The 111108-nt window shown below is 65.2% G+C and carries 113 protein-coding genes (2 of these 113 only partly in view); 61 read left to right on the top strand and 52 right to left on the bottom strand.

The window, feature by feature from the left end:
- Positions 1 to 1643: the 5' portion of a glycoside hydrolase family 3 protein gene (locus AC07NV_RS06620; protein ID WP_495165550.1), read on the bottom strand. Its footprint begins 820 nt before the window's first position; 1643 of the gene's 2463 nt are visible here — the first part of the coding sequence; it begins with the start codon at positions 1641 to 1643; its stop codon lies off the left edge, out of view.
- Between the two features lie 121 nt (positions 1644 to 1764).
- Between AC07NV_RS06620 and AC07NV_RS06615 the strand changes: the two genes are divergently transcribed.
- The 6 genes from AC07NV_RS06615 (at position 1765) to AC07NV_RS06590 (ending at position 5422) form a co-directional block, all read left to right on the top strand.
- Positions 1765 to 2658, top strand: a complete 894-nt coding sequence (locus tag AC07NV_RS06615) for a DUF4861 family protein (protein WP_495165549.1) — start codon at positions 1765 to 1767, stop codon at positions 2656 to 2658.
- A gap of 33 nt (positions 2659 to 2691) precedes the next feature.
- Positions 2692 to 3399, top strand: a complete 708-nt coding sequence (locus AC07NV_RS06610; protein ID WP_495165548.1) for a FadR/GntR family transcriptional regulator — start codon at positions 2692 to 2694, stop codon at positions 3397 to 3399.
- 112 nt (positions 3400 to 3511) lie between these two features.
- Positions 3512 to 4009: a response regulator transcription factor gene (locus AC07NV_RS06605; RefSeq protein ID WP_495165547.1), complete on the top strand. Its 498-nt coding sequence runs from the start codon at positions 3512 to 3514 to the stop codon at positions 4007 to 4009.
- Positions 4010 to 4068: 59 nt separating this feature from the next.
- A complete protein-coding gene (locus AC07NV_RS06600; RefSeq protein WP_495165546.1) occupies positions 4069 to 4449 on the top strand; it encodes a hypothetical protein in 381 nt (126 codons plus the stop codon).
- Positions 4450 to 4474: 25 nt separating this feature from the next.
- The gene (locus tag AC07NV_RS06595) at positions 4475 to 4888 is read left to right on the top strand and encodes a hypothetical protein (protein WP_495165545.1); all 414 of its coding nucleotides are present in this window, start codon (positions 4475 to 4477) and stop codon (positions 4886 to 4888) included.
- 30 nt (positions 4889 to 4918) lie between these two features.
- A complete protein-coding gene (locus tag AC07NV_RS06590) occupies positions 4919 to 5422 on the top strand; it encodes a MarR family winged helix-turn-helix transcriptional regulator (RefSeq protein ID WP_495165544.1) in 504 nt (167 codons plus the stop codon).
- A 53-nt stretch (positions 5423 to 5475) separates the two neighbouring features.
- Here the strand turns inward: AC07NV_RS06590 and AC07NV_RS06585 are convergent, their stop codons facing one another.
- The 6 genes from AC07NV_RS06585 to AC07NV_RS06560 all read right to left on the bottom strand — a co-directional run bounded on the left by AC07NV_RS06585 (position 5476) and on the right by AC07NV_RS06560 (position 10531).
- A complete protein-coding gene (locus tag AC07NV_RS06585; protein ID WP_495165543.1) occupies positions 5476 to 6222 on the bottom strand; it encodes a sigma-70 family RNA polymerase sigma factor in 747 nt (248 codons plus the stop codon).
- Positions 6212 to 8335, bottom strand: a complete 2124-nt coding sequence (gene flhA / locus AC07NV_RS06580) for a flagellar biosynthesis protein FlhA (protein ID WP_495165542.1) — start codon at positions 8333 to 8335, stop codon at positions 6212 to 6214. The genes AC07NV_RS06585 and flhA overlap by 11 nt, the downstream gene beginning before the upstream one ends.
- Positions 8332 to 9162, bottom strand: a complete 831-nt coding sequence (locus AC07NV_RS06575; RefSeq protein WP_495165541.1) for a transglycosylase SLT domain-containing protein — start codon at positions 9160 to 9162, stop codon at positions 8332 to 8334. Before AC07NV_RS06575 ends, flhA begins: the two co-directional genes overlap by 4 nt.
- 79 nt (positions 9163 to 9241) lie before the next feature.
- Positions 9242 to 9550: a hypothetical protein gene (locus tag AC07NV_RS06570; protein WP_495165540.1), complete on the bottom strand. Its 309-nt coding sequence runs from the start codon at positions 9548 to 9550 to the stop codon at positions 9242 to 9244.
- On the bottom strand, positions 9547 to 9843 hold the full coding sequence (flgM, locus tag AC07NV_RS06565; RefSeq protein ID WP_495165539.1) for a flagellar biosynthesis anti-sigma factor FlgM: 297 nt from the start codon (positions 9841 to 9843) through the stop codon (positions 9547 to 9549). Before flgM ends, AC07NV_RS06570 begins: the two co-directional genes overlap by 4 nt.
- Before the next feature lie 169 nt (positions 9844 to 10012).
- The gene (locus tag AC07NV_RS06560; protein ID WP_495165538.1) at positions 10013 to 10531 is read right to left on the bottom strand and encodes a flagella basal body P-ring formation protein FlgA; all 519 of its coding nucleotides are present in this window, start codon (positions 10529 to 10531) and stop codon (positions 10013 to 10015) included.
- A gap of 262 nt (positions 10532 to 10793) precedes the next feature.
- Here AC07NV_RS06560 and AC07NV_RS06555 point away from each other — a divergent pair, with 262 nt between their 5' ends.
- The 14 genes from AC07NV_RS06555 to AC07NV_RS06490 all read left to right on the top strand — a co-directional run bounded on the left by AC07NV_RS06555 (position 10794) and on the right by AC07NV_RS06490 (position 21648).
- Positions 10794 to 11135 carry a flagellar basal body rod protein FlgB gene (locus AC07NV_RS06555; RefSeq protein WP_495165537.1) on the top strand — a complete coding sequence of 114 codons (342 nt, stop codon included), beginning with the start codon at positions 10794 to 10796 and terminating at the stop codon, positions 11133 to 11135.
- Positions 11132 to 11542 carry a flagellar basal body rod protein FlgC gene (gene flgC, locus AC07NV_RS06550; protein ID WP_495165536.1) on the top strand — a complete coding sequence of 137 codons (411 nt, stop codon included), beginning with the start codon at positions 11132 to 11134 and terminating at the stop codon, positions 11540 to 11542. The genes AC07NV_RS06555 and flgC overlap by 4 nt, the downstream gene beginning before the upstream one ends.
- Before the next feature lies 1 nt (position 11543).
- Positions 11544 to 11840 (top strand): flagellar hook assembly protein FlgD, encoded by a 297-nt coding sequence (locus AC07NV_RS06545; RefSeq protein ID WP_495165535.1) that lies wholly within the window; start codon positions 11544 to 11546, stop codon positions 11838 to 11840.
- A gap of 13 nt (positions 11841 to 11853) precedes the next feature.
- The gene (locus AC07NV_RS06540; protein ID WP_495165534.1) at positions 11854 to 12681 is read left to right on the top strand and encodes a flagellar hook-basal body complex protein; all 828 of its coding nucleotides are present in this window, start codon (positions 11854 to 11856) and stop codon (positions 12679 to 12681) included.
- A 35-nt stretch (positions 12682 to 12716) separates the two neighbouring features.
- The gene (locus AC07NV_RS06535; RefSeq protein WP_495165533.1) at positions 12717 to 13460 is read left to right on the top strand and encodes a flagellar basal body rod protein FlgF; all 744 of its coding nucleotides are present in this window, start codon (positions 12717 to 12719) and stop codon (positions 13458 to 13460) included.
- 12 nt (positions 13461 to 13472) lie between these two features.
- Positions 13473 to 14258 carry a flagellar basal-body rod protein FlgG gene (flgG, locus tag AC07NV_RS06530; RefSeq protein ID WP_495165532.1) on the top strand — a complete coding sequence of 262 codons (786 nt, stop codon included), beginning with the start codon at positions 13473 to 13475 and terminating at the stop codon, positions 14256 to 14258.
- Positions 14239 to 14898, top strand: a complete 660-nt coding sequence (locus tag AC07NV_RS06525) for a flagellar basal body L-ring protein FlgH (protein WP_495165531.1) — start codon at positions 14239 to 14241, stop codon at positions 14896 to 14898. Before flgG ends, AC07NV_RS06525 begins: the two co-directional genes overlap by 20 nt.
- A gap of 13 nt (positions 14899 to 14911) precedes the next feature.
- Positions 14912 to 16021 (top strand): flagellar basal body P-ring protein FlgI, encoded by a 1110-nt coding sequence (locus tag AC07NV_RS06520; protein WP_495165530.1) that lies wholly within the window; start codon positions 14912 to 14914, stop codon positions 16019 to 16021.
- Entirely contained in the window at positions 16018 to 16347 is a 330-nt protein-coding gene (locus AC07NV_RS06515; protein WP_495165529.1) for a rod-binding protein, read from the top strand. Before AC07NV_RS06520 ends, AC07NV_RS06515 begins: the two co-directional genes overlap by 4 nt.
- Positions 16344 to 17669: a flagellar hook-associated protein FlgK gene (flgK, locus tag AC07NV_RS06510; RefSeq protein WP_495165528.1), complete on the top strand. Its 1326-nt coding sequence runs from the start codon at positions 16344 to 16346 to the stop codon at positions 17667 to 17669. The genes AC07NV_RS06515 and flgK overlap by 4 nt, the downstream gene beginning before the upstream one ends.
- 75 nt (positions 17670 to 17744) lie before the next feature.
- Positions 17745 to 18575 (top strand): flagellin N-terminal helical domain-containing protein, encoded by an 831-nt coding sequence (locus AC07NV_RS06505; RefSeq protein ID WP_495165527.1) that lies wholly within the window; start codon positions 17745 to 17747, stop codon positions 18573 to 18575.
- A gap of 100 nt (positions 18576 to 18675) precedes the next feature.
- Positions 18676 to 19539: a flagellar motor stator protein MotA gene (motA, locus tag AC07NV_RS06500; protein ID WP_495165526.1), complete on the top strand. Its 864-nt coding sequence runs from the start codon at positions 18676 to 18678 to the stop codon at positions 19537 to 19539.
- Complete coding sequence (locus tag AC07NV_RS06495) at positions 19539 to 20402, top strand: flagellar motor protein MotB (RefSeq protein ID WP_495165525.1); 864 nt, start codon at positions 19539 to 19541, stop codon at positions 20400 to 20402. The genes motA and AC07NV_RS06495 overlap by 1 nt, the downstream gene beginning before the upstream one ends.
- Before the next feature lie 181 nt (positions 20403 to 20583).
- Positions 20584 to 21648 (top strand): sigma-54 interaction domain-containing protein, encoded by a 1065-nt coding sequence (locus AC07NV_RS06490; RefSeq protein ID WP_495165524.1) that lies wholly within the window; start codon positions 20584 to 20586, stop codon positions 21646 to 21648.
- Between the two features lie 172 nt (positions 21649 to 21820).
- Here AC07NV_RS06490 and AC07NV_RS06485 read toward each other — a convergent pair whose 3' ends face one another.
- Genes AC07NV_RS06485 through fliE form a run of 17 tightly spaced genes read right to left on the bottom strand, consistent with a single transcriptional unit; the run spans position 21821 to position 35341 of the window.
- A complete protein-coding gene (locus AC07NV_RS06485; RefSeq protein ID WP_495165523.1) occupies positions 21821 to 22210 on the bottom strand; it encodes a flagellar export chaperone FliS in 390 nt (129 codons plus the stop codon).
- Between the two features lie 11 nt (positions 22211 to 22221).
- Positions 22222 to 23598 carry a flagellar filament capping protein FliD gene (gene fliD, locus AC07NV_RS06480; protein ID WP_495165522.1) on the bottom strand — a complete coding sequence of 459 codons (1377 nt, stop codon included), beginning with the start codon at positions 23596 to 23598 and terminating at the stop codon, positions 22222 to 22224.
- A 45-nt stretch (positions 23599 to 23643) separates the two neighbouring features.
- Positions 23644 to 24783 carry a flagellar type III secretion system protein FlhB gene (gene flhB / locus AC07NV_RS06475; RefSeq protein WP_495165521.1) on the bottom strand — a complete coding sequence of 380 codons (1140 nt, stop codon included), beginning with the start codon at positions 24781 to 24783 and terminating at the stop codon, positions 23644 to 23646.
- A gap of 3 nt (positions 24784 to 24786) precedes the next feature.
- Positions 24787 to 25566, bottom strand: a complete 780-nt coding sequence (gene fliR, locus AC07NV_RS06470; RefSeq protein ID WP_495165520.1) for a flagellar biosynthetic protein FliR — start codon at positions 25564 to 25566, stop codon at positions 24787 to 24789.
- 7 nt (positions 25567 to 25573) lie between these two features.
- Positions 25574 to 25843, bottom strand: a complete 270-nt coding sequence (locus AC07NV_RS06465) for a flagellar biosynthetic protein FliQ (protein ID WP_438322681.1) — start codon at positions 25841 to 25843, stop codon at positions 25574 to 25576.
- Positions 25844 to 25847: 4 nt separating this feature from the next.
- Entirely contained in the window at positions 25848 to 26618 is a 771-nt protein-coding gene (gene fliP / locus AC07NV_RS06460; protein WP_495165519.1) for a flagellar type III secretion system pore protein FliP, read from the bottom strand.
- Entirely contained in the window at positions 26608 to 26886 is a 279-nt protein-coding gene (locus tag AC07NV_RS06455; protein ID WP_495165518.1) for a flagellar biosynthetic protein FliO, read from the bottom strand. The genes fliP and AC07NV_RS06455 overlap by 11 nt, the downstream gene beginning before the upstream one ends.
- A complete protein-coding gene (gene fliN / locus AC07NV_RS06450) occupies positions 26886 to 27221 on the bottom strand; it encodes a flagellar motor switch protein FliN (RefSeq protein WP_495165517.1) in 336 nt (111 codons plus the stop codon). Before fliN ends, AC07NV_RS06455 begins: the two co-directional genes overlap by 1 nt.
- Positions 27214 to 28122, bottom strand: a complete 909-nt coding sequence (locus AC07NV_RS06445) for a FliM/FliN family flagellar motor switch protein (protein WP_495165516.1) — start codon at positions 28120 to 28122, stop codon at positions 27214 to 27216. The genes fliN and AC07NV_RS06445 overlap by 8 nt, the downstream gene beginning before the upstream one ends.
- Before the next feature lie 26 nt (positions 28123 to 28148).
- Positions 28149 to 28754 (bottom strand): flagellar basal body-associated FliL family protein, encoded by a 606-nt coding sequence (locus AC07NV_RS06440; protein WP_495165515.1) that lies wholly within the window; start codon positions 28752 to 28754, stop codon positions 28149 to 28151.
- A gap of 17 nt (positions 28755 to 28771) precedes the next feature.
- Entirely contained in the window at positions 28772 to 29941 is a 1170-nt protein-coding gene (locus tag AC07NV_RS06435; protein ID WP_495165514.1) for a flagellar hook-length control protein FliK, read from the bottom strand.
- The gene (locus tag AC07NV_RS06430; protein ID WP_495165513.1) at positions 29938 to 30384 is read right to left on the bottom strand and encodes a hypothetical protein; all 447 of its coding nucleotides are present in this window, start codon (positions 30382 to 30384) and stop codon (positions 29938 to 29940) included. Before AC07NV_RS06430 ends, AC07NV_RS06435 begins: the two co-directional genes overlap by 4 nt.
- The gene (locus tag AC07NV_RS06425) at positions 30381 to 31712 is read right to left on the bottom strand and encodes a FliI/YscN family ATPase (RefSeq protein WP_495165512.1); all 1332 of its coding nucleotides are present in this window, start codon (positions 31710 to 31712) and stop codon (positions 30381 to 30383) included. Before AC07NV_RS06425 ends, AC07NV_RS06430 begins: the two co-directional genes overlap by 4 nt.
- Positions 31709 to 32308 carry a FliH/SctL family protein gene (locus tag AC07NV_RS06420; RefSeq protein WP_495165511.1) on the bottom strand — a complete coding sequence of 200 codons (600 nt, stop codon included), beginning with the start codon at positions 32306 to 32308 and terminating at the stop codon, positions 31709 to 31711. Before AC07NV_RS06420 ends, AC07NV_RS06425 begins: the two co-directional genes overlap by 4 nt.
- A complete protein-coding gene (gene fliG / locus AC07NV_RS06415) occupies positions 32301 to 33332 on the bottom strand; it encodes a flagellar motor switch protein FliG (protein WP_495165510.1) in 1032 nt (343 codons plus the stop codon). The genes AC07NV_RS06420 and fliG overlap by 8 nt, the downstream gene beginning before the upstream one ends.
- Positions 33325 to 34983: a flagellar basal-body MS-ring/collar protein FliF gene (gene fliF, locus AC07NV_RS06410; RefSeq protein ID WP_495165509.1), complete on the bottom strand. Its 1659-nt coding sequence runs from the start codon at positions 34981 to 34983 to the stop codon at positions 33325 to 33327. Before fliF ends, fliG begins: the two co-directional genes overlap by 8 nt.
- 4 nt (positions 34984 to 34987) lie before the next feature.
- Positions 34988 to 35341: a flagellar hook-basal body complex protein FliE gene (fliE, locus tag AC07NV_RS06405; RefSeq protein ID WP_495165508.1), complete on the bottom strand. Its 354-nt coding sequence runs from the start codon at positions 35339 to 35341 to the stop codon at positions 34988 to 34990.
- 246 nt (positions 35342 to 35587) lie between these two features.
- On the opposite strand from fliE, the gene AC07NV_RS06400 reads away from it, so the two are divergent.
- The gene (locus tag AC07NV_RS06400) at positions 35588 to 36415 is read left to right on the top strand and encodes a flagellin N-terminal helical domain-containing protein (protein WP_495165507.1); all 828 of its coding nucleotides are present in this window, start codon (positions 35588 to 35590) and stop codon (positions 36413 to 36415) included.
- Between the two features lie 126 nt (positions 36416 to 36541).
- Here AC07NV_RS06400 and AC07NV_RS06395 read toward each other — a convergent pair whose 3' ends face one another.
- From AC07NV_RS06395 to AC07NV_RS06370, 6 genes are all read right to left on the bottom strand, one after another.
- On the bottom strand, positions 36542 to 39820 hold the full coding sequence (locus AC07NV_RS06395) for an error-prone DNA polymerase (RefSeq protein WP_495165506.1): 3279 nt from the start codon (positions 39818 to 39820) through the stop codon (positions 36542 to 36544).
- Complete coding sequence (locus AC07NV_RS06390) at positions 39817 to 41379, bottom strand: Y-family DNA polymerase (RefSeq protein WP_495165505.1); 1563 nt, start codon at positions 41377 to 41379, stop codon at positions 39817 to 39819. Before AC07NV_RS06390 ends, AC07NV_RS06395 begins: the two co-directional genes overlap by 4 nt.
- A complete protein-coding gene (locus AC07NV_RS06385) occupies positions 41270 to 42070 on the bottom strand; it encodes an ImuA family protein (RefSeq protein ID WP_495165504.1) in 801 nt (266 codons plus the stop codon). Before AC07NV_RS06385 ends, AC07NV_RS06390 begins: the two co-directional genes overlap by 110 nt.
- 200 nt (positions 42071 to 42270) lie before the next feature.
- Positions 42271 to 43677, bottom strand: a complete 1407-nt coding sequence (locus AC07NV_RS06380; RefSeq protein WP_495165503.1) for an efflux transporter outer membrane subunit — start codon at positions 43675 to 43677, stop codon at positions 42271 to 42273.
- Positions 43674 to 46874: an efflux RND transporter permease subunit gene (locus AC07NV_RS06375; RefSeq protein WP_495165502.1), complete on the bottom strand. Its 3201-nt coding sequence runs from the start codon at positions 46872 to 46874 to the stop codon at positions 43674 to 43676. The genes AC07NV_RS06380 and AC07NV_RS06375 overlap by 4 nt, the downstream gene beginning before the upstream one ends.
- Before the next feature lie 6 nt (positions 46875 to 46880).
- Complete coding sequence (locus AC07NV_RS06370; protein WP_495165501.1) at positions 46881 to 48014, bottom strand: efflux RND transporter periplasmic adaptor subunit; 1134 nt, start codon at positions 48012 to 48014, stop codon at positions 46881 to 46883.
- Positions 48015 to 48335: 321 nt separating this feature from the next.
- Between AC07NV_RS06370 and kduI the strand changes: the two genes are divergently transcribed.
- From kduI to AC07NV_RS06345, 5 genes are all read left to right on the top strand, one after another.
- A complete protein-coding gene (gene kduI, locus AC07NV_RS06365; RefSeq protein WP_495165500.1) occupies positions 48336 to 49172 on the top strand; it encodes a 5-dehydro-4-deoxy-D-glucuronate isomerase in 837 nt (278 codons plus the stop codon).
- Between the two features lie 121 nt (positions 49173 to 49293).
- Complete coding sequence (gene kduD / locus AC07NV_RS06360; protein ID WP_495165996.1) at positions 49294 to 50040, top strand: 2-dehydro-3-deoxy-D-gluconate 5-dehydrogenase KduD; 747 nt, start codon at positions 49294 to 49296, stop codon at positions 50038 to 50040.
- 9 nt (positions 50041 to 50049) lie between these two features.
- Complete coding sequence (locus AC07NV_RS06355; protein WP_495165499.1) at positions 50050 to 51060, top strand: sugar kinase; 1011 nt, start codon at positions 50050 to 50052, stop codon at positions 51058 to 51060.
- A gap of 284 nt (positions 51061 to 51344) precedes the next feature.
- Positions 51345 to 53957 carry a TonB-dependent receptor gene (locus tag AC07NV_RS06350; RefSeq protein WP_495165498.1) on the top strand — a complete coding sequence of 871 codons (2613 nt, stop codon included), beginning with the start codon at positions 51345 to 51347 and terminating at the stop codon, positions 53955 to 53957.
- A gap of 65 nt (positions 53958 to 54022) precedes the next feature.
- Positions 54023 to 55702: a hypothetical protein gene (locus tag AC07NV_RS06345; protein ID WP_495165497.1), complete on the top strand. Its 1680-nt coding sequence runs from the start codon at positions 54023 to 54025 to the stop codon at positions 55700 to 55702.
- A 3-nt stretch (positions 55703 to 55705) separates the two neighbouring features.
- On the opposite strand, the gene AC07NV_RS06340 is transcribed toward AC07NV_RS06345, so the two are convergent.
- A complete protein-coding gene (locus AC07NV_RS06340; protein WP_495165496.1) occupies positions 55706 to 56758 on the bottom strand; it encodes a LacI family DNA-binding transcriptional regulator in 1053 nt (350 codons plus the stop codon).
- A 179-nt stretch (positions 56759 to 56937) separates the two neighbouring features.
- Here AC07NV_RS06340 and AC07NV_RS06335 point away from each other — a divergent pair, with 179 nt between their 5' ends.
- Entirely contained in the window at positions 56938 to 57723 is a 786-nt protein-coding gene (locus tag AC07NV_RS06335) for a 2-keto-4-pentenoate hydratase (RefSeq protein WP_495165495.1), read from the top strand.
- Between the two features lie 22 nt (positions 57724 to 57745).
- On the top strand, positions 57746 to 59062 hold the full coding sequence (locus tag AC07NV_RS06330; RefSeq protein WP_495165494.1) for an MFS transporter: 1317 nt from the start codon (positions 57746 to 57748) through the stop codon (positions 59060 to 59062).
- Between the two features lie 19 nt (positions 59063 to 59081).
- Here AC07NV_RS06330 and AC07NV_RS06325 read toward each other — a convergent pair whose 3' ends face one another.
- On the bottom strand, positions 59082 to 59969 hold the full coding sequence (locus tag AC07NV_RS06325) for a LysR family transcriptional regulator (RefSeq protein ID WP_495165493.1): 888 nt from the start codon (positions 59967 to 59969) through the stop codon (positions 59082 to 59084).
- A 98-nt stretch (positions 59970 to 60067) separates the two neighbouring features.
- Here AC07NV_RS06325 and AC07NV_RS06320 point away from each other — a divergent pair, with 98 nt between their 5' ends.
- The 10 genes from AC07NV_RS06320 to AC07NV_RS06275 all read left to right on the top strand — a co-directional run bounded on the left by AC07NV_RS06320 (position 60068) and on the right by AC07NV_RS06275 (position 69057).
- The gene (locus AC07NV_RS06320) at positions 60068 to 61561 is read left to right on the top strand and encodes a CoA-acylating methylmalonate-semialdehyde dehydrogenase (protein ID WP_495165492.1); all 1494 of its coding nucleotides are present in this window, start codon (positions 60068 to 60070) and stop codon (positions 61559 to 61561) included.
- A 34-nt stretch (positions 61562 to 61595) separates the two neighbouring features.
- Positions 61596 to 62495 (top strand): polysaccharide deacetylase family protein, encoded by a 900-nt coding sequence (locus tag AC07NV_RS06315; protein WP_495165491.1) that lies wholly within the window; start codon positions 61596 to 61598, stop codon positions 62493 to 62495.
- A 62-nt stretch (positions 62496 to 62557) separates the two neighbouring features.
- Positions 62558 to 63097: a hypothetical protein gene (locus AC07NV_RS06310; RefSeq protein ID WP_495165490.1), complete on the top strand. Its 540-nt coding sequence runs from the start codon at positions 62558 to 62560 to the stop codon at positions 63095 to 63097.
- Between the two features lie 23 nt (positions 63098 to 63120).
- Positions 63121 to 63423, top strand: coding sequence for an I78 family peptidase inhibitor (locus AC07NV_RS06305; RefSeq protein WP_495165489.1), 303 nt, complete (start codon positions 63121 to 63123; stop codon positions 63421 to 63423).
- Positions 63416 to 63817, top strand: coding sequence for a RidA family protein (locus tag AC07NV_RS06300; RefSeq protein ID WP_495165488.1), 402 nt, complete (start codon positions 63416 to 63418; stop codon positions 63815 to 63817). The genes AC07NV_RS06305 and AC07NV_RS06300 overlap by 8 nt, the downstream gene beginning before the upstream one ends.
- Complete coding sequence (locus AC07NV_RS06295) at positions 63814 to 64959, top strand: acyl-CoA dehydrogenase family protein (RefSeq protein WP_495165487.1); 1146 nt, start codon at positions 63814 to 63816, stop codon at positions 64957 to 64959. Before AC07NV_RS06300 ends, AC07NV_RS06295 begins: the two co-directional genes overlap by 4 nt.
- Entirely contained in the window at positions 64956 to 66014 is a 1059-nt protein-coding gene (locus AC07NV_RS06290) for an enoyl-CoA hydratase/isomerase family protein (protein WP_495165486.1), read from the top strand. The genes AC07NV_RS06295 and AC07NV_RS06290 overlap by 4 nt, the downstream gene beginning before the upstream one ends.
- A 95-nt stretch (positions 66015 to 66109) precedes the next feature.
- Positions 66110 to 66892, top strand: a complete 783-nt coding sequence (locus tag AC07NV_RS06285; RefSeq protein WP_495165485.1) for an enoyl-CoA hydratase-related protein — start codon at positions 66110 to 66112, stop codon at positions 66890 to 66892.
- Between the two features lie 118 nt (positions 66893 to 67010).
- Complete coding sequence (mmsB, locus tag AC07NV_RS06280; RefSeq protein WP_495165484.1) at positions 67011 to 67886, top strand: 3-hydroxyisobutyrate dehydrogenase; 876 nt, start codon at positions 67011 to 67013, stop codon at positions 67884 to 67886.
- A gap of 346 nt (positions 67887 to 68232) precedes the next feature.
- A complete protein-coding gene (locus tag AC07NV_RS06275) occupies positions 68233 to 69057 on the top strand; it encodes an alpha/beta hydrolase (protein ID WP_495165483.1) in 825 nt (274 codons plus the stop codon).
- 6 nt (positions 69058 to 69063) lie between these two features.
- On the opposite strand, the gene AC07NV_RS06270 is transcribed toward AC07NV_RS06275, so the two are convergent.
- The 10 genes from AC07NV_RS06270 to AC07NV_RS06225 form a co-directional block, all read right to left on the bottom strand.
- The gene (locus AC07NV_RS06270) at positions 69064 to 69300 is read right to left on the bottom strand and encodes a hypothetical protein (RefSeq protein WP_495165482.1); all 237 of its coding nucleotides are present in this window, start codon (positions 69298 to 69300) and stop codon (positions 69064 to 69066) included.
- 145 nt (positions 69301 to 69445) lie between these two features.
- Positions 69446 to 71479 (bottom strand): 3-hydroxyacyl-CoA dehydrogenase NAD-binding domain-containing protein, encoded by a 2034-nt coding sequence (locus AC07NV_RS06265; protein WP_495165481.1) that lies wholly within the window; start codon positions 71477 to 71479, stop codon positions 69446 to 69448.
- Between the two features lie 17 nt (positions 71480 to 71496).
- Entirely contained in the window at positions 71497 to 72699 is a 1203-nt protein-coding gene (locus tag AC07NV_RS06260) for a serine hydrolase domain-containing protein (protein ID WP_495165480.1), read from the bottom strand.
- Positions 72700 to 72712: 13 nt separating this feature from the next.
- On the bottom strand, positions 72713 to 73516 hold the full coding sequence (locus AC07NV_RS06255; RefSeq protein WP_495165995.1) for an SDR family NAD(P)-dependent oxidoreductase: 804 nt from the start codon (positions 73514 to 73516) through the stop codon (positions 72713 to 72715).
- Positions 73516 to 74292 carry an SDR family NAD(P)-dependent oxidoreductase gene (locus AC07NV_RS06250; protein WP_495165479.1) on the bottom strand — a complete coding sequence of 259 codons (777 nt, stop codon included), beginning with the start codon at positions 74290 to 74292 and terminating at the stop codon, positions 73516 to 73518. The genes AC07NV_RS06255 and AC07NV_RS06250 overlap by 1 nt, the downstream gene beginning before the upstream one ends.
- On the bottom strand, positions 74289 to 75356 hold the full coding sequence (locus AC07NV_RS06245; RefSeq protein ID WP_495165478.1) for a phosphotransferase family protein: 1068 nt from the start codon (positions 75354 to 75356) through the stop codon (positions 74289 to 74291). Before AC07NV_RS06245 ends, AC07NV_RS06250 begins: the two co-directional genes overlap by 4 nt.
- Entirely contained in the window at positions 75353 to 76444 is a 1092-nt protein-coding gene (locus AC07NV_RS06240; protein ID WP_495165477.1) for a Zn-dependent alcohol dehydrogenase, read from the bottom strand. The genes AC07NV_RS06245 and AC07NV_RS06240 overlap by 4 nt, the downstream gene beginning before the upstream one ends.
- A 113-nt stretch (positions 76445 to 76557) precedes the next feature.
- Positions 76558 to 77847, bottom strand: coding sequence for an acyl-CoA dehydrogenase family protein (locus AC07NV_RS06235; RefSeq protein WP_495165476.1), 1290 nt, complete (start codon positions 77845 to 77847; stop codon positions 76558 to 76560).
- A 109-nt stretch (positions 77848 to 77956) separates the two neighbouring features.
- The gene (locus AC07NV_RS06230; protein ID WP_495165475.1) at positions 77957 to 79417 is read right to left on the bottom strand and encodes an MFS transporter; all 1461 of its coding nucleotides are present in this window, start codon (positions 79415 to 79417) and stop codon (positions 77957 to 77959) included.
- Positions 79414 to 80271: an SDR family NAD(P)-dependent oxidoreductase gene (locus AC07NV_RS06225; RefSeq protein WP_495165994.1), complete on the bottom strand. Its 858-nt coding sequence runs from the start codon at positions 80269 to 80271 to the stop codon at positions 79414 to 79416. The genes AC07NV_RS06230 and AC07NV_RS06225 overlap by 4 nt, the downstream gene beginning before the upstream one ends.
- Positions 80272 to 80442: 171 nt before the next feature.
- Between AC07NV_RS06225 and AC07NV_RS06220 the strand changes: the two genes are divergently transcribed.
- From AC07NV_RS06220 to AC07NV_RS06205, 4 genes are all read left to right on the top strand, one after another.
- The gene (locus AC07NV_RS06220) at positions 80443 to 81624 is read left to right on the top strand and encodes an acyl-CoA dehydrogenase family protein (protein ID WP_495165474.1); all 1182 of its coding nucleotides are present in this window, start codon (positions 80443 to 80445) and stop codon (positions 81622 to 81624) included.
- Between the two features lie 140 nt (positions 81625 to 81764).
- Positions 81765 to 82883 carry an acyl-CoA dehydrogenase family protein gene (locus AC07NV_RS06215; protein WP_495165473.1) on the top strand — a complete coding sequence of 373 codons (1119 nt, stop codon included), beginning with the start codon at positions 81765 to 81767 and terminating at the stop codon, positions 82881 to 82883.
- Positions 82884 to 83026: 143 nt separating this feature from the next.
- The gene (locus AC07NV_RS06210) at positions 83027 to 83830 is read left to right on the top strand and encodes an SDR family oxidoreductase (protein ID WP_495165472.1); all 804 of its coding nucleotides are present in this window, start codon (positions 83027 to 83029) and stop codon (positions 83828 to 83830) included.
- Positions 83831 to 83991: 161 nt separating this feature from the next.
- On the top strand, positions 83992 to 84510 hold the full coding sequence (locus AC07NV_RS06205) for a hypothetical protein (RefSeq protein WP_495165471.1): 519 nt from the start codon (positions 83992 to 83994) through the stop codon (positions 84508 to 84510).
- Positions 84511 to 84597: 87 nt separating this feature from the next.
- Here the strand turns inward: AC07NV_RS06205 and ppc are convergent, their stop codons facing one another.
- From ppc to AC07NV_RS06190, 3 genes are all read right to left on the bottom strand, one after another.
- The gene (gene ppc, locus AC07NV_RS06200) at positions 84598 to 87276 is read right to left on the bottom strand and encodes a phosphoenolpyruvate carboxylase (RefSeq protein ID WP_495165470.1); all 2679 of its coding nucleotides are present in this window, start codon (positions 87274 to 87276) and stop codon (positions 84598 to 84600) included.
- Between the two features lie 83 nt (positions 87277 to 87359).
- Entirely contained in the window at positions 87360 to 87785 is a 426-nt protein-coding gene (locus AC07NV_RS06195; RefSeq protein WP_495165469.1) for a YbaY family lipoprotein, read from the bottom strand.
- Positions 87786 to 87866: 81 nt separating this feature from the next.
- Positions 87867 to 88433: an HNH endonuclease gene (locus tag AC07NV_RS06190; protein ID WP_495165468.1), complete on the bottom strand. Its 567-nt coding sequence runs from the start codon at positions 88431 to 88433 to the stop codon at positions 87867 to 87869.
- Positions 88434 to 88603: 170 nt separating this feature from the next.
- Here AC07NV_RS06190 and gluQRS point away from each other — a divergent pair, with 170 nt between their 5' ends.
- From gluQRS to AC07NV_RS06150, 8 genes are all read left to right on the top strand, one after another.
- Positions 88604 to 89455 (top strand): tRNA glutamyl-Q(34) synthetase GluQRS, encoded by an 852-nt coding sequence (gene gluQRS, locus AC07NV_RS06185; protein ID WP_495165467.1) that lies wholly within the window; start codon positions 88604 to 88606, stop codon positions 89453 to 89455.
- 9 nt (positions 89456 to 89464) lie between these two features.
- Positions 89465 to 89689 (top strand): HIG1 domain-containing protein, encoded by a 225-nt coding sequence (locus AC07NV_RS06180; protein ID WP_495165466.1) that lies wholly within the window; start codon positions 89465 to 89467, stop codon positions 89687 to 89689.
- Positions 89690 to 89701: 12 nt separating this feature from the next.
- Positions 89702 to 90283, top strand: coding sequence for a cob(I)yrinic acid a,c-diamide adenosyltransferase (locus AC07NV_RS06175; RefSeq protein ID WP_495165465.1), 582 nt, complete (start codon positions 89702 to 89704; stop codon positions 90281 to 90283).
- 184 nt (positions 90284 to 90467) lie between these two features.
- Positions 90468 to 91775, top strand: coding sequence for an ergothioneine biosynthesis protein EgtB (gene egtB / locus AC07NV_RS06170; RefSeq protein ID WP_495165464.1), 1308 nt, complete (start codon positions 90468 to 90470; stop codon positions 91773 to 91775).
- Positions 91776 to 91777: 2 nt separating this feature from the next.
- On the top strand, positions 91778 to 92764 hold the full coding sequence (gene egtD / locus AC07NV_RS06165; RefSeq protein ID WP_495165463.1) for an L-histidine N(alpha)-methyltransferase: 987 nt from the start codon (positions 91778 to 91780) through the stop codon (positions 92762 to 92764).
- Between the two features lie 71 nt (positions 92765 to 92835).
- Positions 92836 to 93702, top strand: a complete 867-nt coding sequence (locus AC07NV_RS06160; protein WP_495165462.1) for a 3-hydroxyacyl-CoA dehydrogenase NAD-binding domain-containing protein — start codon at positions 92836 to 92838, stop codon at positions 93700 to 93702.
- Between the two features lie 88 nt (positions 93703 to 93790).
- A complete protein-coding gene (locus AC07NV_RS06155) occupies positions 93791 to 94279 on the top strand; it encodes a hypothetical protein (RefSeq protein ID WP_495165461.1) in 489 nt (162 codons plus the stop codon).
- A 31-nt stretch (positions 94280 to 94310) separates the two neighbouring features.
- Positions 94311 to 95453, top strand: a complete 1143-nt coding sequence (locus AC07NV_RS06150) for an epoxide hydrolase family protein (RefSeq protein ID WP_495165460.1) — start codon at positions 94311 to 94313, stop codon at positions 95451 to 95453.
- A gap of 34 nt (positions 95454 to 95487) precedes the next feature.
- Here the strand turns inward: AC07NV_RS06150 and AC07NV_RS06145 are convergent, their stop codons facing one another.
- The 3 genes from AC07NV_RS06145 to AC07NV_RS06135 all read right to left on the bottom strand — a co-directional run bounded on the left by AC07NV_RS06145 (position 95488) and on the right by AC07NV_RS06135 (position 97906).
- A complete protein-coding gene (locus AC07NV_RS06145; protein ID WP_495165459.1) occupies positions 95488 to 95805 on the bottom strand; it encodes an MliC family protein in 318 nt (105 codons plus the stop codon).
- A gap of 14 nt (positions 95806 to 95819) precedes the next feature.
- The gene (locus tag AC07NV_RS06140) at positions 95820 to 96446 is read right to left on the bottom strand and encodes a beta/gamma crystallin-related protein (RefSeq protein WP_495165458.1); all 627 of its coding nucleotides are present in this window, start codon (positions 96444 to 96446) and stop codon (positions 95820 to 95822) included.
- Between the two features lie 110 nt (positions 96447 to 96556).
- Entirely contained in the window at positions 96557 to 97906 is a 1350-nt protein-coding gene (locus tag AC07NV_RS06135; protein WP_495165457.1) for a NupC/NupG family nucleoside CNT transporter, read from the bottom strand.
- Positions 97907 to 98022: 116 nt separating this feature from the next.
- Here AC07NV_RS06135 and AC07NV_RS06130 point away from each other — a divergent pair, with 116 nt between their 5' ends.
- From AC07NV_RS06130 to AC07NV_RS06105, 6 genes are read left to right on the top strand one after another with little or no spacing between them, the layout of a single operon-like run.
- Positions 98023 to 98670 carry a queuosine precursor transporter gene (locus AC07NV_RS06130; RefSeq protein WP_495165456.1) on the top strand — a complete coding sequence of 216 codons (648 nt, stop codon included), beginning with the start codon at positions 98023 to 98025 and terminating at the stop codon, positions 98668 to 98670.
- Complete coding sequence (argB, locus tag AC07NV_RS06125) at positions 98667 to 99575, top strand: acetylglutamate kinase (RefSeq protein WP_495165455.1); 909 nt, start codon at positions 98667 to 98669, stop codon at positions 99573 to 99575. Before AC07NV_RS06130 ends, argB begins: the two co-directional genes overlap by 4 nt.
- Positions 99576 to 99619: 44 nt before the next feature.
- On the top strand, positions 99620 to 99919 hold the full coding sequence (locus AC07NV_RS06120; RefSeq protein ID WP_495165993.1) for a YggT family protein: 300 nt from the start codon (positions 99620 to 99622) through the stop codon (positions 99917 to 99919).
- On the top strand, positions 99919 to 100815 hold the full coding sequence (gene folD, locus AC07NV_RS06115; protein WP_495165454.1) for a bifunctional methylenetetrahydrofolate dehydrogenase/methenyltetrahydrofolate cyclohydrolase FolD: 897 nt from the start codon (positions 99919 to 99921) through the stop codon (positions 100813 to 100815). Before AC07NV_RS06120 ends, folD begins: the two co-directional genes overlap by 1 nt.
- The gene (locus AC07NV_RS06110; RefSeq protein WP_495165453.1) at positions 100815 to 101486 is read left to right on the top strand and encodes a hypothetical protein; all 672 of its coding nucleotides are present in this window, start codon (positions 100815 to 100817) and stop codon (positions 101484 to 101486) included. Before folD ends, AC07NV_RS06110 begins: the two co-directional genes overlap by 1 nt.
- Entirely contained in the window at positions 101483 to 102112 is a 630-nt protein-coding gene (locus tag AC07NV_RS06105) for a MarC family protein (protein WP_495165452.1), read from the top strand. Before AC07NV_RS06110 ends, AC07NV_RS06105 begins: the two co-directional genes overlap by 4 nt.
- 54 nt (positions 102113 to 102166) lie before the next feature.
- Here the strand turns inward: AC07NV_RS06105 and AC07NV_RS06100 are convergent, their stop codons facing one another.
- Positions 102167 to 102856: a YiaD family glycine zipper/OmpA-like lipoprotein gene (locus AC07NV_RS06100; protein WP_495165451.1), complete on the bottom strand. Its 690-nt coding sequence runs from the start codon at positions 102854 to 102856 to the stop codon at positions 102167 to 102169.
- Positions 102857 to 103078: 222 nt separating this feature from the next.
- Between AC07NV_RS06100 and AC07NV_RS06095 the strand changes: the two genes are divergently transcribed.
- Complete coding sequence (locus AC07NV_RS06095; protein ID WP_495165450.1) at positions 103079 to 104401, top strand: hemolysin family protein; 1323 nt, start codon at positions 103079 to 103081, stop codon at positions 104399 to 104401.
- 342 nt (positions 104402 to 104743) lie between these two features.
- Here the strand turns inward: AC07NV_RS06095 and AC07NV_RS06090 are convergent, their stop codons facing one another.
- The 3 genes from AC07NV_RS06090 to purD all read right to left on the bottom strand — a co-directional run bounded on the left by AC07NV_RS06090 (position 104744) and on the right by purD (position 107593).
- The gene (locus tag AC07NV_RS06090; protein ID WP_495165449.1) at positions 104744 to 105124 is read right to left on the bottom strand and encodes a hypothetical protein; all 381 of its coding nucleotides are present in this window, start codon (positions 105122 to 105124) and stop codon (positions 104744 to 104746) included.
- Positions 105125 to 105371: 247 nt separating this feature from the next.
- Positions 105372 to 106148, bottom strand: a complete 777-nt coding sequence (locus AC07NV_RS06085; protein WP_495165448.1) for a helix-hairpin-helix domain-containing protein — start codon at positions 106146 to 106148, stop codon at positions 105372 to 105374.
- A 167-nt stretch (positions 106149 to 106315) separates the two neighbouring features.
- A complete protein-coding gene (purD, locus tag AC07NV_RS06080) occupies positions 106316 to 107593 on the bottom strand; it encodes a phosphoribosylamine--glycine ligase (RefSeq protein WP_495165447.1) in 1278 nt (425 codons plus the stop codon).
- Between purD and xseA the strand changes: the two genes are divergently transcribed.
- The 4 genes from xseA to AC07NV_RS06060 all read left to right on the top strand — a co-directional run.
- On the top strand, positions 107592 to 109019 hold the full coding sequence (gene xseA, locus AC07NV_RS06075; RefSeq protein ID WP_495165446.1) for an exodeoxyribonuclease VII large subunit: 1428 nt from the start codon (positions 107592 to 107594) through the stop codon (positions 109017 to 109019). The two genes, purD and xseA, sit on opposite strands and share 2 nt — an antisense overlap.
- Before the next feature lie 75 nt (positions 109020 to 109094).
- Positions 109095 to 109307 carry a DUF2093 domain-containing protein gene (locus AC07NV_RS06070; RefSeq protein WP_495165445.1) on the top strand — a complete coding sequence of 71 codons (213 nt, stop codon included), beginning with the start codon at positions 109095 to 109097 and terminating at the stop codon, positions 109305 to 109307.
- Positions 109304 to 110224 (top strand): M23 family metallopeptidase, encoded by a 921-nt coding sequence (locus AC07NV_RS06065; protein WP_495165444.1) that lies wholly within the window; start codon positions 109304 to 109306, stop codon positions 110222 to 110224. The genes AC07NV_RS06070 and AC07NV_RS06065 overlap by 4 nt, the downstream gene beginning before the upstream one ends.
- A 265-nt stretch (positions 110225 to 110489) precedes the next feature.
- Positions 110490 to 111108: the 5' portion of a TonB-dependent receptor domain-containing protein gene (locus AC07NV_RS06060; protein ID WP_495165443.1), read on the top strand. The gene runs 2354 nt beyond the window's last position; only the first 619 of its 2973 coding nucleotides appear in the window; the start codon lies at positions 110490 to 110492; its stop codon lies off the right edge, out of view.

The following is a 111108-nucleotide window of genomic DNA, read 5'->3' as shown; positions in this document are numbered from 1 at the left end:
ACCACCGGAATGCCGGCGGCCTTCAGCCGTTTCATCGTATCAAGGGTTCCACGCGTGTCGTCGAAATACAGATCGGCGCGGTCGCCCTGGAATTCGGCATAAGGATCCTCGCCGAACACGATGATCGCAGCGTCGGGTTTCGTCGTGAAGCGGCCCTCCACCGACAGTTCGGCGCTACCGCCGCCTGCCGTCACAGTGTCGCGCACCCCGGCGAAGATCGATGTCGCGCCGGGGAAATGCTCGGGCTTGGTGCCCGTACCCTGCCATGTCAGGGTCCAGCCGCCCGACTGCTTGGCGACATTGTCGGCGCCGTCGCCTGCGACGAGGATGCGCGCATCGGGCTTGAGCGGAAGAATGCCGGCGTTTTTCAGCAGCACGAGCGATTCCCGTACCGCCTGCCGCGCCACCGCGCGATGATCGGACGCGCCGAGCAGGTCGGTGCGGCCCGCATATTCGCGCGTCGACGGCTTGCCTGCTTCGAACAATCCGGCGCGCAGCTTCACGCGCAATATACGGCGCACGGCGTCGTCGAGCCGTGCCATCGGCAGTTCGCCCGACCGTGCGGCGACGAGCGTCGAGGCGTAAAGCCCTTTCCAGCTCGCCGGTCCCATATACATATCGAGCCCGGCGACGATCGACGCGGGGCAGTCGGTGGGGGCGCAGCCGGGTACCTTGGCATGGCCGTCCCAATCCCCGACAACGAGCCCGTCGAACCGCCAGCGCTGCTTCAGTACGCCGGTCAGCAGGCTGGCGTTGCCGTGCATCTTGACGCCATTCCATCCCGAAAAGCTCGCCATCACGCTCTGCACGTCGGCCTTGAGTGCCGCGACATAGGCGGGGGTGTGGAGGCGGATCAGTTCGGCTTCGGCTACCTGGGTGTCGCCACGGTCGCGGCCGCCGTCGGTGCCACCGTCGCCAAGGAAATGTTTGGCGGTGGCGATGATATGCGGCCCCTTGAGCCAATTGGCATCGCCGCGCCGTCCTTGCAGTCCGTGGACGAGCGCTGCAGCATAGCTTGTCGCTATCGCGGGGTCTTCGCCAAAGCTTTCATAGGTGCGCCCCCAGCGATCGTCGCGTGCGACCGCAATCGTCGGCGCAAAGGTCCAGTCGAGACCGGTAACGCGCATCTCGATCGCAGTGATCTGACCGATCTTTTCCATCAACGCTGGGTTCCGCGCCGCGCCGAGCCCGATATTGTGCGGGAAGAGCGTCGCGCCGACGATATTGTTATGGCCGTGGACAGCGTCCGATCCCCAGATCACCGGGATGCGCGGCAAGTCGCCGTTCGGGCGCATCGACGCGTCGTAATAGGCATCGGCCGCTGCAACCCACGTCGAGGCGGGGCCGAACTCGTCCCCGCCGGGTGACGAACTGCCGCCGTTGAGGATTGAACCGAGATGATGAGTGGCGACGTCGTCGGGCGTGGTGCTGCCGATATCGCCCTGGATGATCTGGCCGACCTTCTGTTCGAGCGACATGGCGGCGAGTAGCGCATCGATGCGGGCTTCGATTGCCGTATCGGGCGCGTGTGCAGCGATCTCCGGCCAGCGATCGGGATGTGCAATGCCCTCCTGCGCAGCAGCTCCTCCCGCCGCCGCCAGAGCCATCGCGCTCACCAGCGTGAGCCAACCGCTTCGCGTCACATTCCGCTCCCATATCCCTCGGCATCTGTTGATACCGTTCACATATGTCTTTCCCTTTTGGCGCGACCCTGTCAATAGGTTGTCAGACAACTTTGGCGCTGAATGGGAAGGATGGATGGTAATGCGCGCTTCGCTGCTCTTTCCGATACTGCTTGCCGCGCCTGTCGTCGCGCAGGAGCATCTGCCGCTGCGCCCGGCGACGGCGGACGAGCAAAAGGCGCGCGCGGCGGCAGTGGTCGCCGGCTATCGTTATGGCGATCTGCTCTGGGAAAACGACCGCATCGCATTTCGCATCTATAGTCGTGCGCTCGAACAGGCCGAACCGCCGTCGTCGTCGGGGATCGACGCGTGGGGAAAGCGTGTGCGCTGGCCGTGGATGGATCGGCAGCTCCGAACCGGCGATCAGCACAGCGACCATGGCGAGGGGCTCGATTTCTATAATGTCGGGACCGGACGCGGAATCGGCGGGCTGGGTGTCTGGTACGACAACAAACTGTGGACCTCGCGCAACTATGTCCGTCCCCGCATTCTTTCCGCCGGGCCGGATGTCGCCGATTTCATCGTCGACTACGAACCGTGGCCGGTCGATACCCTTCGCACGGTGCGCGAAACGCGGCGCTTCACCTTGCCCGCCGGGACCAATTTCACACGGTTGACCTCGACCATCGCATCGAGCAGCGATGCCGGGATGATCGTCGGCATCGGCATTTCGAAACGGCCGATCAATGGCGGAAAATCGGGCGAGGTAAAGAAGGACGAAGCGGCTGCGCGTTTGACCTGGTGGGGTCCTGCCGACGGCGACAAGGGCCGTATGGCGGCGGCCGTCATTGTCGACCCGTCTGCCTTCGCGGGCTTTGCCGAAGATGCCGACAATTATCTGATCCTCGTCCGGGTCCGGCCGGGGAAGCCCTTCGTCTATTATAGCGGCGCGGCGTGGGATGGCGGCGGCGATTTCGCGACGAGACATATGTGGCAGGCCTATGTCGATGCCCAGCGACCCGGCTTCGAGCCCTAGCCAGGATGGCAGCGCGATGATAGGCACCGGTGCATGGCGGTAACCAAGGCGGCGTCACTGGCGGACGATCTGGTCCAGCGCTTCGAGGAGCGTATCGAAACGGGCGATATGCCGCCCGGGTCGCGATTCCCGACCGAGAAAGCGATCACCGAGGATTTCGGCGTCAGCCGGACGGTGGTGCGCGAGGCCTATTCGCGGCTTGCCGCGCGCGGCCTGCTCGAATCGCGCCGCGGATCGGGCGCTTATGTTCCCGATGGCGCGCAATATCGCGCATTTCAGGTCACCGCCGAGGAAATCGGCGAGATCGACGATGTGCTGAAGCTGCTCGAAATGCGAGTGGGGTTCGAGGCCGAGATGGCCGACCTCGCGGCGCGCCGCCGCACGGAGCAGGATCTTGCCGAACTGCGGCGCACGCTGGCTGCCATGGAGGAAAGCAGCGATGTCGATGCGTCGGTCGCCGCCGATGCGGCCTTTCACGCAGCGATCGCCAGCGCGACGGGAAACCCCTATTTCCTGCGGTTCACCCAGTTTCTCGGGGTGCGGCTCGTGCCGTCGCGGCGGCTCTATCTGCAGGGCGACGATCCGGTCCGGCATCAGCGCTATGCCCACACGATCAATTGCGATCACGAGGCGATCGTCACTGCGATCGAGGCGAGCGATCCGGTCGCCGCGCGCCGTGCCGCGCGCCGCCATATCGAAAAATCGATCCTGCGCTATCGCACGCTCAAGGACGGGCGATAGCGCAGGGGCGATCGGGCGGAGGATTCCCGGCAGCGGAAGGTGTGCCGAATCGGTAACCGGGAATGGACCAGGTGGGAAATTAGGTTTCTACCGACCTTGATTTCGACTCGTGATGCTCTATTCCAACCGCGTGCAAGGCGACCCTGACAATTACATAAGCCTGCTGTCTGCGGCGCAGATTGAAACGTTGCGGCACGTTTATGAGCATAAAAATTCCAAGCAGATCGCGCGCTTGATGCATGTTTCACCGCACACCGTCGACGAGCGTGTGCGGCGCGTATTAAAGAAGCTTAATGTTTCTAACAGGATAGAGGCAGCACGGGTTCTGGCGGTTAACGGTGTCTTCGATCATGTTACCCCTTATCAGCCTTTGACATATCAACTGATGGACCTAGGCGATGTTACTCCCGCCGCCGATGCCAAGCCGGGGCGCAGTTCGTTTCGGCGGCTATTCGACATCGGTTCGCCATTTCCTACCGCGTCCCAGCCGGCCAACCGGCATGGGTTGATGGAAAGGATAATCTGGCCGATTCTGATCGCTTTTGCGACGATTTTGGCTTTTTCTGCCCTCTATTCGATCCTTGTCGGACTTGGTCGTGTGATGACCTGATGTTCGAAGCGAATGCTGCGGGGGGGAACCGGTAGCATTCTTTTTCAAGGAAAAAGAAAATGCTGAATCAACGAGTTTCAGCGGCGAAAAAGATCGCATCCGATCTTCACCTCGCCGAAGACGCCATCGACGAAGCGATGATCCGTATCGCCCAACTCGCGGCAACGCTGCCCACGGCGCGGCGCGAAACCAAAATGTCGGCAATCGTCGGCCAGGAAGCCATGTCCAAGGTCGCGCACGCGCTGGCCGCTGCGGGCGAGGTCCGTCAGCTGTTGACCGACGCGCATCTGGCGCTGACCGTGACGCAGAAGGAAGTCGGGCTGGGCACGCGGATGTTCGGTGCGGGCGTCAAGCCGGCCGAAGCGAAGCTGGTCGACGAAGGCAGCAACGATCTGTCGGGCGCGGACGTCGCCGCCCGCCGGCTCGCCAAGGCATCGTGATCGACGGGAAAGGTTGACAGCCACGATGTGGTCCGTCGCAATCTACTACATTGTTCTGCTCATCACGGTGGCCGTCGCGCTTCGACGCGGCGGCCCCCTTGAGCGGTGGGCGGCCTATACCGCCTTGATTGCTTCGGTCCTCACCAGTGCCGTGACTCCTTTCCCGACCTGGAACGATATTGAACTGAATATCTTCATCATCGACGTGCTGGTACTGCTCAGCTTCTGGTTCATATCCTTGAAGACGCAGAGTTTCTGGCCCTATTGGATCACCGGATGGCAACTGATTGCCATTTTCGGTCATATCCAGAAGTTCATGTTCTCGGAGATACTGGCGCGGCCCTATTCGCTCCTTTCGGTTTATATATCCTACCCGATCCTGCTGCTGATCATTTATGCATCGGGTTCGTCCAGTCGGCGAAGTGAAGCCTTGGCCTAGTGTGCGTGGCTCCCCAGGGGGCATCATCACATGCAGCAATTTTCGAACCAAGAAATTGCCGAGTTAAAATCGCGGGTCGACCAGATCCAGGAACTGCTCGCAAGCCGCGGCGAGGAACTATCGTCGCCGGTCGCGCGACCGGCGGACGGCGCCTATGGCGAAGGCTTGCCGAAGGCTGCGCTGCTCGACCAGCTGTCGCTGAGCATCCAGATCCGGCGGATACGTCGCAGCCATTTCGGCAGCGCCGAGATGTCGGGTCCGACCTGGGACATGATGCTCGACCTGATGCTGGCGGGCACGCATGGCCGCGTGCTCAGCGCGAGCGATCTTGCGACCGGCGCTGGGGTTCCTTTGTCGTCGGGGCTGCGGATGATCGCCGGGCTCGAACGGCGAGGGCTGGTGGATCGCTCGATCGACGAGCGTGACCGGCGCCGCACGATTGTCCGGCTCACCGACAGCGGGACCGAACGGATGGCGACCTATTTCGAAAAAGTCAGTGTCGCATCGCAGGCCGGGCAGGCACTCGCTGCCTGATCTGCCCAAGACCGGGTGCGCGCGGCGTGCGCGTCATACCCGGTGCGCTCGACCTATTCGGTCATCTCGCGCATCATGCGGTCGACCTTGGTCATCGCTTCGCGCTTGATCTGGCAAATGCGCGCGGCGCTGACGTCCAGCGTCAGGCCGATTTCGTGCAGGTTGAGTTCTTCGAAGAAATAGAGCTGCAGGACCATCTGTTCGCGCTCCGACAGGCGGCTGACGCACTGGCGCAGCGCCCCCATCAAATCCTCCTGTTCGCATGTTTCGCCTGCGCCGACGCCGTCGTCGGGCGCGAGGAAGGCGCCGATGTCGGTCAGCTCGTCGAGCGATGTCGAGCGACCGTGCGTCGCGTTGCGCTCGAGCGCGAAATAGTCCTCGGCCGACATGTCGAATGCGACCGCCATTTCGGCCGCCGTGGGCGCGCGCATCAATTGCTGTTCGAGCATGCCGCGCATCGCCTGCAGCCTTTTGGCCGCGACCATGGCCGAGCGGCCGACGTCGGCCTCGCGGCGTAGCTGGTCGATCATCGCGCCGCGGATGCGGGTCGAGGCATAGGTGGCAAAGGCGAAACCGCGTTCTTCATAATGGCGGCTCGCCTCGATCAGCGCGATCAGGCCGGTCTGGATCAGATCGTCGAGCTCGCTCGTTCGCGACACGCGCGAAAAGACCTGCCAGGCGATCTTGCGGACCAGCGGCGAATATTCCGCCACCAGCACCTCGACGCTTTCGCCATAGCCACGCGGGCGCGGCGCGCGGCCGATGGTGCCGGCAAACTGCTCGGCGGACTCAATTCTCATGCACTTGGTCCTCCATGTGGGCGTCGGGCCCAGACGCGAGGCGGGGCACTTCGGCGCCGATCGTCGCGACAATTTCGGTCTGCTTGTTCGCCGGGATTTCGAGGTACGAAATGACGGCAACGTCGGGGAAAGTGGCGCGCACGAGGCGCGACAGCGCGGAGCGGCAGATCGGTGACGCGACGAGCGCGAAGCTGCGCGTCTGCAACAGCAGCGGCTCGACGGCCTGACCGACCTGTTCGATGATCGTCATCGCCATGCCATGCTCGAACGGCCATTCGGCGGCGGGGTTGGCACGCACGGCCTGATTAAGGAGTATCTCGACCTCGGGGCTGAAGGTGACGACGGGCAGCGGCATCCGGCTCGGCACGATCGTCTGGACGATCAGCGCGCCGATGCGCTGGCGCACCGCTTCGACCAGGTCGATTTCGTTCAGCTGCTGGGCAGCGAGCGATACCATCGCCTCGGCGATCTTGCGGAAATCGCGCAGCGGCACGCGCTCGACGAGCAAGGATTTGCAGAGGCTTGCGACGCGCGGCAACGAATAGCCCTGCGGCGACAGATTCTGCGCGAGCTGCGGATAATGGACCTTGAGATTCTCGATCAGCGCCTGTGCATCGTCGATGCCGAACAGTTCGGCGGCCGAACCGACGATGCTGTTGTTGAGGTGCGTTGCGACCACCGTCGCAGGATCGACGACGGTATAACCCGCGGCGATCGCGTCATTCTGCATTGCCTTCGGGATCCACAGTGCGTCGAGACCAAAGGTCGGATCCTTGCACGGGCGGCCGACGACCTTGGTGACCAGATCGCCCGAATCGAGCGCGAGCATTTCATTGGGGAAGACTTCGTCTTCGCCGACGATCACCCCGGCGACCGAGATGCGATAGACGTTGCCCGGCAGCGACAGATCGTCGCTGACCTTCACCGGCGGGACGACAAAGCCGAGTTCCTTCGACAATTGACGGCGGATGCCGGTGATGCGCGTCATTAGCGGAGAGCCCTTGCGTTCGTCGACGAGGGTGACAAGCGCATAGCCGATCTCGAGCTGGCAGGCGCTCGCGTCGCTGACGTCGGCCCACTCGATATGTGACGGGTCGGGGGCGGGCGCCGCAGGCGCGGGGGCATCTGCGATGGCCGCCGCAGACCGGCGGAGCTGCCAGCCGATACCGAAGGACAAGGCCGCGGCAGGCAGGATCAGCATCTGCGGCATCGACGGGACGATGCCGAGGATGAACAGGATGGCGCCGACCGCCATCCAGACGGTGGGCGACGCGAACTGGCTGCTGATCTGACCGCTGAGGTCGAACGGCGACGCGACGCGGGTGACGATCGCCGCGGCGGCAATCGAGAGCAGCAGCGCCGGTATCTGCGCAACCAGCGCGTCGCCGATCGCGAGCGTGACATAATTGCTGCCGGCTTCCGAAAAGCTGAGGCCGTGGCTGAAAATGCCGAGAATCAGCCCGCCAACGATGTTGACGAACAGGATCAGCAGGCCCGCGATTGCGTCGCCCTTCACGAATTTCGAGGCACCGTCCATCGAGCCGTAGAAATCGGCTTCGGTCGCGACTTCGACGCGGCGTGCCTTGGCCTCTTCGGGGGTAAGCAGGCCGGCGTTGAGATCGGCGTCGATCGCCATCTGCTTGCCCGGCAATGCGTCGAGCGTGAAGCGCGCCGACACTTCGGACACGCGCCCCGCGCCCTTGGTGATCACGACCATGTTGATGATCATCAGCACGAAAAAGACAAACAGGCCGACGACATAATCGCCGCCGATCAGCACCTGCCCGAACGCTTCGATCACATGGCCCGCCGCTGCGGTGCCCTCGTGTCCGTGGACAAGCACGACGCGCGTCGAGGCGACGTTGAGCGCGAGGCGGAACAAGGTCGCGAGAAGCAGGACGGTCGGGAACGACGAAAAGTCGAGCGGCTTTGCCGCCGACAGGGCGACCATCAGGATCGCGAGGCTGATCATGATATTGGCGACGAAGCTGATGTCGAGGATCAACGGCGAAACCGGGATTACCATCAAACCGACGAGGATCAGCATCCCCGCCGGCAACGCCGAGGCCCCGGCGATCCGGCCGATATTGCGGAGGTTGAAGCCGGCGGTCATGCCGTGCCTCCCGACAGCGACGCGAGCCGCCGATAAGCGTCGGCGGCAAAGCCCATCGAGAGTTTTTGTGGCATTGGCTGGATATCCATCATCTGCAGCGGCGGACGTCCGCCACCGCCCGTGCCCGCCAGGCCGCTTGAACTGCTCGCTTGCGCGTGCCAGCCGGCGGGGGCGAAGGGCTTCATATTTTCGATCTTGCCGCCGTTTTCGAGCTTCACGCGAAAACGTTCGCGGATCTCGGCGAGGCTGCGCATGCTGCCGTCGGGGCCATAAAAGACCGACCGGTTGGCGGCCGCGGCCTCGGGCATCATCGATGCGCCGGGCTGGTCGGGGTTTGCGTCGAGCGCGGAAAGGAATTTGGCGGCGCCGCCGCTGCCAAGGAAATGCGCAAGATACAGGTCGACCGGTTCGGCGCTGCGGCCGATCCGGCTTTCGATATATTCGCGATTGTCGCTGGTAAGCGCGGCGGCCATGTTCGACGACGCGGTCGGGTCGTCGCGCAGATCGAGAATCTGTTGGCGGAGCGTGGGGTCGGCGACCGATAAGCGCCCCGACGCATCGCGGCCGATCGCGTCGGCCGCCCAGGCGAGGCCGTGGTTCGCGCCATGCCGGTCGAGCGTCGCGAGCCAGGTCTGCTTGGTAAACTGATAGAGCCCGCGCGCCGACGAGGTCGAGGCTTTCGCGGTCGGATTATACCCGCTTTCGACGCGCGCAACGTCGACCAGATAGTCGAAATCGATACCCGTTCGCGCCGACGCATTCTGCACCGCATCCATCACGGGTGCGGCGATGCGGGTCGAGCCCTGGGGATTGTTGATTGCGTTCATGCTTTGGGTTCCGCTGGTTCAGCAGACCAAAAGCAATCATCGTGCCATTTCGCAGAAGTGGCAGGAAGCTACATGGTTATCAGTAGCTTAATGCCGCTCCACGCGGCTGGGTGCCACGGATCTCGTGGCTCCTGTCAATCCTCTGACGCGTCCAGTTCTTCAGGATATTGACGCGCATCGCGGCCGCTTCGAGCTGGCCGAGGGTTTTGCCGATCAGCGCGCGGGCGCGCAATTCGCTGCCCGCCGGGATGTTCGCACCGCGAAACAGGATCACGGCGGTCGCAAGCTCTTCGGTCGCCGCGATGATGGCGCTGGCGTCGTGCCCGTCGAGGGCGCCGACTAGCGCGCTCAACCGCGTTTCGATTTCATCCATCTCGGCCAGCATCATTCGGCTCCGCTGTGGAAATCGAGCATCGCGCTCGCGATGATCGCCGAATGCACGCCATAACTGCCTCCCGCGATCGCGGTGCGCAGCGATGCCACGCGTGCGACGTCGACCGGCGGTGCCTGATCGGCGAGGCTGCTCGCCAGACGCGTCAGGCGTGCGGTCGGCAGGCCGTCCTGCGCCGGCTGGAGCTGCGCAGGGGCGCGCATCGGGGCGGCCGCCTCGCTGGCGACTCTACGCAGCGGGCCGGTGCGGCCGATGCCGCCGACTGGTCCTATCTTGCTGTCACCCGACATGCTTGCCTCCATCCGGTGCCGTCAGAAAAGTGACGGCGCGGTTCACGAAGGCTTTAACGGATGCTGGCGGCAGCGATTAAGGCGGTCTGCCGCAAAAAGATAAAGAAAGGCCCGGCCGCGTCGGAAAGCCGACAGCGACCGGGCCGTTGGGCGGTAAGTGAAGCGAAGCTCAGTTGTCGAGGTGCGCGCGGCCGGGTCCGGTGACGGTGGCGCTGAGCATCGACTTGCTGTCGTTGCCACGGAGTGCGATCGTCTCGCCGACGCGGCCGTCCTGCGTCGCGATGGCGGCATAGCTGATCGAATAGCTTTCGGTTTCGATCGTAACACGGACATTGTCGCCGCGGCGGATAACAGGGGCGCCGGCCGCAGGACGGGTAAAGCTTGCCGCGGCGGGTACGGCATCGGCAGGGGCCGTCATCGGCACGCGCAAACGCCAGCCGAGCGAGGCGCAGCGGACGGCGAGCGTCTGCGCGTCGATCGCGGTGACCGACGCCTGTTCGGGGCAGCGCGCCAGCTTGATACGGCGATCGACCGGGGTTGCCGTGCGGCCCATCGCATTGGCGACCATGTTGGTCAGCGTGTCGACGGTCTGCCAGTCCTCATTGCCCTGTTGCGCGTGCGCGGCGAGCGGGGCGGCGAAAGCGCATGCGGCCAGGCCGACGAGGCGCGCGAGAGTTTTGCGGGACATAGTCCATCTCCTTCGGGTTCAATCGATTGCCCGATATTTTGCAGGAAGCGTGCCAGTCGCGCTTTGGTGCGCCTTTTCTCGCGGCGGAACGCCGGATCGTCAGATTTTTGACGAGCGCCCGCGCGTGGCGAGCGATCATCTATTTAAGTGGATGAAAAATATATGAAAAATATGTTTGGCACGGCCATTGCAGTAAGCCTTGTTGTTTCCGCGCGTCTGCGCCGGCTGCGAGCCGGGACGGACAACGGTGAGAAGGAATGTGATGATGGCATCCGAGAAACTCTTTGGCCTGCACGCGACGGCGCTCCAGCTGCGCAGCCAGCGCATGATGATGCTCGCGTCGAACATCGCCAATGCGGCGACGCCCAATTACAAGGCGCGCGACCTCGACTTTTCCAAGGCGCTCGACCTTGCCCAGCAGGGTGGCTCGACCGACGGCGCGATTTCGTATCGCGTCCCGGTTCAGGAGTCGCTCGACGGCAATACGGTCGAAATGGCGACCGAGCAGACGGCCTTTACCGAAAACGCGCTCGCCTACCGGTCGAGCCTCGCGTTCCTCAGCGGCCGCGTCAACACGCTGACCCGCGCGATCAAGGGCGAATGACGATGAACGGCAATTTCTCCGTCTTCGACATCAGCGGTCGCGCGATGTCGGCGCAGCTCGTCCGGCTCAACACCACTGCGTCGAACCTCGCCAACGCGGGAACGACCGCAGGCAGCGAGGCGGGCGCGTACCGGTCGCTGAAGCCCGTCTTTCGTACCGTGATGGACGGCCAAGGCCGCGCGACGGTCCAGATCGACCAGGTCACGACGTCGAAAATGGCGCCGTCGAAACGGCACGATCCGTCGAACCCGCTCGCCGACAAGGACGGCAACGTCTGGGAAGCAGCGGTCGATAGCGCCGCCGAGCTGGTCGAGATGGTCGAGACCGCCCGCCAATATCAGAACAATGTCCAGGTCCTCGAAACCGCAAAGGGCCTGATCAACGAAACTCTCAGGATGGGACAGTAAGATGAGCGTCAACAGCATCACCAACAACAGCAACGTCGTGCTTCAACCCAAGGGCGGCAAGCAGATGGGGCAGAGCGATTTCCTGCGCCTGATGACCGCGCAGCTATCGCATCAAGATCCGTTCAACCCGGTCGATAACCAGCAGATGGTTGCGCAGATGGCGCAATTCTCGAGCCTTGCCGGGATCAGCGATACCAACACCGCACTCGCCAAGATTTCGGAGCAGCTCACGGCGCAGACCCAGCTGCTCAAGGACATCAAGGCTGCCACCCCGGCGCCGACTCCCCCCACCACCTAAGAAGGATCGTTCCATGTCATTCTATACTTCGCTTTCGGGCCTCAAGGGCGCCCAGACCGATATGTCGGTCATCTCGAACAACATCGCGAACGCCGGTGCGATCGGCTTCAAACGCAGCAAGGCGCAGTTCGGCGATATCTTCGCCTCGTCACCGACGCAGTCGACCAAGATGATCGCGGGGCAGGGCACGCGCCTCAACGGCATCACCCAGCAGTTCACGCAAGGGTCGTACGAAGCGAGCGAAAAGACGCTCGACCTCGCGATCGTTGGCGAAGGCATGTTCATCGTGAAGGGCGAGCCGCCGCGCGAAGCCATCTCCTATACGCGCAACGGCGCGTTCGAACCGACCCCCGACCGTTATGTCATCGATTCGACGGGCGCGAAGCTGCAGCTGCTGCCGATCGATGCGAACGGCAATGTCACCAATAACACGCTCGCCGGCGCCTTCGACCTCCGCCTGCCCACGGGTGCGCCAAGCGATCCGGCTTCGGGTCTCGTCAACGTCACGATCGGCCTCGACGGCCTCGTCACCGCGACCTTTGCGAACGGTGAAGACCAGAAGCTCGGTAAAGTCGCGATGGCGACCTTCCCGACGATGTCGGGCCTGCGTCCGACGGGTGATGCGCACTGGCAGTCGACGGGCGAAAGCGGTCCGCCGACGATCGACGCCGCGACCAACGGCCCGATGGGCGCAGTCCGCTCGGGCGCGCTCGAACGCTCGAACGTCGATATCACCGAGGAACTGGTGATGCTGATGGCCGCGCAGCGCAATTTTCAGGCGAATGCCAAAGCGATCGAGGGGGCTTCGCAGCTCACCCAGACGATCATCGGCATGCGCTGACGTAACGCTGACCGTCGTTTGCCGGGAGAAACCAGATGGACCGCCTCATCTATACCAGCCTCACCGCGATGCGGGGCAGCATGGCCCGGCAGACGGCGATCGCCAACAATCTGGCCAATGCGCAGACGCCGGGCTTTCGCGCCGACATGGCCGAAGCGCAGTCGCTGTGGCTCAATGGCAGCGGCGCAGGCGCGCGCGCCATGTCGTCGGAAGAAGTGCTCGGCGCCGACATGCGTGCCGGCACCATCACCGCGACTGGCCGCGACCTCGACATTGCGATGCAGGGCGATGCGCTGCTCGTGGTGCAGGCGAAGGACGGCGAAGAAGCCTATACGCGGCGCGGCGATTTGCAGATCTCGCCGAGCGGGCTTTTGACCACCGGCGACGGCAGCCCCGTTCAGGGGGGGCAGGGGCCGGTAACGATCCCGCCCGCGGATTCGATCAGCATCGATATCGAAGGCCGTGTGTGGATCGTGCCGCAGGGCGGCGATCCCGAAAACCCGCAGGAGGTCGACCGGCTCCGGCTTGCGACCCCGACGGGTTCGGACATCGCCAAGGGTCTCGACGGCCTGTTCCGCGTCAAGGGCGGCGGCATCTTGCCCGACGATCCCGAAGCCCGGCTTCTCACCCGTTCGATCGAAGGATCGAACGTCGCAGCGACCACCGCACTCGTCGACATGATCGAGGCGAGCCGGAGCTGGGACACGCAACTCAAGCTCGTCAACGACGCGCGCGACATGGACAGCGCGACCGCCAACCTGATGCAGCTCCCCCGTTAAGGAGACTAAGACATGACTTTCGGTGCCTTGCACGTCGCGCGAACCGGTCTGGATGCCCAGGGCTTCCGGATGCAGGTCATCGCCAACAACCTCGCCAATGTGAACACCACGGGCTTCAAGCGCGACCGCGCGAGCTTTGAAACATTGAGCTATCAGATGATGACCGCGCCGGGTGCGCCGTCGTCGGCTGAAAATCGCTATGCGACCGGGCTCAACCTCGGCACCGGGGTGTCGCTCGGCGGCACCGCGCGTATCGACACGCAGGGCACCTTCGCGACCACCGGGAACGGGCTCGACGTCGCGATCGACGGCGCCGGATATTTTCAGGTCGAAATGCCCGACGGGCGGACTGGCTATACCCGTGCGGGCAATTTCGGCCGCGCTCCCGACGGCACGATCGTGACCTCGGACGGCAAGCCGATCACCCCGGCGATCCAGATTCCCGAAGATGCGACGAATGTGTCGATCGGCGCCGATGGCACCGTATCGGCGACCACCGCCGATGGCACACAGACCGAACTCGGCCGGATCGAGCTCGCACGTTTTTCCAACCCGGCCGGGTTGCAGGCGATCGGCGGCAACATGCTCGTCGAAACGCAGGCCTCGGGCGCACCGCAGGTCGGCGCCGCCGGCCTGGAAGGCCGCGGTACGCTGCGCGGCGGGATGCTCGAAGGATCGAACGTCAATGTTGTCGAAGAGCTTGTCGACATGATCGAGACGCAGCGGGCTTATGAGGTGAATTCGAAGATGATCTCCGCCACCGACGAGATGATGAAAAATGCTGCGCAGACGCTCTAGGCTGATTTTGCTGGCTTTTGCGCTCGCGCCGGCACCGGCGTTCGCGAAGGACAGGCTGCCCCCCGAGGCCTTCGCCGCCACGGTTCCGGTCGCTCCGGCGCCGTTGCCGGGCAATGGCTCGATCTTTCAGGGCAGCTATGTGCCGCTGACCTCGGGCGGCCGCGCGGGACAGGTCGGCGACATCGTCACGATCCAGCTCGTCGAGCGCACCGCCGCGACCAAAAGCAATGCCGCGGGCACGCAGCGCGACGGCAGTATCGGCCTGACGCCGCCGGCGACCGGTCCGCTGTCGCTGTTCAACCCCAGCGACATCGCGATGGGTGGCGGCCAGCAGTTCAAGGGCAAGGGCGACGCCTCGCAGTCGAACGCGCTGTCGGGCGAAGTCAGCGTGACGATCGCCGCCGTCTATCCCAACGGGACGATGCTGGTGCGCGGCGAAAAGCTGCTCACCCTCAATCGCGGCGACGAACGCGTCCAGATTTCGGGCATCATCCGTGCCATCGACATCAGCCCCGACAACCGCGTCCTGTCGACCCGCGTCGCCGACGCGAACATCCGTTACGTCGGCAAGGGCGAGATCGCCCGCGCCAGCAAGCAAGGCTGGCTGCAACGTTTCTTCTCGATCATCAGCCCGTTCTGAAGAGGAATATAAAGTGACCCAGCGTCCGACCCTGTTCACCCTTGTCGCGCTCCTGCTCGCCAGCTTTGCCTTTGCGGCGCCGGCGCAGGCCGAGCGCATCAAGGACATGGGCCAGTTCCAGGGCCTGCGCGCCAACCAGCTCACCGGTTACGGCATCGTCGTCGGGCTTGCGGGCACCGGCGACGACAGCCTCGACTATTCGACGCTGGGCATGAAGGGCGCGGTCTCGCGCTTCGGCCTGACGCTGCCGCCGGGGGTGAACCCGGCGCTGAAGAACGCCGCGGCGGTGATGATCACCGCCGAACTGCCGCCTTTCGCCAAGCCCGGTCAACGCCTTGACGTCACCGTTTCGGCGATCGGAAAGTCGAAAAGCCTGCGCGGCGGCACGCTCGTGCTCGCGCCGCTCTATGGCGCCGACGGCCAGATCTATGCGATGGTGCAGGGCAATCTGGTCATTGGCGGCCTCGGGGTCGACGCCGCCGACGGATCGAAGCTGACGGTCAATGTGCCGTCGAGCGGACGCATCGCGGGCGGCGCAACGGTCGAGCGCGCGGTCGATACCGGCTTCGCCACGACCAGCCAGCTGACCTTTAACCTGCATCAGTTCGATGCCACGAACGCAAAGCGCGTCACCGACGCGATCAATGCGGCGCTTCCCGGCAGCGCGTCGATGATCGACGGCGCCAGCATCGCCATCCGCACCGGCGGCAACGGCGACGAACGGATGCGGTTGATGTCACAGATCGAGAATCTGGGTGTCCAGCGCGCCGAGCCACCGGCGAAGGTGATCGTCAATGCGCGCACCGGTACGGTCGTGATCAACGGCGCGGTCCGCGTCGGCACCGCCGCGGTCAGCCACGGCAAGCTCTCGGTATCGATCAAGGAATCGCCGACCGTCGTTCAGCCGGCACCCTTCAGCCGCGGCCAGACCGCGATCGAACCGTCGAGCGAGATCGAGGTCACCGAAGATTATCGCCCGGCCTTTCTGATGAAACCCAATGCCTCGCTCTCCGCGCTGGTCGATTCGATCAACCGGCTGGGCGTTCCCCCCGGCGACCTTGTCGCCATCCTCGAGGCGCTGAGCCAGGCCGGCGCGCTCACTGCGGAACTGGTGATCATATGACGACGCCCATCTCTTCTGTCGGCGCGACGCCGATATCGACGCCGACGCCGAGCACGGCCGGCGGCGGCGACGGCGGCCTGCGCAAGGCGGCCGAAGCCTTCGAAGCCGTGATCCTGCGCCAGCTGATGTCGTCGATGCGGCAGGCCAAGCTTGGCGACGATATTTTCGGATCGAGCGCGACCGACAATTTCCGCGAAATGGCCGACGCGCGCACCGCCGATTCGATCGCCGCGATGCGCCAGTTCGGCATCGCCGACATGGTCGAACGGCAGTTCCGCAGCCAGCTCGGCGGGCACGCCGGTCGCCCTGCGGGAGGCGTGCAATGAGCGACCTGCTCGGCATCGGCTATAGCGGCCTCAAAGCCTATTCGCGCGCGCTGTCGACGATCGGCGACAATATCGCCAACGCGCAGACCCCCGGCTATGCCCGCCGCCGTCTCGAAATGATGGAAGCGGTGGGGGGCGGCAATTCGATCTTCTATCGCGGCAATACGAACCCCGGCGGCGTCGACATTCGCGGGCTGAACCGCTCGGTCGACGGGTGGCTGATCGAGGATTCGCGCCTCACCTCCGGCGACGCCGAACGCTCGGCGACGAAACTGGGCTGGCTCGGCAAGACCGAAGACGCGCTCAGCAACGAGACGAACGGCATCAAGACCGGCCTTACCAAGCTCTACACCACCGCCGACCAGCTCACCTCGGACCCGGCGAACCGGACGTTGCGCAGCCAGTTTCTGCAATCGGTCGACGATATCGCGTCAGGCTTTCGCACCGCGGCCGGTCAGCTCGACAAGATGGGCGAGGGGATCGAGGGCGCCGCGGCGAGCGGGGTCGACCAGTTCAACGCCGATCTGAAGGCGCTCGAACAGATCAACGTCGGTCTGCGCAAGGCGCGCCCGGGGTCGACCAACGAAGCCAGCCTGCTCGACGAGCGCGACCGGCTGCTCGACAAATTATCCTCGCAAGCCGGCGTCAGCCCGACATTCGACAACAATGGCGCGGTGACGCTGCGCGCGGCCGGATCGGGCGACCTGCTCGTCGGCGGCGGCGTGGTGAATCCGATCTCGGTCACCGCAGCCGCCGATGGCCGGCTGTCGTACAGCGTCGGCGGTTCGCCGCTTGCGATCTCGACCGGCTCGCTCGCCGGGCTTGCCGAAGGCGCGAACCATGTCGCCGACCAGCGCGCCGCGCTCGACACGATGGCGACCCAGTTCGCCAGCCAGCTCAACGCCGCGCATCAGGCGGGCACCGATGCCAATGGCAATCCGGGCCAGCCGCTGTTCACCGGCACCAGCGCCGCCACGCTGACTGCGGCCCCGCTGACCCCCGATCAGGTGGCGGCGGCGAATGCATCGGGCAGCAACGGCAATATGCTGGCGCTCGGTGCGATGCGCGGGGCGAACGATCCCGAATCGCGCTGGTCGGGACATCTGGCTTCGCAGGCGCAGACGGTGGCGTCGGCGCGCGCGCAGGACGCCGCCGCTGCAACGCGCGCCGATGCCTCCGCCGCGGCGCGCGATTCGGTCAGCGAAGTCGACCTCGACAAGGAAGCGGCCGAATTGCTGCGTTTCCAGCAGGCCTATGGCGCTGCGGCACGCACCATCCAGGTCGCGCGCGAAACCATGCAAACGCTGCTCAGTTCACTTTAGACCATTGTTTTACTGCGCTTTCTTAGTCGCCGGATGTCCCATCCGCCTTGAAAACGCTCTGGAAAGGCCGGAACCATGATCAACGCCGTGGGCAATCGCATGACGCGCGAAATCGCGCGCCAACAGAAGCTCGCCGACCAGCTCGAGCGGACGCAGATCCAGATTTCGGGCGGCAAAAAACTGCTGCGCATGTCCGACGATCCCGTCGCGGCGCGGCGGATCGCGACGATCGGCACGAGCCAGGCGAGCATGATCGCCTGGTCGGCCAATATCAATGCGGCGGAAGCGCTTGTTTCGCAGGCCGACGGCGTGATGAAATCGGTGAGCAATCTGATGACGCGCGCGCGCGAACTGACGCTGTCCGCTGCGAGCGATACCGTGAACCCCGCCGACCGCGCGACGATCGCCGCCGAACTCGGCACGATCGCCGACGAACTCGACGCGCTGGCCGCGACGCGCGATTCGAATGGCGAGCCGGTTTTTGCGTCCGGCCCCGCCCGCGTCATGCGCTTCGATTCCGACATCAGCTTCTCACCCGTGCCGTCGGCTAGCGACGTCTTTGTCTTTGACGGAAACAGCCTGTCGACGGGCATTCGCGATGCGGCGACGGCGGTGGCTGCGGGGGACAAGGCTGGGATGCGTGCGTCGGTCGACGCGCTGGCCACCGTTGTTGGCCATGTCGCCGACAAGCATGCCGAGCTGGGCCTGTCGGGCGGGCGGCTCGAACGCATCGGCGACGGACTCGCGCTGCGCGGCATCACGTTGAAGGATGAACGGTCGACGGTCGAAGATACCGACCTCGACATCGCAATCGCCGAACTCAAGGCGCAGGATCTGACGCTGCAGGCCGCGCAGGCCGCCTTTGCCAAGATCAACCGGCAGACCTTGTTCGATATTTTGAACTGACGGCGCTCAATTTTCCGGCGCCGCTGCCGTTAATCATAGAGACGCCCCCGAATTTGCGGGTTTCCGGTTTTGAACCCGGTCCCGAATGGAGTTGCCCTGCATGTTTCCCGTTGTCGGCATCGTCGTACTGATCGTGTTGGTCTTCGGTGGCTTTGCGCTGACCGGGGGCAATCTGGGCCCCGTCATGCACGCGCTGCCCCACGAAATGCTGATCATCGGCGGCGCCGCGCTCGGCTCGCTGATCATCGGCAATTCGGGCGCCGACCTGAAAGCGCTCGGCGGCGGCCTCGCCAAGGTGTTCAAGGGCCCCAAGTACAAGAAGCAGGACTATCTCGATTGCATCCTGCTCGTCTCGACGCTGATGAAGATGATGCGCACCGAAGGCCCGGTTGCGGTCGAGCCGCATATCGAGGATCCGAACAATTCGACGATCTTCCAGCAATATCCCAAGCTTTTGAAGGACGACACGCTTGTCCACCTGATCTGCGACACGTTGCGCCTTGTCGTCGTGTCGTCGGGCACGCTCGATCCGCACGCGGTCGAAGAGGTGATGGACAATGCGCTGAAGAGCCACAATCACCATGCGCTGAAGCCCGCCGAAGGCTTGCAGGGCCTCGCCGATGCGCTTCCTGCGCTCGGCATCGTCGCCGCGGTGCTCGGCGTCGTGAAGACGATGGGGTCGATCGACAAGCCGCCGGCGATCCTTGGCGGCATGATCGGTTCGGCGCTTGTCGGGACCTTCCTCGGCGTGTTGCTCGCTTATGGCCTCGTCGGTCCGTTCGCGGCGCGCGCCAAGAGCGTGATCGAAAGCGACGGCGCGATTTATCACACGGTGAAGCAGCTGATCATTGCGTCGCTCCACGGCCATCCGCAGCCGCTGGTGATCGAGGCGGCGCGGTCGGGTGTCGACCACGCCAACCAGCCAAGTTTCGCCGAAGTCTTTGACGGGATGCGGGGTCGCTGATGGCCGCGCGTCCCAACATGCCCCGGCCGATCATCGTCAAGAAGATCATCCAGCAGGCGCACGGCGGCCATCACGGCGGCGCGTGGAAGGTGGCTTATGCCGACTTCGTCACCGCGATGATGGCCTTCTTTCTGTTGATGTGGCTGCTCGGCGCGACGGACGAGAAGCAGCGCAAGGCGCTTGCCGACTATTTTGCGCCGACGATCGTCCAGACCAAGACCGACAGCGCCGGATCGACGGGCCTGTTCGGTGGCGACTCGCTCGTCTCGGTCGACAAATATCCGCATGGTCCGGGGCAGACGGGCACGCGCGCGATGACCATTCCGCGTGACGCGGTTGGCGGGCCGCGGGAGGCGTCGGGGCGTGAGCGCGAAGCCGAGTCGAAAAAATTCAACCTGATCGCCCAGTCGGTGCAGGACCGGATCCAGAGCAAGGGCGAGCTCAAGCGGCTCGCGCGCAACCTGCGTTTCACCGAAACGATCGACGGCATGCGCATCGACGTCGTCGACGACGCCGATTTCTCGATGTTCGTGACCGGCACGAGCCAGCTCACGCCCGCGGGTGCCAGGCTGTTCGCCGAAATCGCGGTGCCGATCGCCGAGGCCACGAACCAGGTGATGGTGCGCGGTCATACCGATGCGGCGCCCTGGTCGGCGAAGTCGGGCACCAACAACTGGCGCCTGTCGGTCGACCGCGCGGAGGTCGCACGCCACTATCTGGAGTTTCGCGGTGTCGCTTCGGACCGCTTTTCGCGCATCGAAGGCGTGGCCGATCGCGAGCCCTATGTCCCTTCCGACCGATTCGATCCGCGCAACCGCCGCATCTCGATCACCCTCGGCTGGCGAACCGCGTCTGGCAATTAGTGCCAATCTGGCAGCATTTCGAAGCCGGTTGACGCAATTGCGTTTCCAATACTTCCACTTTGGCAATAACTCTTTGTTTTGAATGGGTTATGCCCGGTTGGGTAATCTTTCGTTTACCATTTTCGTCAATCTCTGGGTCCATCGAAAAGGCGCCGATTTGGGGGGCGCGGTGGAGACGACAATGACCGTGGGGCAGAACAACAACTCAGCGCTCGAAGCGCTGATCATCGGAACGAGCGAGGCGACCTGCCGTCTGCGCGAGATGATCCGCCGCGTGGCACGTTCGAACGCTTCGGTGATGCTCTGCGGCCCGTCGGGCTCGGGCAAGGAGCTCGTCGCCCGCGCAATCCACGACGAAGGCGCCCGCGCCGGCAAGGCTTTCTCCGCGATCAACTGCGGCGCGATCCCCGGCGAACTGATCGAATCCGAACTTTTCGGGCATGAAAAGGGCAGCTTCACCGGCGCCCATGCCCGCCGCATCGGCCATTTCGAAGCGACCGAGGGCGGCACGCTCTTCCTCGACGAAATCGGCGACATGCGTTTCGACATGCAGGTCAAACTGCTCCGCGTGCTCGAAGACCGGACGATCGTCCGCGTCGGCAGCAGCGACGTGCGTGGGGTTGACGTCCGCGTCATCTCCGCGACGCACCAGGATCTCGGCGCTGCGATCGCCGATGGCAAATTCCGCGAAGATTTGTTCTTCCGGCTCGGCGTGGTTGTTTTACAGGTCCCCAGCCTTCACAACCGCGTCGAGGATATTCCGGCGCTGATCCGTCATTTTCAGCGCAAGATGCCCGCCGACGTGAAGTGCCGCTATGACGATGCGGCGCTGGCGCTGCTGATGCAGCACGACTGGCCGGGCAACGTCCGCGAACTGCGCAACTTTGTGGAACGCGCCAGCGTTCTCCACAGCGGCGAGACGCTCGGCATCGACGATGTCGCCATGCTTTTGAACCCCACCGCAGCGCTTGCGCCGCGACGGACTGCCCCCACCGGCAGCCCCGTCGCGGTGCCAGCCAGCGCGGAAGAGCTGATCGCCGCCGCGGCGCCGCATGCCAAGACGCTGGCACCGGGCCGCCCGATCGACCTCAAGCGCGAGATCGAAACGATCGAGCTCGAACAGATTTACGTCGCCCTCGACCTTGCCGACGGCATCATTTCCGAGGCGGCGCGCCTGCTGACGCTCAAGCGCACCACGCTCATCGAAAAGATGCGCAAATACGGGGTTCATCAGCAGGCCGCATGACCGGCTGCGATACAGGTTTCAGCATGTGCTGAAAAAAGGGGGCTCTGGTCCGCCCCCGCTCGACCCGGCCGTCCGTCCCCACCATGGGCGGCCGGGTTCCCAGCTTACCCTGCATAGACGGCACCGGCCCGCTCTCCGTTCAGGAAAGCGGGCCCGTGCCCGTTTTACGGTGTCAGCGCAGTTGCCGCCAGGCGCCGCTGATCGTCAAAATTCCTTCGAGAAGTGCGGTCAGCCCCTCGGCGTCGTTCTGCAGGACCGCTTCGTCGAGCTTGCGGCGCATGCTGCGATAGACGCGCGACAGCGCCGTCGCGACATCGCCGCCGGCATCGCGGTCGAGCCCGACGTCGAGGCCGATCAGGATCGCGCGCGCGCGGTGGGCGGGTTCGGTGGCCGAGATACGCTGCCCCTGCCGCACCATCGCCGCAAGGACGCCGACCGCGGTTTCGAGTTCGTCATAGAGCATCGTCACCAGCTCGACCGGATCGGCGGCGGCGGCGCGGCTTTCATTCTGCAATCGGCGGTAATGCCCGGTCGCCCGGACGGTGGAAGCTGTAGCGGTCACGGCGGAAGTCCCTAGTCGTTACCCTGGTTCGACCAGAGCTTGATCTGTTGTTCGAGGTAGGTCTGCGTCGCCTTGAAGGCGGCGAGCTTGGCTTCGAGCGAGCCATATTGCTTCTCGAGCCGCGCCTTGTAAGCGCTCTCACGCTCCTCGATCTTTTCGAGCTGGTCGGTGAGATTTTCCTTTTTCGCGTCGAGCGATTTCGACGCGCGGTCGATCGCGCCATTGGCGCCAACCGCTTTGTCGCGGATCGAATCGAGCACGAAGGCGATTCCGGGATCGGTCGCCTCGGTGTGGGTCGCGTCGCGTCGCGGGTTGAACAGCGCCTCGACCGCACCGGCGTCGGAGGCGAGGACCTTGTCGAGCTTGGCGTTGTCGACCGCGAGCAGGCCTTCCTTTGTCGTCGAAATTCCGATGTCGGACAGCTTGTTGATGCTGCCGTGGCTCGACAGCACCTTGTTGACGAGGTTGGACAGTTCGCGTTCGATTTCGCGCAGGGATATTGTCGCGCCCGGCAGGCTGGAGGCCGAAACAAGGCTTTTCTTGAGCTGGTTATACACCGAGACGAAATCGCCGACGGTTTGTTTGATCATGCCGAGCGGGCGGCTGGCGCCGATGTCCACGGCCTGTCCGGGTGCGGCCTTTTTCAGTGTGAGCGACATGCCCGGAATGACATCGTCGACGATGTTGTTCGCACGGCTGAACGCCACGCCGTCGATCGTGAATTCGGCGTTGGCGGCGCTCTGGCCGAGCGTCATGCCGCCCCCGGCGCCGTTGGCGAAGGCATTCAGTGCCGGGTCGGCGCCGGCGTTGGCGGCGAGGGTGAAGGCATTCGTCTCGCCCGACGGGCCTTTGAGGATCAGGCGGTGGCCGCCTTCGTCGGCGATGATCGAGGCGGTCACGCCGGCGCCGCTCGCATTGATCGCGCTGGCAAGGCCGTCGAGGCTGTTGTTCGTGGCATCGATGGTGATCGTCTTGGCGACGCCGCCGATGGTGAGAGTCATCGCGCCCGTGCCGATTGCGGCAGTGCGGTCGGCAACGACGCCCGAATAGCTCGTCTGCGCGCGCGCGAGCTGGTTCACGACGACGGTTGCGGCGAAACTGTCGGCGGACAGGCCGGCGCGGCTGGTGGCGCTGAGCACGCTTTCGTCGGAAACGGTCGGGGTGCTGCGCAAGGTGCCGTCGGTGACCATCTGACCCAGCGAATCGGCAAAGCCGTCGAGATTCGATCGCGCCTGCGCGAGGGCGCTGATTCGCGTCTGGTTGGCCTGGGTCAGCGTTGCCATGCGCTTGATCTTGGGATCGCGCGACGCGTTCGACAGGTCGGTGACGAGCTGCTTGACGTCGAGACCGGACCCGAAGCCCAAGCTGTTGGCGATTGAACTGACCATGGCAAAATATCCTTCGAACCCCTTAACGGCTGCTCGCAGACAAGTTTAAGCCTGACGGCGGCCTTCGGGATCGAAACGGTGCGTGACCGGTACATCGACCGGCGGCGGTGCCGTGCCTTCGGCGGCGGCGCGCTCGAGCTGGAAGACGAAGGCGAGCACGGTGGCGACCGCGACGAACAGCTCTTCGGGGATGACGCGGCCGGCGCGCGCGGTGAAATAGATGGCGCGGGTGAGCTGCGGATATTCGAGCAACGGGACATTGGCGCCGCGCGCCAGTTCGCGGATCGACAGCGCGACATCGCCGCGGCCGCGCGCGACGACAACGGGCGCGGCATCGACGCCGGGACGATAGCGCAGCGCGACCGAGAAATGGGTCGGGTTGGTGAGGACGACGGTCGCGTCGGACACCGCCTTGCGCGCCGATCCGCTCAAAATTTCGTGCGCGCGCTGGCGCTGCGCCTGCTTGAGCTCGGGCGCGCCGTCGGACTGCCGCACCTCCTCCTTCACCTCCTGCTTGCTCATCATCAGGCGTTGGTTGCGCTGGAACCATTGCACCGGCACGTCGATCAGCGCGATGACGACGAGGCCGCCGGCGAGCGTCAGCATCGCATGGCCGATGGATTTTCCGGCGAGGCCGACGGCGGCGATCAGGTCGGTCGATGCCATCGTCATGATCGCTGGCAGGCTGTTCTTGACCAGAAAATAGCCGATGGTGCCGAGCAAAAGCACTTTGGCCAGCGCCTTGCCGAGCTCGGTCAGGCCCTGCATCCCGAACATGCGCTTGAGGCCGCTCATCGGGTTCATCCGATTGCCCTTGAAGTGGAGCGCCTTGCCGCGCCAGCCGGCCGAGCCGAGCATCGCGGGGCCCGCGACCGCGGCGCCCAGCGCGAGCGCGAACAGGCTGGCGAGCGGCAGCAGGATTTCGACCCCGTTGCGCATCAGCGCCTCGGCGGGCGCAAAGTCGGTGACGTCGGCGGCGGTCAGCGTCAGCCCGCGACGGACCAGCTCGCCCGCCGACTGGACGAACCAGCCGCCCGCGGCGATGATCCACCCCGCAGCGGCGAGCATCATCAGCGCCGTCGCGAGTTCGCGCGACATCAGAACATCGCCTTCGCCCTTCGAATCCGACAGCTTCTTCGCCGTCGGCTGTTCGGTTTTCTGGTCCTTCTCGGTCGTGCCCGACATCGGTCAGATTCCGGCGACCATGCGCGCGGCGTCGAGCGCGTCGGACAGGATGCGCGCGATCGCTTCGGCCATGGCCGGGGTCGCGACGCCGAGCAGGACAATCCCCGCGAGCAATGTCGCGGGAATGCCGACCGCGAACAGATTGAGCGCGGGCGCCGAGCGCCCGATCACGCCCATGATCATCTGGACAAGGATCAGCACGAAGCCGACGGGCATCGCGATCGTCAGCCCGGCCGCGAACATCAGGCTGCCGAAACGGATCAGCCCGCCGATCGCCTCGAACGACGGAAAGGCGTTGCCCGGGGGCAAGGCGGTATAGCTGTCGACGATGATGCTGATCAGCACGAGATGGCCGTCGGCCGCCAGAAACAGTGCAGTCGCGAGCATCGAGAGGAACTGGCCGATCGCCGAGCTCGATGCCCCGCTCAGCGGATCGACCATCGACGCGAAGCCGAGGCCCATCGCGTTGCTGATCGCCTCGCCCGCGAGCAGCGCGGCGGCGAGGCCCATCTGGAGGACGAAGCCCATCGCAAGCCCGATGACGACTTCGCCGATGACGAGCAGGAAGCCGGGGACCGAGACAATGCCTTCGGGCGGCAAGGTCATCCCCGATGCCGCCACCGCGGGCACCCCGACCGCGAGCGCGATCACCAGCCGCAACTGCACCGGAACGCTCGACGCGCCGAACACCGGCGCGGCGACGAACGCGGCGCCCGGGCGGATCATCCCCAGCATCCACAGCTGGAGCATCGCCTCGATATTCGGGATGTCGGCGGGATTCATCCCCGCTTTACTTCACCAGAGCGGGGATTTGGGCGAAGATTTCGCGGGTGAAATCGGTGAGCAGCACAAGGATGCTGCCGCCGAAGATCGCGAGGCAGATCGCGGCGACGATCAGCTTGGGCACAAAGGTCAGCGTCTGTTCGTTGATCGAGGTCGCGGCCTGGACCATGCCGAGCAGCACCCCGATGACGAGCACCGGCAACAGCAAGGGCGCCGAGGCGAGCGCGAGGATCCACAGCGACTGCTGCGCCACGCCGATGAAATAGTCGGCTTCCACCGCGCTAACTCACAAACGAAGAGGCGAGCGAGCCCATCGTCAGCGCCCAGCCGTCGACGAGGACGAAGAGCAGCAGCTTGAAGGGCATCGATATGATCGTCGGCGACAGCATCATCATGCCGAGCGACATCAGGGCCGAAGCGACGATCAGGTCGATGACGAGGAAGGGCAGGAAGATCAGGAAGCCGATCTGGAATGCGGTCTTGAGTTCGCTGGTGACGAAGGCGGGGAGCAGGATCGAGAAGGGGACATCCTTCGGGCTTGCATAGGTCGGCGCCTTGGCGATCTTGGCGAACATCATCAGGTCGGTCTTGCGCGTCTGCTTCATCATGAAGCCGTGGAGCGCGACCCCCGAGCGCGACACCGCTTCGCCGACATCGATCTGTTCCTGACCATAGGGGGTGATCGCGACGCGGTTCACTTCGCTGATCACCGGCTGCATCACGAACAGCGACAGGAACAGGCTGAGGCCGACGAGCACCTGGTTCGGCGGCGTCTGCTGCAGGCCCAGCGCGTGGCGCAGGATCGACAGGACGATGATGATGCGGGTGAAGCTGGTCATCATCAGGAGCAGCGACGGCAGGACCGTCAGCAGGCTCATCAGGACGAGGATCTGCAGCGACAGGCTCAGCGGGCGGCCATCGCCGCCGATCTCCGCGACCGCGCGGTTCAGCCCGTCGGTCGCCTGTGCAAAGGCGGCGGGCGCCGCGCAGAGCAGCGCGGCGCCCCCGGCGAGCGCCGCGGCGCGCAGCCAGAAACGGCGATCAGTCCGCATGGAAGTCGCCCTGGCTGTCGTCGGCGATGCGGGTGATGCCGTTGCGCGAGACCGCAACAAGGATTCGCTGTCCGGCAAATTCGACGACCGCGAGCTTCGACCCGGGGCCGAGCGGCAGCACGTCGATCATTTCGATCGCGCGCGCGCGGGGCGTTCCGCCGACCAGCGGAACGCCCATCTGGACGCGCTTCCACAGCCAGAGGCTGCCCCACGCCATCCCGCCGACGAGCGGCAGCAGGATGAGCAGACGGAGGATATATTCGAACATCAGCCTCTCCGCTCGAAGCCTTCGAGCCCGCGCGCGGGGGCAACGACGTCGGCGACCTGGATGCCGTAACGGCCGTCGATGCTGACGATCTCGCCCTTCGCGATCAATGTGCCATTGGCATAGATATCGAGCAGGTCGGTGGCGGCGCGGTCGAGTTCGATCACGCTGCCTTCATCGATCGCGAGCAGTTCGGCGAGGGTCATCGAGGTCGACCCGACCTCGACCGAGACGCGCAGCGAGACGCCGGCGAGCAGGTCGAAATTGGGTGCCGCAGCGATGCTCTTGTCGCGCCGGTCGGCCCGGGCGGGCTTGGGGGCGTCGCTGATGTCAGTCATGGTCAGGTCCTTTTTCGATATGTTCGATCATGATGGCGGCATTGCCGTTGGCTTCGCCGATGCTGCCGACCGCGAAGCTGCGGCCCGCGACGGTCACCGGTACATGGCGCGGCATCGTCAGCGGGATGATGTCGCCGACTTCGAGCGAGAGAAGTTTGACGAGGCTGATTTCGGGACGCGCGAGCACCGAACGGACAGGCAGGCGCACGTCGCGCAGCGCCTTGTTCAGCGCGCCGGTCCACGCCGGGTTGGCGTCGACGGCACCCTGTGTTTCGAGAACTACCTCGGCCCCCGCGACACCGCGCAGCGCCGCAACCGGATAGGCGCAGACGATCGTCCGGCCCTCGAACGGCGCGCCGCGCAGCGTGAAGCGCTGCACGAACAGCTCGTCTTCGGCACGCACCGCCGCGAGCTTGGCCGGATCGCAGGTGACGCAATCGAGTTCGGGGTCGATCGCCAGCTTGTCGCCCCACGCAGCGGCGAGCTGCCGCCCGATGTCGCGGCCAAGGCGCGCGGCGAAACGATCTTCGGCGTCGGTCAGCTCTTCGCGTTCGGCCGCGAGCTGGCCCTTTCCGCCATAAAATATGTCGACGAGCTGAAGGATCAGCGGCCGTGCCGCGGCGAGCAGCACCGGCCCCTTCAGCGGCGGCGCATGGTAACGCCAGAAGACCGCCGGGGCAGCCGCGGCGCTCCAGTCGGCAAAGCTCATCTGTTCGGCGGCGGCGCGTTCGACCTGGATCGCGGGCGCGCCGAGCGCACGGATCAGGTCGCGCAGCGATCGCGCGAACTGGTTCGCCACACTGTCGAGCGCGGGGAAAGCGTAGCTGTCCGCAGCCTTGCGCAGCAGCAACGACGCCTTGGCGTCGGCTGGCTCGGCCGCCGCGACGGCCGGCGCCTTCACGGCTTTGACGGATTTGGTACTGGTGGTCACTGAATCACCAGGCTCGTGAAATAAACATTGTCGACACCCCCGAAACCTTCCTTGTCGCGCAGCACATCGTTGATGGCACCGGTCAGCTGACGCTGAAGCCGCTGTTTGCCTTGGGATGTGGAGAGCAACGCCGGATCCTGTTCGGCGAGCACCATAAGCACGACCGAGCGAATAGGCACAGCCTGCCGTTTGATATTATTGATAACCTTGCCATCATAAAAGGTCGAAAGGCTGATGCCGACCTGCAGAAAGCCCGATCCGTCGGCGAGGTTCGTCGTGAAGCTGTCGGTGATCGGATAATAGGTGATCTCATATTTGCGCGGGTCGACCTTGAACTTGTCGTTCGGGACCGACACCGTGCCGACCTTCGGCGCGGCCTCCTTGTCCTCGCCTTCGGCGGCCGGAGCGACCTCCTCGTTGCTGCGCACGACGAGCTTGGGGTAATGATCCTCGGGCTTCGCCTCATGCGCCGACAGCGCACCGAAATAGATGCCCGCGCCCGCGCCCGCGCCGATCAGCGCGATGGCGGCAACGCCGATCAGCAGCAGCTTCTTGAGCTTGCCCTTCTTCTTGGGGGCGGCTTCCTCTTTGTCCTTGGTCATGGTGGGACCTTTCCTGATCAGGCGAAGCGGCCGCGGCGGTCGGCGGCGCGGTCTTCGTCGCGCGGTTCGGCGCGTTCGGTGGCGGTTTCGATAAGATGGGCGGGGTCGGGTGCCGCGGCGCGGCCCTGACCTTGATAATTCTGACCCTGCGACTGGCGGCCCGCTTCGCCCGGCGTGCATGTCACTTCGGCGCCGGCAACGCGGACGCCCTGCTGGCGCAGGTCTTCGACGAGGCGGCCCTGCGCGGCGGTGACGATGACTGCGGTCGCTTCATGATGCGTATCCATCTTCAGCGACATGCCTTCGTCGCCCATCTGCATCGCGACGTCGAGGCGGCCGAGGTGGCGCGGCATCAGGCGAAAGCTGATGTCGCCGCTGTCCGATTTGGTCGCGGCAATGTCGCGGGCAAGTTGATCGATCCACGCGCCGTCGCTGTCCATGTCGAGCACGCGTTCGGCGACCAGCGCGGGCGCTGCGGCATGAGCGAGCGTCGCTGTGCCCGGCATCGCCGGCTGGGCGAATTGGATCGTCATCGACGGGGCGGTTTCGGCGGGTTTGGTGGTCTGCGGTTCGGTGCCGACGAGGACCGCGATGGCGGCGTCGCGCGGACGCGCAGCGACGGGTGCCGCCGCGGCGCTGGTGTCGGCGGCGACCGGCGCGTTTGCGATCGGCTTCGCAGGTTTGGCGGCGACCGGAGCGGCGGCAGGAACGGCGGCCGCCACGATGGCGGCCCAATTCGTTGTCGGGGCGGCCGCTACAGCTTCGCCGGGTTCCGGAATATCGGTTGCGGTTTCCGCTTCGGGCTCGGCGGGCACCGGCTTGCCCGGTGCGGTGGGTGCACCGGGGACGGCGCCGTTGAGCGCGATCAGCAGATTCGCGGCCAGCGTCGCGGCGTCGGGTTGGCCGGGCTCAGCCTTGGCGACCGGGGCTTCGATGGTGACGCCGGTTTCGGTCGGGGTTTCGATTTGCGGGAGGGCCGCGTCGACCGGCAGCGCGGTCTCGATCCTGATCGCCGCCGCGGCGCCCGCGATCGGGGCGGCAGCCGTCGGCGCCGCGGCGAGCAACTGGTCGAAACCGCCGCTCTCGCTGCCGCCGTCGGGCGAAACCTGGCCGATGTTCGCGAGGAACGCAGCGAAGCCGGCGGGCATCGCCGGCTGTGCTGCGGGAAGCGAGGTGGCGCCCATCATGCTGCGCCGCCTTCGATCAGGCGCAGGCGCATTCCGGTGCGCGGGCGATGCGGGCGGTTGGCGTCGGTGCGGCGTTCCTGTTCGGCTTCGGCCGACTTGCGGCTGCGTTCGTACAGGCGGACCGCCGATTCTTCCTTGACCATCGCGCTCTGCGCCAGCGCGCCCATCTGGTCGCGGCGCTGGCTGGCGTTGCTGAGCGGCGCGGTCAGGCTTTCCTGCGCGATGTCGAGCCGCATCGCGAGTTCGCCGATCGTGTTAAGCGCACGGCCGGCGACGGCGCCCTTGGCCATCGCCAGATCGACGCGCAGCGTTTCGAGCCGTTTCGCCAATTCGACGAGGTTCGCGAGTTCGCCGTTGGCGCGCGCCAGATTGGCCTCCGCCATCTGATGTTCTACGGAACGCACGCGGATGATACGTTTGCGGCGTGCGGTACGGGCGTTCATGCGGAATATCCTTCAATCAGGGCTTGGCGGGAAATATCGAAATCGACCTGCGCCTTGGCAGGCTGGCAGACATAGGCGAGCTGGTCGGCGTGGCGGGCGATGGCGGTGTCGAGCACGGGATCGGCGCCGGCGACATAGGCGCCCATCAGCATCAGATCGCGATTCTCTTCATAGACCGACCACAGCTGGCGGAAGCGCGCGGCGGCGGCGGCATGCTCGGGATCGACCGAATCGACCATCGTGCGCGACAGTGAACGCGCGACGTCGATCGCCGGATAGACCCCCTGTTCGGCGAGCTGGCGCGACAGGATGATATGGCCGTCGACGATCGCGCGCGCGCTGTCGACGACGGGGTCGTCGATGTCGCCGCCATCGGCGAGGACGGTGTAGAGCGCGGTGACCGATCCGCCCGTTTCGCGGTCGATGCCGGCGCGCTCGCAGAGCGAGGGGATCAGCGCGAAGACCGAGGGCGGATAGCCCTTCATCGTCGGGGGTTCGCCGAGCGTCAGCCCGATCTCGCGCTGCGCATGCGCGACGCGGGTCAGGCTGTCGATCAGCAGCAGCACCTTCTTGCCCTCGGCGCGAAAGGCTTCGGCGATCGCGGTCGCGCGCATCGCGGCGCGGAGGCGGAGAAGGGGCGGATGATCGGCGGGAACCGCGACGACGACCGATTTCTTGCGGACTTCGGGGGGCAGCTTGGTTTCGACGAAGTCGCTGACCTCGCGGCTGCGCTCGCCGATCAGCCCGACGACGATGACGTCGCATTCGGTGCCCGCGATCATCTGGCCCATTAGGACAGACTTGCCGACGCCCGAGCCCGCGATGATCGCGACGCGCTGGCCTTCGCCGACGGTGAGCAGCCCGTTGATCGCGCGAACGCCCATGTTGAGCGGCCTGGTAACGCGGCCGCGGCGCAGCGGATTGACCTTGCGGCCGGCGAGCGGCCACTGGAATTGCGACTTGATCGGCGGCCGGCCGTCGAGCGGATTGCCCTGCGCATCCATGATACGGCCGAGCAACGTCTTGCCGACCGCGACCATCGAACTGGCGCCGTGCGGCTCGACCGGCGCGCCGGTGACGAGCGGCATATTGGTGTCGAACGGCAGGACGAGGCTGCGGTGGCCGCGAAAGCCGACGACTTCGCCATAAACATAGTCGTTGTTCGCCGACCGGATGCGGACATTGCTGCCGAGCGGCTGCGGGAAACCCGACACTTCGAGCATGATGCCCTCGTGCGAGACCAGGGTGCCGATGCGGCGTGGGCTGGCGTTCGTCAGATCGACGGGATCGAGCAGTTGCTGCGCCGAGAGGGTGAGGCGACGCGTCATGCCGCGTCTCCGGTGCCCAGCGCGGTGCGCAGTTCGTCGAGATAGACCGCGCGGCCATGTTCGATCCAGCCGGTCGAGGTTTCGAGGCGGATGGTGCCGCGCATCATCGCCGGATCGCTTTCGAGCGCCAGCGTCAGCGGGCAGTCGGCGAGCAGCGCGGCGTCGTCGGGGTGGACCCACAGGGTGCGCGCCTTGTCGGCATCGGCTACCATATCGGCAGCGGTCTGGGCCTGCGCCTGCAGCCATTCCGCGTCGATCGGCGCGGTGGCGACGATCTGGCGCACGAGCCGTTCGACGGTCTCGGCGATCAGCTGCGCGAGTTCTTCGCTCGGTTCGTCCTGCAGCGCTTCGGCGCCGGCGAGGAGAGCGAGCAGCTGGTGCCGTTCGGCAATGAAGGCGGCTTCGGCGAGGCGCTGGCCTTCGGCCAAGCCGCGCGCAAAGGGATCGTCGAGATCGAGTTCGTCCGGAACGTCCTGCTCCGCCGGGACGGCATAGGCCGAGGGCGCGAAGGACATCGGGCGAAAGCCGCTGCTGCGCGCCATGGCGTCGGCCAGCGCGACGGGGGTGAATTCCGGTTCGGCGGCGCGATCAGACATAATCGTCGCCTCCGCCCGCAATCATGATTTCACCCGACGCCGCCATCTGGCGAACGACCTGCATCACGCTCTTTTGCGCATCGTCGACATCGGCACGTTTGACCATCGTCATTTCGGCCATCTCGTCGCGGATCGTTTCGGCCGCACGCTGCGACATCGTGGCAAGGCACATGTCGACCATCTCTTCGTCGGCGCCCTTGAGCGCGATGGCGAGCTGGGCGGCATCGACCGAGCGCAGCACGCTGCTGAGGCTCTTCTTGTCGAGGTCGCGCAGATTTTCGAAGATGAACATCTCTTCCTCGATCGCCTGGGCGAGAACGCGGTCGTGTTTCTTGAGCGAGCGGAGCGTCCGTTCGGAGAGCAGCTTCGGCATCTTCTTCATGATCTTGGCGACGTCGCTCGGGCCGCCGATCGCCTGCTTGGCGACGCGCTGGCCGTCGACATTGGCGCTGGCGAGGACCGATTCGAGATCCTCGATCGCCGCGGCGGGAACCGAGGTCAGCATCGCGGCGCGCAGCACCAGATCGGCCTGCAGCACTTCGTCGAGCGTCTCGATGGCGCGCGCGGCGACGTCGGGGACGAGCACCGAGAGGATCAGGGCGCCGACCTGCGGATGCTCGCTGGCGAGCAGCCCGCTGATCGCGTCGACGTCCATCCAGCGCAGGATCTCGAGCGACGCGGCGCTCCGCTGCGGCGCGACGGCGGCCAGGATATTGTCGGCGCGGACGTTGCCGACCGCTTCATGGATCACGGTGCGAATGCGGGTGTCGGCGCCGATCGCGAGCGCGCTGACATCGCGGCTGCGCGTCACGAACCGGTCGAGCGCCTGACCGATCTGATGTTCGCTGGCATTGGCGGTGTCGAACATCGCTTTTGCCAGCTGGCGCACTTCATCGGGACCCAGTTGCTTGAGGATTGTCGCGGCTTCGCTTTCGTCGAGCAGCATCAGCAGGATCGCGGCGGCGGCCGATCCTTCGATCGCCGGCATCACGGGGGAGGCATTCATTTCGGCGGCATCAGGCACGGGCGCCCTCCTGCATCAGGTGGCGGACGACCAGCGCGGCGCGCGCCGAATCCTGGCGGACAAAGGCGCGGACGAGGTTGGCGCGGGCTTCATAGCTCGGCGCCTGTTCGATCATTTCGAGGGTGATTTCGCGGCCGCCCTGGCCGCCGGGGAGCGCGGGACGCCCCTCGGTTGCGGCAATCAGCGATTGTTCGAGCGCCTGATTCTGTTCGGCGCGTTTGGCGGCGCGTTCGCGCGCAGCGCGGATCATCGGACGGCCGATGAACAGAAAGGCGAGCAGCGCGGCGAGGATCGCCCCGACCTGCTGGACCAAAGGCATGAACCAGCCCTGGTCGTAAAAGGCGGGCGACGTGTCTTCTACAGCCACGAACGGACGCTGGTTGATCGCGATCAGATCGCCGCGCGTCGCGTCATAGCCGATCGCGCCCTTCACCAGATTGTCGATCTTCGTCAGGTCGGCCTGCGTCAGTGCCTTCTTGCCCTGATTGAGCGCGACGGCGACCGAGACGCGGCGCAGCTTGCCTTGCGGCGAATGCGTCACCGAAATCTCGCGCCCGACTTCATAGGCGCGCGCGGCGTTTTCGTTGCTTTCGGTTCCGGGTGCCGCAGCGGGCGCCGCGGTGGGCTGCGGTCCGTTTGCGGTGACCGTGGTTGCCTGCGGCGGCTGGTTCGACAGCGCGCCGGGGATGCCGACCGCGGGGGCCGGGGCCGAGCCGCTGGTCGAGCGGGTGATCTGTTCGCTGGTGAGCGCGCGGTCGTTCTCGGGGAAGCTTTCGCGCGTCGCCTGGCTTTCCGACATGTCGACGTCGGCGTGGACCTCGACGGTATAATTGCCGGTACCCAGCATCGGGCCGAGCAGCGTGTCGAGCGCGCGGCGGAAGCGATCCTCGACCTGCAGCTGGAGCTGGAAGGCTTTCATGTCGCTGCCGCTGGCGGTGTCCGACAGCAGCGCGCCGCGCTGGTCGATCACCGACACCTGATCGGCGTTCATGCCGGGGATCGACGACGCGACGAGGAAACGGATCGCCTGCACCTGACCATCGGAAAGCGAGCGGCCATTTTGCAGCGTCAACATCACCGATGCGGTGGCGGGTTTGTCTTCGCGAACGAACAGGCTGGGTTCGGCGGCGGCAACATGGACACGCGCGCTCTTGACTGCGTCGATCGTTTCGATCGTGCGCGACAGATCGGCTTCGCGTGCCGAGCGCAGCGCCTCGCCCTCGATCGCGCGGCTCGAACCCATGGGCAGCGCGGCGATCAGGCTGTCGCCGCTGGGCGCCGCCTTGGGCAGGCCTTGCCCTGCGAGCGCGATGCGCGCCTGATGAAGCTTGTCGGCATCGACGGTCAGCGCGCCGGTGGTGGGGTCGATGCTGTGGGCGATGCCCTGTGTCTGCAGCGCGTCGGCGACCGCCGATTTGTCGGTGTCGTCGAGCCCGGCGAACAGCTGCGCCTGCGGCGCCGACTGCATGGTGAAATAAGCGAGCGCCGCGATGCCGATCGCCGAGGTCATGGCAATCGCGGGCAGCGCGCGCTGCACCGCGGGCTGGCGGATGAAGCCGGTGAGCGGCGCGAGCCGGCCGCCGAGGACGGGGGCGGGGAGGCGGTTCGCGGAACCGTCGTCGACTGGGGTGAGGATCTGAGTCTCGGCCATGGGGTCAGACCGGCATGTTCATGATGTCGCGATAGGCGGACAGCAGCTTGTTGCGCACCTGCAACGTGGTTTCGAAACCGAGCGACGCTTTCTGGCGTTCGATCATCACGCTGACGATGTCGTGCGTGTCGCCGCGTTCATAGGCTTCGCTGATATTGCTCGCCTTGGTCTGCTGGGCGTTGACCTGCTGCAGGGCGTTGTTGATCGCGGCGCCGAAATCGGGGGCGCCTCCTGCACCTTCGGTGCCGCCTTCGAGGCCGCCGACGCCGCCGCGGCCCGCGGCGCGCTGCAGCGCCTGGTTCTGATTGAGAATCGAACTGCGCATCTGCAGCAGCCGGCTCGGGTCAATCGTGCTCATTGCTTTCCATCCGTCCTGTTGCGCGGCGGTGCGCCACACGCAAAGAACAATGCAAAGCCCGTGCCAAAAATATTAATGGCGCGTTTTCAGGTGATTGAGTGGATTCTCCTGAGTTCATTCAAGCCTTTCGGCGTTTTTTTGACGCGGCGCGCTTAATCGCCGTCGCCGCCCGCCGTTACTGCTCTCGTGACCGCTCCTCGAGCCCTCACATCATGGGAATGGCCATCGAGGCCGGAAAGGAACAATATGACCGTCATCAACACCAATGTGAGCGCGCTTCGCGCCCAGAATAACTCGCGTGTTGCCAGCCAGGCGCAGTCGCAGGCTATGGAACGCCTGTCGAGCGGCAAGCGCATCAACAGCGCCAAGGACGACGCGGCTGGTCTCGCCATCTCGACCCGCATGAGCTCCAACGCACGCGGCATGACGCAGGCGATCCGTAACGCCAACGACGGCATTTCGCTGGCACAGACCGCCGACAGCGCCGCCGGCAGCATCTCGGACATCCTCGTCCGTATGCGTGATCTGGCGCTTCAGGCTTCGACGGGCACGAACGGCACGACCGATCGCGGCGCGATCCAGACCGAAGTTGCTGCGCTGATTTCGCAGATCGGCGACGTTGCATCGCGTACGACCTTCAACGGCAACACGCTGATCAACGGCGGCACGTCGACCACCGCTGGTTTCGACATCCAGACCGGCCTCAACGCCACCGAAGTCGTGAACATCAAGATCGCGAACCTCAACGCCACGGGTCTGGGCGTGAACGCTCTGGACTTCTCGACCGCTGCCGGCGCCACGGGCGCGCTTGCGACGCTCGACACGGCGCTCCAGACGGTCGCCAGCGAACGTGCGAACCTCGGTGCCCAGCAGAACCGTCTCACCTCGGCTGTCGACAATTTGACGGCGGGTGTCACGAATCTGGCGGAATCGAAGTCGCGCATCGAAGATGCCGATTTCTCGGTGGAATCGACGAACCTCGCGGCTGCCGGCATCCTGGCGCAGGCATCGACCGCGATGCTCGCCCAGGCGAACCAGAGCTCGCAGGGCGTGATGAACCTGCTCCGCGGCTAAACTTCGCGACAAAATTTCAGGCTATATTCGGTTGGTCCCTTAAATAGCCTGATAAGATGCCCCGGCCCCCACAGCCGGGGCATCATCTTTTTTGCGAAGACGCGGCACCGGCCCGCAAACAAAACCTCAATGAAAATCCCGCGACTTGGGCAGGATGCGCACGTCGCGCGGATGACCCTGTTTCGCCGCATAGCCGCGCGGCAGCTGCGGGTGCGCGACCTCGTCGGAATGGCACAGGTCGGGATGCACCGCGCGCCCGTCACCCAGGGTGTCGAGCATCGCAGTGCGATCGACGATCCGCGTCGCCATCAGGTGGATCACGCCTTCCTTGCTCCGCTGCACCTCGCCCTCGGCGAGCATCAGCCGCGACGCCATGACCGCGCGGCGATAGCGTTCGAAATGGCGCGCCCACAGCAGGATATTGACGATCCCGCCCTCATCCTCGAGCGTGATGAAGATCGCATTGCCCTTGCCGGGGCGCTGGCGGATCAGCACGACACCTGCGGTGCGGACGATCGACCCGTTCTTCGCGGCCGCGACCCGGGTCGCGCTCAGCACGCCTTCGCGCTCGAAATCGCGGCGCAGAAACGCCATCGGATGGCCCTTCAGCGACAGCCGCGTCGTCTGATAATCGGTGAGCACATGCTCGACGAGCGGGGTGGGGGGCAGGTTTGCATCGTCTTCGGCACCGAGCTCGTCGGTTCCGGCCGCGCCGAACAGCGGCAGCACGCCTTGTCGGACGCGGCGGGCATCCCACAGCGCGGGGCGGCGTTCGAGTCCCATCGAACGGCAGGCATCGGCCTCGGCAAGCAGACGCAGCGCGCGCGATGGCAGGGTCGCGCGGCGCGCGAGTTCTTCGACACTGCCAAAAGGCGCAGTCCGTGCATCGGCAATCTGTTTCGCCCATTCCTCGCGAAAGCCGTCGACCTGCCGGAACCCGAGCCGGAGTGCGAGGCTGCCGTCATCGCGCCGTTCGAGGCCATTGTCCCAATGGCTGGCATTCACATCGACCTCGCGCACCTCGACCCCATGCTCGCGCGCATCGCGCACCAGCTGGGCCGGGGCATAGAAACCCATCGGTTGCGAATTGAGGATACCGCAGGCGAAAACCGCGGGGTGATGGCATTTCAGCCACGATGATACATAGACGAGCTTGGCGAACGACTGGGCATGGCTTTCGGGAAAGCCATAGCTGCCGAAACCCTCGATCTGTTTGAAGCAGCGGGCTGCAAAATCGGCCTCGTAGCCGCGGCGTATCATGCCGCCGATCATCTTCTCCTTATATTGGTGGATCGTTCCGGCATTTCTGAAGGTCGCCATCGCACGGCGCAGACCATTGGCCTCATCAGGGGTAAATTCAGCGGCGACAATGGCGAGTTTCATCGCCTGCTCCTGAAACAGGGGGACACCGCACGTCCTACGAAGCAGATTGTAAAGTTCTTTGGGATCGTGCGGCGGCGCAGGCGAAGGATAGTCCACAGCTTCTTCGCCACTACGGCGCTTCAAATAGGGATGAACCATATCCCCCTCGATCGGCCCCGGCCGAACGATCGCGACCTGAATGACAAGGTCATAGAATTCTTGCGGACGTAGCCGCGGCAGCATGTTGATCTGCGCGCGGCTCTCGACCTGAAAGACCCCGATGCTGTCGCCCTTGCAGAGCATGTCATAGACAGCCTTGTCTTCCTCCGGGAGCGATTTGAGATTGTGATCGCCCAGATCGTACAGTCGCATCAGGTCGAAACATTTGCGGATGCAGGTCAACATTCCGAGCGCGAGCACATCGACCTTCATCAAGGCGAGTTCGTCTATGTCGTCCTTGTCCCATTCGATGAAGGTGCGGTTCTCCATCGCGGCATTGTGAATGGGCACCGTCTCGTCGAGCCGATCCTCGGTCAGCACATAGCCGCCGACATGCTGCGACAGGTGGCGCGGGAAAGTGAGGAGTTGTGCGACAATCCATTGCAGGCGCGCAATATTGCCCTGCCCGGGGTCGAGTCCCGCTTCGACGAAGCGCTCGATGGGCATCTCGCTGCCCCAGCTGCCCCAGGTCGTGTCGGCGAGCCGCTGCGTGATGTCCTCGCTGAGCCCCAATGCCTTGCCGACCTCGCGCACCGCGCTGCGCGGCCGGTAGTGGATCACCGTCGCGGCGATACCCGCGCGTCGCCGCGTGTAGCGGCGATAGACATATTGCATCACCTCCTCGCGCCGTTCGTGTTCGAAATCGACGTCGATGTCGGGTGGCTCGCGGCGCTCTTCGGACAGGAAGCGCGTGAACAACAGATTGTTCGCGACGGGGTCGATCGAAGTGATCCCAAGCAGATAGCAGACGAGCGAATTCGCCGCCGACCCGCGCCCTTGGCAAAGGATGGGCGGGTCGCGTGTACGCGCATGTTGCACGATGTCGTGGACGGTCAGGAAGTAGCAGGCGAAGTTGCATTTGCGGATGAGGGAGAGTTCCTCAGCGAGCACCTCCTGCCAACGGTCGGGCAATCCGCCCGGATGGAGCTTGTTCGCAGCGTCCCTCACCATATGCTCGAGCCAGCTTTGGGGCTCCCAGCCTTCGGGGACCGGCTCGTGCGGATATTCATACTCCAGGTCTCGCAGCGAAAAACCGATGCGATCGAGTATCTTCGTGCTTTCGTCGACCGCTTCGGGGCATGTCCGGAACAAGCGCCGCATTTCCCGGGACGGCTTCAAGTGGCGTTCGCCATTGGCGCGAAGCAGGCGGCCGGCGTCGTTTAGATTGGTGCCTTCACGGATGCAGGTGATGACGTCATGGAGCGGTCGCTGGTCGCGTGTGGCGTAAAGTGCATCGTTGGTCGCGAGCAGGGGAATACCGACCCGGTCGGCGAGGGCGCTCAATCGGTTGAGCTGGCGGCGGTCACTGCCACCATGGGGCATCGTCGCGCCGAGCCAAAGCGAGCCCGGAGCTGCCTCACCGAGACGGCGCAACACGGCCTCATCCTTTTTGGTCGCCATCGCGATCAGGATCATATCCTCGCAATGGATCAGCAGATTCTTGAGTCTCATCACGCAATCGCCCTTTGTGGTGCGTCGATTGCCGATGGTCAGCATTCGGGTCAGTCGACCCCAGCCATGGCGCGTGGTCGGATAGACGATGATGTCGGGTGTGCCGTCGTCGAAGACCAGCCGGGCACCGACGACGAGCTTTATGTCGGGGAGTTCGATCCCGTCTTCTGCAGCATCCTCGCGTAGCTTGCGTAGCCCGGTCAGTGCCCGCACCACCCCCGCGATGCTGTTGCGGTCGGCAATGCCGATACCCGGCATGCCAAGGGCGATTGCCTCCGCCACCATCTCGGCGGGGTGCGAGGCGCCGCGCAGGAAGCTGTAGTTGGTCGCGGCGACCAGTTCGGCGAAGCCAGCGTCGGCCTCCCCGCTCATGCGAAGACCCCGTGGATATACCAGCGCGGGTCGGGTTTTTCGTCGTAGAGGCCGTGGCGGAAGAGCCAGAAGCGGCGGCCCTGCGCATCCTCGACGCGGTAATAGTCGCGCGTCAGGCCGCCATTGTCGCGGCGGCGCCACCACTCTGCGGCGATGCGTTCGGGGCCTTCGTAGCGGTGGATCGCGTGTGTCGCGCGGCGCCAGCGGAAATGATGCGGCGGACCGTCGGGAACCTCGGCGATCACTTCGATCGGCTGTGGCGGGTCGAACAGGTGGAAGGGGCGCGTGGGCGGTTCGCCTTCTTCGGGCGCGGGCCAGGGCAGCGGCGCGGGCGCCTCGATCGCGGGGAGCTCAAGCTGTGCCTGTTCGGGGATATGGGTGTCGGCGGGACGCAGCCGCCGGACGCGCCCGCGCCCGAGCCGCGTCGTCAGCCGGTCGGTGAGTTCGTCGATCGCCCCTTCCCGACCCGCCGCGCGCACCGCGCCGCCCTCAAGCTTCAATTGCGTCGCGGTCAGCCGTTCGAGCCGCGGCACCGCGAGGCGGATCATGTCGAAGCCGAAACCGGGGTCGAGCGGATCGGCGAGGCTGTCCATACGCTCGGCGAAGAGGCGCATGACCGCGCTCACGTCGCGCGTCGGATGCCCTGTCTCGATCGCGATTGTTCGCGCAAGGCCGTCGCTGCGAAAGAAGGTCGCGCAGAAATGGCGTCCGCCCTTGCCGCGTTCGGCAAGGTCTTCGCCCGCTTCGCCGACGAGTTCGGCGAGGATCTTCGCGGCATGCGCTGTGCTTGCGATGGGCTCGGCAAAGCGGCGTTCGGCGACGACCGGCGGCGGGGCAATGCGCGGGTCGAGCGGGCTGGGCGCATCGCCGAGCAGGCGGCGCAGCGCGGTCGCGGCGTCGGCGCCGAAGCGCGCGGCGATACTCGCCATCGGGCGGCTCGCGAGGTCGCCGATCGTCTTGAGCCCCGCGCGGACGAGCGCGGTCGCCGCCTCGCTTTCGAGTTCGAGCGCCGCGACGGGCAGGCGGCGGATCGCCGACGCTTCGTCGGGGGCGGGGCGCGTCTGGTAGCGCGCCAGCGCCCGCGCGGCGTCGGCGGTAGGGCCGAGCGCGTGGCGTAGCGTCATGCCGAGCCGCGCAAGGCGCCTCTCGACATCGCAGACCAGCTCGGCTTCGCCATCATGGAGATGCTCGGCCCCGGCGATATCGAGGATCAGCCCGTCGGGCGCGTCGAGCGCGACGAGTGGGGTATAGCGCGCGCAGCCCTGCGCGAGCCGGTCGAGCCATCCATGGTCGAGCACCGGATCGTGCGGAACAACCGTGAGTTCACCGACCTGCGCGCGCGCATCGGCGAGCGGCATGCCAATGCGTAGCCCGACGGCCAGCGCAGCGGCATCGACGCTCGCGAGGCGCATCGCGCCGCGCTGCTTCTCGGCAAAGACGAGCGGGGCGTCAGGCGGCCGCGGCGCCGTGCGAAGCCATCGCTCGGCGGGCAGAAAGGGGAAGAAGAGCGCCAGATAGCGTCGTTTCGCCAGGGTTTGGCCCGAAGCATTTTTCGTCATGGTTCCAGTCCAGTCGCCAGCGGGTGCCGGCGGGCCCGCCGCGCCAGCGCAGCAGTTCGAGGTCGAAGGCGGGGGCCCCGGGGGCGTTGGCTTCGAGTTTGCGCGAGGGGGCGGCGGCGACGTTCCAGCGCGTTTCGGCGACGCTCGGCGCCGGAACGGCATTGAGGCGGAGCATCAGCAAGGTCGTCGCTGCATCGCGCGCACCAAGGGCAAGGCGTCGTCCTGCAGTGAGGTCGAACAACGGGAATTTGCCCCAGCTTTCGACAATGACCGCTGCCGATCCCGCGCAGCGTATGGCGTCGTTCGCGCAGGCGAGCAGCATTTTCGGGTCGGCGGTTTCGACGAGGAGCAGCCGGTCGGGGTCGCCGCCGAGTTCGGCGATACCCGGCGCATAGATATGGCCGTTGCGGCGCCCCGCGTCGGCGGTGCGCAGCCAGAGGAGGGGGGCCTTGCCCGGCGTGCGCAGCGCGACCAGTGCCGCGAAGGCCGCGGCGCTGGTCGCATCGAGCGCATCGGCGGTGAAAAATTCATGAATTCGGCCGGTCGCGAGCCCGCCGCCCACCGCCGTGTCGAACATGGCATGGCCGGTCGCCAGCCAGCCGTCGACCGGGCGGCTTTCGAGACCGCCACTGGCGGCCAGCCGGGCGATGCGTTTGCGCAGCCCGGCGAGTATGGGAGACGACTCGCGCATGATATGTTCCTGATTTGTTCTATTAGCGCGCGAGCGGAGGGAATTGTCAAGGAGAGTCGGCTTCTGTGGTCACCCCGGAATTGATCGGGGCATGTCCCTTTCGAACAAGACACCGTCCCCCGGCGAAAGCCGGGGCCCAGACAGGGCCGGGCTACCCCGCATGGGCCCCGGCTTTCGCCGGGGAACACGGCACGAGGAAGTCAGGGTGTCGGCGTCGCCGAACCCGCGGCGCTGTCGCCGCCCAATGCCCGGAACAAGGCGATTCGCGTCTGGACGAGCAGAAGCTGCGTCCCGATCTCGCTCCGCCGCGCCGAATAGAGGCTGCGCTGTGCGTCGAGGCTGGAGAGGAAACTGTCGACCCCGCCCTTGTAACGCGCGTCGGTGAGCGTTGCGGTGTCGGCAGCCGCCTCGGTGTTCGCGGCGGCGGCGCGAACGCGCTCGGCTATCGTCCCCTGCACCGCGAGCGCGTCGGCGACCTCGCGGAACGCCGTCTGGATCGCGCCTTCATAGCCCGCGAGCGCGGCATCGCGCTGCGCCTCGCTGACCGCCACGCCCGCACGGCGGCCGCCGGCGTCGAAAATCGGGGCGGTGGCAGCGCCGCTGGCCGACCAGTTGAAGGCACCGCTGTCGAACAGCCCGGACAGCGCATTGCTGGCGAAACCGAGCAGCCCGGTCAGCGAGATTGACGGGAAGAGCCGCGCGCGCGCGACGCCGATATTGGCGTTGGCGGCGCGCAGGCCATATTCGGCCTCGATCACGTCGGGGCGGCGCAGCAGGATGTCGGAACTGACCCCGGCGGGCAGCGCGACGATCGCGGGCGTGACTTCGGTCAGGCCCGCGGGGAGCAGGGTTCGCTCGATATCGCCGCCAACGAGCAGCCGGATCAGATTCTCATCCTGCGCGAGCGCGGTCTTTTGCTGCGCGATCGAATCCTCGGCGGTTGCGAGAATCTGCTCGGCCTGGCGGAGGTCGGTGCGCGGCGCGACGCCGCCGTCGAGCCGGGCTTTGGTCAGCCGCACGCTTTCGCGCGCATTGGCGGCCGTGTCCGCGGCGATTTTCAACAGGTCGCGGTCGGCGCCATAGGTTGCCCACGCATCGGCGAGATTGGCGATCAGCGCGAGGCGCACGGTGCGCGACGCGGCCTCGGTGCCAAGCGCGCGATTGCGGTCGGCCTCGGTCGCATTGGCAAGCTTGCCGAACAGATCGAGTTCGAACGCCGTGATACCGCCGCGCAGCGAAAAATCGCCCGTGCCGTTGCCGCTCCCGCTATTGTCCGAATAGCCCGCCCCGGCGTTGATCCCGAGTTCGGGAAATTGCCCCGACCGCGTGACGCGAACCTGCGCGCGCGCCGCGGCGACATTGGCATAGGCGACGCGCAGGTCGCGGTTGTTGGCAAGCGCCTGATCGGCCAACGACTGGAGTCGCGGATCGGTGAAGACGCTTTTGTACGACAGGATCGGTAACGCGGCCTCGCTCTGCAAGAGATAGGCGTCGCCGACGGGCCAGCTTTGCGGCACCGGCGCCGCAGGCAGGACCGTCTTCGGGGCCAGCGAGCAGCCGGCGAGCATCAAGGTGCCCGCGAGCAGGAGGGCGCGGGTGCCGATCATGCCGGAACCTCCGCCGGGCCGTCACCCTTGTTCTTGCCCAACCGGGCGCGCACCGCGGCAAGGCCGTCGCGGACGCCGCGGCGGACGAGGACGAAGAAGAGCGGGATGAAGAAGATCGCAAGGAACGCCGCGGTGAGCATCCCGCCGATCACCGAGGTCCCGATCGCGACGCGGCTGTTCGCGCCGGCGCCGGTTGCGATCGCGAGCGGCAGCACGCCGAAGATGAAGGCAAAGCTGGTCATCAGGATCGGACGCAGACGGATGCGCGCCGCGGCGACCGCAGCCTCGATCACGCGCTTGCCCTTGCGTTCCTCCTGCTCGGCGAATTCGATCATCAGGATCGCGTTTTTCGCGGCGAGCCCCATCGTCGTGAGCAAGCCGATCTGGAGATAGACGTCGTTTTCGAGACCGCGCAGGTTCACCGCGAACACCGCGCCGATCAGCCCCAGCGGAATGACGAGCAGCACCGCGAGCGGGATCGACCAGCTTTCATACAGCGCCGCGAGGCACAGGAAGACGACGAGCAAGGACAGGCCATAGAGCAAGGGCGCCTGCCCCGAAGAGAGGCGTTCCTGATAGGAAGAACCCGACCAGGCGACGCTGGTGCCGGGGATTTCATTCGCCATGCGCTCCATCTCGTCCATCGCTTCGCCCGAACTGGTGCCGGGCGACGGCTGGCCGGAGATTTCGAAGGCGGGCACGCCCTGAAAGCGCGAACTGCTGCTCGGCGTCGTCGACCAGCCGGTCTTGGCAAAGGCCGAGAAGGGCGACATGCCGCCGTCGGCCGAACGCACATACCATTGACCAAGGTCTTCGGGCTTCGCGCGATAGGGGGCGTCGCCCTGGACATAGACGCGCTTGACGCGGCCCTTGTCGATGAAGTCGTTGACGTAACGGCCGCCCCACGCGGTCGCGAGGGTCGAGTTCACATCGGCATTGTCGATGCCATAGGCGGTCAGCCGCTGGGTATCGACGTCGATCTTCAGCGTCGCAACATCGGGCAGATCGGACAGGCGCACCGAGGTGAGCTTCGGATTCGCGTTCGCGGCGGCGAGCAATTTTTCGCGGGCTGCGACAAACTCTTCGCGGCTCATGCCGCTGCGGTTCTGGAACTGCATCGTGAAGCCCGCTGAATCACCGAGGCCGCGGACCGCGCCGGGGACAAGCGCGAAGATCTGGGCATCGCGCAGGCCGCTGAGCGCCTTGCGGGCGCGCTCGGCGATCGCATCGGCGGTGTTTTCCTTGCCCGGGCGGTTGTCCCAATGGGTGAGGTTGACGAAACCCTGACCGGTATTCTGTCCCGCCGCCGCGCCGCCGCCGCCGCCGGCGATCAGGAACAGGGCCTGCGTGTTCGCCTTTTCATGAGTGAGCATATATTTTTCGATTTCGTCGCGCACTTCGAGCGTCCGCCCCTGCGTCGCGCCCGCGGGCAGGCGGAACTGGACCTGGACGCGCCCCTGATCCTCGTTGGGCAGGAAGCCGCTCGGCAGGCGCAGGAAGAGGAGGGCGAGCAGGGCGAGCAGGACTGCATAGATGCCGAGGAAGAGCCATTTGCGGTCGACCACCTTGGTGACGCTGCCGACATAACGGTCGACCGTGCGGTCGAACCGGGTGTTGAAACCGGTCTTGGCGCGCTCGAGAAAAGCGTGCGCGCGCGGGAAGCGTCCGCCTGTCGCCGCGGCGTCGTCATGGCTTTTGGGCTTGAGCAAGGTCGAGGTCAGCGCGGGGCTCAGGATCAGCGCGACGAGGACCGACAGCCCCATCGCCGAGACGATGGTGACCGAGAATTGCCGATAGATGACGCCGGTCGATCCGCCGAAGAATGCCATCGGCATGAACACTGCCGACAGCACGAGCGCGATCGCGATCAGCGCGACCTGCAGTTCCTTCATCGACTGGATCGTCGCCTCGCGCGCCGACATGCCGGGATTTTCTTCCATCAATCGCTCGACATTCTCGACCACGACGATCGCGTCGTCGACGAGCAGGCCGATCGCGAGCGTCAGCCCGAACAGCGTGAGCGTGTTGATGCTGAACCCCAGCATATAGAAGATCGCAAAGGTGCCGAGCAGCACGACCGGCACCGCGATCGCGGGGATCAGCACCGCCCGCCAGCTTTGCAGGAAGACGAACATGACGATGATGACGAGCAGGATCGCCTCGAGCAGCGATTTCTGCACTTCGCTGACCGACAGCTTGATGAAAGCGGTCGCATCATTGGCGTAGCTGTAGGTCAGGCCGTCGGGGAAATCGGCGGCGAGTTCCTCCATTCGCGCTTTCACCCGGTCGGCGGTTTCGAGCGCGTCGGACCCCGGCGAGAGCGAGATCGACATGCCCGCGCCGGGGTGCCCGTTGATGCGGCTGACGACGGCATAGCTTTCGGCGCCGATCTCGACGCGCGCGACATCCTTGATCCGCACCGTCGATCCGTCGGCCAGCGTCTTCAGGACGATATTTTCGAACTGTTCGACCGTCTGCAGTCGCGACTGGGCGGTGACCGTCGCGTTGAGCATTTGCCCCTGCGGCGACGGCAGCCCGCCGACCTCGCCCGCCGCGACTTCGCTGTTCTGCGCGGTGATCGCCGAAATCACTTCGCTCGGCATCAGCGACACCGCGGCGAGCCGCTGCGGATTGAGCCAGATGCGCAGCGCGTGCGGGGCGCCGAAGATATTGACCTCGCCGACCCCCTCGATGCGCGACAGCGGGTCCTGGATGTTCGACGCCATATAGTCGGACACATCCTGATTCACGCGTGTGTTGGTCGAATCATAGACGCCGACGAGCAACAGCGTGTCCGAATTGGCCTTGGTGACGCGGATGCCCTGACTCTGCACCTGTTGCGGCAGGCGCGACAAGGCCGACTGGATTTTGTTCTGGACCTGCACCTGCGCGATGTCGGGGTCGGTGCCCTTGGCGAAGATGGCGGTGATATTCGCCTGCCCGCGCGAGCTCGATTGCGAGCTGAAATAGAGCAGGCCATCGATCCCCGTCAGCTGCTGTTCGAGCACCTGCGTGACGCTGTTCTCGATCGTTTCGGCCGATGCGCCCGGATAGGTCGCGCGGATATTGACCTGCGCCGGGGCGATGTCGGGATATTGCTCGATCGGCAGCAGATACAAGGCGCCCGCGCCCCCCAGCATGACGATGATCGCCAGCACCCAGGCGAAGATCGGCCGGTCGATGAAAAGGCGCGACATGGAGCTTTACTTGCCTTTTTCTTGGGCGTTGCCGCCCTTGGCCGCCCCGACCCGTTGCACGCTGTTTGCCGGAACCGGCTTGATCGGCGCGCCTTGCCGCAGATTGCCGATGCCTTGTGTGATCACGCGCTCGCCGGGCTTCAGCCCGTCGGTGACGACCCAGTTCGCGCCGACGGTGCGGTCGGCGACGATCTTGCGCCGTGCCGCCTTATTGTCCTTGCCGACAAGATAGACGAAGGCCGATCCGTCGAAATCGCGCTGCACCGCCGCTTGCGGCAACAGGATCGCCGACGGGTTCACCGCCTGATCGAACAGCGCGGTCACGAACATGCCGGGCAGCAATATCCCCCTGGGATTGGGGAAGCGCGCGCGCAGCGTGACGGTGCCGGTCGCCTCGTTGACCGTGATGTCCGAAAACTGGACCGTGCCGGCAAAGCCATAGGCGCTGCCATCCTCGAGCCGCAGGCGCACGGTCGTGTTCCCGGCCGCGACGCCGCCGCTTTCGATCGCCTGACGCAGCGTGGTGAGTTCGGCGCTCGACTGCTGCATGTCGACATACATCGGGTCGGTCTGCTGGATCACCGCGAGCGGGGTCGCCTGACTGGCGCTGACGAGCGCGCCGGGGGTGGCGAGGCTGCGGCCGATGCGGCCGCTGATCGGCGCGGTGATCGTCGCAAAGCGCAGGTTGATGCGCGCGGTTTCGAGCGCCGCGCCATTCTGTGCGACCGCGGCGCGCGCCATGCGCGCCTGTGCCAGCGCGTCGGTATAATCCTGCTCTGCCACCGCCTGCATCTTTGCCAGCGGCTCAAGCCGCCGCGCGCGTTCCTCGGCCGCCTGCGCGCTCGCGCGGGCACTCGCCAGATTGGCGGCCGCCTGTTCGACCCCCGCCTGATAGAGGCTTGCGTCGATCTGATAGAGCGGCTGGCCGGCGCGCACGAAGCCGCCTTCGGTGAACAGGCGGCGGCGGATCAGGCCGTTCACCTGCGGCCGCACTTCGCTCGTTTCAAAGGCGACCGTGCGCCCGCCAAGCGACGTGGTGACCGGAACCGCCTGCATCGCGACGGCGACATAGCCGACCTCGGGCGCGCCGCGGCCACCCTTTTCCTCTTGCGCCGAGCACGCGGCCAGCAAGAGGGTCATGGCGCACAAGGCTCCGGCGAGGAGCGGCAGCCTGTTTTCGGTCATAGTCGATGGTATCCGTCTCGGTTCGCCGGGGGACGGCGGAATTCGGCCCTATTCAACCCATTGGAATGCCGCTGGCAAGCGCAATAGGGCCGTTGCGACAAATTTAGACAATTTTGCTGTCGCTTGCGACAAAGCGGTACAATCCGGCCGTTCCGCCTCCCTGGAGTTTCAAGCGTGCGGCGCCCGGTCCCGGCGACGCGCGGGCCGCTCATTGACACCGGTTACCTTTGGCGGTAGCAAAGCGCATCAAAATCACTCCCGGGCGAGGACAATCCGATGTTTGCGAAGACCTATCATGCCACCCATCCCGATATGATGGAGTGCGTCGACAATGACGCTTTGCGCGACCGTTATCTGGTTTCGGGCATGTTCGAGGATGGCCGGATCAACCTCAACTATTCGCACAACGAACGCTTCGTGATCGGCGGCGCGGTGCCGAAGGGCGCGGCGCTCAAGCTGCCCGACCAGAGTGTTCCGGCATCGGCGGCGGGGCGCCCCTTCCTCGAGCGCCGCGAAATGGCCGCGGTCAATATCGGCACCGATGGCGCGATCAGCGTCGACGGCCAGCGTTTCGAAATGAAGAACAAGGAATGCCTCTACATCCCGATGGGATCGGCCGACGTGACTTTCGAAGGCGAAGGCGCGCGTTTCTATCTGGCCTCGCTTCCCGCGCATAAAGTCTGCCCGATCAAGCATATCACGCTCGATCAGGCCAACCCGCTGGCGCGCGGCGACCTCGCCAATTCGAACCAGCGGACGATCTACCAGCTCGTCATCCCGGGCGTGTGCGAAAGCGCGCAATTGCTGCTCGGGCTGACGGTGCTCGAGGAAGGCAGCGTCTGGAACACGATGCCGCCGCACCTCCACGACCGGCGCAGCGAAATCTATCTCTATTTCGAGCTGCCCGAAGCGAACGACCGCATCTTCCACTATATGGGCGAGCCCGATTCGATGCGCCACATCGTGATCGCGAACGAAGAAGCGGTGATCAGCCCGCCCTGGTCGATCCACATGGGGTCGGGGACCAAGAAATACGCCTTCATCTGGGCGATGGGCGGCGAGAATCTCGACTATACCGACATGAATGTCCTCGACATCTGCCAGCTGAGGTAAAACCGTCCTGGCCCCCTTCGTCATCCCGGACCTGATCCGGGATCCATTTTCGAAAGGCGTGGCGCGGGATCATGGACCCCGGATCAAGTCCGGAGTGACGAGGGGAGAGACAAAGATAATGATGTTCGACCTGACAGGAAAAGTGGCGCTCGTGACCGGCGCGAACACCGGCATCGGGCAGGGGATTGCGCTCGCGCTTGCCGGGGCGGGGGCGGATATCGCCGCCGCAGGACGTTCTGCCGCCGACGAGACGGTCGGCAAGGTGCGCAAGCTTGGCCGCCGCGGCGAAAATTTCGCCGCCGACCTGTCGAGCGTCGGTGCGGTGCAACCGCTCGTCGACGCGGTGCTTGCCGAATTCGGCCGCATCGACATCCTCGTCAACAACGCCGGGATCATCCGCCGCGCCGATGCGGTCGACTTCACCGAGGCCGATTGGGATGCGGTGATGGACACCAATTTGAAGACGCTCTTCTTCCTGTGTCAGGCGGCCGGACGCCACATGATCGCGCGCGGTTCGGGCAAGATCATCAACATCGTCTCGATGCTGACCTTTCAGGGCGGCATCCGCGTCCCGAGCTATACCGCGTCGAAATCGGGGGTCGGCGGGCTTACCAAACTGCTCGCCAATGAATGGGCGGCGAAGGGGGTGCAGGTCAACGCGATCGCCCCCGGCTATATCGCGACGAACAACACCGCCGCGCTGCAAGGCGACGAGACGCGCAACCGTCAGATCATGGATCGCATTCCCGCGGGCCGCTGGGGCGACCCTGCCGACATCGGCGGCGCCGCGGTCTTCCTCGCGTCATCGGCGTCGGACTATGTGCAGGGCCATATCCTCGCCGTCGACGGCGGCTGGCTCGCGCGCTAGCATCGGCTGATGACCGGCCGTCTTGTCTTTTTCGGGGAACTGCTGATCCGCCTGACCGCGCCGGGCAACGAGCTGCTGATGCAGTCACCATCGCTTGGTGTCCATGTCGGTGGGGCCGAAGCGAATGTTGCGATCGGCCTTGCAAGTCTTGGCCATGATTGCGCGATGGTCAGCAAAATCCCCTCGAATGCGCTGGGCCGCGGCGCGGTGGCGGCGGTGCGCGGCGCCGGCGTCGATTGTGCGGCCGTCACCCATCATCCGGGGCGCATGGGGCTCTATTTCCTCAGCGTCGGTGCCGGGCTGCGCTCGTCCGAAATCGTCTATGACCGCGCGGGATCGAGTTTCGCGGCGAGCGGCGCCGGCGATTATGACTGGGATGCGCTGCTCGACGGGGCGGGCCTGCTCCACCTGTCGGGCATCACCCCCGCGCTCGGGGCGCGCTCGGCGGAAGCGGTGATGACTGCGGCGCAGGCGGCGAAGCGGCTTGGCGTGCCGGTGAGCTTCGACGGCAATTATCGCGCGATGCTGTGGGAGGCGTGGGACAGCGATCCGCGCCAGATTCTCTCCGACCTCATCGCCTCGGCCAATATCCTTTTCGGCAACCACCGCGATCTGTCGCTCGTCCTTGGCCGCGATTTTTCGGGCGAAGGCGAGGATCGACGGCGCGAGGCGGCCGATGCAGGCTTTGCCGCTTTCCCCGACCTCAAATTGATTGCCTCGACCGCGCGCCAGCCCGTTACCGCCGACCATCACCGGATCGCGGCGCGGGTCGACCTGCGCGACTGCGCGCACCAGACCGCGGAAATCGATGTGACGGGTATCGTCGACCGTATCGGCGCGGGCGATGCCTTTGCCGCCGGGGTGCTGCACGCGCATCTGTCGCGCGGCGATGCGCGGGCGATGGCCGAAACCGGCCTCGCGCTCACGGCGCTGAAACATTCGCTGCCCGGCGACGCCAGCCGCTTCGGCACCGCCGACATCGCAGCCTTCCAGTCGGGCGGGCTCGACGTTCGGCGTTGATTGGCGAGGCGTTTTCCCGTGCCGGGAAAGCGTCCCAAGTTGTCGGACAATCGGCGCTTGACATCGGCGGGGCAATGTTGAATGAATATGACACCGGTTACCTAAACCGGACAATGAAAAGATAATCTGAGGGAGAGGGCGCCCCGGCCGGCCGTGAAGCGGCGGCCACCTCGCGAACTCCCGGAAAAATTGCGGCATGGGGCGATTCGATCCCATTGCCTCTGGAAGTAACCGGTGTCATTTCTCGGTAGGGCGAGAAGGCAGCGACAAGAGGGAGGATCAGCATGGCACTTCAAGCAGCGCGGGGCGCATTCGCATTGGCAAGGCTCGCGGGCGGGGCATCGCTCGCGGCACTGGCGATGGCGCCGGCCTATGCGCAGGATGCCGCCGCCGCATCGCCCGGCGACGACGCGATCGTCGTGACCGGCATTCGCGCGTCGCTCGAACGCGCCGCCGACATCAAGCGCGAAGCGTCGCAGGTGATGGACGTCATCACGGCCGAGGATGTCGGCAAGCTTCCCGACGCCAATGTCGCCGAAGCGCTGCAGCGCGTCACCGGGGTCCAGATCACCCGCGTGTTCGGCGAAGGCCAGTCGGTTTCGGTGCGCGGCCTGCAACAGGTTCGTGTCGAAGTCGACGGCCGCACCCTGCTTGGCTGGTCGGCGCGTCTGTCACCGCCTGAAAACGACCAGCTCGGCCGCTCGTCGGGCCTCGACTCGGTCCCCTCCAGCCTGTTCGGCCGCCTCGAAGTGCGCAAGTCGCCGCTCGCCAGCCAGGCCGAAGGCGGCCTCGGCGGCACGGTCAACCTTGTCACGCCCAAGCCGCTGAGCTTCAAGGAGCCGACGATCTCGGTTCGCGCACAAGGCGTCTATTCGGAAAATTCGGACAAGTTCGAACCCGCGATCACCGGCTTTGCGACGACCAAATTTGCCGACGGGCGCATCGGCGTCATGATCGCGGGCGAATATCAGAAGCGCACGTCGATGACGCAGACGTTCGAGCGCAACAATTTCCTCAACCGCACCTATACCGGCACCGGCGGCGGTGTGGTTCCGACCCCGGTGCTGCTGCAATATGAACAGTTCACGGTCGACCGTTCGCGCCTCGGCCTCAACGGCGCGATCCAGTTCGAGGTGACCCCCGAATTCACCCTGACTGCCGACGCGCTTTATTCGAAACTCAAGACCGGGCGCCGTCAGGACTTCTTCGCGTTCCGCCTGCCGACGGGGAGCAACCCGGTCACCAACCGCGTCGTCGAGGACGGCATGGTCGTCGCGGGCAACGCCAATGGCACCGTCACCACCGCGGGGCAGATCCGCAACGAGCCGACCGAAAGCTTCCTCTATGGGCTCAACGGCAAATATCAGAGCGGCGGGCTGACGATCGAGGCCGACGGCTATTACAGCAAGGGCACGATCGATCAGACGATCCAGATCATCACCTTGCAGGGCACCGCGCTGGTCCCGGGTGCGTTCGATTTCCGCGACACCACCATTCCGTCGCTGACGCTGAGCGGGCCGTTCAATCCGACCAGCTACGCCTCGTACAACCCCGCAACGAACGGGGTGCGCAGCAACCGGCTGATCGGTCTGCTCGACGAATATACGGGGAAGCTCGACGTCAGCTATGAGACCGGCGGGGGCGTCACCATCGCGGCGGGGGTGCGCTACACCGACCTGCACGCGCGGTCGAACGCGTTCCGCAGCCAGGTCACGCCGACGCGCGCCGAGCTCGAACCCTATCTCAAGCTGGTGAACACAGGGGATTTCCTCTCCGATATTCCGGGCACCTTCCCGCGCAGCTTCCTCAGCACCGCGCCGACGTTCGACTATGTCTTCACGCGCGCGCAGGCCGCCGAACCCAACCCGAATGCGAACGGCCGCTCGACCTTGCTGCCCAATCTGCAGCGCGACTATGACTTCAGCGAAAAGACCCTCGCCGGCTATCTGATGGTTTCGGGCGAGGGCGAGATCGCCGGCATTCCGTACAAGGCCAACGCCGGGGTCCGCATCGCGTCGACACGGCTGTCGGTCGATAGCTATGTCAACGTCGGCACCGTCAGCCGGCTGGTCACCGACAAGAACCGCTACACCAATGTGCTGCCCAGCGCGAACATCGCCTTCAACGTCACCGACGATTTCCTGATCCGCGTTTCGGGGTCGCAGACGATGCAGCGCGCGTCGATCGCCGACCTTGCGCCGTCGACCTTTTTCAACGCGACGAACCTGTCGGTCACCGGCGGCAATGTGAATCTGAAGCCGCCGGTCTCGACGCAGGCCGACATCAGCTTCGAATATTATATGGGCAAGACGTCGCTGATCTCGGGCGCCGTCTTCTACAAGGATGTGAAGGATTTCATCGCCAGCTTCGTGACCACGGGGGTCGACACCAATCTCGACCCGCAAGGCCGCGAACTGACCTTCTCACGCCCCGAAAATCTGGCGAGCGCGAAGATCAAGGGCTTCGAAATCGGGATCCAGCAGTTCGCCGATTTCCTGCCTTCGCCGTTCGACGGCTTCGGTGTGATCGCCAACTACACCTATTCGGATTCAGAGGATAATGCCGGCTTCCCGTTGGTCGCGGTGTCGAAGAACAGCTACAACCTCGTCGGCCTCTATGAAAAAGGCCCCTTCTCGGCGCGGCTTGCCTATAATTATCGCGACGAGGCGGTGTTCGAATTTTCCGAAGGGCGTCCGAGCTTCGTCGGCGCGCGCTCGCAGCTCGATGCGCAGATCGGGGTCGACATCACCAAGAATATCGCATTGTCGCTGCAGGCGCAGAATCTGATGCCCAAGAAATCGGCGACGAGCGAGTATAGCAATTTCAACACGACCGCGCTCAACAGCTATGCCTTGTCCGAACGGCGTTTCTCGGTCGGCGCGCGCGCGAAATTCTGATCCACTGGCATGGCGGCGTCGCTCGCGGCGCCGCCATGATCCGGGGTCGCAGGAAGTGGAATGGGATGACGATGACGAGCCGGTGCATGGGCCTTGTTTCCGGATGGGCGCTGGGCGCGGCGCTGGTTTGCCCGGCGCTCGCGCAGCCGGCAAAACTGCCCGCGATTCTCGCCGACCGCGCAGTGGCGAGCGCCAACCCGCTGCCCGATTTCAGCTATGCGGGCTATGGTTTCGGCCTTGCGCCGCTTCCGGCCGATGCGGGGACGGTCATCGATGTGACCGACCATGGCGCGATCCCCGACGACGGGCTCGACGATAGCAAGGCGGTGCTGCGCGCGCTCGCCGCCGCCAATGCGGTGAAGGGCCGGGTCACGCTGCGCTTCCCCAAGGGGCGCACGCAAATCACCGAAGTGCTGCGGATCACGCGCAGCGACATCATTCTCGACGGTGCGGGCAACGGTCCCGGCGGCAGCGAGCTGTGGTTCCCGCGTCCGCTGAAGCTCATCGACAACAGCCACGACTATGACGAGCTGCGCGAATATCTGGTGCGCGAGAAGAAGCAGCAGGTCGAGCCCGAGCATAATATCGATTATCTGTTCACTGAATATAGTTGGGCCGGCGGGATGATCCTCGTCGGACCCGAAAAGAACCGGCCCGTCTCCTATGACGGCCGCAAGGATGTGCGCGACCCGGTGCTGGCGAGCGGGGTGTCGGGCAAGCAGTTCGAGCGCACGCTGACCGTCGACAATGCGGCGAAGCTGCACGTCGGCGACGTGGTGCAGGTGCAATGGTTTTCGGTCGACGGGCCGAAGAGCCAGATATTGAAGTCGCTCTATGGCGACACCGACCTGCCGATCGGCTCGCACCACTGGACTTCGCCGAACCGCCCGGTCGTCGTGCAGGCGACGCGCGTCGCGGCGATCCGCGGCAAGAGCGTGACGCTTGGCGATCCGCTGCTTCACGATGTCCGCGCCGACCAGCCCGCGGTGCTCGCCGACTGGAAGCATCTGTCGAACGTGGGCATCCAGAATCTGCGGCTGCAGTTTCCCGAAGCGCCGGCGTTCGGCCATCATCTCGAACAGGGTTACAACGGCATCTATATGACCGGCGTGTTCGACGGCTGGGTCAGGAAACTCACGATCGACCGTTCGGACAGCGGCATCCTCACCGACAATGCCGCGAGCCTGACGATCGCCGACGTCACCACGACCGGCGACCGCCGCGCGCATTATTCGGTGCATGTCGGCGCGGTGCATAATGTGCTGGTCAAGGACCTGAAAGTCGAAAACCCCGTCGTCCATCCGGTGAGCATCAACACGCGCTCGACACGGTCGGTCTTCCTGCGTTCGGTGGTCGACAAGGATGCGATCATCGATCAGCACAGCGGCTCGAATCACCAGAATCTGTTCGACCAGATCGTGATGCATATCGACCCCAAACAGGTGAAGGGCGCGTGGCAATATCAGCTGTGGGTGGGCGGCGGCGCGCCTTACTGGAAGCCGGGGCACGGGCTCTACAACACGTTGTGGAATGCCAGGCTGGTGATGCCCGACAGCGTGCCGGCGGACGCGACGGTTACGATCACAAGCGGGCTCGAAGGTCCGGGCGAGCGGATCGTCGGGCTCCACGCCAACCGCAAGATCGCGGTCCGCTACAACCCCGCGCCCTATATCGAGGGGACGGGTGAGGCGGTGACCGCGGCGCCCTCGCTCTACGAATATCAGCTCGCGCGCCGGCGCCGCTGATCGCTATTGCGGCGGCGCGGCGACCGACTGGCGTTCGATAAAGGTCGACGCAAGGCTGGCGCTGTCGGGATCGGCGGCCTTGATCGTTCCGGTCAGGAAGTCGGGAACCAGCGTGTGCGCCGCGCGCACCCCCATCTCGCGGATCGGCCAGCGCACCGTACTGAGCGCCGGCCAGATATGCGTCGCGGTCGGCGAATCGTCGAAACCGATGATCGAAAGCCGGTCCGGAACCGCGATGCCCTTGGCATGGGCGACGCTGATCACCCCGGCGGCCATTTCGTCGTTCGAACAGAAGATGGCGGTGGGCGGTTCGGTCCGCGACAGCAGCCGCTCGCCCGCCTCGATCCCGGCGGTGAAGCGATAATTGCCGGGTTCGTTGAGTTCGCTCGCAAGCGTCAGCCCGGCGCCCTCCAGCGCCTCGAGAAATCCCTTCTCGCGTTCGGCGGCCGAGCGGAAGCCGACAGGGCCGCGGATGAAAGCGATCCTGCGATGACCCAGCGCGATCAGCTTGCCGACGGCCTCGGCCACGACCTCGCGGTCGTTCGACGACACGCAATGTTGCGGATCGTCGAGCGGCGCCGACCCGACGCGGACATAGCGTACCCCAAGGCTGTCGCAGAGCGAGGCCAGATCGTCATTTTCGGAAATCGGCGGCAACAGCATCGCGCCGATCGGGCGCTGTTTTTCAAGGAAGGTGCGGACATCGTCGAGCATCTTGTCCGACGTGCGGTCTACGGGGCGGACAAGCAAAGCGAGGTCGCTGTCCTTGATCGCGTCGAGCACGCCCTGCTGAAAGTTCAGCACCGTCTGGGCATTGGGATTGTCGTGGAGCAGCGCGATCAGGAAATTGCGGCGAAAGGCGAGCGCGCGCGCCTGCGGATTGGGCACGAAACCCAGCTTTTCGATCGCTTCCCGCACCGCCGTCCGCGTTTTTTCGCTGATGAATTCCGAGCGGTTGATGACCCGGCTGACCGTTTTTTTCGAAACCCCGGCGAGTGCTGCCACATCGTTGATCGTCGGTTGCCTGGACCCCGGTCCGGTCGTTTGAGCCGCCATAAACTTCTGCTTTCCCCTGCAAGCCATGCCGATCGGGCGCGTTGTCCCTTGTCGTATCTGCCCTGCCACAGTCCTGATGGGCGTTCGAGCCAGCAAAATCAACCGCATCGACGGCAATTTGCTTGCTTTTGACACCGGTGTCTTTTAGAGACATTCGCGGAAGAGGGAAACCACAAAATATGGCATCGACCAGCGACCCGGTTATCGTGGCCCAGGCCTTTCTTGCGGCACGGGCAAAAAAGACACCGCTTACCGTCTATCCGGGTGCGATTCCGCAGACGATGGCCGAGGGCTACGCGATTCAGGACGCCGCAATCGCGCTCGACGGACGCCGCGTCGGCGGATGGAAGGTCGGACGAATCGCCCCCGATCTGGTTTCCCGCTATGGCGGCAACCGCCTGACCGGCCCGATCTTTAGCGACGAGATCGTCGACGGCAGTGCCGGACAGGTGCCCGCGATGCCCGTCTATGCCGCCGGCTTTGCCGCGGCCGAGGCCGAGGTGCTGCTGTGCTTTGGCGAGGTCGGCCCGCGCGATTATGACCTCGCATCGGTTCGCGACTGTATCGCCGACGTGCGCACCGGGATCGAAATCGCGAGCTCGCCCTTTACCGAAATCAACCGGCACGGCCCCGCGGTCACGGCGTCGGACTATGGCAATAACAAGGGGCTGATCCTCGGTCCGTCGATCCCCGATTGGCGCGATGCCGACCTGATCGCGATGCCCGTCGAGATGACGATCGATGGCGAGGCCGTCGGCGCTGCCACGATGGAGACGATGCTCGACGGTCCTTTTGGATCGGCGCTGTTTCTGATCCGCACGCTGCGGGCGCGCGGCATCGCGATCGCACCGGGCACTTGGGTGTCGGCCGGCGCGATCACCGGAATTCATGAAATACGACCCGGCCAACGCGCCGAAGCGGTGTTCGACGGAAAATTCCGCGTGCGCTGCTCGATCACAGGCTAACAAGCCACAACGGGAGAGAGATATGGCACAGGCAATTGCGGACGGAGGCCCGGCGCCGCCGGTGCCGCGCGCGGGTCGCTACCGCTGGCTGATTGTTGCCGTGCTGTTTGCGGCGACCACCGTCAATTACATCGACCGCACGATGCTTGGCCTGCTCGCACCAACGCTCGGCAACGAGCTGGGCTGGAGCGAGAATGACTATGGCAACATCGTCACCGCATTTCAGGCGGCCTATGCCCTGGGCTTCCTGCTCATGGGCTGGCTGATCGACCGTTTCGGCCCCAAGGTCGGTTATGCGATCGCCATCTCGATCTGGACGATCGGGCATGTTGCGCACGGTTTTGCGTCCTCGGTCGTCTCTTTCATGCTGGCGCGTGTCATTCTGGGCGTCGGCGAAGCGGGACATTTTCCGTCGGTTGTCCGCGCCTCGAGCGAATGGTTTCCGCAAAAGGAACGCGCCTATGCGATCGGCTGGGTCAACAGCGCGACGACGATCGGCGTCATCCTGACCGCGCCGACATTGTGGCTGTTCATGACGCTGCTCGGCTTCGATTGGCGGACAACCTTCATTACCACCGGCATCTTCGGCGTCGTCCTGCTGCTGCTCTGGCTCCGGCTCTATAGCAACCCGCGCGAAAGCGGGAGGGTCAGCGAGGCCGAGCTCGCGTGGATCGAGCATGATCCCCCCGAAAAGGTCGAACGCATCGGCTGGAGCAAGATCGTCACCAAACGCGAGGCATGGGCCTTTGCAATTGCCAAATTTCTCACCGATCCGGTGTGGTTCCTGATGCTGTTCTGGCTGCCGAAATATTTCAGCAGCACCTATGACGTCGACCTCAAGGTCGTGCTGCTGCCGATGATCATCATGTATCTGCTGTCCGACGCCGGCAGCATTTTCGGCGGCTGGGTGTCTTCGAAACTGATCCAGTCGGGGCATAGCGTCAATTTTGCGCGCAAGGTCACGATGCTCGGCGCGGGCTGTTGCGTCCTGCCCTTGCTGCTCGTGACGGGGGTCGGGAATATGTGGCTCGCGGTCGTGCTGATCGGCATCGCACTCGCGGGACATCAGGCTTTCTCGTCGACGATCCTGTCGATCCCGCCCGACATGTTCCCGAAACGCGCGGTCGGGTCGGTGATCGGTCTCGGCGGCTTCATGGGCGGCATCGGCGGCATGATCATGGCGAAGTCGACCGGGCTCGTGCTCGACGCGACGGGCGGCAATTACACGCTCATCTTTGCCGTCTGCACGACCGTCTATTTCCTCGCAGTGGCGGCGGTGCATCTGCTGAGCCCGCGGCTGGCGCCGGTGAGGGTCGAAAGCGGGGCGGCGGCCGCATGATCGATTCGCCAGAATAAATCTAGGCCGGCACCAGCAACCCGCGGCTCTTGTGCACTTCGGCGTCGAGCCATTCGATGAAGGCGCGGATGCGCGGCTGCGGCGCGACGTCGCGGTGGAGCGCGAGCCAGAAGGCGCGTGCGACCACCTGATCGGGGCGCACGCGGACCAGCCCCGGATCGCCCGCGGCGAGGAAGCAGGGGAGGACACCGACCCCGGCGCCGCCTGCGATCATCCGCCGTTGCGCGAGAATCGACGACGAGCGCACGGTCGCGCGCAGCCCCGGCTCGATCTCGCCCAGATAGTCGAGTTCGGGGGCGTAGAGAATGTCGGGCATATAGCCGATCACCGGGATGCCCGCGCGCGACAGGGGTGCCGCGGCGACGGCCTCTTGCCAGTCGGGCCGGTCGGCGGGCGCATAGAGGCCGAGGCTGTAGTCCGACAGCTTGCGCGTGATCAGCGGGCCCTTTCGCGGCCGCGCGAGCAGCACCGCCATATCGGCCTCGCGCCGCGACGGGTTCAGGAAACCCGACGAGGCGACCAGGTCGATCTCCAATTCGGGATGCGCGGCCACGAAGCCCGCGAGCCGCGGCGCGATGAAGCTGTTGCCGAAGCCTTCGGACACGCTGACGCGCAATTGCCCCGATAGCGCCGATCCGCCGCCCGGAGCCATATGGATGCGCGCCGCGGCCGCCGCCATCGCTTCGGCGTGCGGAACGAGCGCCCGGCCCGCCGCGGTCAGAACGAAACCCGATGGCGCGCGTTCGAACAACGTCTGGCCGAGCGCGGCTTCGAGCGCGCTCACCCGGCGGCTGACCGTCGTCGCATCGACCTGTAGCGCGGCGCTTGCGCGCGCGAGGGTGCCGTGACGCGCGACGAACAGGAAATATTGCAGTCTGTCCCAGTCCATAGGCTGCAAATATGCAGGATGTTGCTGCAAGTCTATCCCTTGCAATCGGGATCGGATTGGTCTGAGGCAGCGGCAACCAGAAACGGGAGACTCGACCCATGCGACAGATTGACCATCACATCGTCGGCGGTGCCGGCGGCAGCGCCCGCCAGGGCGACGTTTTCGACCCCAACAGCGGCGGCATTCAGGCGCAGGTCGCACTCGGCGACGCGGCGCTGCTCGAGCGTGCGGTTGCCGCGGCGAAGAAGGCGCAGCCCGCCTGGGCCGCGACCAACCCGCAGCGCCGGGCGCGCGTGATGTTCGAATTCAAGCGTCTCGTCGAAGCGAACATGGACGCGCTCGCGCACATGCTGTCGAGCGAACATGGCAAGGTGATCGCCGATTCGAAGGGCGACATTCAACGTGGTTTGGAAGTCATCGAATTCTGCTGCGGCATCCCGCATGTGCTGAAGGGCGAATATACGCAGGGCGCGGGCCCCGGCATCGACGTCTATTCGATGCGCCAGCCGATCGGCATCGGCGCGGGCATCACCCCGTTTAACTTCCCCGCGATGATCCCGCTGTGGATGTCGGGCGTCGCGATCGCGACGGGCAACGCCTTCATCATCAAGCCGAGCGAGCGCGACCCGTCGGTCCCCGTCCGCCTCGCCGAACTCTTCCTCGAAGCCGGGCTTCCCGAAGGCATTTGTCAGGTCGTCCACGGCGACAAGGAGATGGTCGACGCGATCCTCGACCATCCCGATATCGGTGCGGTCAGCTTTGTCGGCTCGTCGGACATCGCGCATTATGTCTACAACCGCGGTGTCGCGAACGGCAAGCGCGTGCAGGCGATGGGCGGCGCGAAGAATCACGGCATCGTGATGCCCGACGCCGATCTCGACCAGGTCGTCAACGACCTGACCGGCGCGGCATTCGGCTCGGCGGGCGAGCGCTGCATGGCGCTGCCGGTGGTTGTCCCGGTCGGCGAGGACACCGCCAACCGCCTGCGCGAAAAACTGATCCCCGCGATCGCGGCGCTGCGCGTCGGCGTGTCGACCGATGCCGAGGCGCATTACGGCCCCGTGGTGACGCAGGCGCACAAGGAAAAGGTCGAAGGCTGGATCCAGAAATGCGCCGACGAAGGCGCCGAGCTGGTCGTCGACGGTCGCGGCTTCTCGCTTCAGGGGCATGAAAAGGGCTTCTTCATCGGCCCGACGCTGTTCGACCATGTCACCACCGACATGGAATCGTACAAGGAAGAAATCTTCGGCCCCGTGCTGCAGATCGTCCGTGCCGCCAATTTCGAGGAAGCGCTCGAACTGCCGTCGAAGCATCAGTACGGCAATGGCGTTGCGATCTTCACGCGCAACGGCCACGCCGCGCGCGAGTTCGCCGCGCGCGTCAATGTCGGCATGGTCGGCATCAACGTCCCGATCCCGGTACCCGTCGCCTATCACAGCTTTGGCGGCTGGAAGCGGTCGGCGTTCGGCGACACCAACCAGCACGGCATGGAAGGCGTGAAATTCTGGACCAAGGTCAAGACGATCACCCAGCGCTGGCCCGACGGTTCGCCCGACGGCGGCAACGCGTTCGTCATCCCGACGATGGGCTGACGCCGCGTTGCTGCGGCGGCTGCTCCTGCCCCTGATGCTCCTGCTGCTGCTGCCGGTCCCGGCGGCAGCGCAGAAGATGATCGCGCTGTCGTTCGACGACGCGCCGCGCGGGCGCGGGGCGTTCTTCACGCCCGATGAACGCACAAAGCGTATCATCGCCGGGCTGAAAAAGGCGAAAGCCCCGCAGGCGGTCTTCTTCGTCAATCCCGCCGCGATCGGACATGACGACGGCGTCGGCGGCGCGGACCGCATCGCCGCCTATGTCGCCGCCGGCCATGTCATCGCGAACCACAGCAATACGCATCCGCATCTGAGCGCGATGACCGCCGAGGCGTATCTCGCCGATATCGACGCCGCCGAGGTCTGGCTCAAGGGCCGTCCCGGCTATCGTCCGTGGTTCCGCTTTCCGTTTCTCGACGAGGGTGGAAAGGACAAGGCTAAGCGCGATGCGCTGCGCACCGGCCTCGCCGCGCGCGGCCTCCGCAACGGCTATGTCACCGCCGAATCGTCGGACTGGCACCTCGAAACGCTGACGCACGAAGCGGTGCAGGCGAAGAAGAAAATCGACCGCAAGGCGCTCGGAAATCTCTATGTGACCTGGCATGTCGAGGCGGCGGATTTCGCCGACGCGATGATGCAGCGTGTCACCGGCCGTCAGCCGGTGCAGGTGATGCTGCTCCACGAAACCGATCTGGCGGCACTCTATATCGGCGATCTCGTCCGCGCGCTGCGCAAGGCTGGCTGGACCGTCGTCAGCGCCGATCGGGCCTATGCCGATCCGGTCGGCGAGGCGATGCCCGACACGCCGTCGGCGAACGGGACGCTGACCGAGGCGCTGGCCTGGGCGGCGGGGGTGCCCGCGCCGCGCTGGTATCGTTACAACCAGACCGACCTTGCGACCGCGGTATTCCGCGCGAAGGTGCTGGGCGAATGACGTGCGCCGCGATGAAACCAGCGCACCGCGCCGGGCATTTCCCTTCTCGAAGGAGACGAGAAATGACCCGCCTGATGCTTCCCGCGACCTTGCTGCTGCTCGCCGCGTGCAGCGGCGGCAAGGATGAGGAGTCCGGCCCCGAAGCCACCGCCTCGATCGGCCCGCTGCAAAAGGCCGCGCGACCCGCGCCCGCCGCAGCGCCGGAAACGGCCGTCGACGTCGATGAACCCGATGCGGCCGGGGAAGCGCCGGCGAAGGTCGAAGCCGGAAACGGCGGCGGCGGCAAGGCGATCCCTGCCGCGATGCGCGGTCGCTGGGCGCTCAAGGCGGCCGACTGCACCGCGAAGAAAGGCACCGACCTGACCGCGCTGACGATCGATGCAACCAACCTGCGCTTCTATGAATCGCACGGCGAACTCACGCGGGTGCGGCAGGGCGATGCGAAGCATCTCGTCGCCGACTATAAGTTCAGCGGTGAAGGCGTGGAATGGGATCGCCGGATGCAGCTCGACCTCGCCGACGGCGGCAAGACGCTCGTCCGCCGCGATTCGGGCGAGGGTGCCGCTGCGGGTTCGATGCGCTATACGCGCTGCGTCGAATGACGCTTTTTAAAGGGAGACTCACGATGGACATTCGCTTGCTTGCAATTGCCGCCGCCCTGCCGCTCGCTGCCTGTACGCAGGAACGGCCGCCCGTCGAATCCGCTCCCCCGCCGCCTGCCGAAATGACGTGCAAGGCCGATGCAGCGCAATCCTATGTCGGCCAGACCGCCACCCCCGACCTCGGCGGCGCGATCCTCAAGGCATCGGGCGCACGCACGCTGCGCTGGGGCCCGCCGCGCTCGGCGATGACGATGGATTATCGCGTCGACCGCGTGAACATCATGTACGACGACGCCTACAAGATCACGCAGGTCACCTGTGGCTGAGTCCAGCCGTCGCAATCACAGCTCGGCGTCCCCCTTCGAACCCGTCTATGGCTACAGCCGGGCGGTTCGGGTGGGGAACCGGATCGACGTCGCGGGCTGCGCGCCGATCGAGCCCGATGGCACGTCGACCCCCGGCGATGCCGGGGTGCAGGCGGCGCGCTGCATTGCGATCATCGGCGAGGCGCTCGCAGCGCTTGGCGGCAGTTTCGCCGATGTCGTGCGCACGCGCATGTACATCACCGACGCCGCGGATTCCGATCTTGTGGGGCGTGCGCACGGATCGGCATTCAAAAATGTGCGTCCGGCATCGACAATGCTGGTTGTGCCCGCGCTGATCCGCCCCGAGTGGAAAGTCGAAATCGAAGCCGAAGCCATTATCGAGGCAGACACATGACCGACCAGTTCCAGCTTACCGACGACCAGCTCGCCATCCAGGATATGGCGCGCAAATTCACCGCCGACCGCATCACGCCCTTCGCGGCCGAATGGGACGAGAAACATCATTATCCCGTCGACGTGTGGAAGGCCGCGGGCGAGCTCGGCTTCGGCGCGATTTATGTCGCCGAGGAATCGGGCGGCATCGGGCTTGGCCGGATGGAGGCGGCGCTGATCATGGAGGCGATGGCCTATGGTTGTCCCGCAACCAGCGCCTATGTGTCGATCCACAATATGGCAACGTGGATGATCGACCGCTTCGGCGGGGCGGAGATCAAGAAACGCTTCCTGCCCGAGCTCGTCAGCATGGAGAAAATCGCCAGCTATTGCCTGACCGAGCCGGGTTCGGGGTCCGACGCCGCGGCGCTCAAGGCCACAGCGAAAAGGGATGGCGACCATTATGTGCTGAACGGCACGAAGCAGTTCATCTCGGGCGCGGGTTATAACGACATCTATGTCTGCATGGTCCGCACCAGCGAGGAAAAGTCGAAGGGGATCAGCTGCCTCGTCATCGAAAAGGACACGCCGGGCCTCAGCTTCGGCGCGCCCGAAAAAAAGCTCGGCTGGAATGCCTCGCCGACCGCGCAGGTGATCTTCGAGGATTGCCGCGTCCCGGTCGAGAATCTGGTCGGTGCCGAGGGTGACGGCTTCCGCTTCGCGATGGCGGGGCTCGATGGCGGGCGGCTCAATATCGGCGCCTGCTCGCTCGGCGGCGCGCAGCGCTGCCTCGACGAAGCGGTCGCCTACACCAAGGATCGCCAGCAGTTCGGGCAGCCGATCGCCGATTTCCAGAACACCCAGTTCATGCTCGCCGACATGGCGACCGATCTCGAGGCCGCGCGCGCGCTGCTTTACATGGCGGCGGCGAAAGTCACCGCGAACGCGCCCGACAAGTCGCGCTTCTCGGCGATGGCGAAGCGGCTCGCGACCGACAATGGCAGCAAGATCGTCAACGACGCGCTCCAGCTGTTCGGCGGTTATGGCTATCTGAAGGATTATCCAATCGAACGCTTCTGGCGCGACCTGCGTGTCCATTCGATCCTCGAGGGCACCAATCAGGTGATGCGGATGATCGTTGGAAGGGACCTGCTGCGCCAATGACCTCCACCACTACAGGCGATGTCCTGATTTCGACCGAGGGCCGTATCGGCCGCATTTCGCTCAACCGCCCAAAGGCGATCCACGCGCTCAACCTTGCGATGTGCGAGGCGATGATCGAGGCGCTGGTCAAATGGCAGGGCGACGACGCGGTCGAGGCCGTCATCATCGACCATAGTGAAGGCCGGGGCTTCTGCGCGGGCGGCGATATCCGCATGCTCGCGGAAAGCGGCGCGAAGGACGGCAAGGAGGCACGCGCCTTCTTCCACACCGAATATCGCCTCAACCATCTGCTCTTCACCTACGCCAAACCCGTTGCCGCCTTCATGGACGGCATCACCATGGGCGGCGGGGTCGGCATTTCGCAGCCGGCGAAATATCGCGTCGCGACCGAGCATACGCGCTTTGCGATGCCCGAAACGGGAATCGGCCTGTTCCCCGACGTCGGCGGCGGCTGGTACCTGCCGCGGCTCGAAGGGCGGGTCGGCGCCTATCTGGCGCTCACCGGCGCACGGCTCGACGGGGCGGAGTGCCTCGCGCTCGGCCTCGCGACCCATTATCTGCCGTCGGAAAAACTCGCCGAGGCCAAGGAACGCATCGCGGTCGATCCGACCCGCATCGGCGGCATATTGGGCGAGCTGTCGGTCACCGCGCCGCCCGCCGGCATCACCCAGCATCTCGAACGGATCAACCGGCTGTTCGCGAGCGACACCTATGAGGATATCCTCGCCGCACTCGAGGCCGACGGCGGCGAATGGGCAACAAAGGAACTGGCGACGCTCCGCGGTAAATCGCCGCAGACGTGCAAGGTCGCGCTGCGCCAGCTCAAGGAAGGCGGCGAGATGCACGATTTCGCTGCCCAGATGACGCAGGAATATGCGATCGGCAGCCGCGTCGTTCAGATGCACGACTTCATCGAGGGCGTGCGTGCGCTGATTATCGACAAGGATAACAGCCCGAAATGGGATCCGCCGACCGCCGAGGCGGTCACCGAAGACTGGATCGACGCGATCTTCGCGCCGCTGCCCGACAACGAGAAATGGACGCCGCTCATTTAACTTCGTCACCCCGGACTTGATCCGGGGTCCATCATGCAGCGTCGGAATGGATACCGGATCAAGTCCGGCATGACGACAATCCGGAGATTGATCGAATGACCTACGAAACCCTCCTCGTCGAAACGCGCGGCGCCGTCACCTTGGTGACGCTCAACCGCCCGCAGGCGCTGAATGCGCTCAACTCGGGCGTACTCGACGATCTGATCGCGGCCTTCGCGGCGTTCGAAGCCGATCCCGGCCAGCGCTGCGCGGTGCTCACCGGCTCGGGCGACAAGGCGTTTGCAGCGGGCGCCGACATCAAGGAAATGGCCGACAAGCCCGCGTCCGATTTCTACCTCGAAGATTTCTTCTCGAAATGGACGAGCGATTTCGTGAAGAAGGTCCGCAAGCCGTGGATCGCCGCGGTCAATGGCTTCGCGCTCGGTGGCGGCTGCGAGCTCGCGATGATGGCCGATTTCATCATCGCGTCGGACAAGGCAAAATTCGGCCAGCCCGAAATCAAGCTCGGCGTTGCACCAGGCATGGGCGGGTCGCAGCGGCTGACGCGTGCGATCGGCAAGGCGAAGGCGATGGAAATGTGCCTCACCGGCCGGATGATGGACGGCGCCGAAGCCGAGCGCTCGGGCCTCGTCGCGCGTGTCGTCGCGCACGATACGCTGCTCGACGAAGCGCTCAAGACCGCGACCGCGATCGCGGCGATGCCGCCGATGGCCGCGATGGTGAACAAGGATATGGTCAACGCTGCGTTCGAAACGACGCTCGATCAGGGGCTGGTCTACGAACGCCGCCTGTTCCAGATTCTCGCCGCGACCGAAGACAAGGCCGAAGGCATGGCCGCCTTTATCGAAAAGCGCGAAGGTGTGTGGAAGGGGCGGTGAGCCCAGTCCCCCTCCCGCTTGCGGGAGGGGTTAGAGGAGGGCGTGTCGTCCTCACCCAATATCAATATTCGGGACAGGCCCTCCCCCGGCCCCTCCCGCAAGCGGGAGGGGAGAGAATATGAAAATCGCATTCATCGGACTCGGCAATATGGGCGGCGGCATGGCCGCAAACCTCGCGAAGGCCGGGCACGACGTCCGCGCCTTCGACCTCAGCGAAGAGGCGCTCGCGCGTGCAGTCGAAGCAGGCTGTTCGCGCGCCGCGTCGGCGGCCGAAGCCGTCACCGGCGCCGAGGCCGTCGTGACGATGCTGCCCGCGGGCAAGCATGTCGCGTCGGTCTATGAAAGCGACGTGTACCCGAATGCGGCATCGGGCACGCTGCTGCTCGACTGCTCGACGATCGATGTCGCGACCGCCCGCTCGAATATCGAGGCGGCGACCGCCAAGGGCCTTGTCGCGGTTGATGCGCCGGTGTCGGGCGGTATCGCCGCCGCCAACGCGGGGACGCTGACCTTCATGGTCGGCGGGACCGACGCGGGTTTCGCGCGCGCCGAACCGATCCTCGCCAAGATGGGCAAGGCGGTGATCCACGCCGGCGACGCGGGCGCGGGGCAGGCGGCGAAGATCTGCAACAACATGCTGCTCGGCGCCTCGATGGTCGCGACATGCGAGACGCTGGCGCTCGCGCAAAAGCTCGGGCTCGATCCGCAGAAATTCTTCGACATCGCCAGCGTGTCGTCGGGGCAATGCTGGTCGCTGACCAGCTATGCGCCGCTGCCCGGGGTCGGCCCGACCACCCCCGCCGACAATGATTACAAGGGCGGGTTCGCCGCGGCTTTGATGCTCAAGGATCTGCGCCTCGCGATGGAAGCGGCGGCGAGCGTCGACGCCGACGTTCCGATGGGGACGAAAGCCCGCGAGCTGTACGAGGCGTTCGTCGAGGCCGACAAGGACGGCCGCGACTTCTCGGCGATTATCCAGACGCTGCAATCATAGTCGTCATCCCGGCGAGATCGATGGAGCGCCCGTACCAGGCGTTCACCATCGACGACGCGCAGTGGCCAACGAGCGATCTTTTACCTACCCTGCACCATGACCTCCAAGTCCAGAGGGAATGATCGTGATTCGAACGTCGCTTCTTGTTTTGCTGAGCACGGTTTTGATCGTCGGCGGCTGCGAAGCGAGGTCCGTGCCGGACAAGGCGGAGACCGTTCGACCATCGACCCGGGCACCATCCCCTCCGCAGGCGTCTCCCGCGCGGACCGTCGGCAGGGCAGACGGCGTCTGGCAAGCGCCGGCGGGGCTCCAGCAAACGCCGATCTGGCCCGGAACAGCTCCGGATATGGCCGGCTGGACGCGCCCGCCTGAAAGCGTTCTGGTCGCGGAAACGCCGGAGGTGATCGGTGGCCGCTACTCCGAGGCCGTGTTCGATGTCGCTTCGCCGACCATGACCGTCTTTCCACCCAAGGGCATCAGCACCGGCGCGGCCGTGATCGTCTTTCCTGGCGGCGGCTTCCGGGCGGTCGTCCTCACCGTCGGCGGCACCGAAATCTGCGATTGGCTGACCGCAAAGGGGATCACCTGCATCCTGTCGAAATACCGCGTCCCGGGCACCAACCACTATTGGAACGAGGACTGCCGGTGTGCGGTCACACCGGACATCCCGCGGGCGCTGCAGGACGCGCAGAGGACGATCCGATTGGTCCGGTCGAGGGCGCGCGAGCTGAAAATCGATCCCGGCAAGATCGGCGTGATGGGATTTTCGGCCGGCGGCTATCTGGTCGCGCAGGCCAGCAACATTTTCGAGCCCGCCTATGCCCCCGTCGACGCCATCGATGCGATCAGCAGTCGCCCGGACTTCGCGGTCGCCGTCTATCCCGGCCACCTGTGCCGATCGGGCGATACGCTCGATCCGGGTATCCGGGTCACGCGCCGAACTCCGCCGACCTTCATCGCCCAAGCCTGGGACGACTCCGTAGATCCGGTCTGCAACAGTCTCGTCTACGCCAAGGCCCTCGACGCGGCCAAGGTCCCCACGGAACTCCATCTGTTCGCCACGGGCGAACATAACTTCGGCCTTCGGCATCCGGATGAGCCGGTCGGCGCCTGGCCGGCTCTGGTCGAAAGATGGTTCGTGGGGCTTGGCATCCTGCCTTCGCCGGGATGACGGAAGCTAATAGAAATCCGCGGTCTCACCGCCATCGCGGCGCTCGGTGCGATGGAGCTGTGTCGGCGTGTCGCGCCGGCCAGTCCTGACTTCGATCCGCCCGTCGACCCGCCGCACCTCGGCGGGCGACAGGATGCGGGCCCGCGCCACCGCGACGGCGGTCGCCTGCGGTGCTGCTACAGGAGCGGCCACCGGCACGCTGCCGGTAAGCAGGAGGAGGGCGAGGAACGACATGGCAACCATGCTCTGCCGTAACGGCAGGTCTTGCCAGCGCTTTAACCCTGAATCGCAACTTTCCGGTCGCACCTGCGGCCACGCCAAGGCAAAAGAAAGGCCGCCTGCCCCGTACCGGGACAGACGGCCTTTCTTTTCGTAAACCGAATCGGGTTTAGAAGCCCGACTTGGCCTCGGCTTTTTCCTTGAGCAGCGGGGCGATCTCGAAGCCATGCTTCTCGAGCGCCGCGACGATCTTGTCGGTGTCTTCGAGGCCCGCCCAGAACATCGGGCCGCCGCGATAGACCGGCCAGCCATAGCCATAGATCCACACGACATCGATGTCCGACGCGCGCTGCGCCTTGCCTTCGGACAGGATCAGCGCGCCTTCGTTGACCATCGGGTACAGCGTGCGTTCGATGATTTCCTGATCGCTGATCTCGCGCTTCTCGACGCCCGCCTTGGCGCGGAATTGCTCGATGATCTCGGCGACGCGTGCGCTTTCCGACGGATTGCGCTTTTCGTCATAGTCGTAAAAGCCCGCCTGCTTCTTCTGCCCCCAGCGGCCTTCGGCGCAGAGCGCGTCGCGGATGCTTTCGATGCGATTGGGGTCGCGGTGCCAACCAATGTCGACCCCGGCGAGGTCGCTCATCTGGAACGGCCCCATCGGCATGCCGAATTCGACATGCACCTTGTCGACCTGCGCCGGGGTCGCGCCTTCCATCAGCAGGTTCATCGCCTCGACCTGGCGGGGTTTGAGCATGCGGTTGCCGATGAAGCCATCGCACACGCCCGCGACCACGGCGACCTTGCCGATCTTCTTGCCGATTGCCATCGCGGTCGCCAGCGCATCGGGCGCCGTCTTTTCGCCGCGCACGACTTCGAGCAGCTTCATGACGTTCGCCGGCGAGAAGAAGTGCATGCCGAGGACGTCGCCCGGACGCGAGGTTGCCGTCGCGATTTCGTCGACGTCGAGATAGCTGGTGTTCGACGCGAGGATCGCGCCGGGCTTGGCGATCGTGTCGAGCTTGCCGAAAATCTCTTTCTTGACGTCCATATTCTCATAGACCGCCTCGATGATCAGGTCGCAATCGGCGAGATCGTCGAGTTTCAGCGTTGGGGTGAGCAGGCCCATCATCTGGTCGACCTGTTCGGGCTTGAAGCGGCCCTTCGCCGCCGACGCGTCGTAATTTTTGCGGATCACGCCGACGCCGCGGTCGAGCGCATCCTGCTGCATCTCGACGATCGTGACGGGGATGCCCTTCTGCAGGAAGTTCATCGAAATCCCGCCGCCCATCGTGCCGGCGCCGATCACGCCGACTTTCTTGATGTCGCGCAGCTTGGTGTCCTTGGGCAGGCCGTCGATTTTCGCTGCCTGGCGTTCGGCGAAGAAGATGTGGCGCTGTGCCGCCGACTGGCTGCCGAACATCAGCTTGGTGAACTGCTCGCGCTCGAAGGTCATGCCTTCCTCGAACGGCAGGCGCGTCGCCGCCTCGACGCAGGCGAGGTTTGCATAGGGCGCCTCGAAACCGCGCCAGCGCTTGGCGTTCGCGGCCTTGAGCTTTTCGATCGCGCCGACATCGCCGAACACTTCGCGTGCGCGCGTCGGGCGCGGGCCGTCGGCGATCTTGGTGCGGGCAAAAGCGATCGCATCGGCGGCGAGGCTGTCTTCACCGGCGAGCGCGTCGACGAGGCCGAGTTCCTTCGCCTTGGCGGCGGGAAGCGGATCGCCGAGCGAGGTCATCATCGCGGCGGCTTCGACCCCGACGATGCGCGGCAGGCGCTGGGTGCCACCGGCACCGGGAAGCAGGCCAAGCTTGACCTCGGGCACGCCGAGTTTCGCCGACGGAACCGCGATGCGGTAGTGGCAGACGAGGGTGGTCTCGAGGCCGCCGCCGAGCGCGGTGCCGTGGATCGCGGCGACGACCGGCTTCGATGCGGCTTCGATGCTGTTGAGCACTGCGTTGAAGTCGGGGCCGCGCGGCGCCTTGGTGAATTCGGTGATGTCGGCGCCGGCGATGAAGGTCGCGCCGTCGCAGCGCAGCACGATCGCCTGCACGCTGTCATCGGCAAGCGCCGCAGCGAAATGATCCTGCAGGCCCTGACGGACGTGCCAGCTCAGCGCGTTGACCGGCGGGTTGTTGACGATGATGACGGCGACTTCGCCGTCCTTTTCCATCGTGACGGAAATCGGGGTATCTTCGGACATGGGAAAGGCTCCTTGGTTCAATCGTCGATCGCGGCGTGGACAAGCGTCTTGACCTCGCGCCGCACGGGATAGGTGGATGAGGGCATCAGCTGGGTCATGAAGACCATGCAAATCTGTTCGACCGGATCGACGAAGAAACCGGTCGAGAACATGCCGCCCCAGTAGAAATCGCCCGCCGAACCCGGGATGCCGGCGTCGGCGGGGTTGAGCGTGACCGCGAAGCCGAGCCCGAAGCCGACCCCGGCATTTTCGTCTTCGCTGAACACGCCGACGCTATGCTTCGTGAGGTCGCCGCCGCCGACCAGATGGTTCGACATCATCAGGTCGAGCGTCTTGCGGCTGATAATGCGAACCCCGTCGAGCTTGCCGCCGCCGAGCAGCATCAGGCAGAAACGGTGATAGTCGGCAAGGGTCGAGACGAGCCCGCCGCCGCCCGAATGAAAGCTGCGATCCTTCGCCCAGCGGCTGCGGTCGCCGCCGTCGAACGGCTTCATCTTCTCGGTGGGGTGGAACATATAGCAGTCGGTCAGGCGGTGCTGCTGGTCGGCGGGGACCTGAAACCCGGTGTCGACCATGCCAAGCGGACCGAAGATTCGGCCCTGCAGCACCTCGGCAAAAGGCTTGCCCTCGATCCGTTCGATCACCGCGCCGAGGACATCGGTCGCCATCGAATAATTCCAGTGCGCGCCGGGGTCGAACTGCAACGGAAGCTTGGCGAGGTCGGCGATGAAGCTGTCCATCGTATAATCGGCGTCGAAATCGTCGATCTTCGCCTTGCGGTACGCGGCGTCGACCGGGGTGCGCTCCTGAAAGCCATAGGTCAGCCCCGCGGTGTGGCGCAGCAGGTCGACCATGCGGATCGGCTGCGCTGGCGGCCGGGTCAGGAAGGGAACATTGCCGCCGCCAGCAACGAACACGCCGGTGTCCCTGAACTCGGGGCAGAACTTCACCAGCGGGTCCGACAGCGCGACCTTGCCTTCCTCGACCAGCATCATGAAGGCGACCGAGGTGATCGGCTTGGTCATGCTGGCGATGCGGAAGATCGCGTCGTCCTTCAGCGCCTCGCCCGGCCGCGCGTCGCCGATGCACGACAGATGCGCGATCTCGCCGCGCCGCGACACCAATGTCGCCGCGTGCGGCAGGCGGCCGCTATCGACATATTTTGCGGCGAGAAAGGCCGGGATGCGGTCGAGCCGCGCTTTGTCGAAACCGTGTGACATCAGTGCCCCAATCTCAATGCGACGTCTGGCCGAGCAACTGGCGCGTTACCGGGTGCGAGCTGGTGAGCCCGCCGTCGACCGCGATCGCCTGTCCGTTGACATAGCTCGCCTGATCGCTGGCGAGGAACAGCGCGACATTGGCGAGCTCTTCGGGCTGCGCTGCGCGCTTCAATGGATTGAGCTGGCCCAGCTTGTGGGTGACCTCCTTGGCCTTGGCATAGTCGAAGGTCGGCTTGGTCATCCCCGTTTCGGTGAGGCCGGGGCAGATCGCGTTGACGCGCACGCCGCTGGTCGTCAGTTGCTGCGCTGCGGTCTTGGCGAGGTTGATCACGCCGGCCTTCGATGCCGAATAAGCCCCCGGACCCGCGCCCGAATTGAGGCCTGCGACGCTCGCGGTCAGCACGATCGCGCCGCCGCGGCCCTGATCGACCATCGCCTTGCCCGCATGCTTCACCATCAGCGCGGGGCCGATCAGGTTGACGCGCAGCGTCTCGGCCCAGGCGACCGGATCGAAATCGAAAATCCCGCCCATGTCGCCGATGATCCCGGCGTTGGCGAAGGCGATGTCGAGCGCACCATAGCTGTCCTTGGCGGTCGCAACGAGCTTCGCGACATCGGCCTCGACCCCGGCGTCGATTTCCAGCGCGACGGCCTCGCCGCCGGCATCCTTCACCAGCTGCGCGGTCTCATGCACCGCGGCCGTCTTGTCGCCGAGGACGAGCTTGGCCCCCTCGGCGGCAAAGCGCAGCGCGCTCGCGCGGCCGATGCCCGAACCGGCACCCGTGATAATCGCAATCTTGCCGTCCAACGCGCCCATCATGCGCCTCCCGAAATCGTGGCTCCGCCATCGCAAACGATGGTCTGGCCGGTGGTGAATGCCCCCGCCTTGCTGGCAAGGAAGACCGCGGCGCCCGCGATCTCGTGCGGTTCGCCGATCCGCTTCAGCGTCGAAGCGGCGGTCGATCGTTTCAGATTCTCTTCATTTTCCCACAAGGCGCGCGCCATGTCGGTGCGCACGAGGCCGGGCGCGATGCAGTTGACGCGCACGCCGCGCGGTCCGAACTCGACCGAAAAATTGCGCGCGACCTGCATGTCGGCGGCCTTGGAAATCCCGTAAGCACCGATGATCGGCGATCCCTTCAGCCCGCCGATCGAGCTGATGATGGTGATCGATCCTTCGCCGCGTTCGAGCATCTCGGGCGCGACCATCGTGATCAGCCAGTGGTTGGACAGGATATTATTGTCCATGATCTTGCGGAACTGGTCGTCGCTGATCCCGAGCCCGGGGCCATAATAGGGGTTCGACGCGGCGTTGCAGACGAGCGCGGTGATCTTGCCGAACGCCGCGCGCGTCTCGTTCACCAAATTCTGCAGATCATCCTTCGACGAGATGTTGGCGGCGACCGAAATTGCGGTGCCCTCGCCGAACTTCGCGTTGATTTCGGCCGCGGTGGCGTCGCAGGCATCCTGCTTGCGGCTCGAAATCACGACCTTCGCGCCTTGCTCGGCCATCGCCTCCGCGGTCGCCTTGCCGATGCCGCGCGACGATCCGGTGATCAGCGCGACCTGCCCCGTCATGTCGAACAGGCTCATGCGCCGGCCTTTTTTGCAAAGTCCCATGCCTTTTCGGCGAGCGGACGGACGCGTTCGGACATGTCCTTCGCATGCTGCGACGAGGCGGTGCCTTCGATCACGCGCTTCTTGATGCCCTGGATGATCCCCGCGAGGCGGAAGAAATTATAAGCGAAATACCAGTTCATGTCGGGCACGCCGTCGCGGCCGGTCGCGGCACAATAGCGTTCGACCACCTCGTCGAGTTCGGGGATTCCCAGCGCCTTGCGATCGAGGTCCATGACGCCCGAACGTCCGCCATTTTCGGTCACCCACGCCATCGCCACATAGGTGAAATCGGCGAGCGGGTCGCCCAATGTCGACAATTCCCAGTCGAGTACCGCGAGCACCTCGGGCCGATCCCGGGCAAAGATCATATTGTCGATGCGATAGTCGCCATGGACGACGCTGGTGCGCGTCTGTTCGGGTAAGGTCGCCGGCAGCCAGGCGATCAGCTGCTCCATCTCGTCCATCGTTTCGGTTTCGGACAGCCGGTACTGCTTGGTCCAGCGATCGACCTGACGGCCAAAATAATTGCCCGGCTTGCCATAATCCGACAGCCCCGCCGCCTCGACATCGACGGCGTGCAGCGCCGCGAGCGTATCGATCATCGCGTCATAGGTCGCGCGGCGATTTTCCGGGGTCGATCCCGGCATCGCGCCGTCCCAGATGGTCTGGCCATCGACCATGCCCATCACATAGAACCAGCTGCCGACGACCGCGTCATCGGTGCACAGTCCATATTGGCGCGCGACGGGGAAACCCGCCTTATGGAGTCCCGCCTGTACCTTATATTCGCGGTCGACCGCGTGCGCCGAGGGGAGCAGCTGGCCGTAAGGCTTGCGCCGGAGCACATAATTGCCCGACGGCGCGCTGATCTTGTAGGTCGGGTTCGACTGGCCGCCGGCAAATTTATGCTGGGCCAGCGGGCCTTCAAAGCCCTCGACATTCGCTTCCATCCACTGGGTCAGCTTCGCTTCGTCGAGGATGTCGGCGCCCTCGGGGGCGACGGTGCCGCTAAAGGCCTTTTGTGCGTCCAATGTCATTGGTCGAATACGATCACCGACCGCGCGGCGTCGCCCTTCTTCATCTTGTCGAACCCTTCGTTGATCCGTTCGAGCGGGATCGTCTCGGCAACGATACTGTCGAGGTCGAGCAGGCCGCGGAGGTAGAAATCGACGAGGCGCGGGATATCAACGGGGAAGCGGTTGCCGCCCATGATCGCGCCCTGCAATTTCTTGCCCGAAAGCAGGTCCATCGCGCTGAGCCCGACCTTCTCGGACAGCGGCATCATGCCGAGGATCGTCGCGGTGCCGCCGCGGCGCAGCGAGGCAACCGCGAGGCTGGCCGAGGCCGGACGCCCGACGGCTTCGATGGCGTGATCGACGCCGCCCTTGGTCAGTTCGAGGATCTGCTTCGCGGCATCGGCATCCATCGCGTCGACGACGTCGGTCGCGCCGAGCTTCATCGCCAGCGCGCGTTTCTCGGGAACCGGGTCGGCGGCGATGATGCGCCCCGCGCCCGCGATCTTTGCGGCGTTGATCGTCGCGAGCCCGACGCCGCCGCAGCCGACGACGGCAACGGTCTCGCCCGGCGTCACCTTGCACGCGTTGAAGATCGTCCCCGCACCCGTCGTCACCGCGCAGCCGATGACCGCGGCGCGGTCGAGCGGCATGTCGGGGTTGATCGCGACACACGCATGCTCGTGGACGAGCATCGTTTCGGCAAAGGCCGAGAGATTGAGCATCTGGTTGACGATGCTGCCGTCGGGCCGCGTGATCCGCGGTGCCGATCCGGCGGCGCGGCGCGTATCGCCGCCCATGCACAGCGACATGCGTCCGGTGACGCAATATTCGCAGTGGCCACAGAAAGCCGACAGGCAGGTGACGACCGCGTCGCCGACCTTGACCGTACGCACTTCGCTGCCGACCGCCTCGACGATGCCGGCGGCTTCATGGCCGGGGATCGCGGGCAGGGGGTGCGGATAGGCACCGTCGATGAAATGCAGGTCCGAATGACACAGCCCGCAGGCGGCGGTACGGATACGCACCTCGTGCGGGCCGCAATCGGCGATAATGACATCCTCGATCGACAGCGGCTTGCCCGGTTCGATCAGAATCGCGGCTTTGGTCATAGGAAAACTAACCTCTCTGGCCGTTCGCCCCGAGCCTGTCGAAGGGCCGACCTTTCTTGCGCGGTGAAGAAGGGCGGTGCTTCGACAAGCTCGGCACGAACGGACTATTGCTCTTAACGCGAAGCCCCGATGTCGCCCGACGAGAAACCCGGCTCGCTCGCTTCGCTATGCTTGGCGAATTCGATGCGGGCGATCGCGCGTTCGTGCACTTCGTCGGGACCGTCGGCCAGCCGCAGCGTGCGCTGGTGGGCATAGGCCTTGGCGAGCCCGAAATCCTCCGACACGCCCGCGCCGCCATGCGCCTGGATCGCGTCGTCGATGATTTTCAGCGCCATGTTCGGCGCCTGCACCTTGATCATCGCAATCTCGGCGGCGGCCGACTTGTTGCCGACCTTGTCCATCATGTCGGCGGCCTTCAGGCACAAGAGGCGCGTCATCTCGATATCGATGCGCGCGCGGGCAAGGCGATGTTCCCAGATGCTGTATTCGGCGACCTTCTTGCCGAAGGCGACGCGCGACTGCAGCCGTTTCGCCATCTTGGCTATCGCCTCCTCGGCGACCCCGATCGTGCGCATGCAATGGTGGATGCGGCCGGGGCCGAGGCGCCCCTGCGCGATCTCGAAGCCGCGGCCTTCGCCGAGCAGCATCGCGTCGACGGCGTTGACGCGGACATCCTTCAGCTCGATTTCCATATGACCATGCGGCGCATCGTCATAACCGAAGACGGGCAGGTGGCGCAGGATGGTCACGCCCGGCGCACCCAGCGGCATCAGCACCATCGACTGCTGCGCGTGGCGCTTGGCGGCGAAGTCGGTCTTGCCCATCACGATTGCGATATTGCAACGCGGATCGCCCGCGCCCGACGACCACCATTTGGTGCCGTTGATGACATAATCGTCGCCGTCGCGCTCGATGCGCGTTTCGATGTTCGTCGCGTCGGACGATGCGACGCGCGGCTCGGTCATCAGAAAGGCCGAACGGATCTGTCCGTTCATCAAGGGCAGCAGATATTTTTCCTTCTGCGCGCGCGTCCCGTAGCGGTGGAAGACCTCCATATTGCCGGTGTCGGGCGCCGAGCAGTTGAACACTTCGCTGGCAAAGCCGACGCGGCCCATTTCCTCGGCGCACAGCGCATATTCGAGGTTCGAAAGGCCCGGGCCTTCGAATTCGATCGTTTCGTCGACATGATGATGTGCCGCCGACTTGGGCGGCATGAACAGGTTCCAGATCCCGGCTTCTTTCGCCTCGGCCTTCAGATCCTCGACGATCTGGATGACCTTCCAGCGGTCGTCGGCCTTGTCCTGTTCGTTATAGATGGGGACGGCGGGGCGCACCTTGCGCTCGATGAAATCGCGCACCCGATCGCGCCAGTAGACCTGCCGGTCGGTGAGGTCGAAATCCATCTTCGCATCCTTCCCTTTACGTTCACGTAAACCATTGGACCGATTCGTCGGCCTTGCCAAGTCCCGCGGACCCGAAATACCATCATTCCGCCGTGCGGCGACATTATCGTTACGGATGCGCTCCGCTGGCATCGGGTTCGGCGCGCGCGGCGTCGTCGAGCAGCGCCAGCCGTGCCTCATGATCGGCGCGCGAAATCGGAAAGCGCCGCATCACGACGAGCCCGAGTGTTCCGATGACGAGGATCGCGAGCGCATAGCCCAACGCGAGATTGCCGAGCACGTCGCCGCCAACCTCGCCCGGCTTCGCACTGGCCGGAAAGGCCGCGAAGGACAGGATCAGCCCGGCGGCAAAGATTCCGATACCGGTCGCGCATTTCTGCATGAAGAAAAAGCCCGCGAAGAACAGCCCCTCGGACCGGCGCCCCGTCTCGCTCTGCGATGCTTCGACGACGTCGGCCATCATCGACGAGGAGAGGATCATCAGGATGATCGAGAAGGTGTTGCCGATGAAAACCAGCGCGAACATCGCCGCGACGCTGGGTTTGCCGGGCAGGCCGGGGAACACGCCCTGGATCCACGCGAAATAGATGCCGCTGTTGACGAGCAGCGCGATGGCGCCGGCAACAATCGCGCCGTCGCGCTTGCCGAGCCGGGCCGACATCGGCGCGACCAGCAGGAAGGCGGCGACCATCGTCCCGAACAGCAGGAAGACATAGGCGATCATCTCGCCCTGTGTGAACTGCCAGAAAAAGCCGAGCAGATAATTGTTCATCGAGAAGGTGATGCCCTGATTCACATATCCGAACAGCGCCGCAAATATCAGCCACAGGAAGGCCCGGTTCGACAGCGTGTCGCGCATGTCGCGTACGATATGGCGCAGCGATGTTGCGGGCTTGACGTCGGCCAGGTTCGACACCGCAATTCGCTTGTGTTGCCCGGCGGCCGAGATCAGCACGGCGCCCGACATCATCAGCGCGCCGGCGAGCGCGTAGGGGAAATAGCCGTCGGGATCGACGAGCCCCTTCGCGCCGCCGAAAAAGACGCCATAGGCGAGCAGCAGGATGACGAGCCCGCCGCCCCAGCCGAACAGATAGCGAAAGCGCATGACGGCGGTCCGCTCGTCATAGTCGCCGGTCAGTTCGGGGACGATCGCGACCGATGGCACCTCGCACATCGACACCAGCGAGCGGACGATGATTGCGAAACCGATCAGCCAGGCGACCGTCATCGTGTCGCTCATCGCGGGCGGGCTCCACAGCAGCATCCACGCGATCGCGAGCGGGATCGGTGCGCCGTAAAGCCAGGGCAGGCGACGGCCCCAGCGGCTGCGCGTGCGGTCGGTGAGTTCGCCGATCACCGGATCGACAAAGGCGTCGGCGATCAACGCAACCATGATTGCAAGCCCGACGATGCCCGCATCGAGCCCGATGACCTGGTTGTAGAAAAGGAGCAGGAAGGTCGAAAACCCGTTGTCCTTGATGCCATAGGCGATGCTGCCAAGGCCGTGGGTGACCTTCAGCCAGACGGGAAGCCGTGCGGGCGCGGGAACCGTCGCCGTCGCCGTGTTCACGCGTCGGCCCCGGTCTTTGCGGCCTCCTCCATCGCAACGAGGGCGTCGAACAGGCCGGGGGCTTCGGGGTCCCAGGCGTGGCGCTGGCCGATGGTCAGCCCGCCGTCGACCAGCATATGCGTGCCGGTCATGAAGGAGGATTCTTCGCTCGCGAGGTACGCGACGGCGTTGGCGATATCTTCGGGCTGGCCGCCGCGCGCGACGGGCTGCGCGGCTTCGCTCATCCCCGCGATGATCGCCTTCGCCATGTCCTTGTTTTCGTCGGGCACGTCGAGCGACGAGGTGAAGATATTGGTGTTGATGAAGCCGGGGCAGATCGCGTTGACGCGGATGCCGTAGCGCGCGAGGTCGGTCGCCGCGACCTTGGACAGATGGAGCACGCCCGCCTTGGCGACGGCATAGGCGATCGGCGAATAGCCCGCACCAAGCGCCGCGACGCTCGCGGTGTTGACGATCGACGCGCCCTTGCGGCCCTTCATATGCGGCGCCGCATAACGGATTCCCATCGCGACCGACTTCAGCACCAGGTCCATCGTCCGGTCCCAGCCCTCGGGGCTGATCTCGTCGATGGGGGCGCGGTCCCCCGCGGCGGCGGCATTGTTGAACACGATGTCGATGCCGCCGCCTTTCGTGGCGGCTTCATTCATCAGCGCTTCGATATCGGTGGGCTTGGTCACGTCGCAGCGGACGAAATCGATCTTGCCGTTCGACGCGGCGGCGAGCGCCTGTCCGCCGGCTTCGTCGATGTCGGCGGCGAAGACATGCGCCCCTTCGCTGGCCAGTTTTAACACTGCGGCTTTGCCGATTCCCGACGCGGCTCCGGTGACGACGGCAATCTTGCCTGCGAATCGCATACCCATTCTCCCGTTTTCTTTTGCCACTTAGCTTAGGCGCCAAAGGGGACGCGTCAACGGCGGTCAAACCGACGCTACGGCGCCGTAACGGCAGGTGGCCTCCTCCAAGTTGACGCTTGCGTAAAGCAGGCGACTGCTCGTAGATTTGGGGCAGGAAGAGGAGCCTGAAACATGAGCGATCTGGACGCTTTTCGTGCCGAAGTGCGCGGCTGGCTGGAGGCGAACTGCCCCGCCGAAATGCGCGAACCCATCCGCGAGGAAGGCGATGTCTGCTGGGGCGGGCGCAATTGGGTGTTCAAGAATGATGCCCAGAAAATATGGCTCGAGGCCTGTGTTTCCAAAGGCTACACCGTCCCCGACTGGCCCAAAGCCTATGGCGGCGCCGGGCTGACCCCCGAACAGACCAAGGTCCTCAAACAGGAAATGAAGCGCATCAACGCGCGCTCGCCGCTCGACAGCTTCGGCATCTGGATGCTTGGCCCCGCGCTGCTGCAATTCGGCACAGAGGAGCAGAAGGTCGCGTATCTGAATCCGATCGCGCGCGGCGAAATCCGCTGGTGCCAGGGCTATTCGGAACCCGGCTCGGGCAGCGACCTCGTGTCCCTGCAGACCTTCGGCGAAGACAAGGGCGATCATTGGGTCGTCAACGGGTCGAAGATCTGGACCAGCTATGCCGACAAGGCCGACTGGATTTTCTGCCTCGTCCGCACCGACAAGGCGAACAAATATCAGGGCATCACCTTCATGCTCTTCGACATGGCGAGCAAGGGCGTCACGACCAAGCCGATCCTCTTGATCAGCGGCAACTCGCCCTTCTGCGAAACCTTCTTCGACGATGTCGAAGTGCCCAAGACGCAGTTCATCGGCGAGATCAACCGCGGCTGGGACGTCGCCAAATATCTGCTCGGCCACGAACGCGAGATGATCTCGGGCGGCGGCGCGGGCGGCGACATGGTCAGCATCGGCGGCGCCTTTGCCAAGGCGTTCGGCAAGAATGCGGCGGGCGAACTCGACGATCCGATCCTGCGCGCCGAAATGGCGGCGTTCGACGTCGATGTCTTCGCGTACCGCGCGATGGGCGAACGCTTCATGGACATGTGGAAGACCGGCCGCGCGCATCCGGCGTCGTCGAACATGATGAAATATGTCGGCACCGAGCTCAACAAGCGCCGCCACGAACTGGTGATGTCGGGCGGCGGCAGCGAAGCGCTCGAATGGGACAGCGAAGCGACGAAGGGCGGCGCGCGTGCCCGCGGCTGGCTGCGCACCAAGGCCAATTCGATCGAAGGCGGGACGAGCGAAGTCATGCTCAACGTCATCGCCAAGCGTATCCTCGATTTGCCGGGGGCTTAACATTTCTCCCCTCCCGCTTGCGGGAGGGGCAGCGAGGCTTGCGAACTTGTTCGCTAGCCGCAGCGGGGTGGGGCGATGCGACGGTGCTGGCCCACCCCTAACCCCTCCCGCAGGCGGGAGGGGAACTGGAGAGAAAAGACATGCCGCTCTATCACAATGACGACCAGGCGATGCTCAAGGACAGCGTCGCCCCCTTCGTGGCCGAACAAGCGCCCGTCTCGCACCTGCGCAAACTGCGCGACAGCGCCGACGCCACCGGCTTTTCGCGTGAGCTCTGGACGCAGTTCACCGAAATGGGCCTGCCCGGCATGCTCGTTCCCGAAGCGCATGGCGGGCTCGGCATGGGGCATATGGAGGCGGGCATCGTGCTCGAGGAAATCGGCCGCAACCTGACCCCGTCGCCTTTCCTGTCGACCAGCGTCGGCGCCGTCGCTGCGCTCGCCAAGGCGGGCGGCACGCAGGCGGGGCGCTGGCTCCCGGCGATTGCATCGGGCGAGGCGATCGTCGCGCTCGCGATCGACGAGGGCGCCAAGCACCGCCCCGACCGCATCGCGACCACCGCGACGCGCGCCGGGAACGGCTTCCGCCTCGACGGCAAGAAAAGCTTCGTCCTCCACGGCCATGTCGCCGACATCAGCATCGTTGCGGCCAAGACCGACGGTGGCATCACCCTGTTCGCGGTGCCGAAGGATGCGAAAGGCCTGACCGCCGACCCGCGCCGCCTCGTCGACTCCAGCCTTGCGAGCCATGTCACGCTCGACGGGGTCGAAGTCGATGCCGATGCGGTGATCGGTGAGGTCGATGCCGGCGAAGAGGTGCTGAACGCGCTGCTCGCCGCCACCCGCGCCGGGTCGGCCGCCGAACTCGTCGGGGTCGGGCAGGGCGCGATGGACATGACGGTGGGTTACCTCAAGGAACGCAAGCAGTTCGGCAAGCTGATCGGCGAGTTCCAAGGGCTCCAGCACCGCGCCGCGCATCTCTATGGCGAGATGGAAGTCGCGCGCGCCACGGTGATGAAGGCGCAGCAGCTGCTCGACGAGGGCAGCGAGGGCGCGAAGCTGATGGTCTCGGTCGCGAAAGCGAAGGCTGGCCGCGCCGCCAACCTTGCAGTGCGCGAGGGTGTGCAGATGCACGGCGGCATCGGCATGACCGACGAATATGACATCGGCCTCTATATGAAACGCGACCGCGCGCTCGCCGAATATATGGGCGATGTCCATTATCACATCGACCAGGTCGCCCGCATGAACGGTTACTAGATTCACCAAGCCCCTCCTCTTCAGAGGAGGGGTAGCGAGACTTGCGAACTTGTTCGCTAGTCGCAGCGGGGTGGTGATCCGCACCGGCGTCCACCACCCCAACCCCTCCTCTGAAGAGGAGGGGCTTCAAGCGGAGAAACATTATGAACCTTCAAGACATGTTCGGCCTCGACGGCCGCATCGCACTCGTCACCGGCGGCTCGCGCGGGATCGGCAAGATGATCGTCGAGGGCTATCTCGCCGCAGGCGCGGCGCGCGTCTATATCTCGGCGCGCAAGAGCGCGCAGATCGAGGAAGCCGTCGCCGATTTCGAAACGCGCTACCCCGGCAAGGTCATCGGGCTGCCGGTCGACCTGTCGACCGTCGAGGGTTGCCGTGCGCTCGCATCGGAACTCGAAGCGCGCGAAGAGCGCCTCGACATCCTCGTCAACAATGCCGGCGCCGCATGGGGCGAACCCTTCGAGGGCTTCCCCGAGGCGGGCTGGGACAAGGTGATGGACATCAACGTCAAATCGCCCTTCTTCCTGACGCAGGCGCTGCACGGGCTGCTCAAGGGCGCGGGCACACACGATCGCCCGGCAAAGGTCATCAATATCGGTTCGATCGATGGCCAGCGGCTCAACCCATGGGAAACCTACAGCTACCACGCGTCGAAAGCCGCGATCCTCTACCTCACCAAGCGCCTCGCGGCGCGGCTGGTGCACGACCATATCCTCGTCACCGCGATCGCGCCGGGCGCGTTCCAGTCGGACATGAACAAGGCGGCGCGCGATCATGGCGATGCGGTGGCGCAAAGCATTCCGGTCAAGCGCATCGGCATCCCCGAGGACATGGCGGGTGCCGCGATCTTCCTCGCGTCGAAGGCGGGCGACTATGTCGTCGGCGATACGATCACCGTCGATGGCGGGCTCGTCCACGGCGACGTGCGGACCAGCATCGACGCCTGATCCCGGCCTCCCTTCCATCGTCACCCCGGACTTGATCCGGGGTCCATGGCTGCGACCGCTGTTATGGATGCCGGATCAAGTCCGGCATGACGAAAAGGGGAGCAATTGACTCGTCCGCGATCAAGGTGTATTATTTAACTAATGCACCAAGGAGATAGTCCATGCGTCTCGCGTTCCTGATCCCCCCGATGATGCTCCTCGCCGCGTGCGGGTCGGAGGAGAAGAAGACCGGGGAGGGCACCGAAGTCTCGATCAACGCCGGCGACGAGCATGGCGGGGTCCAGATCAAGACCGGCAAGGATGGCGGGAATATCAAGATCGGCGGCGACGGCGCCGCGATCGACATCGACATTCCCGATTTCGTCGACCTCAACATCGAAGACGATTTCGATATCGACGGCGTGAAACTCTATCCGGGCAGCAAGGTCACCAAGGTCGATGTCGACGCGAACGACAAAAATGGCACCGACAAGGCCGTGGTGAAACTCGGCTTTACCTCGCCCGCCGCGCCGACGAAGGCGGCCGACTGGATGGCGGGCGAATTCGCCAAAAAGGGCGTCAAGGTCACGCGCAGCGGCGACACGCTCGCGGGCAAGGACAAGGACGGCGCCGATTTCACGATCAACTTCGCCCCCGACGGCGCGACCGCCAGGGGTGAGGTCGTGATTACCAAGGTCTGAGCAAGGCGCCGATGTGAACCCCGGCGAAAGCCGGGGCCCAGAATTCTTAAGCCGCGCTAGGCCCCGGCTTTCGCCGGGGTTCACATATTACCCGCTGTTCCGCAGCGCCGTCGCGATCGCGTTGATCGTCAGCTGGATGCCCTCGGCGATGCGCGGGTCGGTTTCGCCGGCGCGGTGCCGCTTCATCAGCTCGATCTGGAGCAGGTTGAGCGGCTCGATATAGGGCAGGCGGAGGCGGATCGACGCTTCGAGCGCGGGGTTTTTGTCGAGCAGCCGTGTCTGTCCGGTAATAGCGAGCAACCCGTCGTGCGCGCGGTTCCAGCCGTCGCGGATGCGGCCAAAGATCGCATCATGCCCGTCGATATTGCTTGCCAGTTCGGCATAGCGCGCCGCGATCCCCATGTCCGATTTCGCGAGCACCATCTCCATATTGCCGAGCAATGCGGCGAAGAAGGGCCAGCCCGTCGCCATGTCGGTCAGCAGCGCCTTGTCCTCGAACGCGGCAAAACCCTCGCCGGTGCCGTACCAGCCGGGCAGCATCGCGCGCGATTGGGCCCAGCTGAACACCCACGGAATTGCGCGCAAATCCTCGATCGCGCTGCTCTTCGTCCGGCTCGATGGCCGCGACCCGATCTTCAGCGTCGCGATCTCGGCGATCGGGGTCATCGCGCGGAAGAAATCCTTGAACGCCGGCGTGTCATAGACGAGCCCGCGATAGGCGGCGAAAGCGCTGCCCGATACCGCATCCATCGCCGCGGTGAAGCGCACCGCATCGGCGTCGCTCAACATCTCGGGTTCGAGGCTGGCGAGCAGGCTCGCCGACACCATTGCCTCGAGGTTCGTCGCCGCGCTGTCGGCGGTGCCATATTTGGCCGCGATCACTTCGCCCTGTTCGGTGATGCGGATGCGCCCCTGCACCGTGCCCGCGGGCTGCGCGCGGATCGCGGCAAAGGCGCTGCCGCCGCCGCGACCGACGGCGCCGCCGCGGCCGTGGAACAATTGCATCGCGGTGTCGGCCTCCTCGAACACCGGGGTCAGCGCCTGCGAGGACTGGTAAAGCCCCCAGGTCGAGGTCAGATAACCGCCGTCCTTGTTCGAATCCGAATAGCCGATCATCACTTCCTGATGCCCGCGCTGTCCGATCTGCGGGCCGATTTCGGGCATCGCGAAATAGCGCGCCATGATCGCGGGCGCGCGGCCCAAGTCGTCGATCGTCTCGAACAAGGGTACGACCATCAGGTTCGATTGGCCCGCCGCGTCGCCGCTGCGCCACAGCCCTGCTTCGCGCGCGAGGACATGGACCTCGAGCAGGTCGGAGAGGTCCTGCGCCATGCTGATGATCCATTGGCAGATCGCGTCATTGCCCAGCCGCGCACGGACGTCGGCGGCGGCGTGGACGATCGCGAGTTCGCCCGCGGTCTCGTCGCTCCATTGATGCCACGGCGCGGCGAGCGGCCGGTCGCTTTGCAGCTCGGCCGTGAGCAGGGCGACGCGCGCCTCTTCATCCAGCGCCAGATAATCGGCGCACACGCCCGAAACCTTGAGCAACTCGGCGAGCACGCGCTCATGCACTGCGCTGTTCTGCCGCATGTCGAGCGTCGCAAGATGGAACCCGAACACTTCGACCGCACGGATGAGCCGCCCGAGCGCACCGATGCCGCCGAATTGGCCCTGGCTGTTCGCCGACAGGCCGTTGGCGATGGTAACGAGGTCGCGGCGGAAATCGGCGGGGGTGGCATAGGGCGCGCCGGTCAGCGCCGAAGGACGCGGCGGCGCGCGGCCGACGATCTCGGCATAGGTCGCGCACAACCGCGCATAAATTCCCGACAGCGCGCGGCGATAGGGTTCGTCGCGGCGGCTCGGCGCGGCATCGCCGCTCGCCTCGGCCAGCGCTTCGACGGCGTCGGGCACCGCAGCGAGGCTCGCCGACACCGACAGCTCGGCGCCGAGGCGGTGGACCGCATCGATATAATGGCCGAGCACCGCCGCGGCGTTGCGCGCCGTTGCCATGTGCATCGTCTCGGCGGTGACGAAGGGATTGCCGTCGCGGTCGCCGCCGATCCAGCTGCCGACCCGCAGGAAGCTCGCGGGACGCTGTCCCAGCTCGGCTTCCCAGCGCGCATAGAGCTTCGGCACCACGGGCAGGAACACGTCGCGCAAATAGGTCAGCGCATTGTCGATCTCGTCGGCGACGAACAATTTTTCGGTGCGCAGCGGGCGCGTTTGCCACAACAGCACGATCTGCCGCCGGATCGCCTCCTCGACGACATCGCCCTCGGGCGTTTCGTCGGCGCCGCTGTCGCGCAGCAGCATCAGTTCGGCGATGCGGTTCTTGTGGTCGAGCACCGACTTGCGGCGCACCTCGGTCGGGTGCGCGGTGAGCACCGGCGCGACGAGCGAGGCGCTCAGCAAGGCCGCGATCGCATCGCCGTCGATGCCGTCGGCGCGCAGCTTTTCGATCGCCGCCGCGACCGTCGCCTCGGGCTCGGCGGCGACCCCCTGCCGGTCCTCGGCGAGGTTGGCGAGCATCGAAAACAGCATGAAGCCGCGGACAAAGGCGATCGTGTCGTCGAGGCTGAGCGCATCGAGCCCCGGATCGATCGCCTCGGCGCCCGCAATCCCGCGGTGCCGGTCGACGCTCGACGAGCGGATATATTCGGTCTGACGGAATAATTTATCGCCGCCATAGGCGCGGATGACGTCGCCGAGGATCCGCCCCAAATAGCGGATGTCGGGATTTTGCGAGATCTGGATAGGCGGGCCCATGGCCGCCTTTGCTGCACCTGCGAAGGCGCAGCGTCAAGCCGGGGGTGTTCGCGCATAGCTATGCGCGAACACCCTGCTTCCGGTCAGCGCGTCCGGACCATGACCAATGTGCCGAGGTCGATTCGCGGGCGACCGTCGAAGGTCACGCCATTGTGGGTATCGGTGATGAACATCAATTTCCCCGAGGCGTCGGTAATCCGCGCCGAAACCGAGTAGCGACCGCGCGGGTCGAGCTTGCGCTGGTCGACGGTCAGCGAAAAGGCGAAGGGCACCTGCCGGCCGTCGGCGGTGAACGATTGCTGCGCGATCGTCTTCGACGGCGCGTCCATCAGGCTGACGTCGCTGAGTTGGATTTCGACCTGCGCCGTCGGCGGCAGCGCCATACGTTCGCGATAAGTGACGTTGCCGGTGACCGACACCGCCTGTTCCGAAGGCGCGATTGTCGCGCAGGCGGCGAGCAGCGGCGCGGCGATCGCGCTGACGGCGAGCATACGGGTGATGCGAACCATGATATTTCTCCTTTTTCGATGGTTGGCGGCCGCCTAGTCCCATCGAGGTGAACCCATGCTGTCGCGCCCGTTGTGCGCCTGTCAGCCTTCCAGTTCAACATCCCAATACAGCCAGTCGATCCAGCTTTCGTGCAGATAGCCGGGCGGAAAGGCGCGGCCGTTATCCTGCAGCTGCCAGCTCGTCGGGCGCCAGGGCTGGCGATAGATCGGCATATGTGCCTGTTGCGGCGTGCGTCCGCCCTTTTTGAGGTTGCACGGCGCGCAGGCGGTGGTGACATTTTCCCAGCTCGTCCGCCCGCCGAGGCGGCGCGGCACGACATGGTCGAAGGTCAGATCCTTGCCCGACCCGCAATATTGGCACGCGAACCGGTCGCGCAGGAACAGGTTGAAACGCGTGAAGGCGGGATGCTGCGACGGCTTCACATATTGGCGCAGCGCGATGACGCTCGGGATCGGCATCGTCTTTGTCGGCGAATGGATTTCGCGTTCGTAATTTTCGATGATGGTGACGCGGTCGAGGAAAACCGCCTTGACCGCGGTTTGCCAGGGCCACAGGCTCAAGGGATAATAGCTGAGCGGCGTATAGTCGGCATTCAGGACAAGAGCAGGACAATTATCGGGATGCCGGGCGAGATCGGGATGAAACATGGCTCTAGGACGCTGCCCCCATATTTGCGCGGGTTGGCGCGCCACTGCCTTCCCCAAGTGACAGCGTCATTACATGCCGCATCAGAATCTGACGTCAAGGGGGCTTTTGCCGCAAGATGTGGAAGAAGAATTGGCGGGCGCCCACATGATATGGAAATTTCCGCTCGCGCATGCTGACCCGCTTCGCACCCAGCCCGACCGGCGACCTCCATCTTGGCCACGCCTATAGCGCGGTGCTCGCGCATCGTGCGGCGCGCGATGCAGGGGGGCACTTCCGCATCCGCATTGACGATATCGACGGCAGCCGTTCGCGCGAGGAATTTGTCGGTGCGTCGCTCGCCGATCTCGCCTGGCTCGGGATCGATTGGGACGGCGAACCCGTGCGCCAGTCGCACCGGCTCGGCGACTATGCCGCGTCGCTCGGCGCGCTGCGCGCCCGCGGCCTTGTCTATCCCTGCTTCTGCACTCGCGCCGACATCGCGGCGAGCCTTTCGGCGCCGCACGGCCCGTCGGGCGCGATCTACCCCGGAACCTGCCGGAACCTGAGCGAGGCAGAGCGCGAGCGGCGCATGGCGGCCGAACCGCATTGCTGGCGCCTCGACATGATGCTGGCGGCTGGGCTCGCGGGCGATCTGCATTGGGAAGAGGTCGGGCAGGGGGCACGCGCCGCCGATCCGCTTGCGCACGGCGATATCGTGCTCGCGCGCAAGGACGCGCCGGCAAGCTATCATCTCGCGAGCACGCTCGACGATGCGATGATGGGGGTCACGCACGTCATTCGCGGCGCCGACCTGATCGCCTCGACCGACGTTCACCGGTTGCTTCAGGCGCTGCTCGGCCTGCCGACGCCGCTCTATCGCCATCATGCGCTTATATGTGGCCCCGATGGAAAGCGGCTCGCAAAACGCGACGCTGCGGCCTCGCTCGCTTCGCTGCGCGCGGCGGGTGTCGATGGGCGCGCCCTCGCCGCCGATTTGGCCGCAGGACGGCTTCCCGCTGGCTATTCGCTGCAAAATCCCTAGATAGACACTATGGAAATCCTGCTTATCCTTGGCGTCGTGGTCGCCGCCGGCTTCGTCCTTTTCTCGCTTGCGCGGGGGCTCTTCTATTTCTCGCAAGGGCATAAGGCCCAGATGGACGGCACCGCCCACGAAAATCAGGTGATGCAGAACAAGATGATGATGTCGCGCGTGAAGTGGCAGGCAATTACGATCATCCTGCTCGTGCTGATCGGCCTGTTCGCCGCGGGCAAATAAGCGCCCGCGCCGATGGTCAAGCTCAACAAAATCTACACACGCACCGGCGATGACGGCACCACCGGGCTCGTCGACGGTTCGCGCATCGCCAAATCCGACGCGCTGATGGCGGCGATCGGCGACGTCGACGAAGCGAACAGCGCGATCGGCATCGCCGCCGCGGCGCTCGATCCGGCGAGCGACGAAGCCGCGATGCTCGCGCGCATCCAGAACGAGATGTTCGACCTCGGCGCCGACCTTGCCACCCCGCCCGACATCCAGTTCGGTTTCGGTCCGCACGAGATGGCGCTGCGCATCGTCCCCAGCCAGATCGCGCGGCTCGAGGACGAGATCGACGGCATGAACGACGCGCTGGACGCGCTCAAAAGCTTCATCCTGCCCGGCGGCACCGAAGCCGCCGCGCGGCTCCATCTCGCGCGCGCGGTGACGCGGCGCGCCGAACGCGCGGCGGTCGCGGCGGGTGCGACGCGCGACCTCAATCCGATCGCGCTCAACTATCTCAACCGCCTGTCGGATCATCTCTTCGTGCTCACGCGGCACCTCAACGCCGCGGCAGGCGGCGACATTTTGTGGAAACCCGGCGCGACGCGCTGAATCCTGTCCGTCACCCCGGACTTGATCCGGGGTCCGCACGCAACGCTGGAAAAATGGATGCCGGATCAAGCCCGGCATGACGAAGAGGGAAGATGTTCCCTAAATGTTCTAGACATTGCGTCGCGGTGTAACCATATTCGGCGAACCGGCGAAACCGAATCGCACCCCGGGGAATTGTCTCACCATGGCCAGCCGCACCGACGCTCAAAATCGCACCGATCCGCTGGAAGAGCTCACACGGTGCTTCGCCGCAACCCGCCGCCTGTCGCTCGATCTCGTCGCGACCCTGTCCGACGCCGATGCGAGCGCGCAGTCGATGCCCGACGCGTCGCCCGCCAAATGGCACCTCGCGCACACGACCTGGTTCTTCGAAACCTTCGTCCTGCGCGACCATGCCCCGGGCTACTGCCTCCACGACGAACGCTATCCCTATCTCTTCAACAGCTATTATGAGGCCGAAGGGCCGCGCCACGCGCGCCCGCAGCGCGGCCTGCTGACCCGCCCCTCGCTCGACGAAATCTGCATCTGGCGCGCGCATGTCGACGCCGCGGTACAGACCGCGCTCCCCGACCTCGCGCCCGCGGCGCAAGCGCTCGTCGAACTCGGCATCCATCATGAGCAGCAGCATCAGGAATTGTTGCTCACCGATGTGAAGCATCTCTTCGCGCAGAATCCGCTGGGGCCCGCGGTCTGGAAGCCCCGCGAACCTGCAATTCAGTGTGAAGTTGCGCAGTTTTCCGCGGTTTCGCCGGCGACGTCTAAAGCCACGGGCGCGATGCAATGGATCCCGGGCGCCGAGGGCGTGGTATCGGTCGGCCATGCCAGCGACGCTTTTGCATTTGACTGTGAAGTTCCGCAGTTTTCGGCGCTTTTGACTCCGCACGCGCTCGCCAGCCGTCCGGTCCGCAACAGCGAATGGCAGCAGTTTATCGCCGACGGCGGCTACCACAGCCCCTCACTCTGGCTCAGCGACGGCTGGGCCTGGGTCCAGGCCGGGCATATCGACGCGCCCGCTTATTGGGACGGCGATCGCCAGTTCACGCTCGCGGGCTGGCGCGAAATCGACCCCGCCGCACCCGTCACCCACATCAGCTTCTACGAAGCCGACGCCTTCGCCAGCTGGGCCGGCGCGCGCCTGCCGACCGAGATCGAATGGGAGGCGGCCGCCGCGGCGTTCGACCCGGCGTCGGGGCAGCAGCTCGATGCCGCGGGGCCGGTACAGCCCGATGCGTGCGCCGATGACACCGGCTTGCAACAGATGTTCGGCAGCGTGTGGGAATGGACCGGCAGCGCCTATCGTCCCTATCCCGGCTTTCGCGCCGCGCCCGGCGCGGTCGGCGAATATAATGGCAAGTTCATGAGCGGCCAGTTCGTGCTCCGCGGCGGCAGCTGCGCGACCCCGCGCGGCCATCTGCGCGCCTCCTACCGCAATTTCTTCTACCCCCATCAGCGCTGGCAGTTCACCGGCGTGCGGCTCGCGAAGGATCTTTGACCATGGGCGTTGTGCGCAACCTTCGTCAGGTTTCGGCAGACGACGCGGGCGTCGATATTGCCTTTCGCGCCGATGTGCACGCCGGCCTCGCGCAAGGGCAAAAGGCGATTCCGGCACGCTGGTTCTACGACGCGACCGGCTCGGCGCTGTTCGAAGATATCACCGCGCTTCCCGAATATTATCCGACGCGCAGCGAAACCGACCTGCTCACTCGTCATTCGGCCGGCATTGCTGCCGCGATCGGCCCCGGCCGCGCCGTCGTCGAACTCGGGTCGGGCAGCTCGACCAAGACGCCGCTGCTGCTCGATGCGATCGCGCCCGCGGCCTATGTGCCCGTCGATATTTCGGGCGATTTCCTGCGCGACAGTGCATTGGCGCTCGCGGCGCGTTTTCCGGGCCTGCCGGTTTACCCGGTCGAGGCCGACTTCACCCAGCGCGTGACGCTGCCCGACGAAATCGCCGGCCTGCCCAAGCTCGGTTTCTTCCCCGGCAGCACGATCGGCAACATGATCGCACGAACCGCCGTCGACCTCCTGCGCAACTGGCGCTGCGCGCTCGGCGACGAGTCGCTTCTCCTCATCGGCATCGACCGGATCAAGGATGTCGCGACGCTCGAACTCGCTTATGATGATCCGGCGGGGGTCACCGCGGCGTTCAACCTCAACCTGCTCGAACGGATCAACCGCGAGCTTGGCGGCGATATCCCGGTCGACAATTTTACCCATCGTGCGATCTGGAACGATGTCCATGCGCGCATCGAAATGCATCTCGTCGCGGCGTGCGACATGGAATTCATCGTCGATGGCCGTCGGTATGCGATGAAAAAGGGCGAAACGATCCACAGCGAGAACAGCCATAAATATGGGCTCCGTGACGCGAACCTGCTGCTCCGCGCGAGCGGCTGGACCCCGATCGCGACATGGGACGACGTCGATCCCGCCTTTGCGCTGATCCTCGCCGAAGCGACCGCCTTCCGCTCGGCCCCCTGACTCGCCGGGCCTTGACGCGCGAAGCCGAAGCCGTAGGGGCAAGGCACGGTTTTTCAGCGAAAGGGCAGTTTATGATCGTCGGCGTTATCGGTGCGGGGCAAATGGGTGCGGGCATCGCGCAGGTTTCGGCAGGCGCCGGCCATGACGTGCTGCTTTCCGATATCGACCTCGCGCGCGCCGAAGCCGGCAAGGCGGGGATCGCCAAGGCGCTCGGCCGCCTCGTCGCTAAGGAAAAGATCGGCCAGGGCGATGCCGACGCGTTGCTCGGCCGCATCACGCCGGTCGCCGACCATAGCGCCTTCGCCCCCGCCGACCTCGTGATCGAGGCGGCGACCGAGCGTGAGGAAATCAAGCGCGCGATTTTCGCCAGCGTCGGGCCGCATCTGTCGGCGACCGCGATCCTCGCCAGCAACACCAGCTCGATCCCGATCACGCGCCTCGCACAGGCTGCGCCCGATCCGGCGCGCTTCATCGGCGTCCATTTCTTCAACCCCGTCCCGGTGATGGGGCTGATCGAACTGATCCGCGGGCTCGCGACGAGCGACGACACGCTGGGACAAGTCGAGGCCTATGGCCGCGGGCTGGGCAAGGAAATCGTCCACGCCAACGACGCGCCGGGCTTCATCGTCAACCGCGTGCTGATGCCGCTGATCAACGAGGCGGTGTTCGCGCTGGGCGAAGGCGTCGCGACGATGCAGGACATCGATGCGGGCTGCCGTCTCGGCCTCAACCATCCGATGGGCCCGATCACGCTCGCCGACTTCATCGGGCTCGACACCTGCCTTGAAATCATCCGCGTGCTGTACACGGGGACCGGCGATCCCAAATTCCGCCCGGCGCCGTTGCTCGTCCAATATGTCGATGCCGGCTGGGTCGGGAAAAAGGCCGGGCGCGGTTTTTACGACTGGACCGGACCCGAACCGGTTCCGACACGCTGACGTCAAAAAAAACAGGCCGGGAGCCGGCTGCCTTTCCGTGCGTTGAGTCTGTGGGCCGCATCGGCCGGAGCGAACAGAGGAAAAGATCATGCGCAGCAAGCTTTTGATGGGCCTGGCGGTAACCGCCTTGATTCTGCCGGTCCATTCCTACGCCCAAAAGGGCGCGCCGGAGGATTCGACGATCAAGGACACGGCCAATTCGGTGACCGAACCGTTTGATGGCAAGGAGGTCCCCCCAAAGCTTTTGGCGATTCAGGAAGATCCTTACTCGCTCGCCGGGCTTGGAAAATGTGCCGCGATCGTCAAGGAAATCACCGAACTCAACGAGGTGCTCGGCCCCGACGTCAACGAACAGGTCGACAAGGACCGCGCCAAGAAGCGCGAGGAAACCGCGGGCCGCGTCGCCGGTACGGTCGCGGGCGGGATCATCCCGTTTCGCGGGCTGATCGGCGAAGTCACCGGCGCCAACGCCGAACGGCGGCGTTACGCAATGGCGGTCTATGCCGGAACGGTGCGGCGCGGTTTTCTGAAAGGCGTCGGGCTTGAGCGTGGTTGCAAGGCGCCGGCGCGGCCCTGACTATATCAATGGCAAGGGCGGGGGCACGTAGATGCAGGTCGACAATATCCGGGCTTTTACCATCGACGTGGCGCAGGCGGCGCTCGACGATCTGAAAGACCGGCTGGCGCGCACGCGCTGGCCCGAAAAGGAAACCGTCGACGACTGGGATCAGGGCATTCCGCTTGCCTATGCGCAGGACCTCGCGGCCTATTGGCGCGATGATTATGACTGGCGCAAGGTCGAAACACGGCTGAATGCGCTGCCCAATCATCTCGCGACGATCGACGGGCTCGACATTCATTTCCTCCATATCCGGTCGGCCAATCCCGCCGCCCGCCCGCTGGTTCTGACGCATGGCTGGCCGGGGTCGGTGCTGGAATTTCTCGATGTGATCGAACCGCTTTCGGCGGACTATCATCTCGTGATCCCGTCGCTTCCGGGCTACGGCTTTTCGGGCAAGCCCACCGAAGCGAAATGGAGCGTCGAGCATATCGGCGCGGCGTGGGACGCACTGGTGCGGGCGCTCGGCTATGATCGCTATTTTGCGCAAGGCGGCGACTGGGGCAGCGCGGTGACCTGTGCGATCGGGATGAACCATGGCGATCGTTGCGCCGGCATCCACGTCAACATGGTCGTCGGGGCGCCGCCGCCCGATCTGATGACCGACCTCACCGACAGCGAGAAACTCTATCTCGCGCGCTTCGGCTGGTACCAGTCCAAGGACAGCGGCTATTCGACCCAGCAAGCAACACGGCCGCAAACGATCGGCTATGCGCTCACCGATTCACCGGTGGGGCAGATGGCGTGGATCGTCGAAAAATGCCACGGCTGGACCGATTGCGGACATCAACCCGGCGGTCAGTCGATCGGCGGCCATCCCGAAAATGCGCTGTCGCGCGATGCGATGCTCGACACCGTCAGCCTGTACTGGCTGACGGCCAGCGCGGCGTCGTCGGCGCGGCTCTATTGGCACAGCTTCCGCAATTTTGCCGCCGGCGAAATTCTCGTGCCGACCGGATGCAGCCTGTTTCCGAACGAGATCATGCGTCTGTCGCGGCGCTGGGCCGACCGGCGTTACAAGAATATCGTCTATTGGAACGAACTCGAGCGCGGCGGGCATTTCGCCGCTTGGGAACAGCCGGAATCGTTCGTCGGCGAAGTCCGCGCGGCGCTGGCGCAAATGACGCTGTAGATGCGCCGCCGACGGGTGTGGCGGCGCATCTACATCACATCGGCGTGTAAACGACGCGGCAGCTTTCGGGCGCCGATCGCAGCGCGGTGTTCCACGTCACGTCACCGCCGTTACGTTGCAGCCGCGCGCCGCTTTTGTTCTCGTAGACCGAGCCGCCGGTCGACGGCGTCTGCTTCAACACCAATGAGCGCATGCCGTTGACGCGGACAATGGCGGTACTGCCGACATAGTCGACCTTCAGCTTTGTGCCGCCGTTGCATTCATAGCTTGTACCGGTGTTGCGCGGCACCGACGAGCAGGCTGCAAGCGCGAGGCTCGCGGCGCCCGCCGCGAAAAGAACTGCCATTTTCATATGCTGTCTCCCCCTCAATAACCCGAACGGACGCACAGCACGTCGGCGAGATAGACCCGCCCGCTGATCGTTTCCATATGTTCGCGCGCCGACCCGTTCCAGCCGATCGAGCGGCACCAGCTATCGGCGGTCTGCGCCGCGCAATTGGCCGTCGCCGACCCGCGTTCACAGGCAAGTACGCGATAGTTGCGCTCTGCGGGCTGGGTATGGAATTCGGCGAAATTACCGCGCGCGACCTGATCATTGGCGGGCGGGTTCGGGTTCCAGCCGCCACCGCCACCGCCGCCAATAGGACGGATCGACTGGATGGTCAGTCCGCGCAGGACATTGTTCAGCATCGGCGTGTCGCGGTCGACCGTCCGGCAATTGCCGCGATACCGTGTCTTTTCGCACAATTCCCAGCGCCCGTTCGGAACGCGGATCGAATTGACCGGCCAGGCAAGGCCGAGATTGGGTTTCTCTTCGCCGATGAACACGGCAGGGCCGCGATAACCGGCGTCGCGATAGATCGTCGCCTCGGGTGGGCGTTCGGGGCGGTATCGCTCGGTCTCGACGGTTTGCGCATGGGAGGTGGCGAGGAAACCCGCCCCTATCGACGCCGCGGCTGCGGCAAGGATCGACAAACGATAAGCGGTTTTCATGACAACCTCCCTGTTGGCAAACGCGACCCGGGATTTCTTATGTCCCCAAGTTTACGCGATTCAGGTTTGGCTTGCAAATTCTCCCAAACGACCGGCGAGCGACCAGAAGCTCAGGGTGCCTTGGTCGGCGGGGCTACCGGAAGGTCCGCCGCATCGGGAGCGATCGCAGGAGCCGCCACGGGCGCGGGCGTTTGGGTGGGAGGGGCGGCAAGGGGCGGCGCAATGCCCAGCATCAGCCCCGCGAGCGCCGCCGACATCAGGTTCGACAGGCTGCCGGCAAGCAGCGCTTTCAGCCCCAGCTTGGCGATCATCGGGCGCTGGTTGGGGGCGAGCCCGCCGGTCACCGCCATCTGGATCGCGATCGAACTGAAATTGGCAAAGCCGCAAAGAGCAAAGGTGGCGATCGCGACCGCGGCCACCGACATATTGCCCTGCGCCTTGCTAAGGTCGATGAAGGCGACGAATTCGTTGAGCACGACCTTGCTGCCGAACAGTCCGCCGACCGCGGCGCTTTCGTCCCACGGCACGCCCATCAGCCACATCACCGGGCGAAAGATCGTTCCGATGATTGCCTGGAACGACAGGCCGTCGATACCGAACCAGCCGCCGATGCCCGCGAGCAGCCCGTTGGCGAGCGCGACGAGCGCGACGAACGCCATCACCATCGCGCCGACCGCGACCGCCAGTTTGACGCCGGTCTGCGCACCTTGCGCGGCCGCCATGATGATGTTGGCGGGCTTTTCCTCGTCATGGCTGGCCTCGGGCATCACGATCGGTTCGATGCCGATGTCCTTGGGGTCGTCGGGCATCATGATCTTGGCCATCAATATGCCGCCCGGCGCCGACATGAAACTGGCGGCGAGCAGATAGGGAAGCAGGTGCGGGCCGATCATCCCGGCGTACGCGCCGAGGATTGTTCCGGCGACGCCGGCCATGCCGACCGTCATCACGGTGAATAATTGCGGCGGGGTGAGGCCGGCGAGATAGGGACGAATGACGAGGGGCGATTCGGACTGGCCGACAAAGATATTCGCCGCCGCGCCGAGGCTTTCGACCTTGGTGATGCCGGTGACCTTCTGGATCGCGCCGCCGACCCATTTGATGATCAGCTGCATGACGCCCAGATAATAGAGCACCGAAATGAGCGAGGCGAAAAAGATGATCACGGGCAGCGCGCCAATGGCGAAGACGGCCTTGCCATAGGGCGCCTGCGTCAGCACTTCGCCGAACAGGAATTTCGTGCCTTCGTCGGCATAGCCGAGCAGGTTCGACACACCGTTCGACATCGCCTGGATCACCGCGCGGCCCCACGGCGTGCCGATGACGAGCACGGCGAAGCCGGCTTGAAGCAGGAAGGCGGGGATGACGATGCGCGGGCGAATCCAGCGACGGTTCGATGAAAATAGCACGGCAATCGCAAGCAGTGCGACGATACCGAGCAAACCGATCAGGCGTTCCATAATATTGATGCGTCCCCCGCAAATTGTTCCCCGTGTCTAACGGCGTTTGTCGGCGGGGCAAGTCCGGGCCGATGCGGCATCTTTCCACCCGCCGCAAAAGCGATTAAGCGGCCTCGATGGAAAATAGCCCTTCGCGCGTGATCGCGCCCTCGTTGCTGCTGTTCGCAATCCTCTACGGCGGCATGGTTCCGCTCGGTGGCTTCCTGGGGGCGAAGCAGGTCGCGCTTGGCCCGCTCGCGGTCGAGGCCGGGATTTTCCCTTTTTTGACGCTGATCGCGATTTCGAGCGGCATCGCCGAACTGCACGGGCGTGTCGTGGCTGACAAGCTGGTGCGACTGGGGTTCATTCCGCTCATCCTCGCGATCATCCTGACGGTGTTCGTGCTGCAATTGCCGACCGACGAGGGCATGTACGAACCCGCCAAGGACGCCTTCCCGATCATCGTGGGACAGGGCTGGCGCATGATGGCGGCAGGGATTCTGGCGTATGGCGTGTCGGTCAGCCTGAACGTCTGGCTCTTTGCGCGGATGACCGCGAACAACGGCCGGCTGCTGCCGCTGCGCGGGTTTGTCGCCGCGGCGCTCAGCCAGATTATCGATACATTGATCTTCATCACGGTCAGCTTCTATGGGGTCCGCCCGATCGGCGACCTGATGCTTGGTCAGATGATTGCCAAGGTCGTGCTATCGGCGGTGATGGTGCCGTTGCTGGTGATGGCGGTGGTTGCGCTCGGCCGCCACCTTGATGCGAAGAACGCCGGATGATGTCGATGACCGATCCTTCGAAAATGCCCGATCTGCTTGCCAAGGCCGAAACGCTCGTCGAGGCGCTGCCCTATCTGCAGCGCTATGCCGGCGAGACCTTCGTGATCAAATATGGCGGTCACGCAATGGGTGATCCCGAGGCGCAGCGCGACTTTGCCGAGGATGTCGTGCTGCTCAAAGCTGTCGGCATCAACCCAGTGGTCGTCCATGGCGGCGGGCCGCAAATCGGCGCGATGCTGAAACAGCTCGGCATCGAATCGACCTTCGTCGGGGGGCTGCGCGTCACCGACGCCGCGACCGCCGAAGTCGCCGAAATGGTGCTGGCGGGCAAGATCAACAAGGAGATCGTCAGCTGGATCGCCGGGCTTGGCGGCCGCGCGGTCGGGATTTCGGGCAAGGACGCCAATCTCGTGCTCGCCGAAAAGGTTACCCGCACCGAGCCCGACCCCAATTCGGGGATCGAGCGGCATGTCGACCTCGGTTTCGTCGGCGAACCGGTTGCGGTCGATCCGACGATCCTCGTCAACCTGACGAAAGACAATTTCATTCCGATCGTCGCGCCGGTCGCGCTTGGCGCCGATGGTGCGACCTATAATATCAACGCCGATACGATGGCGGGCGCGATTGCCGGAGCGTTGGGCGCGAAACGCTTTTTCCTGCTCACCGATGTTGCGGGCGTACTCGACAAATCGGGGGCGCTGCTCACCGACCTCGACCGCCCGGCCATCGACACGCTGAAAGCCGACGGGACAATCACCGGCGGCATGATTCCCAAGGTCGAGACCTGCGTCGCCGCGGTCGACGCCGGGGTCGAGGCGGCGGTCATCCTCGACGGGCGTATCCCGCACGCGATGCTGCTCGAAATTTTCACCGCGAGGGGTGCAGGGACGCTCATTCACCGCTAAGAGACGCGGCAAGCCCCTTTTTCGGAGACATCCCCTTGGTTCTCATGCTCCTTCAGATCGTCCACATCCTCCTGACGGTCCTGTGGTGGTTCATCATCGCGCAGGCGGTGATGTCCTGGCTGATCGCGTTCAACGTCATCAACACCCACAACCAGTTTGTCGGCCAGCTCTGGACTGTCCTCGACCGGATCACCGAGCCGCTTTACCGGCCCTTCCGCCGTATCATGCCCGATTTTGGCGGGCTCGACCTGACGCCGATGCTGGTGCTGATCCTCATCATCATTCTCGACGGGCCGGTGCTGACCTATCTCGCGCAGCTTGCCTACGCCAACGGGATGGCCTGATGGCCGCCGCGCAGGTGATCGACGGCAAGGCGTTTGCCGCCGGCCTGCGGGCACGGATTGCCGAGGCCGTTCCGGCGTTCGCGGCCGCGACGGGCCGCGCGCCCGGCCTTGCGGTCGTGCTCGTCGGCGACGATCCGGCCAGTGCGGTCTATGTCGGGTCGAAGGGCAAGGCGACGGTCGCCGCCGGCATGGCGAGCTTCGAACATCGCCTGCCCGCGACCGCGACGCAGGACGAGGTCGAGACGCTACTTCGCCAGCTTAATGGCGATGAGGCGGTGGATGGCATTCTGCTGCAATTGCCGCTGCCCGGTCATCTCGACGAACAGGCCGCGGTCGCCACGATCGATCCCGACAAGGATGTCGACGGGCTGACCCCGGTCAGCGCCGGGCGCCTCGCGCTCGGCATCGCGGGCATGGTGCCGTGCACCCCCTATGGCTGCCTGTTGCTGCTGCAGGACCGGATCGGAGATCTTTCGGGAAAAGACGCCATCGTCGTCGGCCGCTCGATCCTCGTTGGCAAGCCGATGGGGCAGTTGCTGCTTGGCGCCAATTGCACCGTGACGATGGCGCACAGCCGGACGCGCGATCTGCCCGACCTGGTCCGCCGCGCCGACATCGTCGTCGCTGCCGTCGGCCGAGCCGAAATGGTGAAGGGTGACTGGATAAAACCTGGTGCGATCGTCATCGACGTCGGCATTAACCGACTCGCGCCCGCCGACGGTGAAGCGAAGGGCCGGCTGGTTGGCGACGTCGACTATGCCGGGGCCGCCGTGGTTGCCGATGCGATTACCCCGGTTCCGGGGGGCGTCGGCCCGATGACGATCGCCTGCCTGTTGCGCAATACGCTCGTCGCCGCGCACCGCCGCGCAGGGCTGGCCGATCCGGAGGGTTTTTGATGAGTCGCCTGTTGGCCCCGACCGTTGTCGTATTGCTGCTCGCGGGGTGCGCCGATCCTGACGATATCCGCAACCGGCCGCTTGGGCCGAACCCTAGCGCTTTCATCGCTGCCGAAATCGGCTTTGCCCGGCTCGCGCAGGAAAAGGGCCAATGGACGGCGTTTCGCGAAACCGCCGCACCCGAGGCGGTGATGTTCGTACCGCAGCGCATCAAGGCGCGCGACTGGCTGAAATCACAGAAGGATCCCGTCGAAGCGGTGAAATGGCAACCGCATGCGGTCTATGTCAGCTGTGACGGCAATGTCGGCGCGACGACCGGCGCATGGCAAAAGGGGCCGGAGAATGGTTTTTTCACCACGGTCTGGTTACGCGATCCCAAGAGCGGGAAGATCAACTGGATCCTCGATCATGGGAATGGGCTGACCAGCGCGCGCGAAGCCCCCGAATTCATCGCATCGAAGCAGGCGGTCTGTGGTTCGCGGCCGGCTGTGCCGATCGAAGCGGGTGGTGAGGGTGACGATATGGCGGTCGGCCTGTCGCCCGACCAGACACTGAGTTGGACGTCGACCGTCCGCGCCGACAAATCGCGCCGCGTGACGATCCGTCTGTGGAATGGCAAGGATATGGCCCCCGTCATCGACGACCAGGTCGCGGCGCCCAAACAGCCATGATCGACCTCTTCATCTCGGCCTTCGTCACCTTGTTCGTAGTGATCGATCCGCCGGGGTGCGCCCCGATCTATGCCAGCCTGACGACGGGCGCGAATGCGCAGCAGCGGCGTTCGATGGCCATCCGTGCCACCGTCATTGCGGGCCTGATTCTCGTTTTCTTCGCGATGTTCGGCGAAGCACTTTTGAGCTTCCTCCACATCGACCTCGACAGCTTTCGCATCGCGGGCGGGATCATGCTGTTCATCATCGCGATCGACATGGTGTTCGAAAAGCGTACCGAACGGCGCGAACAGCGCGCCGAAAAGGTGATGGCGACTCCCGAGATCGAAGATGTGTCGGTCTTTCCGATGGCGATGCCGATGCTCGCCGGACCGGGCTCGATCGCGTCGGTGATGCTGCTCGTGTCGCAGAACAACGGGCTCGACCGCGCTTTTGTGATCTTTGGCGCTTTGCTGCTCGTGCTGCTGCTGACGCTGGCGGCGCTGCTCTCGGCCGGACCGCTGATGCGGCTGATCGGCAACAAGGGCGAGGCGGTGATTACCCGCCTGCTCGGTGTGCTGCTCGCGGCGCTGGCGGCGCAGTTCGTGATCGACGGACTGAAAGCGAGCTTCTCCAGCCTCGCATAAAAAGGGGCGCCGCCTTTCGGCGACGCCCTTCTTTTCCATGGGAACGGAACTTGTTTAGCGTGCCGCGTTGACGTCGGCCTGGGTGACCGGCGCGATGCGGATTTCGACGCGGCGGTTGCATTGATAATCGGCCTCGCTGCGTTCGGGCGAGCATTTGAGTTGTGATTCGCCATAGCCTAGCGTCGCCATGCGCGCGCGCTGGATGCCGCGGCCGCCCAGATAGTCGGCGACCGAGGCGGCGCGGCGTTCGGACAGGCCCTGGTTATAGCTGTCGCTGCCGGTCGAATCGGTGTGGCCGTACACGTCGATATAGGTGCTGGGATATTCGGCGAGCGTCGAGGCGACGCTGTCGAGCGCGCTGCGGAACTGCGATTTCACCATGGCACTGTTGTAATCGAAGGTCACATCGCCGGGCATGTTGAGCACGAGCTGGTCGCCTTGGCGCTCGACGTCGATGCCGGTGCCCGCGGTGCGCTCGCGCAGCTTCTTTTCCTGCTGGTCCATATAATAGCCCGCCCCCGCGCCGGCGACCGCGCCGATACCCGCGCCGACGATTTCCTCGGTCCGGCTGTTGCGGCCGCCGATCAGGTCGCCGAGCAAATAGCCGCCGAGCGCGCCGCCGACGCCGCCGATTGCGGCCTTCGATATCTTCCTCTCGCCGGTCACGGGGTCGGTGACGCAGCCCGTCAGCGCAATCGCGCCGATGCTGGTCAAAATGGTGAGCTTGATCATATTGGTCTTCATCTTTGTCGCTCCCTCTATGCGGCGGCTGCGTCTGATCCTTCGCATACCGCCCGTCCTTGCCGATAACATATGGCCGGCGATCTGGTTCCAAAATCCGGCTGAACACCGGCTGAGCCAGACGTTCAGGCGAGTGCCATTGTGCAATGCGCCGCCTTTCGCTTATAGGGTGAAAATGACCGACGATGACAGGGGCCGGGCGCCGATGCGCCGTACGACCGCCCAATGACCCCTTTTCCCTGGTCCGACGTTGCGATCATCGCCGTCCTGATCCTTTTGAACGGCGTCTTTGCCATGTCCGAACTCGCGATTGTCTCGGCGCGGGGGCCGCGGCTCCAGGCGGCCGAAAAGCGCGGCAGCCGCGGCGCCGCCATCGCGCGCCAGCTGACTGCGGACCCCGGGCGCTTCCTGTCGACGGTGCAGGTCGGCATCACGCTGATCGGCATTCTGGCCGGTGCCTATTCGGGCGCCAGCCTCGGCGGCCCGGTCGGCGAGCGGTTGCAGGCGATCTTCGGCCTCGATGACGAACATGCGCTGGCCGCGGGTTTTGCAGTCGTCATTGCGGTGACCACCTATTTCTCGCTGATCGCGGGCGAGCTGGTGCCCAAGCAATTTGCGCTGCGCGCGCCCGAACCGATCGCCATTTTTATGGCGCTGCCGATGTTGTGGCTGTCGAAAATCGGCGCGCCGCTGGTCTGGTTGCTCGACGCCAGTTCGGCGCTCGTCTTTCACCTGCTTGGCCTCAACCGCGAATCGGAAGACCGGGTGACCGCCGAAGAACTGCACCTGATCGTCGCCGAAGCGTCGAAATCGGGGGTGATCGAGGAAAGCGAACGCGCGATCATTTCGGGCGTCGTGCGCCTCGCCGACCGCCCGGTGCGCGAAGTGATGACGCCGCGAATCGACGTCGACTGGATCGATATTGCGTCGGACGCCGATACGGTGCGCGCCAAGCTGCTCGAAACCCCGCACACGCGCATTCCCGTCGCGCGCGGTTCGGTCGACGAGATCGTCGGGGTGGTTCAGGCGCGCGACATCGCGGCGGCGCTGTTCCGCGGCGAAACGCTCGACCTTGAGAAGCTGACGCGATCGGCGAAGGTCATCCACGACCAGATCGACGCGATGGACGCGCTCGAAGCGCTGCGCGTCGCCGACGTGCCGATGCTGTTCGTCCACGACGAATATGGCCATTTCGAAGGGCTGGTGACCCCCGCCGACCTGCTCGCGGCGATCGCCGGCGAATTCGCGTCGGACCAGGATATCGGCAGCGAACCCTTTGTCGTCGAGCGCGAGGACGGCAGCCTGCTGATCGCGGGGTCGATGCCCGCCGACCAGATGGCCGAACGGCTGGGGATCGAACTCGGCGACGACCGCGACTATGCGACCGCGGCGGGCCATGCGCTCGCGATTTTGAAACACCTGCCCAAGGAGGGCGAACGCTTCACCGACAAGGGCTGGCGCTTCGAGATTGTCGATATGGACGGGCGCAAGATCGACAAGCTGCTCGTCAGCGAGGTGCGCAAACCGAAAGACGAGGACGAGAGCTAGGCGGCCTAGCCGATGGCCTGAACGTCGCGAAAGTCGTGCACGCGGGACCCGCTCGGGACGGGGCTAAAGTGACAAAGATCATCGCAATCGCGGGACTGAGCGTTGCTTTTGCCACTTTACCCGGCGACGCGGTTCCCGTTTCGGAAACAGAATGATGGACGAAGCGAAAGAGCCACAGAGACGCTGGCACAGCCGCATAATGTAGGAAAGCGATATGTCTGGGTCGTTGCCTATCGGCTTGGAGTGGTGTTGTGACCGTCGGGTTTCGGGCCGCCAAACACCGCTTTCTACCCGGCCAGTTTTGGCGTCCGCTCCACCTGCCGTGAACGATCCGACGAAGTTTTAGGCCGCGAGTATCGTCTGGGCCCACCATTTCATCATCACACCGAAGTCACGAACAATGGGGATGGTAAACGACAAGGCAGCGAAGCCCGCTGACCATACCGCGGCCCAAGCGGCTGATCGGTTCAGGGTGGCACCATCTTTCATAGCCACCAACGCATCGCGCATCGCAATCGCAGTCAATTCACGACGGGTAGCTTCCTCGAGCATCGAAATCGGACGGGGGTTTCCGGACGGGTCCCGAACCGGAGTCAAAATTTCTACCGGAACGGGGGGAACCGGAAGTTTGGCGGATCTACCCCATTTATCCGCCGATAGTAGGGCGCAGGCGATTGTCAGTGCGCCCGTCAAATACGGAAGAAAACTGAGGATTTGGTACATCGGCATCTCTCATCGGTGGGTTGCTTGTCCCCTGTTTCCATCGCGCTAGCGCACCACGTATCAATTGCGCAGGAGATTGCTCTTTCCCGTTGGTGTCGAGCGATATCGAGACACTCCTCGACCTTGCACCACGCAGATGGGTATTTCGACTTTGCTCGATACGAACGGGGGCATGAAGGGCAACTATCTGGTGGTTTGCGGACTGGCCGCTTCTATCTGGCGCGGGCGCGGATCGATGGAAGCAGGATCAGAGTTCGCCGCCGAGCGCTCCGTATCTCGCCTCGAACCCGGCCTTGTCGCCGCGCGCGAGATAGCTCGCCTGGTCGACCAGATTGTCGCGCGCGATGCGACCCTGGAAGGCGCCGAGCTGCGGGTCGATCGCGGCGATGTCGGCGTCGGTCCAGTCGGCGATCTGGCGGAAGCTGGTGACCCCGAGGCCGTTCAGCAGCACAACCAGTTTTGGCCCGACGCCCTTCAGCAATTGCAGATTGTCCGCAGTCGTCACGCGGACAGGTGCCGGCGGCGGAACGGTCGGTTCCACGGGGATGGCCATCGCGGCTTCGGCGGCGGCGGGCTTGGCCGCAGCCTTCTTGGCCGCGGGCTTGGGCGCTGCCTTCGCTGCGGGCTTGGCCGCCGGTTCTTTCGCCGGGGCCTTTTTTGCGGCAGGCTTGGCGGCCGCCTTGGGCTTCGCTGCGGGTTTCGGCGCCTCTGCGGCGGGTGCAGGCTCGGCGGCGGGTTCGGGGATGGGTTCCGGTTTCGGTGCGGGCGGCGGTGCCTTGGCGACCGGCTCGGCCGGCGGCGCGGGGGCGACCGGCTGCGGCTTTGGCTCGATCGGTTTGAAGCGCGCGGGTTCGGCGGCAATGATCTCGGGCTTCACGGGTGCGAGTGGCTTGGCGGGTTTCGCCGGTTCGACAGGAGGCGCAATCTCTTGCGGCTTCGATCGGCCGAACAGCCACCAGAGCAGCACGACGGCGACGACCAGTCCGACGACTGCGATAATCCAGTTTTCCTGAAGCCAGGCCATGTTCTTCTCCGCTTGTGATTTTCGTCCAGCCTATGCGCCGCCGTTGGTTGCGTCCAGTCCGGCGCGCCCAATCCTGCCATTGTCATTCCGGCGGAGGCCGGAATCTCCACGGCGAGTTATGCCGCGATGATGAGATCCCGGCCTTCGCCGGGATGACGGACAAGGGATCATTCCGCTTCGCGCGCGACCTCGCGCCAGCCGATGTCCCGGCGGCAAAAGCCGCTGGCGAAATCGAGCTTGTCGACCGCGGCATAGGCGCGCGCCTGCGCCTCGGTGACGGTGCGGCCGGTCGCGGTGACGTTGAGCACGCGCCCGCCCGCCGCGACAATCTGTTCGCCGTTGCGCGCGGTTCCGGCGTGGAAGATGCGGACACCGCCGGTTTCGGCGTCGGCGATGCCGTGGATCGCGCCGCCCTTTTCGGGTGCAGCGGGATAGCCGTTCGCGGCCATCACGACGGTCAGCGCATAATCGCTGGCAAAGGCGGGCGGCGTGGCGCCTGCGAGCGCGCTGGTCGACGCGGCGTAGAGCAGCGCGGCGAGGTCGCCGGCGTAACGCATCATCAGCACCTGGCATTCGGGATCGCCGAAGCGGGCGTTATATTCGATCAGCTTCGGCCCTTGCTCCGTGAGCATCAGCCCCGCGAACAGCACGCCGACATAGGGCGTGCCCTCGGCGGCGAGCGCCCTGACCGTCGGGCGGATGATGCGGTCCATCACCGCGGCTTCGAGGTCGGCGGTGAGCACCGGGGCGGGGCTGTAGGCGCCCATGCCGCCGGTGTTCGGCCCGACGTCGCCGTCGCCGACACGCTTGTGGTCCTGCGCGCTGCCGAATGCGATCACGTCGGTGCCGTCGGAGAGCGCGAAGAAGCTCGCTTCCTCGCCGGTCATAAATTCCTCGATCACCACTTCGGCGCCGGCGCTGCCAAAGGCGCCATCGAACATGTCGTCGATCGCGGCTTCGGCCTCGGCCTGCGTCTCGGCGATAATGACCCCCTTGCCCGCGGCAAGGCCGTCGGCCTTGATGACGACAGGGATCGAAAAGCCTTCGAGCACGGCGAGCGCTTCCTCGGCGCTGGTGCAGCGGACATAGGCGGCGGTGGGGATGCCGGCGCGCGCGCACAAATCCTTGGTAAAGCCCTTCGATCCTTCGAGGCGCGCCGCGGCGGCGGCGGGGCCGAAGACCGCGACGTCCAAGGCGCGCAGCCGGTCGGCGAGCCCCGCGACGAGCGGCGCTTCGGGGCCGACGACGACGAAATCGATCGCATGCGCCTGGGTAAAGGCGATCAGACCGTCGAGATCGTCGGCGGCAACGGCCACACATTCGGCGTGCGCCTCGATCCCGGGGTTGCCCGGTGCGGCATAGAGCTTGGCGCAGCTTGGCGATTGTGCCAACTGCCAGCTGAGCGCATGTTCGCGGCCCCCCGATCCGACCAGCAGGATATTCATGTCTGTCCCTTTTCCCGACCCGGCGTCCGAAGATGACACCGCCGCGCGGCTGTTAGCCGAGGCGACGCCCGGCGACAATGCACCCGCACTGTCGGTCAGCCAATTGTCGGCGGCGATCAAGCGGACGGTCGAGGACGGGTTTTCACGCGTGCGCGTGCGGGGGGAGTTGTCGGGCACGAAGCGCGCAGCGTCGGGGCATTTCTATGCGGCGCTGAAGGACGACAATGCGCTGATCGACATGGTGATGTGGAAAGGGCAGGCGGCGCGCCTCGCGTTCCGCCCCGAGGACGGGATCGAGGTGATCGCGACGGGCAAGCTCACAACCTATCCGGGGCGCTCCAAATATCAGCTCGTCGTCGAAAGCCTCGAAGTCGCGGGCGAAGGCGCGCTGATGCTGCTCTTCGAAAAGCTCAAGGCGCGGCTCGGCGCCGAAGGGCTGTTCGACCGCGAGCGGAAATATGAGCGGCTCCCCTATCTGCCGCGCACGATCGGCGTGGTGACCTCGCCCACCGGGGCGGTGATCCGCGATATCCTCCACCGCCTTGCCGATCGCTGCCCGACGCATGTGATCGTCTGGCCGGTGCTGGTGCAGGGCGATGGTGCGGCGGCGCAGGTCGCCAATGCGATTCGCGGCTTCGACGCCATTGCGCCCGGCGGGCCGGTGCCGCGCCCCGACCTGGTGATCGTCGCGCGCGGCGGCGGATCGATCGAGGATTTGTGGGCGTTCAACGAGGAGGTCGTCGTGCGTGCGATCGCCGATTGCCGCATCCCGACGATCAGCGCCGTGGGGCACGAAACCGATGTGACGCTGGCCGACTATGCCGCCGATGTGCGTGCGCCGACGCCGACCGCCGCGGCGGAGATCGCGGTGCCGGTGCGCGCCGAGCTCCAGGAACTGCTCGCCAACCGGGGAAGCCGGATGATCGGTGCCGCAAACCGGCATCAGGCGCTGGCGGGCGAACGGCTGACGGCGCTGGCGCGGCATCTGCCGAAGCGCGAAGGGCTTTATGCACCGCAGCGCCAGCGGCTCGACGATGCCGAGGGGCGGCTCGATCGCAGCCAGCGCCACCGGTTGACCGTGGTGGCGGAGCGGCTGGCGATGCGCAGCGCGGCCCTGCGTCCCGCGCTGCTGGTGCGGCGCTGGGATCGCGACCTGGCGAAGCTCGAGGGGCTCGGGCGCCTGCTTACCTCGCTCGATCCGCGCGCGCTTCTCTCGCGCGGCTATGCGATGGTGCGCGATGCGGAGGGTGCGATCGTCACGACCGCCGCCAAGGCGCAGGACGCGGGGCATTTGATGCTCCAGTTCGCTGACGGAGAGGTGCCGGTTCAGGTCAGCGGCAGCGATGTGCCGGCGCCGTCATCGCCCCGACCGGTCCGGAAGGCGCCGCCCGCGGCGCCGAAACGGGGGCAGGGCGAGCTCTTCTGAAGTCGCCGGGGGTGGCCGTGCGGCGCGATACTGTTATATCATGGGCATGACAGCCCGCCGAATGGACATAGAATCATGTTGATCGCCAGCCGCAACCGCCTTGCCCGCCTCCAGTACGGACCGAACGGGTTTCGCGTCCTTTCGCCCGGCGATCATGTGCTGTGTGCGGTGACGGGTGCGCCGATCGGGCTTGAGGAGCTGCGCTACTGGTCGGTCGCGCGGCAGGAGCCTTACGCGACCGCCGCCATCTCGGTGCAGGCCGCACTGGACGACCCGCGCGGGGCATGAGCTTTGTGAAGCACGGACCGCGGCAGCGTGCGGCGCTGGCGCTGCTGATTGTTGCCGCGAGCTGGGTGCCGCTGGTCGATATCGAGGCAAAGTCCGTCCCTGCCGTCCGGCCTGCCGCTGCCGTGCCACTTGCCTCGCCCGGTGCTCCGGTACGCGGCGACTTTGCGCTGACGGGCGCTCCCGAACAGGGTGCGGTGCTGATCGGGCAGGCGCCGACCGGCACGCGAACGCTCTCCCTCGACGGCAAGGCGATCCCGGTTGCCGATGATGGCCGTTTCCTGATCGCGTTCGATCGCGATGCCGGAACCGGCGCGCGGCTTGTCGCGACGCTGGCCGACGGGCGCGAGGTGGAGCGCTTTATCGCGGTCGCCGCGGGCCGTTGGCGGCTGGAACAGATCAACGCGCCCTATCGTGGCAGCGCGACCAGCGACGCCGATTTCGAACGGCGTCGGCCCGCCGAACTCGCGCAGATCGCCGCGGCGCGCAATATGCCGGTGGTGTCCGACGGCTGGCGGCAGAAATTCCGCTGGCCGGTGACGGGGCGCCTGTCGGGCTTTTTCGGGTCGCAGCGCGTCTATCAGGGCAAGCCTGGCACCTATCACGGTGGCACCGATGTCGCGGTCCCCGCCGGTACGCCCTTCGTCGCACCGGCCGATGGGGTCGTCGTGCTCGCGGCGGCTACCCCGTTCACGCTCGAAGGCAATCTGCTGATCGTCGATCATGGCATGGGGCTCAGCAGCGCTTTTCTCCATTGCCAGCGGCTCGATGTGAAGGTCGGCGACCGGGTTGCGCAGGGGCAGGTGCTGGGGGCGGTGGGCCGGACGGGGCGTGCGACCGGGCCGCATATGCACTGGGGTCTGAAATGGCGCGATGCGCGTCTCGACCCAGGCAAGCTCGCGGGTCCAATGGGCGAGTAAGCGAAATTCGCGGCGCCGCGAATTCGTAACCAGTGAAACAAAATGTCGCGAATGACGCGATGCAGCATATTGTATTTCATCGGCCGTCGGGTTTGTTGCAAATACGTCACAATGGCTTCCGAAACGGCGGATTGCGCCGGGAATTCCCTTTACTCGACCCCGGCGAAGTTTCATCCCGCACGCTATCGGGGCGTTTGCGTGTCGGCTTTGCGCCGCCGCGTCGGGGGTCCAGGTAGTCAATCCACCAGTAGCAAGGGACTGCACTGTGAAGAAAACTCAATATTCCAAGCTGAAGCTAGGCGTTGCGCCGCTCGTGATGAGCGTTGCCCTGGTCTCGGCTCCTGCCTTTGCGCAGGACTCCGCCGAGGAAGGCGCGACCGCCAATTCCGAAATCGTCGTGACCGGCACGCTCGTCCGCAACCCGAACCTCACCACCTCCAGCCCCGTCAACGTGACGTCGGCGGACGAAATCCAGCTTCGTCAGGTCAACGTTGCCGAAGATATCCTGCGCGACGTCCCGGGTGTTGCTGCGAACGTCGGTTCGTCGGTCAACAACGGCAACGGCGGCGCTTCGTTCGTCGATCTTCGCGGCCTTGGCCCGAGCCGCAACATCGTGCTGCTCGACAGCCAGCGGATCGCCCCGGCTAACCTGAACGGCAACGTCGACCTTAACAACATCCCGCTCGCCCTTATCGAGCGCGTCGATGTGCTGACCGGCGGTGCGAGCACCACCTACGGCGCCGACGCCGTGTCGGGTGTCGTCAACTTCATCACCAAGCGCGATTTCGCCGGTGTCGACCTGTCGGTCGGCCAGCAGCTCACCGAGCGTGGCGATGGCAACATCTTCCGCGCCGACCTCACCATCGGTGCGAATTTCGATGACG

The organism is Sphingopyxis sp. GW821-FHT10B01, assembly GCF_059415685.1.
This window is presented reverse-complemented; position numbering and strand designations above follow the sequence as displayed.

What these genes read in the sequence shown, in the direction of transcription:
- AC07NV_RS06615 (WP_495165549.1), top strand. Translation starts at nt 1,765, where the DNA reads ATGCGCGCTTCGCTGCTCTTTCCGATACTGCTTGCCGCGCCTGTCGTC.
- AC07NV_RS06610 (WP_495165548.1), top strand. Translation starts at nt 2,692, where the DNA reads ATGGCGGTAACCAAGGCGGCGTCACTGGCGGACGATCTGGTCCAGCGC.
- AC07NV_RS06605 (WP_495165547.1), top strand. Translation starts at nt 3,512, where the DNA reads ATGCTCTATTCCAACCGCGTGCAAGGCGACCCTGACAATTACATAAGC.
- AC07NV_RS06600 (WP_495165546.1), top strand. Translation starts at nt 4,069, where the DNA reads ATGCTGAATCAACGAGTTTCAGCGGCGAAAAAGATCGCATCCGATCTT.
- AC07NV_RS06595 (WP_495165545.1), top strand. Translation starts at nt 4,475, where the DNA reads ATGTGGTCCGTCGCAATCTACTACATTGTTCTGCTCATCACGGTGGCC.
- AC07NV_RS06590 (WP_495165544.1), top strand. Translation starts at nt 4,919, where the DNA reads ATGCAGCAATTTTCGAACCAAGAAATTGCCGAGTTAAAATCGCGGGTC.
- AC07NV_RS06585 (WP_495165543.1), bottom strand. Translation starts at nt 6,222, where the DNA reads ATGAGAATTGAGTCCGCCGAGCAGTTTGCCGGCACCATCGGCCGCGCG.
- flhA (WP_495165542.1), bottom strand. Translation starts at nt 8,335, where the DNA reads ATGACCGCCGGCTTCAACCTCCGCAATATCGGCCGGATCGCCGGGGCC.
- AC07NV_RS06575 (WP_495165541.1), bottom strand. Translation starts at nt 9,162, where the DNA reads ATGAACGCAATCAACAATCCCCAGGGCTCGACCCGCATCGCCGCACCC.
- AC07NV_RS06570 (WP_495165540.1), bottom strand. Translation starts at nt 9,550, where the DNA reads ATGATGCTGGCCGAGATGGATGAAATCGAAACGCGGTTGAGCGCGCTA.
- flgM (WP_495165539.1), bottom strand. Translation starts at nt 9,843, where the DNA reads ATGTCGGGTGACAGCAAGATAGGACCAGTCGGCGGCATCGGCCGCACC.
- AC07NV_RS06560 (WP_495165538.1), bottom strand. Translation starts at nt 10,531, where the DNA reads ATGTCCCGCAAAACTCTCGCGCGCCTCGTCGGCCTGGCCGCATGCGCT.
- AC07NV_RS06555 (WP_495165537.1), top strand. Translation starts at nt 10,794, where the DNA reads ATGATGGCATCCGAGAAACTCTTTGGCCTGCACGCGACGGCGCTCCAG.
- flgC (WP_495165536.1), top strand. Translation starts at nt 11,132, where the DNA reads ATGACGATGAACGGCAATTTCTCCGTCTTCGACATCAGCGGTCGCGCG.
- AC07NV_RS06545 (WP_495165535.1), top strand. Translation starts at nt 11,544, where the DNA reads ATGAGCGTCAACAGCATCACCAACAACAGCAACGTCGTGCTTCAACCC.
- AC07NV_RS06540 (WP_495165534.1), top strand. Translation starts at nt 11,854, where the DNA reads ATGTCATTCTATACTTCGCTTTCGGGCCTCAAGGGCGCCCAGACCGAT.
- AC07NV_RS06535 (WP_495165533.1), top strand. Translation starts at nt 12,717, where the DNA reads ATGGACCGCCTCATCTATACCAGCCTCACCGCGATGCGGGGCAGCATG.
- flgG (WP_495165532.1), top strand. Translation starts at nt 13,473, where the DNA reads ATGACTTTCGGTGCCTTGCACGTCGCGCGAACCGGTCTGGATGCCCAG.
- AC07NV_RS06525 (WP_495165531.1), top strand. Translation starts at nt 14,239, where the DNA reads ATGCTGCGCAGACGCTCTAGGCTGATTTTGCTGGCTTTTGCGCTCGCG.
- AC07NV_RS06515 (WP_495165529.1), top strand. Translation starts at nt 16,018, where the DNA reads ATGACGACGCCCATCTCTTCTGTCGGCGCGACGCCGATATCGACGCCG.
- flgK (WP_495165528.1), top strand. Translation starts at nt 16,344, where the DNA reads ATGAGCGACCTGCTCGGCATCGGCTATAGCGGCCTCAAAGCCTATTCG.
- AC07NV_RS06505 (WP_495165527.1), top strand. Translation starts at nt 17,745, where the DNA reads ATGATCAACGCCGTGGGCAATCGCATGACGCGCGAAATCGCGCGCCAA.
- motA (WP_495165526.1), top strand. Translation starts at nt 18,676, where the DNA reads ATGTTTCCCGTTGTCGGCATCGTCGTACTGATCGTGTTGGTCTTCGGT.
- AC07NV_RS06495 (WP_495165525.1), top strand. Translation starts at nt 19,539, where the DNA reads ATGGCCGCGCGTCCCAACATGCCCCGGCCGATCATCGTCAAGAAGATC.
- AC07NV_RS06490 (WP_495165524.1), top strand. Translation starts at nt 20,584, where the DNA reads ATGACCGTGGGGCAGAACAACAACTCAGCGCTCGAAGCGCTGATCATC.
- fliD (WP_495165522.1), bottom strand. Translation starts at nt 23,598, where the DNA reads ATGGTCAGTTCAATCGCCAACAGCTTGGGCTTCGGGTCCGGTCTCGAC.
- flhB (WP_495165521.1), bottom strand. Translation starts at nt 24,783, where the DNA reads ATGTCGGGCACGACCGAGAAGGACCAGAAAACCGAACAGCCGACGGCG.
- fliR (WP_495165520.1), bottom strand. Translation starts at nt 25,566, where the DNA reads ATGAATCCCGCCGACATCCCGAATATCGAGGCGATGCTCCAGCTGTGG.
- fliP (WP_495165519.1), bottom strand. Translation starts at nt 26,618, where the DNA reads ATGCGGACTGATCGCCGTTTCTGGCTGCGCGCCGCGGCGCTCGCCGGG.
- AC07NV_RS06455 (WP_495165518.1), bottom strand. Translation starts at nt 26,886, where the DNA reads ATGTTCGAATATATCCTCCGTCTGCTCATCCTGCTGCCGCTCGTCGGC.
- fliN (WP_495165517.1), bottom strand. Translation starts at nt 27,221, where the DNA reads ATGACTGACATCAGCGACGCCCCCAAGCCCGCCCGGGCCGACCGGCGC.
- AC07NV_RS06440 (WP_495165515.1), bottom strand. Translation starts at nt 28,754, where the DNA reads ATGACCAAGGACAAAGAGGAAGCCGCCCCCAAGAAGAAGGGCAAGCTC.
- AC07NV_RS06435 (WP_495165514.1), bottom strand. Translation starts at nt 29,941, where the DNA reads ATGATGGGCGCCACCTCGCTTCCCGCAGCACAGCCGGCGATGCCCGCC.
- AC07NV_RS06430 (WP_495165513.1), bottom strand. Translation starts at nt 30,384, where the DNA reads ATGAACGCCCGTACCGCACGCCGCAAACGTATCATCCGCGTGCGTTCC.
- AC07NV_RS06425 (WP_495165512.1), bottom strand. Translation starts at nt 31,712, where the DNA reads ATGACGCGTCGCCTCACCCTCTCGGCGCAGCAACTGCTCGATCCCGTC.
- AC07NV_RS06420 (WP_495165511.1), bottom strand. Translation starts at nt 32,308, where the DNA reads ATGTCTGATCGCGCCGCCGAACCGGAATTCACCCCCGTCGCGCTGGCC.
- fliF (WP_495165509.1), bottom strand. Translation starts at nt 34,983, where the DNA reads ATGGCCGAGACTCAGATCCTCACCCCAGTCGACGACGGTTCCGCGAAC.
- fliE (WP_495165508.1), bottom strand. Translation starts at nt 35,341, where the DNA reads ATGAGCACGATTGACCCGAGCCGGCTGCTGCAGATGCGCAGTTCGATT.
- AC07NV_RS06400 (WP_495165507.1), top strand. Translation starts at nt 35,588, where the DNA reads ATGACCGTCATCAACACCAATGTGAGCGCGCTTCGCGCCCAGAATAAC.
- AC07NV_RS06395 (WP_495165506.1), bottom strand. Translation starts at nt 39,820, where the DNA reads ATGAGCGGGGAGGCCGACGCTGGCTTCGCCGAACTGGTCGCCGCGACC.
- AC07NV_RS06390 (WP_495165505.1), bottom strand. Translation starts at nt 41,379, where the DNA reads ATGACGAAAAATGCTTCGGGCCAAACCCTGGCGAAACGACGCTATCTG.
- AC07NV_RS06385 (WP_495165504.1), bottom strand. Translation starts at nt 42,070, where the DNA reads ATGCGCGAGTCGTCTCCCATACTCGCCGGGCTGCGCAAACGCATCGCC.
- AC07NV_RS06380 (WP_495165503.1), bottom strand. Translation starts at nt 43,677, where the DNA reads ATGATCGGCACCCGCGCCCTCCTGCTCGCGGGCACCTTGATGCTCGCC.
- AC07NV_RS06375 (WP_495165502.1), bottom strand. Translation starts at nt 46,874, where the DNA reads ATGTCGCGCCTTTTCATCGACCGGCCGATCTTCGCCTGGGTGCTGGCG.
- AC07NV_RS06370 (WP_495165501.1), bottom strand. Translation starts at nt 48,014, where the DNA reads ATGACCCTCTTGCTGGCCGCGTGCTCGGCGCAAGAGGAAAAGGGTGGC.
- kduI (WP_495165500.1), top strand. Translation starts at nt 48,336, where the DNA reads ATGTTTGCGAAGACCTATCATGCCACCCATCCCGATATGATGGAGTGC.
- kduD (WP_495165996.1), top strand. Translation starts at nt 49,294, where the DNA reads ATGTTCGACCTGACAGGAAAAGTGGCGCTCGTGACCGGCGCGAACACC.
- AC07NV_RS06355 (WP_495165499.1), top strand. Translation starts at nt 50,050, where the DNA reads ATGACCGGCCGTCTTGTCTTTTTCGGGGAACTGCTGATCCGCCTGACC.
- AC07NV_RS06350 (WP_495165498.1), top strand. Translation starts at nt 51,345, where the DNA reads ATGGCACTTCAAGCAGCGCGGGGCGCATTCGCATTGGCAAGGCTCGCG.
- AC07NV_RS06345 (WP_495165497.1), top strand. Translation starts at nt 54,023, where the DNA reads ATGACGATGACGAGCCGGTGCATGGGCCTTGTTTCCGGATGGGCGCTG.
- AC07NV_RS06340 (WP_495165496.1), bottom strand. Translation starts at nt 56,758, where the DNA reads ATGGCGGCTCAAACGACCGGACCGGGGTCCAGGCAACCGACGATCAAC.
- AC07NV_RS06335 (WP_495165495.1), top strand. Translation starts at nt 56,938, where the DNA reads ATGGCATCGACCAGCGACCCGGTTATCGTGGCCCAGGCCTTTCTTGCG.
- AC07NV_RS06330 (WP_495165494.1), top strand. Translation starts at nt 57,746, where the DNA reads ATGGCACAGGCAATTGCGGACGGAGGCCCGGCGCCGCCGGTGCCGCGC.
- AC07NV_RS06325 (WP_495165493.1), bottom strand. Translation starts at nt 59,969, where the DNA reads ATGGACTGGGACAGACTGCAATATTTCCTGTTCGTCGCGCGTCACGGC.
- AC07NV_RS06320 (WP_495165492.1), top strand. Translation starts at nt 60,068, where the DNA reads ATGCGACAGATTGACCATCACATCGTCGGCGGTGCCGGCGGCAGCGCC.
- AC07NV_RS06315 (WP_495165491.1), top strand. Translation starts at nt 61,596, where the DNA reads ATGCTCCTGCTGCTGCTGCCGGTCCCGGCGGCAGCGCAGAAGATGATC.
- AC07NV_RS06310 (WP_495165490.1), top strand. Translation starts at nt 62,558, where the DNA reads ATGACCCGCCTGATGCTTCCCGCGACCTTGCTGCTGCTCGCCGCGTGC.
- AC07NV_RS06305 (WP_495165489.1), top strand. Translation starts at nt 63,121, where the DNA reads ATGGACATTCGCTTGCTTGCAATTGCCGCCGCCCTGCCGCTCGCTGCC.
- AC07NV_RS06295 (WP_495165487.1), top strand. Translation starts at nt 63,814, where the DNA reads ATGACCGACCAGTTCCAGCTTACCGACGACCAGCTCGCCATCCAGGAT.
- AC07NV_RS06290 (WP_495165486.1), top strand. Translation starts at nt 64,956, where the DNA reads ATGACCTCCACCACTACAGGCGATGTCCTGATTTCGACCGAGGGCCGT.
- AC07NV_RS06285 (WP_495165485.1), top strand. Translation starts at nt 66,110, where the DNA reads ATGACCTACGAAACCCTCCTCGTCGAAACGCGCGGCGCCGTCACCTTG.
- mmsB (WP_495165484.1), top strand. Translation starts at nt 67,011, where the DNA reads ATGAAAATCGCATTCATCGGACTCGGCAATATGGGCGGCGGCATGGCC.
- AC07NV_RS06275 (WP_495165483.1), top strand. Translation starts at nt 68,233, where the DNA reads ATGGCCGGCTGGACGCGCCCGCCTGAAAGCGTTCTGGTCGCGGAAACG.
- AC07NV_RS06270 (WP_495165482.1), bottom strand. Translation starts at nt 69,300, where the DNA reads ATGGTTGCCATGTCGTTCCTCGCCCTCCTCCTGCTTACCGGCAGCGTG.
- AC07NV_RS06265 (WP_495165481.1), bottom strand. Translation starts at nt 71,479, where the DNA reads ATGTCCGAAGATACCCCGATTTCCGTCACGATGGAAAAGGACGGCGAA.
- AC07NV_RS06260 (WP_495165480.1), bottom strand. Translation starts at nt 72,699, where the DNA reads ATGTCACACGGTTTCGACAAAGCGCGGCTCGACCGCATCCCGGCCTTT.
- AC07NV_RS06255 (WP_495165995.1), bottom strand. Translation starts at nt 73,516, where the DNA reads ATGGGCGCGTTGGACGGCAAGATTGCGATTATCACGGGTGCCGGTTCG.
- AC07NV_RS06250 (WP_495165479.1), bottom strand. Translation starts at nt 74,292, where the DNA reads ATGAGCCTGTTCGACATGACGGGGCAGGTCGCGCTGATCACCGGATCG.
- AC07NV_RS06245 (WP_495165478.1), bottom strand. Translation starts at nt 75,356, where the DNA reads ATGACATTGGACGCACAAAAGGCCTTTAGCGGCACCGTCGCCCCCGAG.
- AC07NV_RS06240 (WP_495165477.1), bottom strand. Translation starts at nt 76,444, where the DNA reads ATGACCAAAGCCGCGATTCTGATCGAACCGGGCAAGCCGCTGTCGATC.
- AC07NV_RS06235 (WP_495165476.1), bottom strand. Translation starts at nt 77,847, where the DNA reads ATGGATTTCGACCTCACCGACCGGCAGGTCTACTGGCGCGATCGGGTG.
- AC07NV_RS06225 (WP_495165994.1), bottom strand. Translation starts at nt 80,271, where the DNA reads ATGCGATTCGCAGGCAAGATTGCCGTCGTCACCGGAGCCGCGTCGGGA.
- AC07NV_RS06220 (WP_495165474.1), top strand. Translation starts at nt 80,443, where the DNA reads ATGAGCGATCTGGACGCTTTTCGTGCCGAAGTGCGCGGCTGGCTGGAG.
- AC07NV_RS06215 (WP_495165473.1), top strand. Translation starts at nt 81,765, where the DNA reads ATGCCGCTCTATCACAATGACGACCAGGCGATGCTCAAGGACAGCGTC.
- AC07NV_RS06210 (WP_495165472.1), top strand. Translation starts at nt 83,027, where the DNA reads ATGAACCTTCAAGACATGTTCGGCCTCGACGGCCGCATCGCACTCGTC.
- AC07NV_RS06205 (WP_495165471.1), top strand. Translation starts at nt 83,992, where the DNA reads ATGCGTCTCGCGTTCCTGATCCCCCCGATGATGCTCCTCGCCGCGTGC.
- ppc (WP_495165470.1), bottom strand. Translation starts at nt 87,276, where the DNA reads ATGGGCCCGCCTATCCAGATCTCGCAAAATCCCGACATCCGCTATTTG.
- AC07NV_RS06195 (WP_495165469.1), bottom strand. Translation starts at nt 87,785, where the DNA reads ATGGTTCGCATCACCCGTATGCTCGCCGTCAGCGCGATCGCCGCGCCG.
- AC07NV_RS06190 (WP_495165468.1), bottom strand. Translation starts at nt 88,433, where the DNA reads ATGTTTCATCCCGATCTCGCCCGGCATCCCGATAATTGTCCTGCTCTT.
- gluQRS (WP_495165467.1), top strand. Translation starts at nt 88,604, where the DNA reads ATGCTGACCCGCTTCGCACCCAGCCCGACCGGCGACCTCCATCTTGGC.
- AC07NV_RS06180 (WP_495165466.1), top strand. Translation starts at nt 89,465, where the DNA reads ATGGAAATCCTGCTTATCCTTGGCGTCGTGGTCGCCGCCGGCTTCGTC.
- AC07NV_RS06175 (WP_495165465.1), top strand. Translation starts at nt 89,702, where the DNA reads ATGGTCAAGCTCAACAAAATCTACACACGCACCGGCGATGACGGCACC.
- egtB (WP_495165464.1), top strand. Translation starts at nt 90,468, where the DNA reads ATGGCCAGCCGCACCGACGCTCAAAATCGCACCGATCCGCTGGAAGAG.
- egtD (WP_495165463.1), top strand. Translation starts at nt 91,778, where the DNA reads ATGGGCGTTGTGCGCAACCTTCGTCAGGTTTCGGCAGACGACGCGGGC.
- AC07NV_RS06160 (WP_495165462.1), top strand. Translation starts at nt 92,836, where the DNA reads ATGATCGTCGGCGTTATCGGTGCGGGGCAAATGGGTGCGGGCATCGCG.
- AC07NV_RS06155 (WP_495165461.1), top strand. Translation starts at nt 93,791, where the DNA reads ATGCGCAGCAAGCTTTTGATGGGCCTGGCGGTAACCGCCTTGATTCTG.
- AC07NV_RS06150 (WP_495165460.1), top strand. Translation starts at nt 94,311, where the DNA reads ATGCAGGTCGACAATATCCGGGCTTTTACCATCGACGTGGCGCAGGCG.
- AC07NV_RS06145 (WP_495165459.1), bottom strand. Translation starts at nt 95,805, where the DNA reads ATGAAAATGGCAGTTCTTTTCGCGGCGGGCGCCGCGAGCCTCGCGCTT.
- AC07NV_RS06140 (WP_495165458.1), bottom strand. Translation starts at nt 96,446, where the DNA reads ATGAAAACCGCTTATCGTTTGTCGATCCTTGCCGCAGCCGCGGCGTCG.
- AC07NV_RS06135 (WP_495165457.1), bottom strand. Translation starts at nt 97,906, where the DNA reads ATGGAACGCCTGATCGGTTTGCTCGGTATCGTCGCACTGCTTGCGATT.
- AC07NV_RS06130 (WP_495165456.1), top strand. Translation starts at nt 98,023, where the DNA reads ATGGAAAATAGCCCTTCGCGCGTGATCGCGCCCTCGTTGCTGCTGTTC.
- argB (WP_495165455.1), top strand. Translation starts at nt 98,667, where the DNA reads ATGATGTCGATGACCGATCCTTCGAAAATGCCCGATCTGCTTGCCAAG.
- AC07NV_RS06120 (WP_495165993.1), top strand. Translation starts at nt 99,620, where the DNA reads ATGCTCCTTCAGATCGTCCACATCCTCCTGACGGTCCTGTGGTGGTTC.
- folD (WP_495165454.1), top strand. Translation starts at nt 99,919, where the DNA reads ATGGCCGCCGCGCAGGTGATCGACGGCAAGGCGTTTGCCGCCGGCCTG.
- AC07NV_RS06110 (WP_495165453.1), top strand. Translation starts at nt 100,815, where the DNA reads ATGAGTCGCCTGTTGGCCCCGACCGTTGTCGTATTGCTGCTCGCGGGG.
- AC07NV_RS06105 (WP_495165452.1), top strand. Translation starts at nt 101,483, where the DNA reads ATGATCGACCTCTTCATCTCGGCCTTCGTCACCTTGTTCGTAGTGATC.
- AC07NV_RS06100 (WP_495165451.1), bottom strand. Translation starts at nt 102,856, where the DNA reads ATGAAGACCAATATGATCAAGCTCACCATTTTGACCAGCATCGGCGCG.
- AC07NV_RS06095 (WP_495165450.1), top strand. Translation starts at nt 103,079, where the DNA reads ATGACCCCTTTTCCCTGGTCCGACGTTGCGATCATCGCCGTCCTGATC.
- AC07NV_RS06090 (WP_495165449.1), bottom strand. Translation starts at nt 105,124, where the DNA reads ATGTACCAAATCCTCAGTTTTCTTCCGTATTTGACGGGCGCACTGACA.
- AC07NV_RS06085 (WP_495165448.1), bottom strand. Translation starts at nt 106,148, where the DNA reads ATGGCCTGGCTTCAGGAAAACTGGATTATCGCAGTCGTCGGACTGGTC.
- xseA (WP_495165446.1), top strand. Translation starts at nt 107,592, where the DNA reads ATGTCTGTCCCTTTTCCCGACCCGGCGTCCGAAGATGACACCGCCGCG.
- purD (WP_495165447.1), bottom strand. Translation starts at nt 107,593, where the DNA reads ATGAATATCCTGCTGGTCGGATCGGGGGGCCGCGAACATGCGCTCAGC.
- AC07NV_RS06070 (WP_495165445.1), top strand. Translation starts at nt 109,095, where the DNA reads ATGTTGATCGCCAGCCGCAACCGCCTTGCCCGCCTCCAGTACGGACCG.
- AC07NV_RS06065 (WP_495165444.1), top strand. Translation starts at nt 109,304, where the DNA reads ATGAGCTTTGTGAAGCACGGACCGCGGCAGCGTGCGGCGCTGGCGCTG.